This window comes from Vogesella aquatica (assembly GCF_028548455.1).
GTDB lineage: Bacteria > Pseudomonadota > Gammaproteobacteria > Burkholderiales > Chromobacteriaceae > Vogesella > Vogesella aquatica.
Window position 1 is genome coordinate 1 of the sequence record NZ_JAQQLF010000001.1, and the last position, 113,173, is coordinate 113,173.

Below are 113,173 nucleotides of genomic sequence, written 5' to 3' on the forward strand. Positions count from 1 at the left end.
CCAGCAAGCTGTCCAGTAGTGCGTCAGGTACGTTGTGATTTTTCGAGCTCATTGTGCCTCCAGACTAGGTAGCAGTTTCCTGCCAAATGTCCGTTTACACAAAATTCAGTACACGCCCGGGTGACGCTCCACGTGCCGTCCGGCTTGACGGTGGTGGTGAGGGTTTCACCGGTGGGGCTGGTGACGGTGATGGTGTTACCCGCCTCGCCGGTACCGCTGATGGTCGGCGTGCGGTCGTTGGTGATGCCGTCGCCCACCGTGCCGCTGTCGCTGGCCGGGTCGAGCTGGGCGCTCAGCGTCGGCGCGGTGGTATCGATGATCACCGGCACCGTGGTGCTGCTGACATCGCCGGCCGGGCTGGTGGCAGTGACCGGGAAGTTGGCCGCGCCATTGGGCAGTGGCTGCGTCGGGGTGACACTCCACTTGCCGTCGGCACCGGCAGTGGTGGTCAGCACTTCACCGGTGGGGCTGGTGACGCTGACGGTGGCGCCGGGCGTGGTGGTGCCGCTGATGGTCGGCGTGCGGTCGTTGGTGATGCCGTCGCCCACCGCGCCGCTGTCGCTGGCCGGGTCGAGCTGGGCGGTCAGCGCCGGCGGGGTACCCAGGCTGTAGCCTTCGCTGTCGCTTACCGTGGTGTGGTTGCCGGCGGCGTCGGTGGTGGTCACGCTGGCATCGATGGTCTTGTCGCTATCGGCCACCAGGTCGGCACCGGGTACGTTGATGCTGAAGGTCTTGTCGGCCGCCACGGTGCCGGTGAACTGTTTGCCATTCACCGTCAGGGTGACGGTGTCGCCCACTTTTACATCGGCCCCTACGCTGCCGGTCACCGGCACCGGCTGCCCGGCTTCGCTGGCGTTGATGACGTCGTCGGCGGTGATGTTGGCGTCCAGCGTGATGCTGGCCAGCGGCGGTGTGGTGTCGATGGTCACCGGCACGCTGCTGCTGGCGGTGTTGCCGGCCGGGTCGGTGGCGGTCACTTCGAAGTTGGCCGCACCGTCCGGCAGCGGCTGCGCCGGGGTGACGCTCCAGCTGCCGTCCGGCTTGACGGTGGTGGTCAGCACTTCGCCGGTGGGGCTGGTGACGCTGACGGTATTACCCGGCTCGCCGGTGCCGCTGATGGTCGGCGTGTTGTCGTTGGTGATGCCGTCGCCCGGCGTGCCGCTGTCGCTGGCCGGGTCGAGCTGGGCGCTCAGCGTCGGCGCGGTGGTATCGATGCGCGCACTATCGGTGGCCACATTGGACGGGTTGCCGGCGGCGTCGGTGACCTGGGCGCTCACCGTGAGGGTGCTGCCACTGGCCGGGGCCTGCAGCTCGACGATGACCTGGCCGGCGGCGATCTGCGCCGGGGTCAGCGTGATGGCCTGGGTAGCGTTGCCGTTGGCGCTGACGGTGAGCAAGTCTCCGGCGATGGCGCCGGCCGGCAGGGTGATGGTGACACCCACACTGCCTTGCAGCTCGCCCAGGTTGATCACGCCGTCGTTGTTGGCGTCTTCGCTGATGCTGATGCTGACGCCACCCAGGTCACTGCGGTCCACTTTGGCGCTATCACTACCTGGCGCGCTGTGGTTGCCGGCGGCGTCGACGATGACGGCGCTGACGTCCAGCATGGTGTCTTGCGCCGGCAGCGGCGTGGTGGCGCTGACGTAGCCGTTGGCCTGGTCGGCGGCGCTGATCACCACGTTCTGGGTGACGCCGTTGACGGTGATCTGCACGGTATCGCCGATGGCCACCTTGCTGCCGTCAAACGCCACCTTCAAGTCGACCGGGCCCTTGGCTTCGCTGGCGTTGATGAAGCCGTCGTTGTTGGCGTCTTCGCTGATGGTAACGGTCGGTGCCGCGCCCGCGTTGGGAACGGCGCTATCGATGGTCACCGGCACGCTGCTGCTGGCGGTGTTGCCGGCCGGGTCGGTGGCGGTCACTTCGAAGTTGGCCGCACCGTCCGGCAGCGGCTGCGCCGGGGTGACGCTCCACGTGCCGTCCGGCTTGACGGTGGTGGTGAGGGTTTCGCCGGTGGGGCTGGTGACGGTGATGGTGTTACCCGCCTCGCCGGTGCCGCTGATGGTCGGCGTGCGGTCGTTGGTGATGCCGTCCCCCACCGTGCCGCTGTCGCTGGCCGGGTCGAGCCGGGCAGTGACGGTGGGCGGTGTGGTATCGACGCGATAGCCCTCGGTAGTGGTGGCCGTAGTGCGGTTGCCGGCGGCGTCGGTGGTGGTCACGCTGGCGTCGATGGTCTTGTCGCTATCGGCCACCAGGTCGGCACCGGGTACGTTGATGCTGAAGGTCTTGTCGGCCGCCACGGTACCGGTGAACTGTTTGCCATTCACCGTCAGGGTGACGGTGTCGCCCACTTTTACATCGGCCCCTACGCTACCGGTCACCGGCACCAGCTGCCCGGCTTCGCTGGCGTTGATGACGTCGTCGGCGGTGATGTTGGCGTCCAGCGTGATGCTGGCCAGCGGCGGCGTGGTGTCGATGGTCACCGGTACGCTGCTGCTGGTGGTGTTGCCGGCCGGGTCGGTGGCGGTCACTTCGAAGTTGGCCGCACCGTCCGGCAGCGGCTGCGCCGGGGTGACGCTCCAGCTGCCGTCCGGCTTGACGGTGGTGGTCAGCACTTCGCCGGAGGGGCTGGTGACGGTGACGGTGTTGCCCGGCTCGCCGGTGCCGCTGATGGTCGGCGTGCGGTCGTTGGTGATGCCGTCGCCCACCGTGCCGCTGTCGCTGGCCGGGTCGAGGAAAACAGTCAGAACGGGAGCTGTCCCATCCTGCACTAGCGGGGCCAGGGGGGCATCATCAGCCAAGGCAACACTGGTAGCGGCATCCGACACAAGCCGGGTACTGAGCGACAGTGTCTGGATAGTTTCGGCAACACGTGCGATACGAACAAATGAACTGCCGCCATCCTCGCCCGGGCCACCAGTCAAACCTGCTGCGGTGGCCTCAAGCTGCTGCAAGGGATCTTGCGAATTTTCAAGTGCGGCCAATACATTGCGGGCATCATGATTGAGGGGTGCAATGGCTGTATCGGTGGCATCCATCGAGGCGTGAGAAAATACATCATCGGTAATATTGATACTGCGCTCGTCCACCACTCTGACAATATCGCCGCTCATGCCACGAAGTTCAATAAATGCATCAGCTGGCACAACAATTCGCTCACCAGAAAAAACCCTGTCGCCTAGCTGTAAAACCCGGGTTGTGCCATCTGCCGCTACAGCCAGGATTTTTCCGGAAAGTGCTACGACTGTAGCTTGAACGTTTGCAGTATTAGCCATGATGAAAGCCCCAAACATTGTTGCGATACTCAACAATGTATTGGGGCTTTCAGGGACTACCTATTGTACTAACGGGCAAAATTCTTCAGGCGGCTAATTTCAATAGTAACTGTATCCTGTCAGATACATCGAATTTTGCAAAAATAGCTGTCAGGTGTGCTTTAACTGTCCGTTCTGATATATCCATTTCTTTGGCAATCAATTTATTGCTATTCCCCATTTTCAGGTACTGCACAACTTCACGCTCCCTTTCGGTAAGTTGTGCCATTAAATCATGCTGTGGTTTTGCCATTTGGCCAAAGCGTGCACAAAGTTGCTGCATCAGGCCGACACCTACCCACAGGCCACCGGACTCAACAACAGCCATGGTCTGCCGTAACGTTTCTGGCGCAGAAAAAGCATGTAGATAAGCCGCAGCACCATGACCAAGCCAATCCACGGCGGCAGCATCATTCGGCGTACTGCTCAGTACAATGACCCGCACCGAGCCAAAATCACCTTTGCATAATCTCTTGATCAGATCCGGATCCTGATTCTCGCCATCAACCCAGACAAGATCACCCTGTCGGAACCGGGTATTACTTGGCAAATCCCACAATGAAGGTTGAACTTCTATAAAACTACCCAGCGCTGCAGCCAAATGCTCTTGCAAAGAAATACTGGATGATATTAATAAGGTATACATATTATCGCTCACTCAATGCCTGTGCTTTCGCCCGCAAAACAGGCTTGAGCAAATAATTCAGCACACTTTTATTACCGGTAATGATATCCACCTCAGCGGTCATGCCCGGGATGATGGGCAATTTACCCTGATTACCAATATGCGATGAATCCGTCTTCACACGTACAACATAATAGGTATTACCCTTCTCGTCCGTAATCGAGTCGGCGCCGATTTGCTGCAGGGAGCCCTTCAACCCGCCATAGATTGTAGAGTCGTAGGCCGTGAAACGCACAAACACGCGCTGACCTGGGTGCAGGAAGGCAATATCGCGTGGCGAGATTTTGGCTTCGATAAGCAGGGACTCATCCAGTGGCACGATCTCCAGGATATCCCGCCCAGGCTGCACCACTCCACCCACGGTATTCACCAGCAAGCGCTTGACCTCGCCACGCACGGGCGAGCGCACCTCGGTCAGTTTTACCTTGTCCTGCAAAGCGGCATTGCCCGCACCCAGCGTACCGAGCTTGGCCAAGGTTTCGGAGAGCTCGGTACTGGCCTGGTTACGGAAAGTGAGCTCGACTTCCTGAATCTTGCGCGATGCTTCGCTGATGGCTGACTGGATCTTTGGTACCTGCGCATTGGACATATCGCGTTCACCACGGTAGCGCGATACATCCCGCTCCAGGCGCAGGATATCTACTTCCGACACCGCGCCAGACTTCAACAGGGGGCGGGTCACATTCAACTCGCGCTGCGTCAGCTCCAGCCCTTGGTTGGCCTGGTCGCGCCGGGCACGTGCCTCGTTCAGCTCCTGACTGCGCTGCGCCAATTGTTGTCGGGCAATGGAAAGATTAGCCTCCAGCTCCATTCTTTTAGATTGGTAGAGATCCATTTCCTGGCGTGCGATTTCTGGGGCTCGGGCGGTGACTTCAGGGGGCAGGCTGAACGGCTTACCCTCGGACAAAGCACGCAAGCGCGCGGCCTTGGCCTGCAAGGACAACAGCTGGGACTGGTTTTCGTTCAGCGACGACACAAAGCGGGTATTGTCGACCTGCAGCAGCAGTTGGCCGCGGTCGACGATATCGCCCTCTTTCACCAGGATTTTCGATACCACACCACCGTCCAGGCTTTGCAAATGTTGCACCTGGCTGGTGGGCACCACCTTGCCCTCACCACGAGCCACTTCGTCCAGCGTGGCAAAGGCTGACCAAAGCAGGGCGCACACGATAAACAGACCGATGGTCCAGATGAACAAGCGCGGGCGACGCGGATCCTGGGTCAGGATGGCCCACTCGGCATCTGATGCAAAATCTTGCCGGTCTTGCAGGTCTTCTGCCGACGACCAGCCCAGAATCTTCTGGATCAGCGGGTTGCTGGTATTACGCAGCTTCTCCAACATGCTACTTAGCCATTTCATGCTTGCGCCCTCCCCACTTTACCCTGCTGCAGGGCCAGTACGACTTCTTGCTTGGGGCCATCAGCCAGAATGCGGCCTTGATCAATGACGATAATCCGGTCCACCAGATCCAGTAGTGCCGTGTGGTGAGTAACAAGAATCAGGGTTTTGCCGGCCACGATTTTCTCGAATGTGCGCTTCATGGCCGCTTCGGTACTGTGATCCATATTGCTGGTGGGCTCATCCAGCAACAATATCGGTGGCGCATTCAGTAGCGCACGGGCAATGGTGATCGCTTTACGCTGCCCGCCAGACAGCGACTCGCCACGCTCGCCGATGACCATATCAAAGCCATCCGGGTGCGCGTTGATAAACTCGGTCAAGCCGGCCAGCTCGGCTGCTGCTGCAATGGTGGCATCGTGCACATGGGGCTGACCCATGCTGATGTTCTGGCGCAAGGTGCCATAGAACAGCACCGGGTCTTGCGAAACATAACCGACATGGCGGCGCAGCTCGGCCGGGTCGACCTGCTGTACGTTAACGCCATCGATACGTACCGCACCCTGCTGCGTCTGATAAAGCCCCATGACCAGCTTCTGGATCGTGGACTTGCCCGAGCCAACCCGGCCCAGAATGGCGACCCGCTCCCCAGCCTTGATACGGAACGTTACATTATGCAAAGCACCGAGCGGGCTGTTCGGGTAAGTAAAGTCCACGCTGTTGAACTCGATATCACCCTTGAAGTGTGTGCGGTGGAAGAACGTGCTTTCGTGTTCACGCTCCACCGGTTGCTTCATCATGCCTTCTAGCGATGTCAGAGACGATTTCGCATTGTTGTACTGCGACATCAACCCGGTTACCGCGCCCAGCGGCGCAATTGCCCGGCCAGCAAGCATCGAGCAGGCGATCAAGCCACCTACCGAGGTTTGGCCTTCCTTGATCAGATAAACGCCCACAATCAGGATCGCCACGGACATCAGTTGCTGGATAAAAGCTGCCAGGTTCATGGTAACGGCAGACAAAAACTTGAGACGGCTACCGATCTGGGCCAGAAAAAGTGTGGCCTTTTCCCAGCGGCCTTGCAGCTCGCCTTCCGCACTCAGCGTTTTTACGGTTTCCAGACCCACCAGGCTCTCCACCAGATGCGCGTTCCGCTGTGCGGAGGCGCGGAAGGTGCTTTCTGACAGTTCGTGCATCTTGGCTTGCACAATGTAGGCCAGCAACAGCATGAGCACGATGGCCACCACTGGGGGAATCACCATCCACGGGGAGATCCACAGCATCACAAACAGGAACAGCAGGGCGAAAGGCACGTCGACCAGGGTAGTAATCGTGGCTGACGCAATAAAATCGCGTAATGATTCAAAAGCACGCAGGTTGGCCGCAAATGCCCCGACCGAAGCCGGACGGGCTTCCATGCGGATGCCCAGCACACGCTCCATGATCAGTGCCGACAGCATGACGTCTACCCGTTTGCCCGCCAGATCGATCAGGTAGCCACGCGTCAGTTTCAACACAAAGTCGAACACCAGCATGAGCACGACACCCGCAGCCAGTACCCACAGCGTATCAAACGCCATATTGGGTACTACACGGTCGTACACATTCATGGAAAACAGCGGGAAAGCCAGGGCAAAAAAGTTAACAAAGAAGGCGGCAATCAGTGCATCGCGATAGAGCGGGCGGCCTTGCAAAACGGCATGCCAGAACCAGTGTTCGCTGCGAGCCTTTTGCAACTCCGGCACACGCTTTTCGAAACGGAAGCGCGGCTTCACGACGATAGCCAGGCCGGTATAGATGGCCTGCAACTCTTCCAGCGTCATCACCTGGATCGACTCTGGCAGCTCGCCGGGGCTGATGTGGAAGCTGCCATCGCTGCCCACTTCCCGCAGCAAGCAGGCCTGGTCATTTTTCAATATCAGCACCGCAGGCAACAATACCGCCGGCAGCTGATTCAACGGACGACGCAATACCCGGGAAGCCAAACCAGCGCGGCGTGCCGCACGCGAAAACATGGAGGGGCTCAGGCGCTGGTCTTCCATGGGAATACCCGCGATCAGCGAATCTCGCGTAGTGGTGACACCATGTAGGCGAGTCAGCTCGAACAGACAATCCAGCAGGGGGTCGAGGTGCGTGGCACGCAGGGTGATCCCTGCGGTAGTGGGGCTAGTTTCAGGCTTATCCATACGCTCTTTTCAAGGTGTGGCCTTGCTTTTCGTTATTCGGCAGCTCGCTGTGCGGCACTTTTTTATATCGGAGATATTATCAACAAGGCATGCGAAACCTGCAAGCATCATTTGATTGATCTTTAACAATCTATTGCCAATTATGGAATGTGCATTCTGAAAAGAAAAAGCCAGCATTGCGCTGGCTTAGCATAACGAAGATTACCTACCTTAGGATGACAGTTGTAGCCGTTTGGCTCTTACATACAACACCACGCTGCCGAAAAACAGCACGGTGAGGCCAACTTCCATCATGGCAAGCTGCTGGGACAAACCACCATCGCCCCAGGCCCGCATCACGCCTTCAGCAAAAAAAGCCAGGATAAACATACTGGACCACTGGTAGGTATACACCCGCTCTTTCAACACACCCATCAGCGGCAGCAGCAACAGTACTGACTTCAATACCAGCCAAGAGCCCCCCGGGCGCAGCGGCGCCAGCCACAGCTCCCACGCCAGGTTCAACATGATCAGGGCCAGCAGGCTGAATACCGCACCCCAATGAAACGGTTTGGGGTTAGCCATTCGCCACATCCGGTTTTTCCTTGTTTACCAGCATCGACATCACGATGCCTACTTCGTACAGCAACCACAACGGCACAGCCATCATGACCTGGGATAACACGTCAGGTGGCGTTACCACGGCAGCCACCACAAACGCCCCGACGATGACATACGAGCGCCCTTCACGCAGCTGCTTGAGCTTGACGATCCCCATGCGGTTGAGTACCACCACAATCACGGGGACTTCAAAAGTAATGCCGAACGCGACAAACATCCCCAGTGCAAACGACAAATATTTATCGATATCCGTCATCATGGCCACCCCTTCCGGGGTATGCGCACTCATGAAACCGAATACCACCGGGAAAACGGCAAAGTAGGCAAAGGCCATACCGATCATGAACAACAGCACGCTGCTGACAATCAGCGGAACAATCAGCTTTTTCTCGTGGTTGTACAACCCAGGTGCGATAAACGCCCAGATCTGGTACAGGGTATGCGGCAAAGTAGCCACAAACGCGACCAGCATGGTGACTTTCAGCGGCACGAAAAACGGTGCGGTCACTTCGGTGGCGATCATGCTGCTGTTTTGCGGCAGCACATCCAGCAGGGGCTTGGCAAACAGGTGATAGACATCACCCGCCCACGGCACCATGGCCAGCAAGGCAACCAGCAGTACGACAGCAATACGCACCAGCCGGTTGCGCAGCTCGACCAGGTGCGCCAGTAAAGGTTGTTGATCCATGTATTAAGAACGGGGCTCGGCTACGGATTGGTCGGAAGCGGTCTTCGTGGCCGGCTGGGCAAACAGGTCTAGCTGGCCTTCATCTGCAGCGGCCTGCGGCTCGGCCACCACACCGGCAGCGGCCAACATGTCTTCCGGTGCAATGCTTTCGGATGGCTGGTTCGCCTCATCGGCAATGCGGGCAAGCTCGCTAGCGGACTCTTGCACCACTACCCGGGCAGGCTCCACCGAGTAAGCGATCTCCTGTGCTACCTGGCGCGTCTCATCCACTTCGCGCTGAACCTGGTCGCGGAAAGCGTTGGCCGCATCCTGCACATCCTGCTTGAGCTCCTGCAGCCCGGCCATCTGGCTTTGCTGGTGGATATCGGACTTCACGCTCGCGACAAAGCGCTGCGCGCGGCCAACCAGTGCGCCAATGGTACGCGCCACCGTAGGCAAGCGCTCCGGGCCCAGCACGATCAGTGCTACCGCACCAATGACCAGCAGTTCACCAAAACTGATTTCAAACACAGTCTGGCCTGCGCTTATTTCTTGTCTTGGTCGGCATCGATCACGCGACCAGCCGCGCTATCTTTCTCGGTTTCACCCTTCATGCCTTCCTTGAAACCCTTCACTGCACCGCCCAGATCCTCGCCAACATTACGCAGTTTCTTGGTACCGAATACCAGAACCACTACCAGCAGCACGATCAGCCAATGCCAGATGCTAAAGGAACCCATGGACACTTACCTCTAAACAGGTCGGGTATGCTTACCCGGATTTATCGATTGCCGTACACGTGTACGTGCAGGTGGAAAACTTCCTGGCCACCACCGACACCGGTATTGATGGCCGTCTTGAAACCTTGCGCCAGGCCGTGCTCGGCCGCCAGTACCGGCGCCAGCAGCAACAGCTTGCCCAGCATCTGCTGATGGCGGATATCGCACTGCGCCAGCGATTCTACATGCAGTTTGGGGATCAGCAGCAAGTGCACGTCTGCCTTGGGGTTGATGTCGTGGAATACCACCACGTCGTCATCTTCGTAGGCTTTCTTGGCCGGGATCTCGCCTTTGGCGATTTTGCAGAAAATACAGTCACTCATGTCTCGGGTTCCGTTCAGCCTTGCGTGCGCGACGCTTTTTCATCAATGCCGGAAATACCTTCACGGCGCTTGAGCTCCATCACTACATCTTCGGCGCGCAGGCCGTGATGGGCCAGCAGCACCATGGAATGGAACCACAGGTCGGCCACCTCGCGCACCAGGTGCAGGCGGTCTTTGTCTTTGGAGGCCATCAGTACCTCGGCCGCCTCTTCCGCCACCTTTTTCAGGATAGCGTCTTCGCCCTTGTGCAGCAGCGACGCTACGTAGGAAGAGGACGGGCTGGCTTCCTTGCGGGCTTCCAGCGTGTCACCGATATTCTTGAAAATTTCTGTCGCGTTCATCTTGCGTCTCCCGGCTACCGGCGCGGTGCCAGTATATGTCGATAATGTGACATCCTTGTAACAGGTCGTAGTGGGGTAAACCCTGCAGCAGATCAGATTTAGTGCTGATGGTAAATGGTGTGCGGGTCCTTCAGTACCTCGTCGGTTACCACCCACTGGCCATCGCGCCAGACGCGGAAGAAGCAGCTCTCGCGACCGGTATGACAGGCGATGCCGCCGGCTTGTTCAATCTGCATGGTAATCACGTCACCGTCGCAGTCCAGCCGCAGCTCTTTCACCGCCTGTGTGTGGCCGGACTCCTCGCCCTTTTTCCACAGCTTCTGGCGCGAGCGGGTCCAGTAATGGGCGATACCGGTTTCGGCCGTCAGCTGCAGCGACTCGCGGTTCATATAGGCCACCATCAGTACGCGGCCAGTGTGCGCATCCTGGGCAATGGCCACCACCAGGCCCTTGTCGTCCCACTTCACTTCATCCAGCCAATTCAGCGTAGTCATGCGGCCAACCTCACAGACGGACTTCGATACCGGCGGCGCGCATGGCTTCTTTGGCCTGGCGCACCGTGTATTCGCCAAAGTGGAAAATGCTGGCCGCCAGTACCGCATCGGCTTTGCCCAGCGTGACCCCTTCCACCAGATGCTGCAGATTGCCCACACCACCGGAGGCAATCACCGGAATCGGCACCTCGTCGGACACGGCACGGGTCAACGGCAGATTGAAACCGATCTTGGTGCCGTCGCGGTCCATGCTGGTGAGCAGGATCTCGCCGGCGCCGTACTCGGCCATACGCGCGGCCCACTCCACCGCGTCCAGGCCGGTCGGCTTGCGCCCGCCGTGGGTAAAGATTTCCCAGCGGTCGTTTTCCGGCGTTACCGCCTTGGCATCCACCGCCACCACGATGCACTGGCTGCCAAACTTGTCGGCGGCTTCCCTCACCAGGTCGGGGTTGGTCACCGCGGCGGTATTGATGCTGACCTTGTCGGCACCGGCGTTCAGCAGGCGGCGAATATCGGCCACCTGGCGCACACCGCCACCGACGGTGAGCGGAATGAACACCTGTTCGGCGACGGACTCGATCACGTGCAGGATCAGGTCGCGGTCGTCGGAGCTGGCGGTGATATCAAGGAAAGTAAGCTCGTCGGCGCCTTGTTCGTTGTAACGTTTGGCGATTTCTACCGGGTCACCGGCGTCGCGCAGGCCGACAAAATTGACACCCTTCACCACGCGACCGGCAGTCACGTCGAGGCAGGGGATGATGCGTTTGGCTAGAGACATGATGAACAACAACAGAAGGTTGGCCGCATGCCGGGTGGCAAGCGGCCAACGCAGGGGTTAGGCCTCGGACAGTTCGTCGGCCAGGTCCTGTGCGGCAGCAAAATCGATGCTGCCTTCGTAGATGGCACGGCCGGTGATGGCACCTTCGATGCCTTCGGCTTCCACCTCGCACAGCTTGCGTACGTCTTCCAGGTCGGTCAGGCCGCCGGATGCGATCACCGGCACGGTCAGCGCCTGCGCCAGCTTGACGGTGGCTTCGATATTCACGCCATTCATCATGCCGTCGCGGCCGATATCGGTATAGATCACCGAGTTCACGCCGTAGTCTTCAAAGCGCTTGGCCAGGTCAATCACGTTATGGGCAGTTACCTTGGCCCAGCCATCGATGGCGACCATACCGTCCTTGGCGTCCAGGCCCACAATCACCTGGCCCGGGAAGGCATCGCAGGCATCGTGCAGGAAACCGGGGTTTTTCACCGCGGCGGTGCCGATGATCACGTACTTCAAGCCCAGATCGAAGTACTTTTCAATGGTATCCAGATCGCGGATACCACCACCCAGTTGTACCGGCATGTCGTCACCGACGGCAGCCAGAATGTCGCGGATGACCGACAGGTTTTTCGGTTTGCCAGCAAAGGCACCGTTCAGATCCACCAGATGCAGGCGGCGGGCGCCCTGGTCGCGCCAGTGCAGCGCAACTTTCACTGGGTCATCGGAAAATACGGTGGCGTCACTCATTACGCCTTGTTTCAGGCGTACGCATTGACCGTCCTTGAGGTCGATAGCGGGTATCAGCAGCATGATGCGGAAGATCTACGGTAAGTTAAACAGTGCCGTCCCACGCCAGGAAGTTCTTCATCATCTGAAGACCGGCGCGGTGGCTCTTTTCGGTGTGGAACTGGGTGGCGAAAATATTGCCATCACCGACAATACAGGAAAACCGTTCGGGATACTCGCTTTCGGCCAGCGTGATGGCGCTGCTGGCCGGTGCAAAGTGGTAACTGTGCACAAAATAGAAACGCTCGCCGTCTTCGATGCCGGCAAACAGCGGGTGCGCCCGCTGCCGGAGCACGCGGTTCCAGCCCATGTGCGGCACTTTCAGGCGCTCGCCCTGTGCATCCAGCAAGTTGGCCGCAAAGCGTTTTACCTGCCCCGGAAAAATGCCCAGCCCTGGCGTATCGCCCTCTTCGCTATGGTCAAACAGCAGCTGGGCGCCCACGCAGATACCGAAGAACGGCTTGGTGCGCGTGGTTTCGCGTACGGCATCGGCCAGGCCGTAAGCGTTCAGCTCGCGCATGCAGTCCGGCATGGCGCCCTGGCCGGGAAAGATCACCTTGTCGGCACTCACCACCCGCTCCGGGTCGGAGGTCAGGAAGATGTCGGCGCCGATGTCGTTGACGTACTGGACGGACTTGAGCACCGAGTGCAGGTTGCCCATGCCGTAATCGATGACGGCTACTTTCATGCTGTCAGCGTCCCTTTGGTGGACGGTGTCTGGCCGGCCATGCGTTCGTCCACTTCCACCGCCATGCGCAGCGCGCGGCCGAAGGCCTTGAACACGGTTTCGGCCTGGTGGTGGCTGTTCACGCCACGCAGGTTGTCGATGTGCAGGGTCACCATGCTGTGGTTCACAAAGCCGTGGAAGAATTCGCTGAACAGGTCCACGTCGAAGCTGCCGATACAGGCGCGGGTAAACGGGATGTGGTACTCCAGACCCGGGCGGCCGGACAGGTCGATCACCACGCGCGACAGCGCCTCGTCCAGCGGCACGTAGGCGTGGCCGTAGCGGCGGATGCCTTTCTTGTCGCCGATGGCCTTGGCAAAAGCCTGGCCCAGCGTGATACCGATATCTTCCACGGTGTGGTGGGCATCGATATGCAGGTCGCCGCGGGCGTGCACGTCCAGGTCGATCAGGCCGTGGCGGGCGATCTGGTCCATCATGTGGTCGAGAAAAGGCACGCCGGTGTCAAAGCGGCCCACGCCGGTACCATCCAGGTTCAGGCTGATGGTGATCTGGGTTTCCAGGGTATTGCGGGTAACGGTAGCGGTGCGCATGGGTTTCAGGCAAAAAAGGAATCGATGGCCGCAAGCACGGCCGTGTTTTCATCGGGGCTGCCCACGGTCAGGCGCAGGCAGTGTTGCAATAGCGGGTGGTAACCGTGCAGGTTTTTCACCAGGATGCCGGCGGCTTTCAGCGCGGCAAACAGCGCAGGGGCGTCCGGCACGCGCACGGTGACAAAGTTGGCCTCGGACGGGAATACCGTGCACTGCGCGTATGCCGACAGCGCTGCGGCCAACCTGCTGCGCTCGGCGCGCAACTCGGCCGCCTGGGCGTCGAACACGTCCAGGTGGCGCAAGGCAAACTTCGCGGCGGCCTGGGTCAGCACGTTCACGTTATATGGCGGGCGTACTTTGTCCAGCTGGGCGATCACGTCCGGCACGCCGGCCGCGTAGCCCAGGCGCAGGCCGGCCAGGCCGATCTTGGACAGCGTGCGCATCACGATGAGCTGCGGGTGCTGGCCGGCCAGATCCATGAAGGTATCGGCAGCAAAGGCCTGGTAGGCCTCGTCCACCACCACCAGGCCCGGTACGGCGTCGAGAATGGCTTCTACCTGCTGGCGGGCAAAGCGCGGGCCGGTAGGATTGTTGGGGTAGGACACAAACACCACCGCCGGCTGGTGCGCGGCGATGGCGGCCAGGGTGGCGTCCAGATTCAGGGTGAAGTCGTCGTTCAGCGGCACGCCCACGTAACGCATGCGCGACAGCTGCGCGTTCATGCGGTACATCACGAAGGAAGGCTCCAGCGCCAGTACCACGCTGTCGGCCGGCAGTGCCTGGGTCAGCAGGGTAATGAGCTCGTCGGAACCATTGCCCAGCACCACGTCGGCGGCGGCGGGGATGGCAAAGACTGCCTTGAGCTGGTCTTTCAGGCCATCGCCGTGCGGGTCGGGGTAGCGGTTCAGCGCCACCTCGGCCAGGGTCTGGCCCAGCTCGGCGCGCAAGGCGTCAGGGAGTCGGTACGGGTTTTCCATTGCATCGAGCTTGAGATAGCCCGTTGCATCGGCAACATGGTAGGCCTGCATGGCCAGGACATCGGGGCGGAACCACTGCTGTATAGACATTTTGCTCGACATTTCAATACCGGCGGGGCCGGTAGGAACTGCCGGCGAAGCCCGACGCAATCAATTCACAGAACCCGCATCCTAACCCGATTCGGCGCGGGCGGCTACTCGATCAGCTGTACTTGCCCGACCCAGGCAGGTGGCAGGGCAAGGCCGAAACGCTGTAGCGCACGCCGGCTGAACAGCAAGCGGCCACTACCGCCATTGAGCGGGAACAGGCTGCCAGGCTGGCGGTGCTGAAACAGGATCTGCTGCACCAGCCCTGCGGCCAAGCTGCCCTGGTCGCTACCAGACAACACCAACCCGCCAATGGCCTTGTCCGGCCCGATGGCAAAATCCCAGAACGCGAACAGCGGCAGCTTGCTGTTGGCCGCCGTCCAGGCGATGACCTCGCTATCCGGCACCAGCTTACCGTTGCTGTCGCGCAGGGTCTGATACAGGCCGGTCCAGATCGCCTGATAGCGGCTACCGGCCTGGCTCACCTGACGCTGCCAGTCAGCGTAGTCGATGGTGCGCACCAGGTCGATCTGCACGGCGCCATCCTGCAGGGTGTTGGCGCGGCCGAATAGCTCCTCCTGAATCACCTCGGAAGTCAGATCGTTATCGAACAACAGCAGCACACGCTGCATGCCCGGCACCAGCTGGCGCATCAGGTTGATATTGCGGCGTATCAGCGGCCGCTCCAGCACGCCAGTCACGTTGGCCGCATGGTCTTGCAGATAATGGCGCGGGTTCTGGTTGATCCCCAGGTACACCACCGGTGTGCGGGTACCGGCCAGACGGGTACCGACAAAGCGCAGCGCGGCGTCGTCTGCCACCAGCACCAGCTGCGGCTGCTGGCGCTGGATCTGCGCCAGAATCTGCGCGGCACGCGGCTCCAGCTGGTCACGCGGCAGGCGTTTGCTATCGAGCTCGGCGTAGACGAACTGTACCGAGCTACCCAGCGTGCGCACCAGCGCGCCACGCCATGCCTGGCTCCAGGCGTAGCCGGCGTGGTAGCTGTCCACCAGCATCACAGTGGGGGCCGCCTGGGCGCAGGCAAAAAGAAAGGCCAGACAGAGTCCGGCCAGATGGCGTGTCATCGGCGTATTGCTCCTTGTGCTATGGAGCCTAGGCCAGTTTCGTTAAATTTTCATTCGTCCAGGCGCAATTCTGCCGCCCGCGCGTGCGCCGTCAGGCCCTCGCCATGCGCCAGAATGCTGGCGATCTTGCCCAGCTTCTGCGCACCGGCGTGCGACACGCGGATCAGGCTGCTGCGCTTCTGGAAGTCGTACACCCCCAGCGGGCTGGCAAAGCGCGCGGTACGGCTGGTGGGCAGCACGTGGTTGGGGCCGGCACAGTAGTCGCCCAGGCTTTCCGAGGTGAAGCGGCCCATGAAGATGGCGCCGGCGTGGCGCAAGCTGGGCAGCCACGCGTCCGGCTCGGCCACCGACAGCTCCAGGTGCTCGGGCGCAATGTAATTCGAAATCTCGCAGGCTTCGGCCAGGTCGCGCACTTGGATCAGCGCGCCACGGTTGGCCAGGCTCTGCTCGATGATGGCGCGGCGCGGCATGGCCGGCAGCAGCTTGGCGATGCTGGCTTCCACGCGGGCAATGTATTCCGCCGACGGGCACAGCAGGATGGCCTGGGCGATTTCGTCGTGCTCGGCCTGGCTGAACAGGTCCATGGCGATCCAGTCCGGGTCGGTGTCGCCGTCGCAAATCACCAGAATCTCGGACGGGCCGGCCACCATGTCGATGCCCACCACGCCGAACACGCGGCGCTTGGCGGCAGCCACGTAGGCGTTGCCAGGGCCGGTGATCTTGTCTACCTGCGGCACGGTCTGGGTACCGTAGGCCAGCGCAGCTACCGCCTGGGCGCCACCACAGGTGAACACCTTGTCCACGCCGGCGATATAGGCTGCGGCCAACACCAGGTCGTTCTGCTCGCCATTGGGGGTGGGCACCACCATGATGATCTCGCCCACGCCGGCCACTTTGGCCGGCATGGCGTTCATCAGCACCGAGCTGGGGTAGGCCGCCTTGCCGCCGGGTACGTAGATACCCACGCGGTCCAGCGGGGTAACTTGCTGGCCCAGCAGCGTGCCGTCTTCGTCCTCGTAGCTCCAGGAGTGCGCCAGCTGCTTCTCGTGGTAGCGGCGCACGCGCTCGGCGGCAGCGACCAGCGCGTCGCGCACGTGGCCCGGCAGGCGGTCGTGCGCGGCTTGCAGCGCTTCGCGGCTAAGGGTGAGCTCGGCCATGCTGGCGGCGCTCATGCGGTCGAAGCGGTTGGTGTACTCCACGACGGCGGCGTCACCGCGGGCTTTGACGTCCTCGCAGATGGCGGCGACAGCGGTATCGACGGCGGGGTCCTGGGCGGTTTCGAACGCCAGCAGGGCTTTCAGGCGGGCGTCGAAGTCGGCTTGGGTAGAAGACAGGCGTTGCATGCGTGCGGCTCCGGGGGCCACGGCCCACCCCAAGGTTGGCCGCAGCGGGGACAGTTACGGCTGGACGGCGCCAGCGAAGGCATCCAGCACCGGCTGGATGGTGTCGTACTTGAGTTTCAGCGCCGCCTGGTTCACCACCAGACGCGAGCTGATATCGATGATGTGCTCGACGGCCACCAGGTTGTTGGCCTTCAGCGTGCCACCGGTAGACACCAGATCGACGATGGCGTCGGCCAGGCCCACCAGCGGCGCCAGCTCCATGGAGCCGTACAGCTTGATGATGTCAACGTGCACGCCTTTGGCGGCAAAGTGCTCGCGCGCGATCTGCGGGTATTTGGTGGCCACTTTCAGGCGGGCACCGTGCTTGACGGCGGCCTCGTAGTCAAAGCCGTTTTCCACCGCCACCATCATCTTGCACTTGGCAATGTTCAGGTCCAGCGGCTGGTACAGGCCAGCGCCACCGTGCTCGATCAATACGTCGCGGCCGGCAATGCCCAGGTCGGCGGCACCGTACTGCACGTAGGTGGGCACGTCGGAGGCGCGTACGATCACCAGCTTTACGTCGGGGCGGTTGGTACCGATGATGAGTTTGCGCGACGATTCCGGTGCCTCGGCGGGCACAATGCCTGCCGCGGCCAACAAGGGAAGGGTTTCTTCAAAAATGCGGCCCTTGGACAGGGCAATGGTCAGGGTCATGATGGCGTGCTGCGTTGCAATAGGTTGGCCTCAGCGTACCAGAGCACGGCGCTCCCGCTCAAGCTGCGCGATATAGCGCTGCACCAGTGTTTCGCGCGGGGTGTTCATGCCTTGGAACAAACAACCCACACGTAGCGTTTCCATGCCATTTTTCAGCTGCAATTTCATGACGTGACGCACTTCCACGCCCACTTGCAATACCCCAAAGGGTTTAAGCTCGATCACCGCCTGACGCAACACCATGCCCTCGTTCAGCCAGCCAGCCTGCGCCGGGGTCAGCGTCAGCGCCATGCCACCCAGGCTGATATCAAACAGCGGGATCAGCTTTTCACCGTCGGGGTGGTCCGGCAGCCGGCACAACACCGGCTGCGCGACCGGCGTATGGATGCGGAAAAAATCGCGGCGCTGCAGGCGGATGACCTGCGCCGGCAGCGGCGCCTCGAACGCGGGGGCGCCTTCAAAGCTGATTTCGCGGGCTTCACCGGTGGCAAACTGGGTTTTCACGCCAGACGGGGCGCTGACGAACACATTGCGCTCGCTCTGCAGCAACATGCGGTTTTCGTGTTCCTTCGCCCCCCAGTCCAGCACCATCACGCCGCGCTCGGGGTCGATATCCAGCAGCCGGGTAATGATGAAAGACTTACCCTTGTTGGAAAACACCGTTACGTTCTGGCGCTGGTCGATAATGGTGCGCAGATGTTGCACGATCTCGGCCCGGCTGGACAGGGTAAACCGGGACAGGTCTGCGGGCTCGCTGCCGCTATGTTTTTCTTCAGTCACAATCTGCTTATCCGCTGCCAGCTACTGGCTAAAAATGACACCCAAGTCTAGCGCAACAATTGCTGCAAATCATGCGCGATATCCGCGGCCGGGGTGCCGTAAGGCACATACACGCGCAGCTGGCCTTTAGTATCAAACAAATAACTGCCGGCGCTGTGGTCCATAGTGTAGCCGCCATCCTGGCGCGCCTGTCGCTGCGCCACGATCTTGTACTGGCTGGCCACCGCCTGCACCTGCGCCGGGCTACCGGTCAGCCCCATGAAACGTTTGTCGAAAAACGGCACGTAGCCTGCCAGCACCTGCGGCGTATCACGTTGCGGGTCGATGCTGACAAACAGCACCTGTACGCGGTCGCTGTCCTTGCCCAGCTGCTTCATCACCTGCTGGTACTCCAGCATGGTGGTGGGGCAAATATCCGGGCAGTGGGTATAGCCAAAAAACAGCGCTACTGCCTTGCCCTGATAATCGGCCAGATGATGCGGCTTGCCATCCTGCCCCGTCAGGGTGAACGGCTTGCCGAAATCGGCAGTACTGATATCCGTGCCCTTGAACGACAGCGTCTCAGCGGGGGTACAAGCCAGTAAAGATATTGCCAGCGCGGCCACAGCCAGCAGTTTGCCAAACGGTTTCATGCGTAAGCTCATCAGGAAGATAGCGTTGATGTGACCCGGCTATTCGCAGCGGGGGACGGCCAGCAGCATAGGCCTGGCAGCACGCGGCGGCAAGCAGGCCGATCAAGCAAGGCGGCGGGGCAAGAGGCGCGAGAAGGATAAAAGCAACAGTCCCAGCAGCAAAGCCATACCCGCTTGCCGGTAATGTCTGGTGGGGTTGGCCGTGGGGCCAACCGGCCAGCTGGTATGCGGCCGCAGCGCCGGGTCGAGCACCACTAGCCCCTGCCGCAAGGGGCCTGGCAGCTGCCTTGCCAAGGCCTGCCAGTCCAGGCCATCCACCTCACCGCCGAGCCCCAGCCGGGCCGGCGGCGCCACCAGCTCGGGCGGGCGCGGCACCCAGCGGCCCAGCAGCCGCCCGGTGGGCAAGGGCAGTAGCAATACCCCGGCCGGCCTGGCTAGCCAGCCGCGGTCGATTACCACCCAGCTACCGTCTGCCAGCTGCACGGCCTGCCACTGCCGTACACCGTCGCGGCCTTGCAGCCTGGCATTGGCAATGCTCACGCTGGCCGCGCTATCGCGCACCGCCAGCCAGACACGCTGCCCCTGCGGTACCGCATCCTGCGCTACCTCGGCCAAAGCCTGCGGCGGCAAGTTGGCCGCACGGGCAAAGGCCTCTTGCAGCTGTACCGCCTGCACGCCCTGTTGCCATTGCCACAACGCCCAGCCAAGCGCCAACAGCGCCAGCCAACGCAGCACACAGCGCCAGCAAGGGGTACGCAGGGCAGATAACAGGGACATAGGCGGTGCCAGGGAGTGGGAAAGACGCTCTTACCTTAGTGGCCCAAGCGACAGAACACCAGCCAAACGACCGGGAACACTGCCATCAGGCCAGCCAGTGGTGCCCGAGTAAAAATAAAAACATCACCAGCACTGCCCCCAGCACAATCGCTGCCGCCACCCAGTCTGGCAGGCGCCAGCGCGGCCGGTAGCGTGGCAACCAGGCGTGACGGCAGGTGCGTTTCATGCAGGCTGGTCCCGTATCTGATACGCCAGGCTTATCTGGCGCAGTGTGGCCGGTAGCTGCTTGTCGATGACTAGCACTACCGGAAAGCGGCGCACCTGTCCTGGCGAGAACAGCTGCTGTGCAAAGCAGAAACACTCGAGCTTTTGCACATACGCGGCGGCAGAAGCCGGCAGGTAGACCGGCAAGGCCTGCATGGCGGCAAAATGCGGCTGGTTATTGCGTACCTCCACCATCAGCTGCACAAACTGGCCCGGCTTTACCTGTTGCGGGCCCTGCAGCGGGCGCACCTGCCAGGCCTGGCCCGGGGTACTTTCCTCAATGCGCAGCCACACCTGCTGGCTAGCCGGCACAGTCTGCGCACGGGCAGCACCACCCAAACCGGTGAGACGCATGAACGCCTGATACAGCGGCGAGAAACCTGCGGCCAACATGCCCAGCACACAGAGGATCAGCAGCACTTTGAGCAGCAGGACAAGAGGCGAAGGGGCAGAGGAACGGTGGTCTGACATGGCGAGCCCGGGAAAATCAGCGTGCATGAAGCGGGAAGGAAGGCCGGGGAGCTTACGCCCCCCAGCTACCTGCCGGGGGCAGCTGCCCCCAAGTCTCGTGTTGGCCGGAGAACCCGGGCGACAGCACTTGTACAGCATGCTGTTCTGCAAGCAGCTTAGCTGCTTGCAGTATAAAAACAAGCACGCCCGATATTGCAACGCAGCAACCTAGCAGGCGCCCTCATACGGCAGCAGCAGCATAGGCTCGCCCAGATGCTGCACCAGCGTGGCCAGATTGTCCTCGAAAGCCGGCTGGTTCGGCACCACCCGGTTCGCCACCCAGCCCGCCAGCGCGCAACCGGCAGCGCGGACAGCCTGCGCCGTCAGCAGCGCGTGGTTGATGCAGCCCAGGCGCATGCCCACCACCAGAATCACCGGCAGGCCAAGGTGGCGCGCCAGGTCTTGCATCAGACAATCGTCACGCAGCGGTGCCATCCAGCCCCCTGCCCCCTCAACCAACAGCACATCACAGTCTGCGGCCAACCTTTGCGCATGGTCGGCCAGCACGTCCAGCGACACCGTCACCCCGGCCTGACGGGCGGCGATATGCGGCGATACCGGCGGCAGAAAACGGTACGGGTTCATCAGCGCGGTATCGGTCTGGCCGGTGGCCGCGCACAACCGCGCCACGTCGTCGTTGTGCCAGCTGCCGTCTGGCAGCACTTCGCAACCACTGGCGACCGGTTTCATCGCCAGCACGCGCAGGCCCTGCGCCTGGTAGTGTTGTGTCAGCTTGACCGCGCTGTGCGTCTTGCCGATTTCGGTATCGGTGCCGGTAATGAAAAATGCCTGGCCCATGGCAACTCCTTGCTGAAAAGTAGCGGCACTATAAGCGGCTGGCGGACAAAACCAAAGCACAAAGGCCGCCGGAGTACGGCGGCCTGCAGATCCGGGCGAGCGCGTTTCGTGGCAGCCGGCTTAGCTACCGCTGACGGGCGCCGCTGCTGGCACAGCCGGGCTGCTGACCGGCACCACCGCCGGCACACTGGCCGGGGCTGGGGCCGCGCTGGCCGCCGCCGCATCAGCAGCCTGTTTCTGCAATTTGGCCTGCTGCTCCGCCTCCAGCTTGGCCACACGCTCGGCTTCCAGCCGCGCCTTGATTTCCATTTCGATACGCAGTTTCTGCTCGATTTCACTGCGCAGGCGGGCATCGTCTTCCAGCTTCTGGCTTTCCAGCTGGGCGCTCACGTTCGGTACTTCCCGCTCGATAGAGGCAAACATGCGTTCGTAGAACACCGGGTCAACTACCGTCTCGCCGCGCTCTTTGGTGAGCGTGGCGGTAGTGCCGGTAGGAATGGGAATGGACAGGCTCAGGAAACCTACCGAGGTGGTCTGCTTGGTTTCGTGGCTTTTCAGCGTCACCTCTTGCGCGGCAATCCACGCGTCAGACGTGTTACCGGCACCGGTCACGATGCCGGAAATGGTCAGCAGGGTATTCAGGTTATCTTGCTGGTACTGCTTGGACACCACCAGCGCGTTACTGGCTTCCGCGTCTTTTTCCACGGCAAAACCCTGGCGCAGTGCCACACGTTTCATGGCCTGGTACACCACGGCTTTTGACGCATTGAAATGCCGGTCAAACGGGCCTTTGGTATCAAACGCTTCTTTTTGATAAGCGTACTTGGTGCCAGAACAGGCGGCCAGCAGCGCCAGGCTGCCCAGGACAACAACTCGTGCGAATGCGCTCATGCTTTGCTTGAACCATATAGTTTTGGATATATGTTCAACATACCATGAGTCAATAAACTGATTCATTAGACATTACTTAAAAACAAGTGCGCATTCGACATACATCAAGCACCAGTGATCCAGTCACCACACTCGGCGGCGACAAGTCGCAGATCGTGTCCATGCTGCCAGACATCAAAAGCTTGCACCGCCAATAAAACCAGCGTGATCTTCATCACCAAGCTTTCATGGTGGTGCCACTCGCACGCCACCACCACGCCGGCCAGCAACAATGCCACGGCCAACCCCAACGCAAGCACATAACTGATAGCCATCCGCCGCGGCAAATCCTCTATCGGGAAACACGCTTCGTGCCATAAAGCGCGCGCCAGCCACTCATCACGCAGCGAGCGGACTAACACAGGGGCAGCCCAAGCCAAGCATAGCCAACCGACAACGGGTACCACCAGCAGCCACACCGCATAACGCGGCAGCGCCCGTAAATCGGGTGCGATCTGTTCGACAGCCCTATCCAGCACGTTGCAATACACAAAGGGCAGTGCAATGACAATGATCGGCAAGGTCAACAACACTAAAAGCAAAATCAGGAAACCCATCCCATCCCATCCCATCCCATCCTCCTGCACGCCAGCATAAGATCATCGCACGACCACAAAACAGAAAACAAAACGGCAGACGCGACAAGGCCGACCTCGTGGGTCGGCTGTCTGCGCCTGCCGTGGTGGGGGCAAGGGCCGAATGGGGCGGCCTTGTGAGCCTTTGATCTTTCGCGCTGCGGCCAACCTTGCCCGGTAGGGTGGCCTGCCGCAACGCGTGCGCGCGCTTTGCTGTTACACCGGGCCTTGCGCGTGTACGCGCTCGGTCCTGCTGGACAGCTTGTTCAATGCAGCCAGGTACGCCTTGGCGCTGGCCACGATAATGTCGGTATCGGCGCCCTGCCCGTTAACGATGCGGCCGTCCTTGGCCAGGCGCACGGTCACTTCACCCTGCGATTCGGTGCCCTTGGTGATGGCGTTCACTGAGTACAGCTCCAGCTCGGCTTCGCTCTTCACCACGCTTTCGATGGCCTTGAAGGCGGCGTCCACCGGGCCGGAGCCACCGGACTCGGCACGGTGCTCGTTGCCACGCTCCACAAACACGATGTGTGCCTGCGGCTCTTCGCCGGTTTCGGTAGCCACTTTCAGCGATACGAACTTGTAGTCTTCCTGTTCGGCCGCCACCAGCTGGTCAGACACCAGGGCGTGCAGATCTTCGTCGAAAATCTCGCGTTTCTTGTCGGCCAGCTCTTTAAAGCGGGCAAAAGCGGCGTTCAGTGCTTCTTCGCTTTCCAGCACGATGCCCAGCGCCTGCAGCTTGGTACGGAAGGCGTTGCGACCGGAAAGTTTGCCCAGCGTCAGGCGGTTGGCGGTCCAGCCTACCGATTCGGCCGACATGATTTCGTAGGTCTCGCGGTGCTTCAGCACGCCGTCCTGGTGGATGCCGGACTCGTGGGCAAAGGCGTTGGCACCCACAATGGCCTTGTTCGGCTGCACCGGGTAGCCGGTAATGGTGGACACCAGCTTGGAGCCCGGGACGATCTGGGTGGCATCCACGCGGGTTTCCACGCCAAATACGTCTTTGCGGGTTTTCACCGCCATCACGATTTCTTCCATCGCGGCGTTGCCGGCGCGTTCGCCCAGGCCGTTGATGGTGCACTCTACCTGACGCGCGCCACCCAGTACGGCGGCCAGGCTATTGGCTACGGCCATGCCCAGGTCGTTATGGCAGTGGGCAGACCAGATCACCTTGTCGCCGCCCGGGGTCTTGGCGATCAGCTCGCGGAAGAAGGCTTCGGTGATTTTCGGTACCGCGTAGCCCACGGTGTCCGGTACGTTCAGCGTGGTGGCACCGGCTTTGATCACTTCGCCGAAGATGCGGGCGAGGAAGTCGATATCGGAGCGCAGCGCGTCTTCGGCCGAGAATTCCACGTCGTCGGTGTACTCGCGTGCCAGTTTCACGGCTTTGATTGCGGCTTCCACCACTTCATCCGGCGTCATGCGCAGCTTCTTCTCCATATGGATAGGGCTGGTGGCGATGAAAGTGTGGATACGCTTTCGCGGCGCCGGGGCAATGGCTTCGCCGGCGGCGCGGATGTCGCGCTCGTTGGCACGGGCCAGGCTACAGACGGTAGATTCCTTGATCACCTCGGCGATGGCGCGGATAGCGTCGGCATCACCCGGGCTGGCCGCGGCAAAACCGGCCTCGATCACGTCGACACCCAGGCGCTCCAGCTGGCGGGCGATACGTACTTTTTCTTCTTTGGTCATGGCCGCGCCTGGCGATTGCTCGCCGTCACGCAGGGTGGTATCGAAAATGTAAAGACGGTCGCCCATGTCTGGTGATCTCCATTGTGCCGCGGGTTGTGCCCCGGCCAGATAGTCGTTGAAATCGAAACGCTTGCCCTGATCGGCGGCGAGTTTGGCCAGCTTGTTCAGCTGTGCCAGCGGCAAGGTGCCGCGCTCGCGCCATTTGTAGATGGCAGCACGGGACACCGGCTCATCGGGAAAGGCCGCCGTCAACGCTTCCGCGAGCGTACCGGGGCCACCAAAATCCTCGATTAGACGTTCGATGTCCAATTGCATGCTGCCACTCCTGTCTTGTTATGGGTTTACGATACAAATCTGACGACAATCTGTCAAATGCACTGCACAAAATTGCCCGATGCTGTGTTGCAAAATAGTGTCCAACGCACTTTATTAGACATATTGTAGAATATTAGCCATCGCAGCGGACAAAAAACAAGGCCCCCGCCTGGGCGGGGGCCTTGCCACTAACTGCAAATACCAGGGCTAGAAACGGTAATCCACGTTCATGCCCAGCGTGCGCGGCGCACCGACATAAAAGCCGGTAGTGCGCTTGCCCAGCATGATGTCTTCGTTCAGCGCATTTTTCACGTAGGCACGCACCGTGGTCTCGTCGTTCATGGCGTAGGCCAGGTTGAGGTTGAGCAAGTTGTAATCGCCGCCCATGGTGGTGCTGGTATTGGCAGTATCGGTGTAGTACTCGCCCACATGCTGCAGGTTGGCCGCAGCGCTCCAGCTACCCCACTGTTTTTTGACCCCCAGCGTGGCGGTGATGTCCGGCGCGTAGGTCATCTCCTTGCCCGCAATGCCACCGGCACCAGCGGGTGCCTTGTCCACCTTGCTGCGCAGCAAGCCCAGCCCGGCATTCAGCTCCAGGCCGCCGATAATGCTGGCCGCCGCGCTCAGCTCCAGGCCGGTGGTATGCGCTTGCGGTACGTTACGCAGGCGGCTGGCGTAGCTCATCTGGTAGTCGGTGTAGTCGTTGTAAAACAGGTTGGCGCCCAGCAGCACGCCACCCTGGCGGGTTTTCAGTGCGTATTCGTAGGCGTTCACCTTCTCGCTGCCGTACTCGAACACCACGTTGTTTTCGTCTACCGATACCCCACCCGGGTTATAGCCCTGGCGCACGGTGAAGCTCATCTGGGTAACAGGCGACCATTGGTGGCTGATGCCGATCTTGGGCAGCAGCAGGGTTTTGCCGATGTCGCCCTTGATAGGCATGCGGTTGTAGACCACATCACGGTTCTGCGTTTCGCGCTCGGCACGCAGGCCGGCCAGTAGCGACCAGCTATCGTTCAGCGCCAGCTCGCCGTCGGCGTAGGCAGCCAGCGTGGTGACTTTGTCTGTACCCCGGAATAGCGGGCTGCTGCCCTGGTTGGCAAACAGGTCCTGGTCGCGCTGGTAGGCGTACAGGCCCAGCACGCCGCCCAGTGCGCTTTGCGGGCGCTGGAATACCAGCCGGCCTTCCAGCGTGTGGTTCTGGTCATCCAGCGCCAGGCTCATGCGTGACGGGTATTGCTCGAAGCCGATGTGGTTATCGCTATAGCTGTACTGCAGGTGGCCGGTCACGCCGTTCTGGAAGTCGTACTCGGTATCCAGCGTAGTGGTGGTGTTCTGCGAGTCCTGGATACGGGCGTTGGCCGCCGCACTGGCTCTGTAGGTGTACGCGCCCAGATCTGGCGCGCTGATCAGGTTCAGGTATTCGCCCAGATAGTCGCGGTGCGCTACCGTCAGCCGCGCTTGCAGCTGCGGTATCGATTTGGGCTTCCACAGCAGCTTGCCGCGCACATTGCTACGCTGTAGCGCGGACGGGTCCTGGCCGGCCACGCCGGTGTAGTTGATGAAGCCGTGGCCTTTCACCGCATTGGCGGTGAGGCGGTAGGCCAATTCGTCCTCGACCAGCGCACCGGACAACATGCCGGCCACGTTGGCGCGGCCATCGGTATCTTCCCAGCCCAGGCGCAGCGCGCCCTCCTGCTGGAAGCTGGGGTCGTTGGTTTGTACCAGCACCGCGCCGCCCAATGCATTGCGGCCCTGGGTAGTGGATTGCGGCCCGCGCAGCACTTCTACCTGCTTTACGTCCCACACATCGCTGTCCAGGTATTGCTGGCCGGTCCATACGTCGGCCACTCCGTCCAGGCTGGTGCTGATACGCGGGCGACCACCGCCGACAAAGGAATAAAAGCCCACGCCCGGGCCGGCGCCCTCTACCCCGCGAATGTTCACGCCACCCACGGCGTTGAGGGTCATATTGGGCACCTGGGCGGCCACCTCGTTGACCGAGCTGACCTCGCCGGTGTCTACCTTCTCGGCTTGCAGCACGCTGACCGCCGTGGTGGTTTTGGCCAGGCTGCGCTTCATTTTCTCGCCAGTCACCGTCACCGTGTCCAGCACAGTGTCGGTGCTGGCAGCGTGCACGGCAGCCGGTAGCAGCATGGCGCTACCGAACAGGATGGCGTACAGCGGGTTGGCCGCAAGGCGGGCCCTGGAATGCTTGCGTTGTTTCATTTTTCTTCCCGAAATAAGCGGGGTGACAGGCCACCCCATCACATGAAATCAGTGGCCTGGCTGCCAGGCCGGGCTAAAGGCGATGGCCAGCGCACGGTCTATGGCGTAGCCGTGCATCTGGCCGTGATCATGGCCAGGCACCACCCGGTAATCGCTCACCAGGCCAGGCAGGCCGTATAGCCTGGCGTGTAGCTCGGCGGTATTGCTCACCATGCGGTTTTGCTGCAGGCGCTGCTGCCGTTGGCGCGCTACCGCCAGGTCGTAGCTGGCCGGCTGCTCGTCCTGCCCTACCCACAGCACCAGCAGGCGTGGCGCCGCTACCGGCAGCGCGGGCACCGGTGCGGCCAACAGTGCGCGGTCGCCAAACCACAGCGACGGGCTGATGGCAAAGAAATGCTGGAAGCTCTGCGGCTGGCGCAGCAGCTGGTACACGGTAAACAGGCCGCCATAGGAATGGCCAAACAAGCTCTGCCGCGCCGGGTTCAGCGGCAGGCGGCGCGCCACTTCTGGCTTGAGCTCTTCGTTGATAAAGCGGGCAAAGGCGTCCGCCCCGCCATGGCGCGGCGAAGACAGCTCGCAGCCCTGGCACGACAGCGGCGGGGTGTAGTCTTCGGCGCGCAAGTCCATCGTCTGGCTGAACGGGCGGCCATAGCCTATGCCCACCACCACGCCAGGCTGCGGCACCACCGGGCCATGCTGGCGCAAACGCTCGAATACGCTGGCCTCGCGTGGGTTGGCTTGGTGCAGGCGGGCAAAACTGGCGTCGCCATCCAGGGCGTATAGCACGGGGTAGCCCCCCGCTGGTGGCGGCACGGCTGGCACCGACAGATAAATGCGATAGTCGCGCCCGGTATGCCGCGAATGCAGCGCAAACTGGCTAGCCCCATCCAGCACCACCGGCTCTGCCATGGCCAGCGGCAGGAGATTCAGACACAACAGAACGCCTGCCAGGCGGCGCAAGGCACACTGCTTGATACACATCGCTAGCACCATCATTGTTGATAATCATTCTTATTAACAAGAAGTCTGGTAGTATCCGGCATAGCCTGTCTGGCTGCTTTTGCGATACGGGCAAGCTTGTTTGCGCAAGACGCGCAGAGGGAACACGGAGGAAACAGCATGCAGGGCCCGCAGGGTGACACCCGCCCGACCACCAGTGATTTGGCCTGGGTACAACACAGCACACCCGGCTTTCTGATCAGCGCCAACCGCAGCCGCGCCAACCCGCACAGCCACAGCAATGCCAGCGCCGCCGGGCTTCGGCTGATCGTGGCGCTGCAAGGCCCGATCAAGCTGAACTTCGACCAGCACGACTTCCGCCTGCAGCCGCAGCAACAAGCACAGGTGCTGCTGGTTAACCTGAACGAACCCGCCCTGTTCCAGCGCCACTGCGGCCAAGCCGGCATCGAACAGAAAGTGTGCATGGCGCTGGATCACCCCTGGCTGGAACAGCACGGCCTGCCCGAGCTCGGTAGCCAGTCGGCCCTGGCGCGCCTGGCCAGCCGCCACCTGGCCGCCATGCAGTGGGTCGCCAGCCCGCAGCTCACGCGGCTGGCGCAGCAGATGGTGCAGCACCATGCGGCCAACCCGCTACTGGCCCGCATCGAACGCGAGGGCATGGGCATGCTGCTACTCGGGCAAGTGCTGGCCGAAATCGGTAGCCCGCCACCAGACAGCCCGGCCACCCCGCAGATGAGCCGCCGCCTGCAGCGGGTAAAGGCGCTGATAGACAGCGGGGAAGGCGAAAACTGGAGCCTGCACCAGCTAGCGGAAGCCGCGTGCATGAGCAGCAGCACCCTGCAACGGCACTTCCGCCGCCACTTTGACTGCAGCGTGATGGACTACCTGCGCGGGCAGCGGCTGGAAAGCGCCCGCCAGATGCTGCTAAGCGGGCAGCGCAGCATTACCGACGTGGCGCTGGGGGCGGGCTACAGCTCTGCGGCCAACTTTGCCACCGCTTTCCGCCGCCGCTTCGGCCAACCACCCAGCGCCTGCCTGCGTTAGGCACACCATGAAAAAACCGCCCGAAGGCGGTTTGTCTGGTTTAACTGACCGGCGGCGGCGGTGCCTTGCGCCCCAGGCTCATCAGCGCCATCACATAGCCCGACAGCGCATAGCACACAAAGAAGCCGAACAGCACCAGCGGCGGCTCCGACATCAGCAATAGCAACACCACCACCAGGCCTAGCAACATCACAAACGGCACGCGGCGGCGCAGGTGAATCTCCTTGAAGCTCCAGTACTTTACATTGGTCACCATGGTAATACCGGCAAATGCGGTAAACGCCAGCGCCAGCCAGTGCAGGCCGGGCAGCTGCTGGTAATCGTAGGCGTGGCAGATCCACACCAGGCCGGCCACCAGCGCCGCCGCCGCCGGGCTGGGCAGGCCGGTAAACCAGCGCTTGTCGGCGGTGCCGACCATGGTATTGAAGCGCGCCAGGCGCAGCGCCGCACCGGCACAGTAGATAAACGCCACCATCCAGCCCAGCTTGCCCATGTCTTTCAGCAGCCACTCGTAGGCCACCAGCGCCGGCGCCACGCCAAAGCTCACCATGTCCGACAGGCTGTCGAACTCGGCACCGAAGGCGCTCTGGCTATGCGTCATGCGCGCCACGCGGCCATCCATGCCGTCCAGAATCATGGCGATGAAAATGGCGACTGCCGCCAGCTCGAAACGCTGGTTCATGGCCTGCACAATGGCGTAAAAGCCGGCAAACAGTGCGGCCAGCGTAAACGAGTTCGGCAGCAGATAAATACCCTGGCGACGCAGCGAGGGCTTGGCAGGTACAGGATCGTGCATGGTTTTCCCGTAGTGTGTTCGTGGGGCCAATGGCCGGATAGCGCGCATTGTACGCCCGAAATGCAAAAACCGGGCACGGGGCCCGGTTTGTCAGAACAATGCCGCAGGGCTTAGTTCTTGGACTGGTCTACCAGTTTGTTCTTGGCGATCCAAGGCATCATGGCGCGCAGCTCGGCACCCACTTTTTCGATCGGGTGATCGGCATTCAGGCGACGGCGGGCGGTCATGCTCGGGTAGTTGGTCTTGCCTTCCAGGATGAACATCTTGGCGTATTCACCGGACTGGATGCGGTACAGGGCCTTTTTCATGGCTTCCTTGGTAGCGGAGGTCACCACTTCCGGGCCAGTCACGTACTCGCCATACTCCGCGTTATTGGAGATGGAGTAGTTCATGTTGGCGATACCGCCTTCGTACATCAGGTCCACGATCAGTTTCAGTTCGTGCAGACATTCGAAGTAAGCCATTTCCGGGGCATAACCGGCTTCGGTCAGGGTTTCGAAACCGGCTTTTACCAGCTCTACGGCACCGCCGCACAGTACGGCTTGCTCGCCGAACAGGTCGGTTTCGGTTTCTTCACGGAAGTTGGTTTCGATCACGCCGCCTTTGGTGCCGCCGTTGGCTGCAGCATAGGACAGGGCGATGTCGCGGGCTTTGCCGGATTTGTCCTGGTACACAGCGATCAGGGTTGGTACACCACCACCCTTCACGTACTCGGAACGCACGGTGTGGCCCGGGCCTTTCGGGGCCACCATGATCACGTCCAGGTCGTCACGCGGTACGATCTGGTTGTAGTGCACGTTGAAACCGTGGGCAAACGCCAGGGCTGCGCCCTGCTTGATGTTGGCCGCGATTTCCTTGTAGTACACGTCCGGCTGCGATTCGTCCGGCAGCAGGATCATCACCACGTCGGCCGCTTTTACGGCTTCGGCAACTTCTTTTACCTGGTGACCGGCTGCTTCAGCTTTTTTCCACGATGCGCCATCTTTGCGCAGGCCGACGATCACGTTCACGCCGGATTCTTTCAGGTTCTGGGCGTGGGCGTGGCCTTGCGAGCCGTAACCGATGATGGCGACCTGCTTGCCTTTGATGATGGAGAGGTCAGCGTCTTTGTCGTAGAAAACTTTCATTTTATGTCCCTAGTTGTTCTCGGGCAGCGGGTAGCCGCCCTGGTGATATCAGATCTTCAGAATACGTTCGCCGCGACCAATTCCGGATGCACCGGTACGCACCGTTTCCAGGATCACTGAACGGTCGATCGCCTCGATAAAGGCGTTGAGCTTGTCGCTGGTACCAGTGAGCTCGATGGTGTAGGTCTTTTCCGTCACGTCGATGATGCGGCCGCGGAAGATATCAGCCATGCGCTTCATCTCTTCACGGTCCTTGCCGGTGGCACGGACCTTGATCAGCATCATCTCGCGTTCGATATGGTCGGACTCGTTGAGGTCAATCACCTTGACCACCTCGATCAGCTTGTTGAGCTGCTTGGTGATCTGCTCGATGACTTCGTCAGACCCGTGGGTGACGATGGTCATGCGCGACAGTGTCGGGTCTTCGGTAGTCGACACGGTCAGCGAATCGATATTGTATGCGCGCGCGGAGAAAAGTCCCACTACTCGTGACAGGGCGCCCGCTTCGTTTTCCAGCAAAATAGAAAGAATATGTCGCATGCTGCTAGGCCTTAACACATGTTGCCGTAGTCACGGTTGTTCTCGAACGGGGCAATCTGCAGGTCCCGCATGTGCGGCGGCAGATCCATCTGGTCCAGACCTTTGCCGTTCTGGATCATCGGGAACACGTTTTCGGACTGGTCGGTACGGAAATCCAGGAATACCAGGCGCTCTTTCAGCGCCGGGCTGAACGCTTCGCGCAGCACCGGCTCCACGTCGGCCGGGTTTTCCACCTTGATACCCACGTGGCCGTAGGCTTCGGCAATTTTCACGAAGTCCGGCAGCGCGTCCATGTACGACTCGGAATAGCGGGTACCGTAGAAGAACTCCTGCCACTGGCGCACCATGCCCAGGTAGCGGTTGTTCAGCGCAATCACCTTCACCGGGGTGTGGTACTGCTTGGCAGTAGACAGCTCCTGGATGTTCATCTGGATCGAGCCTTCACCGGTGATGCACGCTACTTGTGCATCCGGGTTGGCCAGCTGCGCGCCAATGGCGGCAGGCAAACCAAAGCCCATGGTGCCCAGGCCACCGGAGTTCAGCCACTGTTTCGGGCGCTTGAACGGGTAGTACTGTGCAGCCCACATCTGGTGCTGGCCCACGTCGGAGGTGATGATGGCATCGCCGCCGGTAATTTCATACAGCTTCTGCACCACGTACTGCGGCTTGATGAATTCGGTAGACGGGGTGTACAGCAGGCTGTTGTAGCTACGCCATTCTTCGATCTGCTTCCACCAGTTGGCCAGATGCTGCTGTGGCACTTGCTGGCCGGTTTGCTTGAACAGGTCGATCATGTCGCGCAGTACGTGTTTCACGTCGCCCACGATAGGCACGTCTACCTTCACGCGCTTGGCGATGGAAGACGGGTCCACGTCGATGTGCACGATCTTTTTCGGCTGCGACAGGAAGTGCGACGGCACGCTGATCACGCGGTCGTCAAAACGCGCGCCCACGGCAATCAGCACATCACAATACTGCATGGCCATATTGGCTTCGTAGGTGCCGTGCATGCCCAGCATGCCCAGGAACTGCTGATCCTGCCCCGGATAGGCACCCAGGCCCATCAGGGTGTTGGTACATGGCACACCCAGCATTTTCACCAGCTCGGTGACTTCGGCCGAGGCATTACCCTGCACCGCGCCGCCGCCCACATAAATGTACGGGCGCTTGGCTTCGGCCAGCAGGTTCACGGCCTTTTTGATCTGGCCGGGGTGGCCACGTGTTACCGGCACGTAGGAGCGGATGCTCACGCTTTCCGGGTAGTGGAACTCGGCCAGGCGCTGGGTCACGTCTTTCGGGATATCTACCACCACCGGGCCCGGGCGGCCGGACGCGGCAATGTAGAACGCCTTCTTGATGGTGGCCGCCAGCTCGTTGATGTCTTTCACCAGGAAGTTGTGCTTCACGCACGGGCGGGTAATGCCCACCATGTCCACTTCCTGGAAAGCATCCATGCCGATGGCCGGTGTGGACACCTGGCCCGAAATCACCACCATGGGGATGGAATCCATGTACGCCGTCGCAATGCCGGTCACGGCATTGGTCGCGCCAGGGCCGGATGTCACCAGGGCGACACCCACCTTGTTACTGGAACGCGAGTAAGCGTCAGCAGCGTGTACCGCCGCCTGTTCGTGGCGCACCAGTACGTGTTTGAACTGCTGCTGCCGGAAAATAGCATCATATATCTCAAGGACCGCGCCGCCGGGGTAGCCGAAAACGAATTCGACTCCTTCTTCCTGCAAGCTGCGAACCAGGATCTCCGCGCCCGATATCTGCATCTTTGCCTCTTCTTAATTCAGGTATTAATTTTTTGTCCCGTGATGAACGAACTTAGCCGAAGCACCAAAGTCGGTCAAGCGCTTTTGTGCAGGTGCAAAAAAAGGGCAAAAACCAGCAAAAACAGCCACTTTTATGGGGGTAGGCGGCACACGGGGGCTTTGGTAAGATGCTGAGTTGGCCGCAAGGCTATTCCCCAGTTTTTCCCTATCATCATGACCCGCTCTACCGACTATCCCGGCCTGACACGCCGCCTGGCCTGCCTGATGTACGAATCCCTGCTGGTGGGCACCCTGTGGCTGGTGGCTGTTGCCGCCTTCACGCCGATTCTGGCCATGGGCAACCACGCCCCGCTGCTGGAATGGCTGCACCGCCTGTTTGTGGCGGGCGTGCTGTTTGGCTACTTTGGCTATTGCTGGGTCAAAAGCGGGCAAACCCTGGCCATGAAACCGTGGCGGCTGAAAGTGGCCATGCCCGATGGCCGCCCGCTATCGTGGCTGCAGGCCGGCGTACGTTTTGGCGTAGCCATGGTGCTGTTTGTCGGCGTACCGGTACTGTCCTACATCACCTGGCTGCCGTCACTGGGCTCGCCCAAACTGGCGGCGTGGGCGGCGCTGGCGTGGTGGCTGCTGCCCTTGCTGTGGGTTTTCATGGATAACGACAAGCAATTCCTGCACGACCGCCTGGCCGGTACGCGCATCTTCCTGCTCGCCAAAGGCGAACGCGCCTGAACCGGCACAGCGCTAATAAAAAAACCACCCAAAGGCGGTTTTTTTATGGCGCACAAACACTTGCGGCCAACTAGCGGCTGGCCGGCTGGTAGCCCGTACGCAGCTGGCCGGCAGGCTGCTGCCACTGCCAGCTTGCCTTCCACGCGCCCACCACCAGGTTGGGGTATTCCGCGCGGCCCAGGCTGCCGTTGTAGCGGCCCAGTGCACGAAACAGGTTGCCGCGCTCCATATCCAGGTAATGCCGCAAAATGGTGCAGCCGTAGCGCAGGTTGGTAGTGAGGTCGAACAAGTTATGGTCCGGCGTGCCGATGCTGCGCACCCAGAACGGCATCACCTGCATCAGGCCGCGTGCACCCACCGGCGACAGCGCGTACTTCTTGAAGCCGCTTTCCACCTGGATCAGCCCCAGCACCATTTGCGGGTCCAGCCCGGCGCGCGTGGCCTCGTAATGGATGGCGGTCAGCAGGCGCTCGCGCATCCATTGGTCCGGAATACGTTTTTCCAGCCGGCGCGACATCTCGGCCAGCCACAGCGGGCCTTCGCGCGGGTCTTCAAACACCAGCCGCGGTGCGTTTACATCGGCAATGCTGCGCGACATGGCGCTGGCCACGTTGGCCGCCAGCGCCTCCTCGCGCTGCGCACCCGCCCACGCCGGGGCCGCCACCAGGGCGGCCAACAGCAGGGGCAAGGCAAAGCGCAGCGGAGTCATGGCCGCAATCAGGCCAGCTTGGCCAGTACGTGGGCCAGGATGGCGTCCGGCGCTACCGCGGTGGATTCGCTATCGCGGCGATGCTGGTATTCCACCTTGCCTTCTTTCAGGCCACGGTCGCCAATGGTCACGCGGTGCGGCGCACCGATCAGCTCCCAGTCGGCAAACATCGCGCCCGGGCGCTCGCCACGGTCGTCGATGATCACGTCCACGCCCTGCGCCTGCAGGCCGGCATACAGTGCGTCGGCGGCGGCTTTCACGCCTTCGGAACGGTCGTAGCCTACCGGGCAGATCACCACGGCAAACGGCGCAATGGCGTCTGGCCAGATCATGCCCTTGTCGTCAAAGTTCTGCTCGATGGCGGCGCCCAGAATGCGGCTGACGCCGATACCGTAGCAGCCCATTTCAAAGTGTTTCGGCTTGCCGTCTTCGTCCAGGAAGGTAGCGTTCATGGCCTGGGAGTACTTGGTGCCCAGGTAGAACACGTGGCCCACCTCGATACCGCGCTGAATCGCCAGCGCGCCCTTGCCGCACGGCGACGGGTCGCCCACCACCACATTGCGGATGTCGGCCACCACCGGCTCGGCGCAATCGCGCACAAAGTTGGCACCGGTGTAGTGGTAGTGGTCTTCGTTGGCGCCGATCACAAAGTCGGCCATCAGTGCCACGGTGCGGTCGGCCACCACGCGGCCTTTGAAGCCTACCGGGCCCAGCGAGCCAGGGTTGGCACCAAACGCGTCCTTGATCAGCGCCGGGCTGGCCATGGTCAGCGGCTTCTTGATGCCGGCTACTTTTTCGGCCTTCACTTCGTTCAGCTCGTGGTCGCCACGTACCAGCATCAGTACCGCGTCGCCCTCTTCGCCTTCCACCACCACCGCCTTCACGGTGCGGGTGATGTCCACGTTCAGGAAGCCCACCAGGTCGGCAATGGTTTTCACGCCAGGCGTGTGCACCTTGGCCAGCTCGGCAGCAGCCGCAGCGCGCTCGCCGGCCGGAGCCAGCGCTTCGGCCAGCTCGATGTTGGCCGCGTAGTCGCTGTCCGGGCAGTACACGATGGCGTCTTCGCCGGTTTCGGCAATCACCTGGAACTCGTGCGAACGGTCGCCACCGATGGCGCCGGTATCGGCCGCCACGGCGCGGTAGGTCAGGCCCAGGCGGTCGAAGATGCGGCAGTAGGCGGCGAACATATTGTCGTAGCTCTTGCCGGCGTCTTCGGCGGTACGGTCAAACGAGTACGCGTCTTTCATGGTGAATTCGCGGCCACGCATCACGCCAAAGCGCGGGCGGCGCTCGTCGCGGAACTTGGTCTGGATCTGGTAGAAGTTTTTCGGCAGCGCGCGGTAGCTGCGCAGCTCGGCGCGGGCGATGTCAGTAATCACTTCTTCGGACGTCGGCTGAATCACGAAGTCGCGGTCGTGGCGGTCTTTAAAGCGCAGCAGCTCGGCGCCCATGCCGTCGAAGCGGCCGGTTTCCTGCCACAGGCCGGCCGGCTGCACGATAGGCATCACCAGCTCGATGGCACCCGCGCGGTTCATCTCTTCGCGCACGATGTTCTCTACCTTTTTCAGGCTGCGCAGGCCCATCGGCATCCAGTTGTACACACCGGCGGCAACCTTGCGGATGAAACCGGCGCGCAGCATCAGCTTCTGGCTAACGATATCCGCGTCGGCGGGGGCTTCTTTCTGGGTAGAGATGAAAAACTGCGAGGCACGCATGAGCGGGTTCCTTGGAAATTCTGCGAAATGGTGTTGATTGTAGCGGGTAGCAGCGGGCGGGGGAAAGGTTGGCCGCAACGGGGCGGCCAGCGACCGCCCCTTGGTGCAGTTTAGACGGTGGCTTTTTGCAAAAGGACCGTATGAAATTTTACTAGGATGCCGTGCTGGAGGGCGGTGTAATTAAGGCCTTGAAGCGCTCGGATTCATTTAGCCACGTGCTTTCTATCATGGTTTTTTTACTGTCCATCGAGCCGGTAAACAAAAAGTTCAAGCGGCCCTGCCCTTCCTCAGACAAGCGATCTGGCAAAGCAGCCTCCCAGGCTGCTCTCTTTACACTATCCCCCTCTCCCATCGCATCAAGAACGCGGGCAGCCACAACTGGGTCAGGAATGGCTAGCAACTCTTCTAGACTCATGTCCAGGCACTTCTCTACAGCCAACGCCCTGAAGGCTGACCAATCTCCCTGTTGGCTGAAACCTACCGACAAGGCAATTGTCGGGGCACGCTCGCAGACAAGCCAATCCGTCACCATTTCTTTGGCTACGTCGCTTAGATCAATAATTTGGTAAGGTTTGGCCTCTTCAGCAAAGACACAGTCGAGAAACTCTCGCAGATACCCCATCAGCGAGATTTCTTCCCATGTCCGGCCTTCCAGATATTCGGCAACCAAGCTGGCATGTCGTACATGCAGGAAACTGAAGCCCAGTCGATGCCGCAAATAACCAATGGACTCATAAAAAAAGATTGGCTTCATCCCCTGGCCGGGCAATGCTGCGGCCAACGTTGATACTGAACCCGCCTGCAAGAACCGCTCAATTTCCTCGTTCGAAGATTGATTCTCTGCCGGTTGCGACTGTCGATACGCTCGCACCATGTTCAGCAGGACCTCAATCTCATCGTCCCAAGAGCGATAACCAAAATGACTTTGGACTCGGCTAACCAAACGCGAAAGGCGCTGAGGAGTCACCGCCCGCTCTTTCAGCTCCTTGTTCCAGCCAACCGGCCAACCGGTGAAATGCTGTATCGCGTCCTTTATTGCGGGTTTGGTCTCTTCCAGCTTCGGAATGTAGGTTTGTAGCCAGGTGGCGAGAAGCTCCTCCGCGCTCTTGTTATCTCTAGGCATCAAGATCAGTTCGCGCACTGACAGAATGGCAGTCAGTAGTTGCTCCCACAAACGGCGGTCTTTCAGCCGTAATGCCTCCAGAAAGAGGAAATCGAACGGATCAATCCGTATCTCTTCGGGTATCAGTTGATAGGCATGCACACTAGCCAATAAACGCTTGGCGTCACGCGGCAAAGTAAGGAAAGCTTGGCTGATCACATCAAATGAGAACCTGGCTTCCTCATCGCTCGGAGTGCCGTGCCGAAGCAGCCCAGTCTTGATCAGCGTATCGAAATTGTAGTCCTGCCACTTTTTACGGGTCGGCTTCGGCAGCCGATACTGCAGCTGCACGATTTTCTCCAGATACGCCTCGCCTTTGCCCTTATGCACCTCATCCAGCGCCGACGCCACGATGGCGCGGTCGTAGGCGATGACGTAGACGATATTGGGCAAGTCCAGCACCCCCTTCACCGCACGAAACACCTCCCGGATTTCTTCGTGCGACAAGCGGTCGAGGTCGTCAATGATGACAATCTGCTTTTGGCCTTTCATCTTTTCAGACTTTAGCGCTGCGGCCGCCTTCTGCTTCAGGCCGGCCAAGGATTCCGACCGAACACGATGTCTAGCAAGCCACTTCGTACAGATGTAGAGAACCAAGGACAAACCAGCAGCTACCAGCGCACCAATCCACGGGACGTCCTTACCATTAGCCAACATTGCAACAGCATTGGCGCCAAACAACACGGTCAGAACCAGCGGATTTGATGCCAGCTTTTCCAGCCAAGGCGTTATGTGGTTTAGCGCTGCAAATAAAGCTTCGAGGGCTTTTATCGCCTCTTTATCATTTTGGTCGCGACCATTAATGATGGTCTCCAACAGATTGCTTGCTGTCTTTTCCGGATTTTCAAACCACCACGGATTGAACTCGACCACAGCAGGCGGAATTTCTCCGTGGACTTGTTTGGCCTGCTCAAAACGTTGTTTCAGACAGTTGATGAAGCTGGACTTGCCTTCACCCCACTCGCCCTCGATCCCCACCACAAAGCTGGCGTCCGGAAACTGCTGCTTCAGCAGCATGGCGGCCAACCTGTCGGCGTGCGGCTGGAAGCCCAGCAGGCCTCTTCGGCTTTGGCTGGCGTATCGGCGAGTAGCAGGGGCAAGGCGGCTTGGGTATCGGTCATGGCGTTTTACCTGTCGGGCAGGCGCACAGTATGCCATGCAGCTGCCGCAGGGTTGGCCGCGCCCTGCGGCCAACTACCCCCACCCGCCCTGCGGCCAACTCTCGCCAGGCACCCACCACCAGACCACTAGCACACCAGCAAACATACCAATCCAGGCCACCCATCAGGCACAGCTTGGCCGCAGTGCGCCATGGTGCTGATTACGTGTTAGCCATTATAGATATCGGCATGACATACCACGAATGAAAGAAATCATGGCTTAAAAGTGCTTTGAAATGGCCATGTGCAAAATAATAACCTGCGTTATCAAACTGGCTGTTTTTAGCAGTCTGGTATCGATACCACTACTGATTTGTTGCATTTTTGGTGTAGTCGCACTGCAACATTCGATAAAGGTTTCACATTGGTATTGCTCTGGTATTTCGCTGGTATTAGATTGGCTTCGCCGCCGCACCAAGGCCTTATAACAACCGCCAAGTGCTGCAGCCAACGAGAGACAGGTAGCCGTGTGCTGCCAAAGGGACGCCAGCAGTCACACGCGCAGGGCGGCCGCAACCACAACACAACCCGAACGAGAGTCCGAGCATGAAACTGAAATCTATTGCCAGCGCTACGCTGCTGGCCGTTGGCCTGACTGCCTCTTTTAGCGCCTTTGCCGCCGACAAGCCGGTGATCGAAGTGTGGACCATGAGCCTGTCGCCAAAATTCGACGGCTACTTCAAAGACCTGGTGGGCAAGTACAACGCGCAGAACCCTGGCGTGGAAGTGAAGTGGACGGACTACCCGTGGGACGTGATCCAGGCCAAATTCACCGCCGCGGTAGGCGCTGGCAAGCCGCCGGGACTGGTGAACCTGAACGTGCCTTGGGCGTATGACTACAAGCAGGACGGCCTGATCCAGCCGGTAGACGGCATCATCAACAAGGCGCAGTTCGTGAAAGGCGCGCTGGCTGATGTGACCTTCGAAGGCAAGACCTACGCCTTCCCGCACTACAACGGCGCCAACGTGATTGCCTACAACAAGGACATCTTCGCCCGCGCCGGCCTGAAAGCCGCGCCGAAGACTTTTGACGAGCAGCTGTCGTTCTCCAAGGCCATCAAGGCCAAGACCGGCGTTGCCGGCTTTGCCCCCACCCTGGGCCCCACCAAGATCGAAGGCTTCCTGATCCAGAACGGCCTGGACGTGGTGAAAGGCGGCAAGGCGGTGTTCAACAGCCCGGCGCACGTGGCGATGATGAAAAAGCTGGCCGACGCCTACAAGGCCGGCGCACTGCTGAAAGACAACCTGTTCGCCCAGGACAACTTCCAGGTGCAGATGCAGGCTTACAACGCCGGCAAGATGGCCATGCTGGTTTCCACCCCTACCTCGCTGACCCGCATCCGTGACGAAGCGCCGGTGCTGTACAAGTCCACCGCCGTGGCCGCTGCCCCGGTAGGCCCGACCGGCATTGCCTCCGGCGGCTGGATGTTCAACTTTGCCGTGGCGAAGAACGTAGACAAGGCGCTGCTGCCGGAAGTGGGCAAGTTCGCCAACTACCTGACCAACGACGCCAACCAGCTGGCGTTCTCCAAACTGGCCGGCACCCTGCCGACCAGCGGCAAGGCTGCCAAAGACCCGCACTTCCAGACTGTGGCGGCCCCTGGTGGCGCAGTGGAGCAGGCGGTAGCGGTGGCAGCGTCCAGCCTGGATAGCACCCGCACCATCTTCCTGTCCGGCGTGAAGGACCCGGAAGTGCTGTCCAACAAGCTGGCCGCGGCAGTAGAGCAAGCCGTGACCGGCCGCAAGGACCCGAAAGCCGCGCTGGACGAAGCCGCTGCTTTCTGGAACAGCAAGCTGTAATGCCCGTATGACCGTCGGGCTGCTACCCCGGTAGCAGCACCACGCCCCCGCCCTGCCTGTGCCCCTGGTGCAGGCAGGGGTGGCCAGGCTTTGCCTGCGGCCAACGGGTATTGGATCAAGTTTGCAAAGTGCGGTGAGTATGAGTGCTTCCAAGAAAAACACACTGCAGGCCTGGCTGTTTCTCGCCCCGGCGCTGCTGCTGTTACTGGCGTTTTCTTTCTGGCCGGTAGGGTTCGGTTCCTACCTGGCGTTTACGCAATACAACCTGATCGACGCCCCGGTGTGGGTCGGTCTGGATAACTTTCGCGAGCTGTTCGCCGACGAGCTGTTCATCGCGTCGCTGAAGAACTCGGCGCTGTACCTGCTGGTGGTGCCTGCCATCCAGGTGCTGGCCATCCTGCTGGCGGTGCTGGTGAACAACCAGCTGCCAGGCATCAAGTTTTACCGCGCGGCCTACTACCTGCCGGTAGTCACCACGGTGTCGGTGATCGGCGTGATCTGGAACTTCATGTACACCGACGACGGCGCGCTGAACGCGGTGCTGCGCTGGCTGCACGTGATCAACGAGCCTATCGGCTGGCTCAGCGACGACCGCATCGCGCTGTTTGCCGTGATGTTCGTCACCATCTGGCGCGGCCTGGGCTGGTACATGGTGCTGTACCTGGCCGGCCTGCAAAGCGTGCCGCAAGACGTGTACGAAGCAGCGGTGCTGGACGGTGCCAACGCCTGGCAGCGCTTCTGGAAGATCACCGTGCCGCTGCTGATGCCCACCATCCTGCTTTGCTCGGTGATGTCCATGTTGGCCGCAGTGAAGTGCTTTGAAGAAGTACAGATCATGACCAAGGGCGGCCCGATGCAGTCTACCTACACCGCGCTGTTCTACGCCTACGAGTTCGGTATCAAGTCGCTGAACTTCGGCCGTGCGCTGGCTGCCAGCCTGGTGATGTCCGTGTTCTGCGTGGCACTGGCCTGGCTGAACTTCCGCTACCTGCAACCGCGCAAGAAATGAGGCCAGCCATGGAAAAGACCCTGACCCTGCCGCGGGCTGCCACGGCAAAGAAAATCAATATGAACAAGCTGGCCAACCGCACGCTGCACTACCTGGTGCTGACCCTGCTGGCGGTGATTACCGTGTACCCGTTCTGGTGGACGCTGGTAACGGCGCTGTCTACCAGCGGCGACGTGTTTACCTACCCGCCGCGCATGTGGCCGGAAAACCCGGGCCTGGACAACTTCATCGAAGTGTTCAAAACCATTGATGTGATCGCGTTCTACAAGAACTCCATCATCATCTCGGTGCTGACCGTGGCCGGCACGCTGATTGTGTGCAGCATGGCGGCCTACCCGCTGGCACGCATGCAGTTCCCGGGCCGCAATATCGTGTTTGGCGCCATCCTGGCCACCATGATCCTGCCGTCGGAGGTGAACTTCCTGGTGAACTTCATCACCGTGTCCAAGCTGGGCATGGGCGACACCTATACCGGCGTAGTGCTGCCGGGCCTGGCGGGCGCGGTGGGCATCTTCCTGATGAAGCAGGCCTTCGAGGCGGTACCGAACGACCTGGTAGACGCCGCCCGCGTGGACGGTGCCACCGAATGGCAGATCTTCTGGCACATCATGCTGCCGCTGGCGCGCCCGGCGCTGGCCGCGTTGACCATCCTGACCCTGGTGGCGGCGTGGAACCAGTACATCTGGCCGTCCATCGTGATGGCCAGCCCGGACAAATTCCCGCTGTCGGTGGGCGTGCTGTACCTGTCCGGCGCCTTCAGTTTCAAGATTCGCGTGGTGGCCGCCGGTGCGGTGCTCACCGTGCTGCCCATCCTGATGGTGTTCCTGTTTACCCAGCGCTACTTCCTGCGCGGCTTTGACGGAGCTGTGAAATGAGCCAAGACCTGAGCCGCCTGGCCGGCCGTGCCCTGATGGTAGATGTGGCCGGCACTACCCTGAGCGAAACAGAAAAGACCTTCCTGCGTGACAACCATATCCGCGCCATCTGCCTGTTCCGCCGCAATGTGCAGGACGCAGCCCAGACCCGTGCGCTGGTCGCCCAGCTGCGCGAAGCCTGCGGCGACGACGTGCTGATCGGCATCGACCAGGAAGGCGGCGCCGTGATGCGCACGCTGTTCCTGCCGCAAGCGCCGTCGGCCATGGCGCTGGGCGCGGTGGGCGACGAGCAGCTGGCGCACGACGTAGGCGCCGCGCTGGCCCGCGGCCTGGCCTCGCTGGGCATCAACCTGAACTACGGCCCGGTGCTGGACCTGAACAACAACCCGCAAAACCCGGTAATCGGCGAGCGCAGCTTTGGCGAGCACCCGGAAAGCGCCGTAAGGTTGGCCGCAGCCTGGATGCAGGGCCACCAGCAGGAAAACATTGCCTGCTGTGTGAAGCACTTCCCCGGCCATGGCGACACCCATACCGACTCGCACCTGGACCTGCCGGTGGTAGACAAGAGCCGCGCCGCGCTGGACGACTACGAACTGGCGCCGTTCCGTGCCCTGCTGCCGCACAGCGCCTCGCTGATGAGCGCGCACATCCTGTTCCCGCAGCTGGACGAAGCCTGGCCGGCCACGCTGTCGCCAGCCATTCTGGGCACGCTGCTGCGCCAGCAATGGGGCTACCAGGGCGTGGCCATTACCGACGGCATGAACATGAAAGCCATCCGCGAACGCTGGGGCCAGGCCGCAGGTACGGCACAAGCGCTGCGCGCTGGCGCCGACCTGTCGCTGGTGCTGCAGTTTGTCGATGAAATGGTCGCCAGCCGCCAGGCGCTGGAAGACGCCGTTCGTGACGGCCGCCTGGAAAGCGCGCGACTGGCCGAGGCCGAGCAGCGCGTCAACGCTCTGGTGGCCCGTCACCCCAGCCGCACCCGCGACTACAGCCCGGCACAGGAAGCCGCCGACGTGGCGCTGTTTGCCAGCGCCTGGCGCCGCGCCCTCACCGCCCACGGCCAGCCGGTGCGGCCAACGTCGCGCCAGCTGCGCCTGGTCTTGCAGCAGCAGGCGCCGTCCGACGGCGTATCCGAAGCCGGCCTGTCGGCCGACACGCTGATTGGCGTGCTGCGCCAGCACTTCGAGCTGGACGTGGTGACCTTTGCCAGCCGCCAGGCACTGGACTGGGCCACGCTGCCGCAGGATGGCCGCTACACCGTGCTGGCCTCCACCACCCGCGAACGCTACGGCGCGCGCGAGGCCGCCAGCTGGCAGCCCGACCTGCACCTGGCGCTGTGGAACCCCTACGCCGCCGCCGACCTGAACGCCCCCGCCCTGCTGACCTACGGCTTTGCCGACGCTGCCCTGCACGCGGTAGCCGACTGGCTGCTGGGCACGCTGGACGCCACCGGCCGCATGCCGGCCCGCCTGGCCTGAGCCGCACCAAGGAAAAGAACATGGCTGAACTGAAACTGAAGCAAATCAAGAAAACCTACGACGAAGGCCCTACCGTAATCCACGGCGTAGACCTGGACATCCGCGACGGCGAATTCATGGTGTTTGTCGGCCCGTCCGGCTGTGGCAAGTCCACCATGATGCGCATGATCGCCGGGCTGGAAGACATCAGCGCAGGTGAAGTGTGGATCGGCGACACGCTGGCCAACGACGTGCCGCCCGCCAAACGCGGCGTGGCCATGGTGTTCCAGAGCTACGCGCTGTACCCGCACATGACCGTGCGCGAGAACATGGCTTTCGGCCTGAAACTGGCCGGCAAAAGCAAAAAGGACATCGACGATGCGGTCAACCGCGCGTCCGACATCCTGCAGATCGGCCACCTGCTGGAGCGCAAACCCAAAGCGCTGTCCGGCGGCCAGCGCCAGCGCGTGGCCATCGGCCGCGCCATCGTGCGCAAGCCGGACGTATTCCTGTTTGACGAGCCGCTATCCAACCTGGACGCCGCACTGCGCGTGCAGATGCGCATCGAGCTGACCCGCCTGCACCAGGACCTGGGCAGCACCATGATCTACGTGACGCACGACCAGGTAGAAGCCATGACCATGGGCGACCGCATCGCCGTGTTCAACGCCGGCCGCATCGAACAGGTCGGCACCCCGCTGGCGCTGTACCAGCACCCGGCCAACCTGTTCGTGGCCGGCTTCCTGGGCAGCCCGAAAATGAACTTCCTGCCGGTAAGTGCCAGTATCTTCGGCCAAAACACCAGCCTGCAGCTACCCGGTGGCGAGCTGCTTTCCCTGCCTGGCGCCCGCGCCGAGGGCGAGCTGACGCTGGGTATCCGCGCCGAGCACCTGCGCTTTGCCGACCACGGCGTACCGGTAACGGTAGAGCTGGTCGAACACCTGGGCGATGTGCAGATCGTCTACGCCCGCGCCGCCGGCCAAAGCGAACCCCTGGCCATCAAGCTGGCCAGCGACAACCCGGCCCCGGCCAGCGGCAGCCGCGCCTGGCTGGCCATCGATACCGCCCAGTGCCATCTGTTTGGCCCGGACGGCCAGGCCATACGCTACAGCCAACACTAGTTTTTAACGGGCGAAAAACCACGCTCAACAGAGAAATGCCGTGTCACGCCCCATTTAAATGACATAGGCATGGGCGAAAACGTCAACACGACCAACGGAGAACACCCAATGCAACGCAAAACCCTGGCACTGATCATCGCCTCGCTCGCCTCTACCCCGGCTTTTGCCGATGGCTGGACCGATGTATTCAAACTGAGCGGCTCGGCAGAAGCCAACTACATCGTGACCGATAACGGCACCACCACCAGCAGCGAGCTGGACCGTGCCCTGCTGCTGAACATCGATGCCAGCAAAGACATCGCCGGCGGTAACAAGCTGGGCGCACGCATCTCGCAAAAGATCGCCACAGGCGAAACCGTGGAAAACAAGGTAGGTATCGGCAGCCGCGAAGCCTATGTCACCCTGTCTGGCGACTTTGGTACCGTGAAGGCCGGCCGTGCCTTCATCAACAGCTACCTGACCCTGGACTGGCCATTTGGCCAAGTGGGCTTCTGGCCGGTGGCCGAAGGCGGTGCCGGCAAAGTCACCAGCAAGGTGTACCTGCCGAACACCCTGAGCTACCAGTCGCCGGCACTGGGCAACTTCAGCTTCAGCGCACAGCACGGCTGGGGTAACGAGAAGCACAACAAGGACAGCGTGTACGACCTGGCCGGTACCCTGACCCTGGGCAAAGCCACGCTGTACGCTGGCGTGCTGGGCGGCAAACCCGCCACCAAAACCAAGGAAACCAAGGCTAACCTGACCACCGGCGTGGTAAGCGAAACCACCACCGTGACTAACGACACCGAAAACAGCCAGCAATACCTGGCCGCCTCGGTAGGCGTGAGCGACGACCTGACCCTGCGCGCCATGGTGCAATCCTACAAACAGGAAAAAGCCGGCAAGCAAACCAACAAGGGTAGCGAGACCTCGCTGGGCCTGACTTACACCATGGGCAAAGCCGGCTACATCAAGGCTGCCTACATGAACCAGAACAACACCGGTGTGGCTGACGACTACAGCCGCTTTGCCGTGCAATACGGCCGTGATATCGGCGGCGGTGCCGAGTGGTACGCCCGTCTGACCAAGGTAGCCCCGAAAGCCAGCGGCGCAAAAGACACCAACCAGTTCCTGACTGGCGTGTGGATCGGTTTCTAAACCAAACCGAAGGGTAGTACCCGGGCGCAAGCCCGGTTTTTCAGGGCAGGTGAGGTAGAATCCTACCTTGCCAACCTCTGGAGAGGTCATGCAGAGCTTGGCCGTTGCCTGTAGCGCCTGTTCAAGGTCGCGCAAGCTAGAGCGAGACAAGGCGGAAATGGCGAAGGAAGCGCAGTTTACATAAGGTAAATGGGCATTCCGCAGGCATTTCCAACGCAGTATCGCCGAAGCGTAGCCGACCTTGCGCAGACACACCGGCAACGGCACTTTTTTGCTTCGTCTCCCAGACACCAACCGCAGGCACGCCAGGCCTCCTAGCCAAGACTGACTTCACCATGCTTTATGGATTTGACATCGGCGGTACCAAGATAGAGTTCGGCGCATTCGACGCCTCGCTACGGCGCGTACGCCAGCACCGCTTTGCCACCCCCAAAGATTACGCCAGCCTGCTGGACGAGCTGTGCCATACCGTACAGCAAGCCGATAGCGAGCTGGGCTGCCAGGGCAGCGTTGGCCTGGGTATTCCCGGCATTATCGACAGTATCAGCGGCAGCCTGCTGGCGGCCAACGTGCCGGCAGCCAATGGCCGCCGCCTGCAGGAAGACCTGCAAGAGCGCCTGGGCCGCCCGGTGTTCATCGATAACGACGCCAACTGCTTTGCGCTATCCGAGGCGATGGATGCGGCCAACCAGGGCGTGGCTTCGGTACTGGGCGTCATTCTGGGTACCGGCGTGGGCGCCGGCATGATTTTCCGCGGCCAGATCCACAACGGGCTGAACCACGTGGCTGGCGAGCTGGGCCATATGCGCCTGCCTATCGACGCCATGCAGGCTTTTGGTGGCGACTTGCCAGTATTTGCCTGCGGCTGCGGCCAACGTGGCTGCATCGACAACTACCTGTCCGGCCGCGGCTTCGAGCAGCTGTTTTTCCACCGTTTCAGCGAAAGGCTGGCCGCACAGGACATCATCCAGCGCTACCGCGAAGGCCACCCGTCTACCGTCGTATTTGTCGAGCAATTCTTCGAGCTGACCGCCTGCTGCTTTGCCGGCTATCTGGCCATACTGGACCCGGCGCTGATCGTACTGGGCGGCGGCTTATCCAATTTTGACGAGCTGTACCGCGAGCTGCCCAAACGCCTGCCGCGCTATATGCTGAAATTCGCCCGTGTACCACGCATAGAAAAAGCCCGCCATGGCGATGCCGGTGGTGTACGCGGTGCGGCCTTCCTGACACTGGGCACCCAGGCCGCTACGGCGTAGCAGGCCGGCAGCTGGCCAGCGCCTGCTGTAGCCTGGCGGCAAAAGCAGGCGGCTGTTGTGCCAGAAAACGGTGCGACAGGTACAGGCCCAGCGGCTTGTCCTGCGCCAGCACCGAACGCACCCGGTTTGCCGCACCACGCTGCGCCACCAGTTTATCCATGGCCAGGTCGGCCGCCAGCACGGCGTCAGCACGCCCGGCCAGCAATACATCCAGCATCTGGTCGTGCTCCGGCGGCGACACAGTTACCTGATAGTGCTGTGCCTGCAGCCAGGCCAGCATATTGGAGCCGGCATACGCGCCCACACGGGCGTACTCGCGAAAGCCGGGCGCCAGCGGGTCCATACGGCTGTCGCGGCGTAAGTACCAGCGCCATTGCTGCGGTGCTACCGGGCCAAACCACTGCGACAGGGCATCGCGTTGCGGATTGCGCGACGCAGGAAAGTAGCCGTCGGCCTCGCCACTGTCCACGCGGCGTTGCGCGCGCGCCCACGCCACAAACTGCACCTGGGCAGGTAGCGCCAAGCTATCCAGTGCACAGCGCACCACCGTTACCGCCAAACCGCCTTGTGCCCCGCTAGCGAGTTGCACCGCGTAGGGGTCTTGCGCCTGGGTAAGCAGGTGCAGCGGCTGGGCGGCCTGCGCAAGATTGATACCGCAGCCCACCGCCAGCCACCGCAGCCATCTTTTCATCCACCGCCCTTTCATGACGATCCATCACCGCACTCGCAAGTGCACAGGGTTTGTGCCAATCTGGCCAATACATGGCAGCGCTATGCCGATTTACTGGGACAAGCTAAAAAAACACCGGTGCGTATGCAAGCTAATTTATCGAAATTACAGATTTACTGTGACAAATGTCATACCCGCACTGCAGCTAACTGCGGAAATGCCACACGGGTGAGTAATTGTGGCAAAGCATCTACACGGTACGCATAAAGCAGCACAAGCCGGGTTGGCCGCATGGTCATTTGCCGGCCAGCAGAGTAATCTGCGCGCTCACCTGTGCCTTACTTTTGCAATGCAGCAAAATCGCAATGCAAAACCCTCAAACAACAATACAAAGCATCATGCAAGCGCATAATAAACAAGCAATGGCGGGCATTACCCTGGCCGCCCTGGGCGTGGTCTATGGCGACATCGGCACCAGCCCGCTCTACACCCTGAAAGAGTGTTTCAGCCCGCACCTGGGGCTGCTGCCAAACGAAGCCAACGTACTGGGCATCCTGTCCCTGATCGTGTGGGGGCTGATTCTGGTGGTCTCGCTCAAATACCTGTCTTTTGTGCTGCGGGCGGATAACCGTGGCGAAGGCGGCATCCTTACCCTGATGGCGCTGGCACGGCGTGCCGTAGGCAGCAAAGGCTGGCTGCTGGCTGCCCTGGGCCTGATGGGCGGCGGCTTTTTCTATGGCGAAGTGGTGATTACCCCGGCGGTATCGGTGCTGTCGGCACTGGAAGGCCTGGAGGTGATTACCCCCAGCTTCAAGCCCTACGTGCTGCCCATTGCCATTGCGGTGCTGGTGGGGCTGTTTGTCATCCAGAAGCACGGCACCGCCAGTGTGGGCAAGCTGTTCGGCCCGGTGATGATGCTATGGTTCGGTGCCCTGGCCGCGCTGGGCGTGCACGGCATCATGGGTAACCCGGCGGTGCTGTCCGCGCTGAACCCGGCCTGGGGCATGACCTTCATGCTGGAACACCAGGCGGTAGGCTTTCTGGCGCTGGGCTCGGTGGTGCTGGCGCTGACCGGTGCCGAGGCGCTGTACGCCGACATGGGTCATTTCGGCCCCAAACCCATCCGCCTGGCGTGGTTCTTTTATGTGCTGCCCGCGCTGATGCTGAACTACTTTGGCCAGGGTGCCGAAATCCTGGCCGACCCGGCCGCGCGCGCCAACCCTTTCTTCCACCTGGCACCACAATGGGCATTGATGCCCATGGTGATCCTGTCTACCGCGGCCACGGTCATTGCGTCGCAAGCGGTGATTTCCGGCGTATTCTCGCTGACCCGCCAGGCGGTACAGCTGGGCTATTTGCCGCGCATGGAAATCACCCATACCTCGGACAAGGAAATCGGCCAGATTTACATCCCGCTGGTGAACTGGGGCCTGCTGTTTGCCGTGATTGCCGTGGTGATCATGTTCCAGACCTCCAGCGCGCTGGCCGGTGCCTACGGTATTGCCGTGACCGGCACCATGGTGATTACCTCCATCCTGGCCTGCACCGTGGCGCTGAAACAGTGGAAATGGCCGGTATGGGTGGTGGCACCGCTGCTGGTAGCCCTGCTGTGCGTGGATATCCCGCTGTTTGCCGCCAACGTGGTGAAGATCTTTGCCGGTGGCTGGCTGCCGCTGCTGATCGGTGTCATCGCCTTTATCATGATGAGCACCTGGCGCCAGGGCCGCAAGCTGCTGATGAGCCGCCTGAACGAGATGGCCATCCCGCTGGATGGTTTTATCGAGAACATGGAATCGTACTCGCCTGACCGTGTGCAGGGCACCGCCGTGTTCCTGACCAACTCCACCCACGGCGTACCGCACGCGCTGCTGCACAACCTGAAACACAACAAGGTGCTGCACGAGCGCATCGTACTGATGACGATACGCAGCGAGGAAGTACCCTATATCGAAACAGAAAAGCGTATCGAGATCGAGCGCCTGTCCAACAGCTTCTGGCGCGTGATGGCTTACTACGGCTTCAAGGAAACGCCTAGCGTGCAAGAGGTGCTGGACCTGTGCGAAACGCAGGGCATGCAGTTCGAGCTGATGGACACCTCGTTCTTCCTGTCGCGCGAAACGCTGATCCAGACCGACCGTGACGGCCTGGCACCGTGGCGTGAAAAGCTGTTCGTATGGATGAGCCGCAACGCGCTGCGCGCCACCGACTTCTTCCAGATCCCGTCCAACCGCGTGGTAGAGATGGGTGCCCAGGTCGAGCTGTAAGGCTTGTGCAGCACAAACAAAAAGGTTGGCCGCGGCCAACCTTTTTTTATTGCCTGGCCGGCTGGCGCACCACCAGCCACAGCGCCAGCGCAATCAGCACGCCACCGGCCAGGTGCGCGTGGCTGAGCGTTTCGTGCAGAAACAGCACGCCCCACAGCACGCCGAATACCGGAATGACAAAGGTGACGCTCATCGCCTTCAGCGGGCCTTCGTCGGCGATCAGGCGGAAATACAGCACATAGGCCGCGGCGGTACACAGCAGGCCCAGCGCCAGCCAGGCCAGCCAGTGGCCGGCATCCAGCGCGGCCAACGGCAAGGGCTGCCACGCGAGGCTCAGCAGAAACAGCGGCAACAAGGCCGCCGTGGCGCCCAGCTGGCTGCCCAGCGCCACCAGGCGGCTGTCCATGCCGCCCTGCTCGCTGATCCAACGCCGGGTCAGGTAGCCGGACAAGGCATAACAGGTGGTAGCCAGCAAACACATGCCCCCACCCAGCAGCACCACCGGCGTCAACGCCACGGGGCCGGTCTGCAACAGCACCGCCACACCAGCCAGGCCCAGCATCAGCCCCGCCAGCCGCGCTGGCGCCAGACGCTCGCCAAACGCCAGCCCGCCCACCACCACCGCCATCAGCGGCGTAGTGGCGTTGAACATGGCGCTGTAGCCGGCAGGCAGCACCCGCGCGGCCAGCGAATACATCAGGAAAGGTACCGCCGAGCTGATCACGCCCAGCCATAGCGCCGCGCGCCAGCGCGGCCCGGCGGGAATGGCCAAGCGCCACCAGCGCAACAGCAGCCACAAGCCCAGGCTGGCAAAGGCCACGCGCCCCGTTGCCACCGGCAAGGCCCCCAGCACCGGCGACAGTACGCGCATGAACAAAAAGCTGCTGCCCCAGATGGCAGCCAGCAGAATCAGACGAAGCAGCGAAGGCAGTGCCATGGCAGACCCCTGTGTGGACGAGGCCGCCAGCATGCGGGTTGGCCGCAGGCACGGCAACCCGACTATTGCTAGAACTGGTAAATGCCTTGCCGTGGCGGCGGCGCCACCGGCATGGCCTCGCCCAGCATGTCGCGCACCGACTGCTCGATACCGTAGCACAGCGCCGACAGCGGCAAATCGTTGCCTTCCTTGCCAAACGGCTCTTCCAGCTCGTCGCCCAGGCTATCCAGCGCCAGATAGGTATAGGCAATGAACACGGCGATGATAGGCGTCAGCCAGCCAATGGTGGTGACCAGGCCCAGCGGCAGCAACAGGCAGTAGCCGGTCACGGTGCGGTTCAGCAGCACGCGGTAGGTAAACGGAATCGGGGTATTGCGGATGCGCTCACAGCCGCCCACCACCTCGCCCAGCGTGTCCAGGTTACGGTCTACCGACAGCCACTGCTGTTCGGTGAGGTGGCCGTCGCGCAGCAGCTGGTGGTTCTGCGCGTGCAGCCAGGCCAGCAGCCGTGCCGGAATATTGCGGCCGCTACGCAGCTGTTCGGCCAGCTCGGCCGGTAGCAGGCGCACCAGATGGGCGTGGGTATCGTCGTCGCGCAGCTGGCCTTTCAGCGCGTAGGTCAGCGCACAGACGGCGTACAGCATGGGCCGCACCTGTGGCGCGGCTACCGGCTGCAGTTTGCCGGTGAGCGAACGGCTCACAATCAGCAAGCCACCCCACAGCTTGCGCGCTTCCCAGAAGCGCTCGTAACTGGCCGAGTTGCGAAAGCCCAGAAAGATGGCCAGCGACACGCCCATCAGCGTAAAGATGCTGACGTTCAGCGCCGAGTCGGCGTGCTGGCTCAGCCACCAGCCATCCAGTACTGCCGACAACAGCGACAGCGAAAACACAATGGCCAGCCGCGACACGATGCGCGGCAACACCGAGCCGTGCCAGACAAACAGCAGGCGCAGCCAGTTATAGCGGGGAAGAACAATCATGGGGGAAACAGACCGGCAGGTAGGCAAGGCCACCATCATAAGAAGGCAGCCCCTGGCTGGCAATGCGCGCTGGCCGCGTCAGGCCGGGTCTGGCAGGCTGCGGCCCAGCGCGGCAGATAGGCGCGGCCAGTCGAAATACGGCCCCGGGTCGGTCTTGCGGCCCGGCGCGATGTGCTCGTGGCCGCTAATGGCCTGTACGCCGCACTGCGCCTGCAGCAGCTGCGCCAGCGCGGCGAGGGTGCGGTACTGGGCGTGGGCGAACGGCTCGAAATCGCAGCCTTCCAGCTCCACCCCCAGGGCAAAGTCATTACAGCGCTGGCGTCCCTGCCACTGCGAGGCACCGGCGTGCCAGGCGCGGCGGTGCACCGGCACAAACTGCAGCAGGCTGCCGTCGCGGCGGATGAAAAAGTGGCAGGACACGCGCAGGGGCGCGATCTCGGCGTAAAACGGGTGCGCGGCGGGGTCCAGCGTATTGGTAAACAGCTCGGCCACACCGCTGCCGCCGTAACGGTACGGTGGCAGGCTGATATTGTGCACCACCAGCAAGGGCGTAGCGGCCGGCGCCGGGTAGTCGTCACAGTTGGGCGACGGGATGCGCTGCGCCTCGCCCACCCAGCCGTCGTCGCCCAGGCTCAGCGGCAGCGGGCTGTCATCCCTCGCCCACGACAGGCGCAGCAGCGGCAGGCCATCCGGCGCGGCAAAGCGTTTGCTTTCCACAAAGCCGGCCTTCTGGTAACAGCGCACGGCGGCACGGTTGGCCGCAGCCGTCATCACCGTGGCGCCCTGTTCGTGCTGTAGCGCGAAGCTCAGCAGGCGGCCGGCCCAGCCCTCGCCCAGGCGCTGCGGGTGTACCAGCGTGCGGGCAATCTCGGCGCGGCCATCCTTGTAGCGCCCCAGGGTGAGCAAACCGCACAGGGTACCGGCCTCGTCCCACGCCGCCAGAATCTGCAAGGGACTGGTCTTGACGTCATCTGCGCTGCGCCACAGCCGCGGCAGCCGGTAGCCGTCCAGCCAGCCTACTTCCAGCGCGTGGGCGGCGTCGTGCAGCGCCAGTGCAGCGGCCAGGTTGGCCGCATCGTGCGGCAGGGGGGATACGCAAAACGGCACAGGCATGGCGTGCTCCGGCAACAGGGGTGCGTCACTTTACCGCATGGTGGCGGCCTGCCGCGAGTGCCCTATCTGGCAGGCGCTTGAGCAACATCATGTGCAAACGCAGCCAAGCCGCCCATACTGCCCACAGCCCTTACCCAGGAGATGGCCATGCTTAGCCTAGACGCCCTGACTGCCTCGGCAGCCGCCCCCTCATTCGACGAACCGCTGGACATGCTGTACGCGTGCCACGACAAGGTACGCCGCTTTTGCGACCAGCTGGACGCATTGCCAGCCTACATCGCCGAGCACGGCCGCAACCAGGCGGTGATCAACACCATCGCCGGCATCGTGCGCTACTTCGACCTGGCCGGCCCGGCGCACCATCAGGACGAGGAAGACGAGCTGTTTCCGCTGATTCTGGCGCGTCAGCCGGACGCCGCCCCCAAGATCGAGCAGCTGCTGGGCGAACACGGCTACCTGCACTCGCGCTGGAACGCCATCCGCGACGACCTGCTGGCTTACAACGCTGCCACGCTGGACACCATCAGCGCCGAAGAAGTACACGAATTTGCCCGCCTGTACCGCGAGCACGCCGCGCGCGAGGAACAATGGCTGTTCCCCGCTGCTGCCGCCCTGATCAACGATAATGAGCTAGCCGACGCAGGCCGGCGCATGGCCGCGCGCCGCACCCTGAAACCGGCGGCCTAAACTGCCCTGCCCGCAGCCTGCGGCCAACCCTGCAGGCTGTGCAGTAGTGCCGCCACTGCCGGCTGGCTGGCCACGTTGGCCGCATAGCACAGCCCCACGCGGCGCGACGGCGCCGCCCCATCCAGCGGCTGCCAGCCCATGCCCGGCAACAACAGGCCAGGCGGCAGCAAGGCCACGCCCAGCCCGGCCTGTACCATATCGCGCGCCAGCGCCAGGCTACCGGCCTGATGCGCGCTGGCCAGCGCCGTTCCACCCCCACCCAGCCACGCCAGCAGACGCTGGTGCGACGGGTGCGACGGGCACACCACCCAATCCCGCGCCATCGCCTGCAAGCGGGTCATGCCCTCCGGCTCGGCAGCGGCCTGCGGCAAAGCCAGCACGAAGGCCTCTTCCCACAAGGGCAGGAACAGCTCGTCCTCGCAGCGCAGCTCTTCGCTGGCCAGCCGCACCTCGCCGCTACAGCCGGGCAACACCTGTAACAGCAACTGCGGCAGCGCCTGGCGGCAATGCGCCAGCAAGGCCACACGTTGTGCCACACCCAGGTCGGCCTCCACCCCCAACGCGAGCGGCAAGCAGCCCTGCGGCGCGGCAAACTGCGCCTTCAGCTGCGTCATCTGCGCCAGCAACTGCTGCGCCTGCGGGTATAGCCGGCGCGCGGCGTCGCTCACGGCCACCCCGCGCGCTTCGCGCCCGAATAGCGGCGTGCCCAGCTCGTCCTCCAGCTGGCGGATGGTGACCGACAGCGTAGGCTGGGTCAGGTGCAGCCGCGCGGCGGCGCGGGTGATATTGCGCTCCTCAAACACGGCAATAAAAGCCTTGAGCTGTCGCGTATCCATAGATTTTCCCGATGATTGGCAGCGGAATTTATCATTTTTCAAGCAAAAATGGCTGCCATAGACTAGCAGCCATCGAGTCATCACATGAAAGACACCCTATCATGCGCAAACCCCTGATCATTATTACCGGCGCCAGCTCCGGCATTGGCGAAGCCACCGCCCGCCAGCTGTCGGCCCTGGGCTACCCGCTGCTGCTGCTGGCACGGCGCATTGAGCGCCTGCAAGCGCTGGCCTTGCCGCACGCCCTGTGCCGCCAGGTAGACGTGACCGACGCCGCCGCGCTACAGGCCGCCGTAGCCGAAGCCGAAGCACAGTACGGCGCCGCCGACGCGCTGGTGAACAACGCCGGCGTGATGCTGCTGGGCCGCATGCACGAGCAGGACCCGGCCGAATGGCAGCGCATGCTGGACGTGAACGTGCGCGGCGTGCTCAACGGCATCCATGCCGTGCTGGCCGGCATGATGGCACGCCGCCACGGCACCATCATCAACGTCAGCTCCATTGCCGGGCGCAAGACCTTCCCCGACCACGTGGCCTACTGCGGCAGCAAGTTTGCCGTGCACGCCATCAGCGAAAACCTGCGCGAAGAAGTGAGCAGCCACAACGTGCGGGTAATCACCATCGCCCCCGGCGCGGTGGAAACCGAGCTGCTGGGCCACACCACCAGCGCCAGCATCCGCGAAGGCTACGAGGCGTGGAAGCGCACCATGGGCCCGGTACTGCGCGCCGAAGACGTGGCCGACGCCATCCGCTACGCCTACGAAGCGCCGCAAAACGTGTGCATCCGCGAAATCGTGCTGGCCGCCACCCACCAGCCGGCCTGAGCGCGGCAAGATTGGCCGCAAGCATGAAAAAAGCGCCCCGCGGGGCGCTTTTTTTGTAGTGGAACCGTCGGGAATCAGGCGGTCAGCACCAGCAGCTCGGCAAAGGCTTTTTCGAACAGCACCAGACCGTCGCGCTGCAGCTGCTCGCCGGCCGCGTTGAAATCCACACCCGCGGCTGCCGCTGCTTCCAGCACCGCACGCGCCTCGTCAGCCCCCTGCACCAGCGTAGCGGCGGCGTTGCCGTGGTCGCGGAACAGCGCCAGCGTGGCGTCCGGTACGGTGTTAACGGTTTCGTCGCCGATCAGGCTTTCCACGTACAGCACGTCGGAATAGGCCTTGTTCTTGGTGCCGGTAGACGCCCACAGCAGGAACTGCGGGCGCGCGCCGGCGGCTTTCAGCACGGCAAACTCTTCGCCGTGGAAGCGTGCCAGGTAACGCTGGTAGGCTACCTTGGACAGCGATACCGCTGCCTTGCCCTGCAGCTCCGCCGGCAGCTGCGCGTCCAGCAGGCTGTCCACGCGTGACAGGAAGAAGCTGGCGACGGCCTTGACGTGGCGCAGCGGCTGGCCGGCGGCGTGACGCGCGCTAAGGCCGGCGATGTAGGCGTCCCATACCGCTTCTACTTGCGGCAGCGAGAACAGCAGCGTGATGTTGACGTTGATGCCTTCGGCGGTGAGCTGGCCAAAGGCGGCAATGCCTTCCGGCGTGGCCGGAATCTTGATCATGGCGTTGGGGCGGTCGATAGCGGCCCACAGGCGGCGGGCGGCGGCTAGGGTGCCGGCTTCGTCGCGCGACAGCGCAGGCGATACTTCCAGCGATACGTAGCCGTCGTCGCCTGCGGTAGCCTGGTACTGCGGCAGGGTCAGGTCGCAGGCGGCCTGGATGTCGGCGATCACCAGTGTTTCGTAGCGCTGCTCGGCGCTAAGGCTGGCGTCGGTTTTCAGTGCGGCCAACTCGTCCTGGTAGCGCGGGTCGGTGCTGATGGCTTTGTGGAAAATGGCCGGGTTGGAGGTCACACCGGCAATGCCGTCGTCGGCCAGCAGACGGGCCAGCTCGCCGGTTTGCAGCAGTTCACGGGACAGGTTATCCAGCCAGATGCGCTGGCCAAAAGGGCGGACGGCTTGTAGTCGGTTCATGGGCGTGTTGCTCTTTATGTTGGAAGGCGCGGCAGAGCGGCCGCAACGCTTGTGTAGTACGGCACATGCTACCTTGCCCACCGTCTGTAGCAAAGCCATTACAACATGGCGCACACCGCCATTAAACGATACAAATCACCCGACATGGCCACATGGCCAGCATGAGCACAGCGCCAACAGCACAAAAATGGCACAAGCATGCCCGACAGCAATGCTCAGCACAGCACATCTGCATGGTGAAAATCAGGGTTGGCCGCTGTCGAAATCGAACACCAGCGCCTGTGCCAGTAAGGGCTGTACCTGCGCCACGAAGGCCTGGTGCGCCGGGTGCTCCAGGTAATGCCGTAGCGCGGCGGCGTCGTCAAAGCGCAGCAGCCAGCCGTGGGTATAGCCCTGGGCCAGGTTTTCCGGGCTGATGTCGGTGCCGGCACGGAAATCGCGCACCTGCGCGATGGCCGCCGGCAGCGCGGCAAACGCCACCAGCACGGCGTCGGTATCGGCGTGGCTGGCGTGAGGGGCAAAGCGGAACAGTACGATGTGCTCAATCATTGGGTGCTACCTGCTCGGCGTTGAAGATCACACTGAACACGCTGCCTTTGTCGGGCTCGCTCTGGATGTCCAGCTTGGCGTGGTGACGGGCCAGTACGTGTTTGACGATAGCCAGGCCCAGGCCGGTGCCACCATTGCCACGCGAACGGCCGCGGTCTACACGGTAAAAACGTTCGGTGAGGCGCGGCAGATGCTCGCGCGGAATGCCGATACCGGTATCTGCCACGGTAAAGGCCACGCGGCCTTCGGTATCCTGCGTCCAGCGCAGGTAGATGCTGCCGCCTTCCGGCGTATAGCGCACCGCGTTGGACACCAGGTTGCCAAACGCCGAGTGCAGCTCCTGCGCATTACCCCACAGGTCGTGCGGGCAGGTGTTCTTCACCACGATACGGTGGCGACCTTGCGACAGGCCCTCGGCTTCTACCACCATGGTGTCCAGCAATGCTGCCATGTGCACGCGGTCTTGCAGCATGGTGCGCGGGCCGTTTTCGATGCGCGACAGGGTCAGCAGGTCTTCTACCAGGCTGTGCATGCGGCGCGACTGCTCCAGCATCATGGGCAGGAACTGGCGCAAGGTGGCGTCTTCTACCTGCGGCATTTCGGACAGGGTTTCCAGAAAGCCGCCCACTACGGTCAGCGGCGTGCGCAGCTCGTGCGATACGTTGGCCACAAAGTCGCGGTGCACGGTTTGCACGCGTTCGAGCTGGGTGATGTCGCGGGATAGCAATAGCTTGCGCGTGGTGTCGAACGGCACCAGCTGGATGGATAGCACCAGCTCACTGCTGGTGCCGCTGTGCAGGATCAGCGGCTGGCTATAGCTTTGCGACGCCATGTAGTCGTGAAACGCCGGCTGGCGCACCAGGTTCAGTATCTGGCTGCCCACGTCGGTTTTGCGGTTCAGCCCCAGGTGCTCTACGGCCATCGGGTTGATCCACTCGATGTGGTCGTATTCGTCCAGCACCACCACACCGTCCGGCATGGCCTCGCCGGCATTCACAAAGCGGTCCAGCACGCCGGCCAGACGCTTCTTGCTTTGCTTTTGCTTGCGCGCCTGGCGGTACAGCGTCATGAAAATGCCGTGCCAGGAGCCGAAACCGTCCGGCACGCGCCCGGGTACCGGGTGGCCCAGCCAGCGCAGCAACAGGGCAATGTGGTACAGGTGAAAGGCCAGCCACAGCAGCAGCAAGCCCAGCAGCAGTGCCAGGCCGGTGACCAAACCAAACACCAGGCCAAAAGCCATGCTGACTACCACCATAGCAATCAGCCAGCCCAGCGTACGCTTGAGGAATTCAGCCAAGACCTACCCCTGGGCCGAGAAACGGTAGCCGGTACCGCGCACGGTCTGGATCAGGCCGTCGTGGCCGGTAGGTTCCAGTGCGCTGCGCAGGCGGCGGATGTGCACGTCTACGGTGCGCTCTTCCACAAAGACGTGGTCGCCCCACACCTGGTCCAGCAGCTGGGTACGCGAGTGCACGCGCTCGGCGTGGGTCATGAAGAAATGCAGCAGACGGAATTCGGTTGGCCCCAGGTCCACGGTTTCGCCGTTGCCTTGTACGCGGTGGGTAACCGGGTCCAGACGCAGGCCTTTCACTTCTACCGCGTCGTCGGTCATTTGCGGGGCGCGGCGGCGCAGCACGGCCTTGATGCGCGCCAGCAGCTCGCGCGGGGAAAACGGCTTGGTGATGTAGTCGTCGGCGCCGGCTTCCAGGCCTTGTACCTTGTCCTGCTCTTCAGAGCGGGCGGTCAGCATGATGATGGGGATCTGGCGCGTGCGTTCGTCGGCGCGCAGCTTGCGCGCGATTTCCACGCCGGATGCGCCGGGCAGCATCCAGTCCAGCAGCACCAGGTCCGGCAGGGCATTTTTCACCAGGGTCAGCGCCACTTCGGCGGTGCTGGCACGCAGCACATGGTGTCCGGCCTGGACCAGATTGAACGCGATCAGCTCTTGGATCGCTGGTTCGTCTTCTACAAGCAGAATATTGGCGGGCATGTGGCGGAATCCTTCCATGTACGATTATGGCAAGGATAGAAAAAAGCGGTTACAGAAATGTGACACTTCACGCGGCTTTCGATAAACAAAGCCAAAATAGTGCCGCGTTGTCGCGTAGCAGGTGACTTATGCCAAAAATACCGCCCGCAGTGTACAAGCATTTTGCGTTTTCTGGCGGCCATAGCGCTTTGTTACCGGTTATTGCATTTGTATTTTATTTTGAGACAAAAGTATTTTCGGTTATACTCGTCTTAATCTGTTTCGGGCCAGCTTGCTGCGGCCAACCTTTGCTTACCCCGCCTGCCGCGCCGCACCTGGCACCCCTCACGCCCCTGCCCCGGAACGCCTGCCACCTTCGATACATGAAAGGGAAAGCATGGAGTCCGTCCGTACCTTCCGTACCACCTTAGTCTGGCCTGTGTTCTTGCCTGGCCTGCTGCTGATTGCCACCATCCTGGCGTGGGCCACGCTCGCGCCCGCCTCTGCCGAAAGCTTGCTCGGTGGTGCCCAGCGCGCTATCAGCCAGCAATTCGGCTGGTTTTACATTCTGGCGGTTGCGGTATTCCTGATCAGCCTGCTGGGCATTGCCGCCAGCCGCTACGGCGACATCAAACTGGGGCCGGACGATGCGCAGCCTGCCTTCAGCATGACGTCGTGGCTGGCCATGCTGTTTGCCGCCGGCATGGGCATAGGCCTGATGTACTTTGGCGTAGGCGAGCCGCTGCAACATTACCTGAGCCCGCCGCTGGCTGCGGCCAACCCGCAAGCAGCCGCGCAGCAAGCCATGAACCTGACTTTCCACCACTGGGGCCTGCACGCCTGGGCCATTTATGGCGTGGTGGGGCTGGTGCTGGCCTACTTCGGCTTTCGCTACCAGCTACCGCTGAGCTTGCGGGCCGGGCTGTACCCGATACTGGGCGAGCGTATCCACGGGCCGTGGGGCCATGCCGTGGACGTGTTCGCGCTGGTTTCCACTGTCTTTGGCATCGCCACCACGCTGGGTTACGGCGTGATGCAGCTGGCCGCCGGCCTGCAGCAGGTAGCGGGTATCGACAGCAGCGGTATCGGCTTCAAGCTGGGGCTGATTGCCGTGGTGATGGGTCTGGCCGGGCTATCGGCCGCCACCGGCCTGGATAAAGGCGTGCGCCGCCTGAGCGAGCTCAACCTGAGCCTGGCGCTGGCCTTGCTGCTGTTTGTGCTGCTGGCCGGCCCTACCGTGTACCTGCTGCTGGCCTTTAGCGACAACCTGGGCAGCTATTTTTCCGGCCTGGTGGCCATGACCTTCCGTACCTTCAGCTACGGTACACAGGCACAGCAAGACTGGCTGGGCGGCTGGACGCTGCTGTACTGGGCGTGGTGGGTGTCGTGGTCGCCGTTTGTCGGCCTGTTCATTGCGCGCATTTCGCGCGGGCGCACCATCCGTGAATTTATTGTGGGCGTGCTGCTGGCCCCGACGCTGTTCAACCTGCTGTGGATGACGGTATTCGGTAACAGCGCCATCTGGCTGGACCTGCACGTGGCCGGCGGCGCACTGGGCGCCACCGCGGCCAACGTAGACAGCCTGCTGTTCCGCTTCTTTGATTACCTGCCGCTGACGCAGCTCACCAGCGCGGTGGCCATTCTGCTGATTGCCGTGTTCTTCGTGACCTCGGCCGACTCCGGCGCCATGGTGCTGGACAGCATTGCCAGCGTGGGGGCGGCGCACTCGCCGCTATGGCAGCGCCTGTTCTGGGCGGTACTGCTGGGCGCCACCGCGGCTGCGCTCCTGAGCGCGGGCGGCCTGAAAGCGCTGCAAGCCATGACCCTGCTCAGCGCCCTGCCTTTCACCGCCATCATGCTGCTGCTGTGCTACAGCCTGTGGCGCGGCCTGCAGTCCGACCAGTGCCACCAGGCGCAGCAGCCGGCACCGGCCACGCAGTTCTGGAGCGGCCACCACTGGCAGCAACGCTTGCGCCAGCTGGTACAGCGCCCGGATGCGGCCAACGTGCAGCACTTTATTGATACCGAAGTCAGCCCGGCGCTGGATACCGTTGCGGCCGAGCTGCGCGACAACGGCGTGGCCGCCCAGGTCAGCCGGGGGGCGGATGGCGCGGTTACCCTGCGCATAGACCAGCCAGGGCAGCGCGACTTTGTCTACAGCGTGCAGTGCCACGGCAAGCCGCTGCCGGCGTTCCTGCCGGCCAGCCGCAGCGATGCCGATATGCAGTACCTGGCACAAACCGGCTTTGCCGATGGCCGCGAAGGCTACGATATCCGCTATCTGCGCCAGAGCGAGATCATTGCCGACGTGCTCAAGCAATACGAACGCTACCTCAGCCTGCAGCTGCAACAGCGTGGCCAGCTGCTGAGCAGTGCGCCGGGGCACTAGGCAAATACAGCTCGGCTACCATGCAGCGCGCCCCGCCGCCGCCATGGCTTTCAATGGTATCCAGCGGGGCGTGCACGATGCGCCCGTGCGCGGCCAACATCGCCTGCTGCTGCACACTGAAGGCCGCCCAGGCGCGGCTGGACATCGCGATTACCGCACCGCCGTCCACACTGCGCAGGGCAAGGATATTGCCGCAGAAGCTGGCCATCTGCGCCAGGCTGATGCTGATTACCTGCTTGCCGTCGCGCCGCAGCTGCGCCTGCACCCGCTGGCGCTCGCCGACATCGCGAATCGCCGGCAGACACACCACCGCAAAGCGCGGGCCGATGGCCATCATCACATTGCTGTGATAAATGGCACGGCCAGCGGCATCCACCGCGTCAAACACCTGCATCTGGTAGCCCAGCCTGGCCGCCAGCGGCGCCAGCAACACCGGCTGGCTGCGGCCGGAACGGCACAGCCAGGCTCGCCGTGCCGCGTGGTCGAACACAATCGCACCCGTCCCTTCCAGATACTGGCCCTGCTGCTCGTGCGGGCTGAGGTCCAGCAACTCGCGCACGGCAAACTGCTGCTGTAGCCAGGCCACGATATCGGCGCGGCGCTCCAGCCTGCGGTTGGCCGCCGCCATCGGGTACAACACCAGCGTGCCGTCGGTGTGGGTAGAAAACCAGTTATTGGGAAACACGGCATCCGGCGTATCCAGCCCCGCTGGCTGGCGGAACACCTGCACGCGCACCCCGGCGTGCTGCAAGGCTGCGACGTAGCCGTCAAACTCGCGCTGGGCGGCCAGTGTGACGCTGGCACCCGCGTTGGCCGCAGGCCGCTGGAAATGGTTGCTGGCACGGGTCTGCGGGTTGGCATGAAAACGGGCGGGGCGCACCATCAAAACGTGCGAGGCGGGCTGCGACATGGTTTCTCCTGGGTGGGGTGGCAGGAGAAATTGTGGCGGTGGTGGCGGCCACTTTGTAGTTGGCACCCTGTGCAGTTTTATCGCTAGACTGCACATATTGATAATCTGGGCCAGCACTATGCAACTTGACGACACCGACCTGCAGCTCATTGCCCTGCTGCGTGACAACGCCCGCACCCCGGTCACCGAGCTGGCCACACGGCTACGCGTATCACGTACCACCGTACAAAAGCACATCAGCAAGCTGGAACAAGCCGGCATCATCATCGGCTATACCGTGCGGCTGAAACCGCAAGCCGAGGCCCACCGCATCCGCGCCTGGATGGGCATTGCGGTAGAGGGCAACAAAACCCCCGGCGTACTGCAGGCCTTACGTGGCGAGCCGCACGTGTACGCGCTGCACTCCACCAACGGGCGCTGGGATATCGTCACCGAGCTGCGCGCCGACTCGCTGGAGCAGTTTGACCGTGTACTGGGCCGCATCCGCCTGATTCCGGGCATTACCGCCAGCGAAACCAGCCTGCTGCTGTCCACCCACAAGGTGTAAGCCGCAAAAAAATGCGCAAAAAAAAGGCCTGTCCGGTTGGGGACAGGCCACTAAGGGTCGGTTCCCGGCCACACATGGGGGCCAAGAACACTTAAGACCAGGGACAAAGAGATCACCAGAACAGTTCCAAAGATGCCGATTGCTCAGGCACCCTCATAACGGATCCAGAAGTCAAAGCCTCGGGCGCGGACCCGGCGGCTTCAACACGGGGCGAATTGTACGGGGGTTAACCGGGCTTATTAATAGACATTCGAAGCTTATAAGCCGTCATAACTTTGTATACAATGTATTTACGCCACTTTGACCTTCGAATCGAAAAATGGACAAGTTTGACCGCAAGATTATCGCTGCGCTGCACGAAAACGGCCGCCTGAGCTTTGCCGAGCTGGCCCGCCGGGTGAACCTGTCCGCACCGGCCGTTGCCGACCGCGTGGAAAAGCTGGAACGATCGGGCGTGATAGCCGGCTATCGCGCAATCATCCGCCCGGAAGCGCTGGGCTGCCCGATACAATGCCTGATCGAGCTGACGGTAAAAAACCAGGAGTACTACACGGTGCTGGAGCTGCTCAAGGCCATGCCGGAAATCGTGCACTGCGATTCCATCACCGGCAGCAGCGGGCTGATGATCCGCGTAGCGGTGGACAGCATGGGCACGCTGCAGGCGCTGATCGCCCGCCTGATGCAGTACGGCGATACCAAAACCTCGATGGTGATCGACACCCCGGTCAGCCACCGCCTGCCGCCGCTACCAGAAGAAGACTAGCCCGCCCGCGCTCCATCTGGCACGCCCGACACACCGCCCACCCGTGCGTAGTGCCCGCACTACATGCACCACCGCGATGTAGCGGCGCCTTACCTGATGCAGATCAACACGCCTGGCCTGGCGGCGCAGCAGGCAAAAAAAACAGCCTGCCCTTGCAGGGGCAGGCCGGAACTATGCACAAAGAAGCAACAGAATACACCTAAAGAACAAGGTAACCGTCTCCACACGGGTACCGGGCAATCGGTGCGACGGGCCATGCCGCCGCGGCCTTCAGTACAAGCCTGCGGTCTGCATTGCGGCCAACATCGGCGCGCTAGCAGACCGCAGCCGGCACTTACTTAGCAGCCACCCAGGCCTGGGCGGTATCCAGCATACGGTTGGAGAAACCCCATTCATTGTCGTACCACGACAGCACTTTCACCTGACGGCCTTCGATCACCCGGGTCAGGGTGGCATCGAACACGCTGGATGCCGGGTTGTGCATGAAGTCGATCGACACCAGCGGCAGGGTATTCACCGCCAGCACGCCTTTGAGCGGGCCGTTGGCCGCAGCGCTGACCAGTTCGTTCACTTCGGCCACGGTGGTGTCACGCTGCGCGGTAAAGGTGAGGTCAACCAGCGATACGTTAGCGGTGGGCACGCGCACGGCAAAGCCATCCAGCTTGCCTTTCAGTTGCGGCAGCACCAGGCCGACGGCAGCGGCAGCGCCGGTCTTGGTCGGAATCATCGATAGCGCGGCGGAACGGGCACGGCGCAGGTCGCTGTGCTCGGTGTCCAGCAGCACCTGGTCATTGGTGTAGGAGTGCACGGTGGTCATCAGGCCGTGCGCCACGCCGATGGCGTCGTTCAGCGGTTTCACCAGCGGGGCCAGGCAGTTGGTGGTGCAGCTGGCGTTGGACACGATGCTCATGTCGGCGCGCAGGGTGTCGTGGTTTACGCCGTACACGATGGTGGCGTCAGCGTCGTCTGCCGGGGCAGAGATCAGCACCTTCTTGGCACCAGCTTGCAGGTGCAGGCCCGCCTTGTCGCGTTTGGTGAAGATGCCGGTACATTCCAGCACGATGTCCACGCCCATGTCGCCCCATGGCAGCTCGGCCGGGTTACGTACCGACAGCAGCTGGATAGGCTTGCCGTTGATCACCAGCTTGTCGCCTTCCAGTGCCACGGTGCCAGGGAAAGGGCCGTGGATGGAGTCGTATTTGGTCAGGTGGGCGTGCAGTTCCGGGTTGCCCAGATCGTTGATGGCAACGATTTCAATATCTTTATCGGCAAAACGTTCTTGCCAGGCGCGCAATACCATGCGGCCGATGCGGCCATACCCGTTGATGGCGAGTTTCAGTGCCATATTGTGTCTCCTGATTATCGGGTGAATCCTGCGTGCCAGCTGCACGCTTGCTATGGGTACATCCTTGTCCCAATCGGGCTTGTACTCAATCCCTTACAGTTATGTAGTGTGCGTACTACCAACACTTTTTGCCTTGCCCGGCCGTGCTGCCCGGTGCTTGCGGCCAACATGGCTTGCCAGATGCTGGCGCGTCGGTTACCGCACAAATCGAAGTGGAATCGATTCCACTATAGCGCAAAAAAACACCCCGGCTCGGCCGGGGTGGAAGGAGAGCAAAGCCACAGGTCAGCTTACCCAGGCTTACCACTGCCTGCGTGTGCCGCCAAACGACACGCGCAAGCCTTGTCTTAGCTCCCGCTACCTGGCAAATACACCGGGCAGCGGGGTGAAACCGCCCTGCTTATTGCAGCTGGCTGGCCAGGGCAGCGGGGTCGCCACCCTCGACTACCAGGTGTACCAGGTTGCCGGGCATGGCCATGATGCCGCTCACGCCCAGTGCCTTCAGGCTGCCTTCGTTCACGCGGCTGGCGTCGGCCAGCTCTACGCGCAGGCGGCTACCGGCGACCACTTCCACGGTGCGGATGTTGGCCGCACCGCCCAGCGCGTCTTTCAGCGCACCGCTATCGGCGGCGGCGGCTTGCGGGTTGGCCAGCGCAGCGCGGATTTCGTCGGCTACCAGCTCGGCCTCGGGGCCCAGTACCACTTGCACGCTACCGGCGGCAGGTTTGATCATGCCGCGCGAACCCAGCGCTTTCAGTGCGGCTTCGTCTACGGCGTCATTGCTGACCACCTGCAGGCGCAGGCGGGTGGTGCAGGCGTCTACGCTTTTCAGGTTGGCCGCACCGCCCAGCGCGCCGATGAAACCACGCGCACGGTCGCTGCCTTTGCCACCCAGGCTGGCCGCCGCGCTGCTACCGGCGGCCACTTCTTCGCGGCCCATGGTCATCAGGTTGAATTTCTTGATGAAGAAGGTGAACAGCACGTAGTACACGGCAAAGTACGCCAGGCCGATGGGGATCAGCAGCAGCGGTTTCTGCGCGATACCAAAGTTCAGCACGTAGTCGAACAGGCCAGCGGAGAAGCCAAAGCCCAGCTTCACGCCCAGGGTGTGCATCAGCGCCATCGAGATGCCGGTGAGCACCGCGTGGATGGCGTACAGCGCCGGGGCCAGGAACATGAAGGCAAACTCTACCGGCTCGGTCACGCCGGTCAGCGCGGCGGTCAGGCCCATGGACAGCAGCACGCCACCCACGGCAGCCTTGTTTTCCGGGCGCGCAGCGCGGTACATGGCCAGGCAGGCCGCCGGCAGGCCGAACATCATTACCGGGAAGAAACCGGACATGAACATGCCTGCGGTCTTGTCGCCGGCAAAGAAGCGGGTCAGGTCACCGTGCACCACCTTGCCGGCGGCGTCGGTAAAGTCACCCAGCTGGAACCAGGCAAAGGTGTTGATGATGTGGTGCAGGCCGGTCACGATCAGGATACGGTTGAGCACGCCGTATACGAACAGGCCGAACTCGCCCGCGCCAATCACCCAGTGGCCTACCGCGTCGATACCCTGCTGGATAGGCGGCCAGATATAGCCCAGCACCACGCCGGCCAGCAGCATGGCAAAGCCGGTAACGATAGGCACGAAGCGGCGGCCGCCAAAGAAGGCCAGGTAGGACGGCAGCGCGATGTCCTTGTAGCGGTTATACAGCAGGCCGGCGCTGATACCGGCGGTAATGCCGGCCAGTACGCCCATATTGATCTTGGCGTCGATCACTTTCAGGACGGCGGTCAGCACCAGGTAACCGATGGCGCCGGCCAGGCCGGAAGCACCGTTGTTATCCTTGGCAAAACCCACGGCGACCCCGATGGCAAACAGCAGTGCCAGGTTGCCGAAAATGGCATCCCCGGCCTGCGCCATGACCGGAATGCCCATCAGGTCGGGCTGACCCAGGCGCAGTAGCAGGCCTGCCACTGGCAGGACGGCGATAGGCAGCATCAGGGCACGGCCCAGCTGCTGTACGCCGGCGAACTTGCTTGAAGTACTCACTGTGTTTCTCCTCTTCGTTTTAATGCAGGCCGCCAGGTGGGAGGATGCGGCGGCCTGACCAGGTCAGCGCAGCAAGGCCGCGGCGTCGGCTTGTAACCGCGCCCGCACTTGTTGTGCCGAATTCAGCGACTGCAGGTCCAGCGCCAGCTGCTGGCAAGCCGTGCTATCCAGGCGGCGCACGGTGTCCTTGATTTCCGGTACCAGCTGCGGGCTGACCGACAGCTCGGTCACGCCCAGGCCTACCAGCACCGGCGTGGCTTGCGGGTCGGACGCCAGCGCGCCGCACACCCCTACCCACTTGCCGTGTTTGGCGGCGCCGTGCACAGTCAGCGCGATCAGGCGCAACAGCGACGGGTGCAGTGCATCCAGCCTGGCGGCCAGCGCCGGGTGGCAGCGGTCCATCGCCAGCGTGTACTGGGTAAGGTCATTGGTGCCGATGGACAGAAAATCGGCGTGCTCGGCCAGCTGGTCGGCCAGCAAGGCGGCCGACGGCACTTCGATCATCACGCCCAGCTGCGGGCGCTCGGTCACGCCCAGCTCGGCGGCCAGCTCGTCCAGGCGCTGGCGCACGCGCAGCAGGTCGGCCACGTCGGCCACCATGGGCAGCAGGATGCGCAGGCGCGACAGCGGCTTCACTTGCAGCAGTGCGCGCAGCTGCGCGTCCAGCACCGCCGGCATGGCAAAGCCGGTACGGATGCCGCGCAGGCCCAGCGCCGGGTTGTCCTCGGCAGGCAATGGCAGGTAGGGCACGTCCTTGTCGCCACCGGCATCCAGCGTGCGGATGATGGCACTGCGGCCTTGCAGCGCATCCAGCACGTCCTGGCAGGCTGCGCGCTGTTCGTCTTCGCTAGGGGCGTCGTGACGGTCGATGAAGAGGAATTCGGTACGCAGCAGGCCCACGCCATCGGCGCCGTTCAGCACCGCGTCGCGCGCCTCGGCAGCGTTGGCAATGTTGGCCGCTACCTCGATGGCCAGGCCGTCGCGGGTACGCGCCTGGCCGGCGGACTGCTCGCGCAGCATGCGGCGGCGCTGTTCGCGCTGGGCAATGTCCTGGCGCGCGGCGGCCAGCGCGGCGGCATCCGCATCGGCGTCCAGCCAGCCTTCGCCAGCGTTCAGCAGCGCCTCGCCACCGGCGGCCAGCGCCAGCGCGGCCGGGCCGCACGCTACCAGCGCGGGGATAGCCAGCGCACGGCACAGGATGGCCACGTGGTTGGTGGCGCCGCCACGCGCCAGCACTACGCCGGCCAGCTGTTCGCGCGGCAGGCGGGTCAGCTGCGACGGGGTGAGGTCGTCGGCTACCACGATGGCCTGCGCCGGCAGCTCGGGCGCCGCTTCTTCGCCGCCCAGCAGCACGTCCAGCACGCGGCGTTCCAGGTCTTTCAGGTCGGCCACGCGCTCGGCCAACAGGGCATTGCCCAGGCCCAGCAACACCTCGCTCTGCGCGCGGATGGCGCTGCGGTAGGCGTAGGCGGCGCTGCGGCCATCCAGAATATAGCGCTCGGCAGCTTGCGCCAGCGCCGGGTCGTCCAGCAGCGCCAGGTGGGCGCCAAAAATCTCGCTTTCGGCGTGCGCGCCGCGTTTGTCGGCCTGCGCCACGTCGGCGGCCACGCGGTCGCGCACTTTTTGCAGTGCGCCGTTCAGCGCGGCCAACTCCGGCTCTACGCCGTGGCCACGCTCCGGCACCGCACGCTCCTGCTCGGCCAGCAATACCAGCGTACCGACCGCCAGGCCGGGTGCGGCGCACACGCCGCCCAGCTTGCCGTCGTCGCGGGTAGCCACTACCGCAGCAGGGGCCGGCGCATGCCCGGCGTGGGTAGGCGTTTGCAGTGCCTCTACCAGCGCGGCCAGCGCGGCGTCGGCGTCTGCACCCTGGGCGTACAGGGTAACCGTATCGTTCTCGCCCACGCCCAGGCCCATCATGCTGACAACGCTGCGCGCATTGGCACGCTGCCCGGCAAAACCGATGTCGATATGGCTTTCATAACGGCGGGCTACCGAATGCAGCAGCGCACACGGGCGTGCGTGCAGGCCGCCTTCGTGCGCCACGATGGCGGTAACGGACAGTTCTGCGCCGTGGACGGCGCCAGGGTGGGAGATGGCACCCTGGGCCGTCACGGTCAGAAAACACGACGCACCGGCTTCCACAAGTCCGGACGCGTCGAGGGAGAGAGCCATGTCGTCGCTGTTGGTGACCACAACGACGGTAATGAGAGAAGGCGCACGGCGGGCCACGCTGTCGATATCGATGTCCACCAAAGGTTGGCCGCACTGCACGCGGTCGCCCTTCTGTACGCGGGTAGCAAAGCCGCTGCCACCCAGTTTTACAGTGTCGATGCCGATGTGCATCAGGATCTCGGCACCGTTGGCCGCACGCACGGTCACGGCGTGTCCGGTACTGGACACCTGGCTCACCTGGCCATCGCAAGGCGATAGCAGCGTGGAGGACAGCGGCTCAATGGCCAGGCCCTGGCCCATCAGGCCGCCGGCAAATACCGGGTCGGGTACAGCAGACAGCGGCAATACCACGCCGGACAGCGGCGCTTGCAGGGTAACGGTTGCAGACATCGGGTTTCCTTCTCTCTGAAAGCGCGCACGCTGCCCCGCAGCCATGCGCGTAAGTCATGCTGGATACGTGCCGCGGGTCATGGCCCCGGCATCGGGATCGTTTTATGGGTATTGCCAACACTGCCGGGCGGCCGCCCGGCAGCGACGGTTTAGACCGTAAGGGTTTCTTTTTTCAGGTGGCGCGGCGTGTCTGGGTTCAGGCCACGCGCTACCGACAGGCGGGCGGCCATCAGGTAGAAGCTCTGGATCGCCAGCAACGGGTCCAGCGCTTCGTCGCCGGCAGTAGCCAGGGTAAGGTTGCGGCTGGCCACGTCGGCCGGTGCGGCCAACAGTACGTTGGCGCCGCGGCCGCGCATTTCGTCGGCCAGGGCTACCAGGCCGGCCTGTTCCGGGCCACGCGGGGCGAAAATCAGCAGCGGGTAGCCATCGTCTACCAATGCCATCGGGCCGTGTTTGATTTCGGCGCCGGAGAAAGCTTCGGCCTGGATCACGCAGGTTTCCTTGAACTTCAGCGCGGCTTCCAGCGCTACGGCAAAGCCCAGGCCACGGCCTACCACCATGATGCGCTCGGCCGGCACCAGCACGTCCAGCGCGCTGCTCCAGTCCTGGCGGGTGGCGTCGGTCAGGTGATCCGGCAGGTCGTTCAGGGCGGCCAGCAGGGCGGTGTCCTGCTGCCAGTGCGCCACCAGGCGGGCTACCGCAGACAGGGTGGCGATATAGCTTTTGGTGGCGGCCACGCTTTTTTCTTCGCCGGCACACAGCGGTACCGACCATTCGCAGGCAGCAGCCAGCGGGGAATCCGGCTTGTTGACCAGCGCCACGGTGCGGGCACCGGCAGCGCCCAGCGCGGTCATGGTGTCGATCAGGTCAGGGCTGCGGCCGGATTGCGACAGGGCCACGGCCAGCTGGCCTTTTACATTGAGCGGTGCTTGATGCAGCGTGAGCAGCGACATGGGCAGCGATACCACCGGCGTGCCGGTGCGCTGCATCGCCAGGTAGGCGAAATAGTTGGCCGCATGATCAGAGCTGCCGCGCGCTACAGTCAGTGCCAACTGTGGCGGCGCTTTGGCCAGTTCGCGCGCCAGGACAGCCAGCCCTTCATCGGCATACATATGCTGGGCGGCTACCGCCTGGGCGGCAAACAGGGCTTCATCAAGCATTAACGAGCTCAAGACACTCTCCTTCTAGGAATACGCGTTGCAACTGCAGGTTTGAATCCATCACCACGATGTCAGCCCACGCGCCCTCTTCCAGCCTGCCACGGTCGTGTACGCCCAGATAGTCGGCGGGGTACAGCGACAGGCGGTTGCTGGCGCTGGCCAGCGGCACGCCGATCTCTACCAGGTTGCGCAGGGCCTGATCCATGGTAAGGGTGCTGCCTGCCAGCGTACCGTCGGCCAGGCGCACACCGCCCAGGCACTTGGTGACCGTCTGCGAACCCAGCTTGTACTGGCCATCCGGCATCCCGGCCGCAGCCGTGGAGTCGGTGACACAGAACAGTCGGGGGATGGCGCGCATGGCGGCGCGCATGGCACCGGGGTGCACGTGCAGCAGGTCAGGTATCAGCTCGGCGTACTCGGCGTGAGCCAGTGCCGCCCCTACCATGCCCGGCTCGCGGTGGTGCAAGCCGGTCATCGCGTTAAATAAATGGGTAAACCCGCTGGCGCCGTTTTCCAGCGCCGCCACACCGTCTTCGTAGCTGCCCAGCGTGTGGCCCAGCTGTACGCGTACGCCCTGCCGGCTTAGCTCGCGGATCACTTCCATGTGACCGGCCACTTCGGGCGCGAGGGTAACCAGGCTGATCGGGGCAAGCGACCGGTAGTGGTTGATTTCTGCCATCGCGGCTTCCACCGCGTTGTCCGGCTGCGCACCCAGCTTGCCCTTGTTGATATACGGGCCTTCCAGATGCACGCCGAGAATGCGTGCGCTGCCTGGCTGCCGGCTGCGGCTGGCGTCGCCCAGCGCGGCCAGTACGGCTTGCAGCGCCTCGCGCGGGGCCGTCATGGTGGTGGCCAGCAGCGAGGTGGTACCAAAGCGGGCATGCGTACTGGCCACATGCTGGGCTGCGCGGCCCGCTTCCATGATGTCTACACCGCCGCCGCCGTGGACGTGCAGGTCGATAAAGCCAGGCAGGATGTAGCGCTCGGCGTCGCCGGCTGCGGCCAACCTGCCTTGTATGGCGGCAATCTTGCCGTCGTCACCTATCTGCAGCTCGCCGTCCAGCCAGCCAGCGCTGGTCAGCATGCGGCCTTGCAAAACTCGTGTTGCGTTCATCGTCTCAGTTCAGCGACAAAGTCGTAGTAATCGTTACGACACCAGGTGTCAGTCAGCTCGATGGCCACGTTATCTGCCGTGTAGCCGATACGGGTAATCAGCAGCATGGCTTCGCCAGGCTTGATACCGGCAATGGCGGCAATATCCGGGTTCGCATTCACCGCACGGATATGCTGCAGTGCCCGCACAATCGGGTGGCCCATCGTATCCAGGTAGGCATACAAGGAGCTGCCCACCGCCTGCGGGTCTGGCAGGTAGGTGAGCGGCAGCGAGCTTTGCTCGATGGCCATCACCACCCCGTCTGCCAGGCGCTGGCGTTTCAGCCGTGCCACCTGGGCATTGGGCGACAAACCCAGCTTGATCACTTCTTCGTGGGTGGGCGTGGCAATACCACGCGACAACCACACCGATGAAGGCTCGAAACCCTTCATCTTCAACATTTCGGTAAAACTCGTCAGGCGCGACAGCGGCTGCTCCAGGCGCGGGGTAATAAAAGTACCCGAGCCATGGCGGCGGCGAATCAGGCCTTGCTCCAGCAATACATCCAGCGCTTTTCGTGCGGTAACACGCGAGATACCCAGCTCTTCGGAAAAGGTGCGCTCCGAAGGCAGTGCTTCATCGGCCTGCCACCAGCCAGCGTGTATTGCCTCGGCCAGCTTGCGTGAAAACTGCAAGTACAAAGGTGTAGTGGAAGTCTCTTCCGGCTTTAATGCGTTCCAGCGGCTATCCATATGGCTACCCTGCAAGTGGTCATTCAAAGGCGCCATTGTAGAACCCTGTCTTTTTCTGCCGAAGCACAACTCGACACGCCACAGCTACAAAAGTAATACCACTACAAAACCACGTCAATACCAATTTACTTGTTCGCCGCGCATTTGCACTAAATGCAACACCCTGAAATGTATTGCTTTCCGCTACCGCCAGATTCGCTGCAGTGCAAAATGCCATAAGACTGTTAAAAATTGGCATTTTTATGACTATAAAGTGGTATTAATCTGGCTCATTAAAAAGGCAATAAAAAAAGCCTGCAATAAGCAGGCTTTGGCAGAAGCGCGACAGATATCAGCCGCCGGCACGTGGCTTGGGGCGCCAGCCTATCAATACAACGGCCAATACAATAATGCCCATGGCCCCCATTTCGTGCACACCGACGTGCTCGCCCAGCAGCCACACCCCCAGCAAAACGGCAATCACCGGGTTCACGTAGGCGTAGCTGGTAGCCGCCGCGGCGCTGACGCTCTTCAGCAGAAACAGGTAGGCGGTATAAGCCACCATGGAGCCGAAAAACGCCAGGTACGCCACCGCCAGCCAGCCGGCAAGCGGCGGCGTGGCCACCAGCTGCTCCCCCACCGCGGTACTGCCCAGCAGTAGCGCCACCCCGCCGGACAGCATCATCACCGCGCTGGACATCAGCCCCTTGGGCTGTACCAGATGCTTGCTCCACGCCGAGCCAAACGCCCAGCCGGCCGAGGCAAACAGCAAGGCAGCGGCACCGGCAGGCGAGGCCTGCAAGTTAGCGCCCATATTCAATACCACCATGCCGACGATACCCAGCAGGATGCCGGCCACCTCCATCTTGCGCGGCACATGGCCAAAAAAACGGGCAAACAGCGTAGCAAACAGCGGCACGGTCGCCACGACCAGCGCCGCCACACCGGAAGACACGTCCTTCTCCGCCAGCGTCACGAAGCCGTTACCGATAGCCGGCATCAGTACGCCCAGAATGGCGCCCCCGCGCCACTCCTGCCACGTAGGGTTGGCATCGCCGCGCCAGCGCAGCCAGGCGTACATCAAGGCACCCGCCACGGTAAAACGCACGCCGGCCATCATGAAAGGCGGCCAGTACTCTACCCCGACACGGATGGCAAAGTAGGTCGAGCCCCAGATCACATACAGGGCAAAAAAAGCGGCGAGCAGCTTGAGCTGGTGGGTACTGAGCGTCATGGCGGGTTTCCTGTGTAGACCCGCAACATGCCTGCTGTAAATGACGAATACAAGGGGAGAAAACTGAAAAGCCTGTTCTAGGGCCTGTTAACGCCATTTCTGATGCGGCGGCGCTTGGCAAGCGGCAAGGTGCGAAACCGTGCCCCGCATGGCGAGCACCCCGAAGCCCAGGCCCCAGGCCAACCCTGGGCTAGCCAAACAGCCAGCCGTGCAGCATGCGCCCAGGCATCCAGGCCAGCGCACCGGCCACCAGCAAGCCGCCCGCATACAGACTCACCATGGCCGAGCGATGCGCCCGTACCCTGCCCTGCCTGGCGGCCTGCCAGGCCTGCGGTACGCTATAGAGCACCAGCACACTCAGCAGGTGGATAAAGCCGAAATGGCCGAACAGCGCCGGCCCCACCCGCGCCGGCATGGCCAGCGACAACAAGGCAGTCAACAGCATCAGCACCATATAGCACCGCCCCCAGCGCCGATGCGCCGGCGAGCCTTTCTGGCGCCAGCAAAGCAGGGCCGTGCCCAGCACAAAAGCAGGAAGCACCGTTGCCAGGTGCAGGTAAGCTAGCAGGGTATAGTCGAACATGGTCGGGCCCGAAAGTATGGCTGGCTATCTTGCCGCAAGCCCGCAGCCAAGCATAGGGCGGGCAGCCTGTTCGACAGGGCAGGCCGCTAAGCCGGCTGCAGCTCGTAGCCAGGGGCCGCAATACCGGGCCACAGCTCGTACAGCACCTGCGGCGTACCAACCCCGCCATGCCTGGGGCTGGCGGGTATACCCAGCTGCGTGGCCGCGGCAATGCTCAGCTCGCCCGCCAGGTTTCTGGGGCCACGGTCTGCCACTACGCAGTCCACACTTTTGCCCTGGTAGCTCACCCGGGCCAGGCAACCGCGCACAATGCCCTGCGTGCGCTGGATCACCAATGGCGGCACCACGATATAGGGCTCGGTAGCCGAATCGACATACGCCGCCGGGTCATCGGCTGCCATGCCGGGGTGGCGGTACCAGGTAGTAGACGCAATGATGCCGCCGGGAAACACCCGCGGCTCGTTATCGGTATCCAGCAGCACAATCTGCCGCGCCCAGTCGTGCAGGCACACCACCTTGCCATTCACCCGCCGCATGCCGCCGTTGGCCAGCCATTCCAGCCCCTGGTCATCTTCGCGGTAGGCTGCCGGTGCCCCGTGCTGACCATTTGCCCCGTCTGCATCGATATCGGCATCCGCCATGAAATACACGCGCAGGCTGGCGTCTTGCCAGATCTTGCACTCGTAGCCTTCCCCCGTAATCACGCCCAATAGTTCGTCCATGACGCTCTCCCGTAAACAGCGGCCCCGGCGGGGCCGCTGTTTACGGGATGGCACGTGGTAGCAGTTTCTATATAACGAAAAGCGTGCTTTGCTGGGAAAAACCGGCATCCACTATCAGATCACCAACGGTTTCAATAAGCATACAAAAGGGCAAGCCGGCAGGCTTGCCCTTGGCGCTGGTGCGGCCAACGTTGGCCGCAGCTTTTACGCGTTGTAACCCAGGTTGGGCGCCAGGTCGCGCTCGGCCTGCTGCACGCTGACACCGCGGCGGGCGGCGTAGCTTTCCACCTGGTCGCGGGCGATCTTGCCCACGCCAAAGTAGCGGCTATCGGGGTGGCTAAAGTAGAAGCCGGACACCGCCGCGGTAGGCAGCATGGCGTAGCCTTCGGTCAGTGTCATGCCGATGGCCGGCGCGTTCAGCAGCTCGAACAGCTCGCGCTTCACCGTGTGGTCCGGGCAGGCCGGGTAACCCGGCGCCGGGCGGATACCCACGTACTTCTCGTCGATCAGTGCCTCGTTATCCAGGTTTTCATCGGCCGCGTAGCCCCAGAACTCGGTACGCACGCGATGGTGCATCAGCTCGGCAAAGGCTTCGGCAAAGCGGTCGGCCAGCGCTTTGAGCAGGATGGCGCTGTAGTCGTCGTTGGCCGCCTCGAAGCGCGCCACGTGCGGGTCGATGCCCAAGCCGCCGGTGACGGCAAAGGTACCGATGTAATCCTGCACGCCGCTGTCGGCCGGGGCGACAAAGTCGGCCAGCGCCCAGTCCGGGTTGGCCGCAGAGCCGTCCTTGGTGGCTTTGGCCAGCTGCTGGCGCAGGCCCACCCAGGTCATCAGCGGGGCACGGGTGTCGGGGTCGAGAATTTCGATATCGTCCACATCCACGCTGCGCGCCGGGAACAGGCCGATCACCGCGTTAGCCTGCAGCCATTGCTCGCGGATGATCTGCTGTAGCATGGCCTGGGCGTCGGCCCACAGGCCACGGGCAGATTCGCCGACGATCTCGTCGTCCAGGATAGCGGGGAAGCGGCCGGCCAGCTCCCAGCTCTGGAAGAACGGTGTCCAGTCGATAAAGCGGGCGATCTCGGCCAGGTCGTAGCGCTCGAAGCGGCGCACACCCAGCCATTTTGGTGCGGGCGGCACGTAGCCCGCCCAGTCGATACGGTGACGCGCCTCGCGCGCCTTGGCCAGCGGCAGCAGCTTGGCGTCGCCACGGCCTTCGAAAATGGCGCGTGCCTTGGCGTAGTCATCGGCCACTTCCTGCACAAAACCGTCGCGCAGGGTGTCGGACAGCAGGTTGGAACACACCCCCACCGCGCGGCTGGCGTCCGGCACGTAAATCACCGGGCCGCTGTAATGCGGCGCGATCTTCACCGCGGTATGCACGCGGCTGGTGGTGGCGCCACCGATCAGCAGCGGAACGTCGAAGCCCTGGCGCTGCATTTCTTTCGCCACGTGCGCCATTTCTTCCAGGCTGGGGGTAATCAGGCCGGACAGGCCGATAATGTCGGCCTTGTGTTCGCGCGCGGCGTCCAGGATGGTCTGGCACGGCACCATCACGCCCAGGTCGATCACCTTGTAGTTGTTACAGCGCAGCACCACGCCGACGATGTTCTTGCCGATATCGTGCACGTCGCCCTTTACCGTGGCCATGATGATCACGCCCTTGGCCGGCGCGTCCTGCAGGCCCATGCGGATTTTTTCTTCCTCGATGAACGGCTCCAGGTGCGCCACGGCGGCCTTCATCACGCGCGCCGACTTTACCACCTGCGGCAGGAACATCTTGCCGGCGCCAAACAGGTCGCCCACCACGTTCATGCCGTCCATCAGCGGGCCTTCGATCACGTGGATCGGGCGCTCGCACTTCAGGCGCACCTCTTCGGTATCTTCCACGATATAGGTGGTAATACCCTTGATCAGCGCGTGTTCCAGGCGTTTTTCCACCGGCTGGCTGCGCCAGGCCAGGTCTTCGCCCTTGGCCTCTTTGGCGTCGCCACGGAAGCTTTCCGCCAGCGCGATCAGCGCCTCGGTTACCGCCATGATGTCGTCGCCGCGCATCAGCACCACGTCCTCGATGCGCTCGCGCAGCACCGGGTCTACCTCGTCGTACACCTCCAGCGCGCCGGCGTTGACGATGCCCATGGTCATGCCGCGCTGGATGGCGTGGTACAGGAACACGGCGTGGATGGCCTCGCGTACCTTGTTATTGCCACGGAAGCTGAACGACACGTTGGACACGCCGCCGGATATCTTGGCGTGCGGCAGGTTCTGCTTGATCCAGCCGGTGGCTTCGATAAAGTCCAGGCCGTAGCGGGCGTGTTCTTCGATACCGGTGGCCACAGCAAAGATGTTGGGGTCGAAGATGATGTCTTCCGGCGGGAAGCCCACCTCGTCCACCAGGATGCGGTAGCTTTTTTCGCAGATTTCCACCTTGCGGGCGTAGGTATCGGCCTGGCCGGCTTCGTCAAAAGCCATCACGATTACCGCCGCGCCGTAGCGGCGCAAGAGGCGCGCCTGCTCGACAAACTTGTCCTTGCCCTCTTTCAGCGAGATGGAGTTGACGATGCCCTTGCCCTGGATGCACTTGAGGCCGGCTTCGATCACGTCCCACTTGGAGCTGTCGATCATGATGGGCACGCGTGCGATATCCGGCTCGGCGGCGATCAGGTTCAGAAAGCGCACCATGGCGGCGTGGGCGTCCAGCATGCCCTCGTCCATATTGATATCTATCACCTGGGCGCCGTTTTCCACCTGCTGGCGCGCCACGTCCAGCGCGGTAGCGTAGTCACCGTTGAGGATGAGCTTGGCAAAGGCTTTGGAGCCGGTCACGTTGGTGCGCTCGCCCACGTTCACGAACAGGTCTTTGTCGCCGATATTGAACGGCTCCAGGCCGGACAGGCGGCACTTTGGCTCGATCTGCGGCAGCGGGCGCGGCGGCAGGTCTTTCACCGCCTCGTAGATGGCCTTGATGTGGCCTGGCGTGGTGCCGCAACAGCCGCCGATGATGTTGACCAGGCCCGACTCGGCCCACTCGCGGATCTGCGGTGCCATGTCTTCCGGCAACAGGTCGTAACCGGTGGGCGCCAGCGGGTTGGGCAGGCCGGCGTTGGCGTGCACCGACACGAAGGTATTCGCAATGCGCGACATTTCTTCTACATACGGGCGCAGCAGGTCCGGCCCCAGCGCACAGTTCAGGCCAAAGCTCAGCGCGTCGGCGTGCGACAGGCTATTGTAGAAGGCTTCGGTGGTCTGGCCGGTCAGCGTGCGGCCGGACTGGTCGGTAATGGTGCCCGAAATCATGATGGGCAAACGCGTGGCGTCGGGGTGGTCGTCGAAGTACTTGTGGATGGCAAACACTGCCGCCTTGGCGTTCAGCGTATCAAAGATGGTTTCCACCAGCAGGAAATCGGCACCGCCTTTTACCAGGCCGTCGATGGCGGTGGTGTAGGTGTCTACCAGCTCGTCAAAGGTCACATTGCGGTAGCCGGGATCGTTCACGTCCGGGCTGATACTACAGGTGCGGCTGGTAGGCCCCAGCACCCCGGCACAGAAACGCGGCTTGTCGGGGGTGGCGGCGGTCTGCGCCACGCACAGGTCTTTTACCAGCTTGGCGGCGGCATGGTTCAGCTCCCACACCAGCGACTGCATGTCGTAGTCGGCCATGGCGATGGCGGTGGCGTTGAAACTGTTGGTTTCGATAATGTCCGCGCCGGCATCCAGGTAAGCTTGGTGAATCTCGGCGATGATCTGCGGCTGGGTCAGCACCAGCAGGTCGTTATTGCCTTTTACGTCTACCGGCCAGTCGGCAAACCGCTCCCCGCGATACTGGGCCTCGGTCAGCTTGTACTGCTGAATCATGGTGCCCATACCACCGTCCAGAATCAGGATGCGGCGGGAAAGCAGGTCGTAGGCGGGGTGCGATAACTGTTTTGACATGGCAAAGGCGGCTTTAATTAAGTAAAACTACGTAGACACAAGAGCTTAATCTTATCATCGCATTTTGGCCCGAGCGGGTCATCCTATAGAACAAGAGAGCATAACAATGCCAAGGGAGCTGTATATGTCTGCGCTGTTCTGCCGCCCGGGCTGGCTACTGCTTGCCGCCAGTACAGCCCAGGCCGCCCCGCCGCTACACATAGGCGTAGCGGAATCCGATGCCGCCCCGATTGTGGTGCTGAATGCACAGCGCCAGCTGGAAAGCAGCCTGTCCAAAGATCTGGGCCTGGCGCTGGCCCAGGCGCTAGGTAGCAACGCCCGCTTCAGTGTGCTGTCGCGCAACCGGATCGAACCGGCGCTGGAGCAAAGCATGGTCGACGTGGTGTGCAATGCCAACCCGGCCTGGTTTGGCAACGCCGCCAGGCTGGGCTGGACGCAAGACTTCTACCCGCAGATCGAACGGGTCGTAACCCTCACCAGCCACCTGCGTTCCGTGCATGGCAGCCAGGACCTGACCGCGCAGCGCGTCGGTGTGATACGTGGCTATCACTACCCGGCACTGGTGCGGCTGTGGCAAAACAACAGTGCCACACGGGTAGATCACCCGCAGCTGGACTCCGGTTTGAAAGCACTGCAAATGGGGATGATCGACGCCGTGGTCAGCTCGGAGCTGGAGTTGGCCGCCTGGGTAAAGCGCAACCCGCAGGCAGGCCAGCAGCTACGCATGCAGCCCTGGGTAGTATCGATGATGCAAACGCGCTGTGCCGTGGCGCCCGCCAGCCGCTACTCGGTAGCACAGCTGAACCAGGCCATCACCCTGCTGGAAAAACAGGGCAAGACCAAGCGCATCCTGCAAAGCTATCGCTGGAAAACCGGCTAGCCTGCGGTTGACGCCGGCTACGGGCCAGCTATGCTGACGGCTTGCCACCCGTAGCGCGACTTACCATGACCCACTATCTGTACCTGCACGGTTTCCAGTCCGGCCCGCAGTCGCTCAAGGCGCGCGAAACCCAGGCCTACCTGCACGCACTGGCCCCGGACGCCAGCTTCAGCAGCCCGCAGCTGTCGCCCTATCCGGCGCAGGCTATTGCGCAAGTCGAGGCCTTGATCAGCAGCATCGACCAGCCTCTGGTGCTGCTAGGCAGCTCGCTGGGCGGCTATTACGCTACCTGGCTGGCCGAACGCTTTGGCCTGCCAGCGGTGCTGATCAACCCGGCCATCCGCCCGGAAGCCGACCTGGCGCGCTTTATGGGCCCGCTGCACAACCCGTATACCGGCGAACACTACACACTGGGGCCGCAGCATATGGACGAGCTGATTGCGCTGCGCCCGCCCACGCTGCATGCGGCCAACTACTGGCTGGTACTGGGTACGGCAGACGAGGTACTGGACTGGCGCGAGGCGGTACGCCATTACGCCGGCGCCCGCACCACGGTCTTGAATGGCGACGATCATCGCCTGCAAGGTTGGCCGCAATGCCTGCCCGGCCTGCTGGGCATAGCCGGCAAGCTGCCGCCACACCATGCCCGTGACGGGCACGCAAGCTCGCGGGCCTGACGGTATATCAAGTACGGTCGCGCTGGTTGGCGTAGTCGCCGCGTGCCGCATGGCACAACACGCTGGCCAGCAGGTCCAGCTTCAGCGGCTTGGTCAGAAAATCATCCATGCCGGCGCCCATGCAGGCCTGGCGGTCTTCCTCGAAGGCATTGGCGGTCAGTGCCACGATGTCCGGCTGCACCGGCAAATCCTGGCTGCGTATGGTCTGTGTCGCCTCTACGCCGCTCATATTGGGCATCTGCATGTCCATCAGCACCAGGTCTACATTGCCGGTTTCCATCACAGCCACGGCTTGCACGCCGTCATCTGCCAGGGTAACGCGGCTTACGCCCAGCCGCTCCAGCATTTTCACGATCAGTTTCTGGTTGATGGTGTTGTCTTCTGCCACCAGCACCCGCAGCTCGCGCGCCGGGCCAGGCAGCTCGATGGCCGACAGCGTACTACTGGGCACCAGCACCGGCGCGGCCACCGTTTCGGCGCGCCAGCTAAACGTAAAGCAGCTGCCCTCGCCTACCTGGCTGCTCACGCTGATATCACCCTGCATCGCCTGCGCCAGGCGGCGGCTGATGGCCAGACCCACGCCCGTGCCACCGTAACGCCGGGTGGGCGAACTATCGGCCATTTCGAAAGTACGGAACAGGCGGCCAATCAGCTGCGGGCTCATGCCGATGCCGGTATCACTGACCGCCACGTGCCAGTAACCATGGCCATCAGGCTGCTTGTCCAGCGTGACACGCAGGCTGATCTGGCCTTCGGCGGTAAACTTCAGCGCATTGGACAACAGATTACCCAGCACCTGGCGCAAACGGTCGGCATCCCCTTTCAGCCAGGGCAGGTTATCAGGGCGCTCCAGCCACAGGCTCAGCCCTTTGGCGTTGGCACTGATGCGGTACTGCGCCAGCAAACCGTCCAGCAGCGCCACCATGTCGACCGGGTCGCGTCGCAGGGTAAGATTGCCGTTTTCGATAGACGACAAATCCAGAATATCGCTGATCAGCACCATCTGCGCCTCGGCGCTTTCCTGCAGGGTGTGCAGCAGCTCGCGCTGGGCTGCCGACAAGGGGGTGGCGGCCAGCAGCTCGGCCATCCCCATCACGCCATTCATCGGCGTGCGCAGCTCGTGGCTCATCACCGCCAGGAACTCGGTCTTGGCGCGTACGCCAGCCTCGGCCAGCGCCAGCGCCTGGCTCAGCTCCAGCGTGCGCTCGGCTACTTTTTCTTCCAGCTGGTGCTTGGCGTCGGCCAGTTCGCAGTTGGTGGTATAAAGCTCCAGGCTTTTGGCTTCCAGCAGGCGTTCGGCTTCCTGACGGGCCGCGTGTTCGCGGGCCAGCCGTTTTTCCAGGCGCTGGATAATCTCGGTGTCACTCATGTTTTTTCCAGGATAAAACGCACCGCGGTACCTTCGGCATCCAGCGCCTCCCGTGTCAGTTGCAGATGACCTTGCTCGCCGTAATGCACTATCGCCCCGTCGATCAGGCCCACCGCCAGGTCGGCCAGGCAGCGCGGCGACCGGTACACCACGCTCAGGCGCTGCGCGGTATGCGACTCCACGTCGAAAGACGGCAGCTCGGCATCGGGGTACAGCTTGCGTACCTCGGTGTGGATCACCTGCTCGATATGGCTCACCAGCCCGATGGTACTGTCACACGCATTGATAAAGGCCGGGTACAGCACGAAAAAGCGCCCGAACAGGTGCTGGCCAAAAGCATGAATCAATACCGGTACCGCCAGCCCCGTACGCCTGGACAGCGCCACGATCAGCGCCACCATCTCGGGAAAGGGGTAGGTACCCACCGCGGTATAGGCACCGCCGTGCGGCAGCTGGGCATCGTCAATGATGTCATCCACCATATCTGCAGAGAACTGCTGCTCCACCAGGCCCAGAAACTCGGTAAACACCACGCCCTTCATACGCCCCCCTTCCAGGAACCGCGCTGAACAATCTGTTTAACCTGCCAAGACATGCTTTCGTGCACTATTTGCGTTACAGCGTAGCCACCCACTTTATTCGATAAGGAAGCCCATGAGCCAGCGTATCCGTTTTGACATTAGCGGCGGCCCCGATGTATTGCAAACCGAGCATGTCATCCCCGGCCAACCCGGCCCGGGCGAGGTGCTGTTGCAACACACGGCTATCGGGGTAAATTTTATCGATACCTACCATCGTAGCGGCCTGTATCCACTCCCGCTACCCTCGGGTTTGGGTAGTGAGGCCGCCGGTGTCGTCCTGGCGGTAGGCGAAGGGGTAAACCATCTTGCCGCAGGCGACCGTGTGGCCTACGCCGGCGGGCCGCTAGGCGCCTACAGCCAGCAGCGCCTGATACCGGCACAGCATCTGGTGAGGCTGCCGGACAGCGTCAGCGACGACACCGCCGCCTGCCTGATGCTGCAAGGCATGACCGTGGCCTACCTGATTTTGCACACCTACCGCGTACAGCCTGGCCAGACCGTGCTGTGGCACGCCGCTGCCGGTGGTGTGGGCCAGATTGCCGTGCAATGGCTATCGGCGATGGGCGTGACGGTGATCGGCACCGTCGGCAGCGCCGACAAGGCCGCACTGGCGCGTGCGCTGGGCTGCGCCCACGTCATCAACTACCGTGAGGAAGACGTACCGGCACGCGTACGCGAGCTCACTGGCGGCGCCGGTGTGCCGGTGGTGTACGACAGCGTGGGCAAGGACACCTTCGAGATGTCGCTGAACAGCCTGGCGCCGCGCGGCATGTTCGTCAGCTTCGGCAACGCCAGCGGTGCGGTACCGGATTTTTCGCCGCTGCTGCTGGCGCAAAAAGGCTCGCTGTTCTTCACCCGCCCACGCCTGCACGATTACATTGCCACCCGCGCCGAGCTGGAAGCGCTGGCCGGTGCCGTATTCGAACAAGTCGCCAACGGCACGGTGAAGGTGCAGCCGTCGGCGCGCTACGCGCTGGCCGACGCCGCGCAGGCACACCGCGACCTGGAAGCGCGCCACACCACCGGCTCGCTGATCCTGCTACCGTAAAACAGGCGGCCAAGCCGGCAAGGTTGGCCGCAGGCCGCATGAAAAAAGCCTGCCATACGGCAGGATGCCATTCGGCTAAGCGAATATACATCACCGTCAAGCGGTAGAGTATGCGTGACGCGCCCCACCCCGTTGGCGCGAGCCGGTCAAAATGGTGCGCCCCAGGGTTGTGCTGAGCGAATCGAAGATTCGCACGCGCAAGACGCCGATTTGTTTGAGCCCCGAGCCGTTAGCGATCTGCGTGCAAATCTTTGATTTGCTCAGCGATGCGAGTTCGGCGGCGCCCGGGGTGTGCCATTTTGGACGGGGTTTCGAGCAGCCCCGGGTCGGCGGGGATTGCAAAGGGGGCGGCGACCCGCCCCCTTTGCCCGTATGCCGGGCGGAACCGGCAACTTCAAGCATCATCCGCGTAGCGGATTCAATGCATCCACCTCTTCCACAACGCTAGTTTCAAAAAAAACCGCCCACTTGCGTAAGTGAGCGGCATGGCAGGCTTTTTTAGCTAGGCATCGTTTTACACGCCTAGTGCTGCCGCCAGCGTGCTGCGGCGGGCTGCCAGGCTGGCCGGCAGTGCGTCGGCCAGCTTGGCAAACCACTCGTCGTGGGCGGCCAGTTCGTGGCGCCAGGCAGCTTCGTCCAGCACCATCAGCTGCTGGAAGTGCTGCTCGGTAAAGCCGTCCAGACCGGTCCAGTTCAGGTGCGCGTAGGCCGGCACCTTGCCCAGCGGGCTGTCTTCGGCCTGGGCGGTGCCCTGTACGCGGCCAACTATCCATTCCAGCACGCGCATATTGTCGCCAAAGCCCGGCCAGATGAACTTGCCGTCGGCGTCGGTACGGAACCAGTTCACGCAGAAGATGCGTGGCAGTTTGCTGACTTTGCCCGCCATATCCAGCCAGTGCTGGAAGTAGTCGCCCATGTGGTAGCCGCAGAACGGCAGCATGGCAAACGGGTCGCGGCGGGTAACGCCCTGCGCGCCAAACGCCGCAGCGGTGGTTTCCGAGCCCATGGTGGCGGCCATGTACACGCCGTCTTCCCAGCTGGCGGCTTCAAACACCAGCGGCACGGTGGACGAGCGGCGGCCACCGAAGATGAAGGCCGAAATCGGCACGCCGGCCGGGTCGTTCCACGCCGGGTCCAGCGACGGGCACTTGGCCGCCGGTACGGTAAAGCGCGCGTTGGGGTGTGCGGCCTTACGGCCACAGTCTGGCGTCCAGTCCTTGCCCTGCCAGTCGGTCAGGTGCGCCGGGATGTCCTTGCTCATGCCTTCCCACCACACGTCACCGTCGTCGGTGAGCGCTACGTTGGTAAAGATCACGCCTTCGTTCAGCATCGCCATGGCGTTGGGGTTGGACTTCACCGAGGTACCCGGCGCCACGCCGAAGTAGCCGTTTTCCGGGTTGATGGCGTACAGCTGGCCATCTGCCGCCGGTTTGATCCAGGCAATATCGTCGCCCACGGTGGTGACTTTCCAGCCGTCGTAGGTCTTGGGTGGAATCAGCATGGCAAAGTTGGTCTTGCCACAGGCGCTGGGGAAGGCTGCCGCCACGTAGCGCTTGTCGCCTTGCGGGCTTTCCACGCCCAGGATCAGCATGTGTTCGGCCAGCCAGCCCTGGTCGCGGCCCATGGTGGAGGCAATGCGCAGCGCAAAGCACTTCTTGCCCAGCAGCGCGTTGCCGCCGTAGCCGGAGCCGTACGACCAGATCTCGCGGGTTTCCGGGTAATGCACGATGTATTTGGTGTCCGGGTTGCACGGCCACGGCTTGTCGGCCTCGCCTGCGGCCAACGGTGCGCCCACGCTGTGCACACAGGGCACGAAGGGGCCGTCTTCGCCCAGCACTTCGTACACGTTACGACCCATGCGGGTCATGATGCGCATCGAGGCCACCACGTACGGCGAGTCGGTCAGCTCGATACCCACGTGGGCAATCGGCGAGCCCAGCGGGCCCATGCTGAACGGGATCACGTACAGGGTGCGGCCGGCCATGCAGCCGTCGAACAGGCCGTGCAGCGTGCCGCGCATCTGCGCCGGCTCCATCCAGTTGTTATTGGGGCCGGCGTCTTCGCGGCGGGCGCTGCAGACAAAGGTGCGGTCTTCCACGCGCGCCACGTCGGACGGGTCGGAGAAGGCAGCATAGGAATCGGGGCGTTTTGCCGGGTTCAGTGCGGTCAGGGTGCCGGCGGCCACCATCTTGGCCAGCAGCTGCTGGTTTTCCGCTTCGGAGCCGTCTACCCAGTGGATGGCAGCCGGTTTGGTCAGGGCGGCCACTTCGGCTACCCAGTCGATCAGTTTCTGGTGGCGAACAAAGCTCGGGGCTTGCAGGGTCATGTCTACCTCGTCATGAGTTGGGCAGAGCAGCCGACAAAACCCGCCCCCTTCCCGAAGGCCGGGCGGGTCTGGTAGGCCGCCCTGAGGGGGCTGCGGCATTATCGCGCAGCTGTAGTCAATCAGGTACAACCCTGTCTGTTTTAACGCAAACGCCATCATAATTTGTTAGTGCGCTGCGCCTTTTTGTTGCGTAAAAAGCGCAAACAGCTGGCTGATCGACAACAATGCGTAGTGCAAAAACTACTTTATTGCGCCAGGCCCGCTGCAAGAAAAAGCCCCCTTCCGCAGAAGGGGGCTATCGTCAGTTTGCGGCCAACCTTAGCCGGCCGCCAGTGCGGCTTCTTCTTCCGGGTCGATTTCCTCACCCAGGAAACCGCCGCTCTGGTGCGCCCATAGCCGGGCGTACAGGCCACCTTTGGCCAGCAGTTGCTCGTGGCTGCCTTCTTCCACCACCTGGCCCTTGTCCAGCACGATCAGCCGGTCCATGGCGGCGATGGTGGACAGGCGGTGGGCGATGGCCACCACGGTCTTGCCTTCCATCAGCCGGTACAGGCTGCTCTGGATGGCGGCTTCTACCTCCGAATCCAGCGCGCTGGTGGCTTCGTCCAGCAGCAGGATGGGCGCGTCCTTCAGCATCACGCGGGCGATGGCCACGCGCTGGCGCTGGCCACCGGATAGCTTGACGCCGCGCTCGCCCACGTGGGCATCGTAACCGGTGCGGCCCTTGGGGTCGGTCAGCTGCAGGATGAACTCGTGCGCCTCGGCCTTTTGCGCCGCCGCGATCATTTCCTCGTCGCTGGCCTGCATGCGGCCGTAGCACAGGTTGTCGCGCACCGAGCGGTGCAGCAGCGAGGTATCCTGCGTCACCATGCCCACCTGCGCGCGCAGGCTGTCCTGTGTGACCTGGCAGATGTCCTGGCCGTCGATCAGGATGCGGCCGCTTTCCAGCTCGTAAAAGCGCAGCAGCAGGTTGACGATGGTGGACTTGCCGGCACCGCTGCGCCCCACCAGGCCGATCTTCTCGCCGGGGCGGATGGTCAGGTTCAGGCCGTCGATCACCACTTTTTCGCCGCCGTAGCTAAAGCGCACGTTGTCGAAACGCAGTTCGCCGCGGCCAACCTGCAGCGGGCGCGCGTCCGGCGCGTCGTGGATGGCAATCGGGCGCGACAGCGTGGTAATGCCGTCCTGCACCGTGCCGATGTTCTCGAACAGGCTGGACATCTCCCACATGATCCAGTGCGACACGCCGTTCAGGCGCAGCGCCATGGCCGTAGCGGCCGCCACCGCACCCACGCCCACCTCGCCGCGGCTCCACAGCCACAGCGTGGCACCGGCGGTGCTGGCAATCAGGCCCATGCTGAGGATGTGGTTAACAATCTCGAAGCCGCTGACCAAGCGCATCTGGCGGTAGGCGGTGTGCATGAACTCCTGCATGGCGCCCTTGGCAAAACGCGCCTCGTGGTTGCCCTGCGAGAACAGCTTCACCGTGGCGATATTGGTGTAGGCGTCGGTAATGCGGCCGGTCATCAGGCTGCGCGCATCGGCCTGCTGGCTGGCGGCGCGGCCCAGGCGCGGCACAAAGAAGCGCAGCGTCACTGCGTACAGTGCCAGCCAGGCCAGAAACGGCCACAGCAACACCGTATCGAAGCTGCCCACCACCGCCACCATGGTGATGAAGTAGATCACCACAAACACCATGATGTCGGTAATGATCAGCACCGTGTCGCGCACCGCCAGCGCGGTCTGCATCACCTTGGCCGACACGCGGCCGGCAAACTCGTCCTGGTAAAAGGCCATGCTCTGGTTCAGCAGGTGGCGGTGGAAATGCCAGCGCAAACGCATGGGGAAGTTGCCGAACAGGCCCTGGTATTTGGCCATGGCCTGCAGCGCAATCAGCAGCGGGCTGGCCAGCAGGATGGCGGCCAGGAGCAGCAGGTTGTCGCGCTCCTTGTCCCACAGCTGCGCCGGTGGCACGTGGCTTAGCCAGTCCACAATCGAGCCCAGCATCGAGAACAGCAGCGCCTCGAAGGCACCGATGGTGGCGGTCAGTAGCGCCATGCCCAGGATCAGGCCGCGCATGCCGGCGGTGGCCGACCACACAAACGGGAAGAACCCTTTCGGGGGTTGTGGCGGGGGGGTATCCGGGTAGGCATCTACCCGGCGTTCAAACCAGGAAAACAGCATAAAGATCGCTCCTTGCCGTAGCGGGATCGCCGCCGCGGTTCAGGTTGGTATAAAGGCCATGGGCCCACGTGGCGCCGCACCCGGCAATGGCTGCCGCTGCGCTGGCGCACTTAAAGAACAAGACACCCGGCAAATACTGGCCGGGCGGTACACCATGGCATGAAAATGCCATACAAGAAACTGCCCGTCGTGACAGGCCGACCGCATTCTACCGTTGACCGGCAGCACTGGCGAACGGCTATGCTGTACACACTGTTCACCCTGTCATTTTATTGCCATGACCACCACCCACCTGTCGCTTGCCAACGCCCGCGCGCTGCACCTCGCCGCCCAGGGCCTGCTCACCCCGCCACGGCGCAAGGCCAGCCGCGACGACGTGCTGGCCGCCATCCGCCGCATGGCACTGCTGCAGATCGACACCATCAGCGTGGTGGCGCGCAGCCCCTATCTGGTGCTGTACAGCCGCCTGGGCCACTACGACCCGGCCTGGCTGGACAGCCTGCTGGCCGACGGTGCGCTGTTCGAGTACTGGGCACACGAAGCCTGCTTCGTGCCGGTGGAAGACTACCGCCTGCTGCGCCACCGCATGCTGGACCCGGCGGCCATGGGCTGGAAGTACTCGGTCAGCTGGATGGACAAACACCGCGCCGACATCGACCAGCTGCTGGCGCATATCCGCCAGCACGGCCCGGTGCGCTCGCGCGACTTTGCACGCCAGGGCGGCAAGGGCAATGGCTGGTGGGACTGGAAGCCGGAAAAACGCCATCTGGAAGTGCTGTTCACCAGCGGCCAGCTGATGGTGCGCCAGCGCGAAAACTTCCAGCGCGTGTACGACCTGGCCGAGCGTGTATTGCCGCACTGGGACGACGCGCAGCACCTGCCCACACCTGCCAGCGCACGCCACGACATGATACGCGCCAGCTGCCGTGCGCTGGGCCTGGTGCAAGCTGGCTGGGTGGGCGACTACTACCGGCTGCGCGGCAAGGTCAGCGCTACCGAGCTGGCGCCGTTGGTCGACAGCGGCGAGCTGCTGCCGGTACAGGTAGAAGGGCTGAAGGGCGACAGCTACGTGCACCACAGCCTGCAAGACGCGCTAAGGTTGGCCGCAGACGGCCAGCTGAAAGCCAGCGCCTGCAGCGTGCTGTCGCCGTTCGACCCGGTGGTGTGGCACCGCGCGCGCGCCAGCCAGCTGTTCGGCTTTGATTACCGCATCGAGTGCTACACCCCGGCGCCCAAACGCCAGTACGGCTACTTTGTGCTGCCGCTGTTGGTACGCGGCCAACTGGTGGGGCGGCTGGACGCCAAGGCGCACCGCGCGCAGGGCGTGTTCGAGGTGAAAGCGCTGTACCTGGAACCCGGCATCAAACCCGGCAAACGTCTGCAGCAGGACATCCTGAAAGCGCTACAGCAGTGCGCCGACTGGCACGGCACGCCGCAATTGCGCTTTGGCCGCGTGCCGGATGGCTGGCTTGTGTAACAACTTACATGGTCCCCCTGCGCCAGACACCACCGGAAGCGGCTTTCGATGGCGAATGGGCCGCGGCAGGTAACACGGTGTATCCGTGTGCTTGATGCCCGATACATCAGGCAACACGGCGCTAACAGACGGCGCCAGGGCAGCGGCCTATCATGCAGCTCATGGAAACGCTGCATGGTGTGGCGCCCTCTCCAAGCAAAGGAATGGATGATGAAAAAACTGACCGCCCTGGCCGTCGCCGCCACCCTGGCCCTGACCTCTGTTGCCGGCTTTGCCGCTGATGCCAAAGCCCCTGCCAGCGCCCCGGCTGCCAAAGCGGCTCCGGCCAAAAAGGCCGAGCACGCCAAGAAAGCCGCCCACAAGCAAGAACACCACAAGCATGCTGCCAAAAAAGCAGCATCCGCTGCCAAGTAATCCTGTGTAGCGCAAACCGTCTCTATTCCCGCCCGGCCCTGCGCCGGGCTTTTTTTATGGCCAGGGCAGTGGCGTTATACCGGGCAGCGCCTGGCGGCCCACCTGCAGCACCGGGCAGTTCACCACCAGCTCCAGCGGCTCCAGCCGCACATCGCCAGCGTCTTCTGCCGCCAGCACCTCGTCCACCGAGCGCAGCTCGCGCACGCTACGCCCCGGCTTCCAGTGCACCATGATCACGTCCCACAGCGGCGAGTACGCACGGTCATGGTTGGCCGCACCCAAAGGCTGCGGGATGGACGGCAACACGCTGGGCTGGGCGGCAAACTTGTAGATGCGGTCCAGCACCGAGCGCGGGTTGGGCTCGTGGCGGCTTAGCGGCAAGGCGTTGGCCAGCCGTGGCACCAGGTTGGCCGCATTGTCGATGGCGGCGTCCGCGCGCGAGGCGTCGGTGGTGAGGTACCACACCGGCTGGCCGTCAAACCAGCCCTGGCGCACCGGTACCGCCAGCGTGGGCTGGGCCACAGCCCAGCTACTGCACAGTGCCAGCAAGCCGGCTAACAACAGGTTTTTCATGCGGGGCCCCGCCGTGAAAGCGCCAGCTTGCGCTGCTGGCGCAGGGTATGAATGGCAATCAGCAAAATCGCGCCCCAGATCGGGCCATAGGTGAGCAGGCCATCCGCCCCCAGCGGCTCGCCCAGAAAGGCGATGGCCAGCACAAACAGCAGCGCCGGCTCCACATAGCCCAGCAGCCCCCACAAGCCCATCGGCAGCAGGTGGCTGGCGGCGATATTGCACAGCAGCGCGATGGAGCTGAGGATGCCCAGGCCGGGCAGCAGCCACCAGAAGCGGGCCTCTTCCAGCACGCCCCAGCCGGCCGGCCCCAGCCACAGCAGCATGGCCAGCGCCACCGGGAACATCAGCGCCATTTCCAGCGCAAAGCCGCACACCGGGTCCAGCCCGCTCTTGCGGCGCAGCACAAAATACGGGGGGTAGCCCAGCACCACCAGCAGCGTGGGCCAGGCGATGGCACGCGTCAGCCACAGCTCGTGCAATACGCCCAGCAGCGCCAATACCACCGCGATGGCCTGCAGCCGGTACAGCCGCTCGCCGTACAGCAGACGCCCCACCAATACCATCACCAACGGCGCCAGAAAATAGCCCATCGACACCGCCATCACCTGGCCGTGCAGCGGCGCCCACAAAAACAGCCACAGCTGTACCCCCATCAGCGCGGCCATGCCGGCCACGGCCGCCAGCAGCGGCGGCTGGCGCCACATGCGTTGCCAGCTGTCGGCAAACGCCTGGCGCTTGCCGGTGAGCAGCACGATCAGTAACACACCCGGCAGCGTGCACAGGATGCGCCAGGCAAAGATGCCCAGGCCATCCAGCGGCCGCAGCTGGGTAACGTAGGCGGGCAACAGCGAAAACAGCAACGAGGCGCTGATCGACAGCGCAATGCCGCGCCCGGACGGCGCGTGGGGGGTAGTCATATCGAATCCCGAGTGAATACCCGGTGATAGTGCCGCAAATGGCGGCTGGCTGCCAGCCACCGCCCACCGTCAGCGCCGCCGGTTCAGGCCTGGTCGGCCAGTGCGGCGGCGATGCGCGGCAGCAGGAAGTCGATCAGCACCGTGTACTTGCGCGGCATCGGCTGGCGGTAGGGATAGACCAGAAACACCGGCCAGCGCTCGCCGCGCCAGTCCGGCAACACGTGCTGCAGCTCGCCGCGACGGCAAGCCGGTGCCGCCATGTAATGCGGCAGCACGCTGATACCATAACCTGCCACGCACAGGCTGAGAGCGACAATATATGCACCGGAATGGGTACGTGCCGGGCCTGGCTGCAATACACAGGTATCGTCACCGCGCACCAGCGTCAGCTGTTCGCCATTTTCATGGCTGAGCAAGCCATACTGCAGCAGCTGGTCCGGGTGTTGCGGCCAACCATGTTGTTGCAGAAAGGCCGGGCTGGCGTACAGCCCCTCCTCTACCCAGCCTGCGGGGCGCGCCACTAGCGAGTCGTCGTGCACCTTGCGCATGCGCAGGCAGAAATCCAGCACGTCGGCGATGGGGTCTTGCACGCGGTTGTCCACGTCCAGCCGTAGCTGCAAGCCGGGCTGCTGCTGCCCCAGCTCGCCCAGCAACGGCGCCAGCATCGGCGCCATCGATACCGAGGTCGACAACGCCAGCGGGCCTTCCACCGCACACTGCGCGCTATCGACCGCGTGCTGCATGCGCTCCAGCGCCTGGCGCATGGCGCGGGCGTGCGGCAGCAGCTGCTGGCCGGCCTCGGTCAGCGCAAGCCGACGCGTGGTGCGCAATACCAGCACCGCGCCCAGCTGCTTTTCCAGCGCCTTCAGCCGCAGGCTGACCAGGCTGCGGGTACAGCCCAGCGCCTCGGCGGCGGCCGTCAGGCTACCCAGGCGGGCAATCGCCTCGAACACCAGCACGTCGTCCGGCAGCGGCATTGTTTTCATTGGCTTGACAATATGGTGAGCGTTAACGGGTTTATCGGCAGCAAGTGGCTGATTAAGCTGACTTCATCGCCAATCATTCAACAATGAGCATGCCATGAAACTGCTACGCCGCCTATTCGCCTATTGCTTTACCCCGGTCTATCACACGCTGTGCCGCCACAGCGACAGCCTGGGCTGCCGCCAGCAACGCCTGCTGGACGACGCGCGCGAACGCGTGCGCCGCACGCTGCTATAAAAGGTGGCCAAGGTGCGATAACATCGCGCCAAACTCACATCACACGCACACAATGACTACCATTTACCACGCCCACGTTTATTTTCTGCCAGAACAAAGCGCACAAGCGGCCACCCTGCACGCCACGCTGGCGCCGCGCCTGCCGGCCGGCTGCTGGCTGGGGCGGCTGATCGGGCGCGAAGTGGGCCCGCATACGCGGCCGATGTTCGAGATCGACTTTGCCGAGGCGCTGCTGCCGGCCGTCACCGCCTTGCTGGAACAATACCGCGACGGCCTGCCGGTGCTGCTGCACCCGGAGCTGGACAACGAAGTGACTGGCCACACCACGGCAGCACGCTGGCTGGGCGAACCGCTGCCGCTGAAGCTGCACACGCTACGCGGCGCCTAATTGGCGCCGGCGTCGGGCTGCGCTGGTGCGCTATCCGGCGACGCCGGCGCAGCTGCATTAGCCTGGCGCAGTTGTTCGCGCTGCGCCTGCTTGATCAGGTCCAGGTCGGACAGCACTTCCCAGGTCAGGTGGTCCATGCGCTTGTGCAGGCTGTCGATCGCCGCCTCGGACTTCAGGTTGACCTCGAAGTCGCGGATCATGGTCATGCGGTCACGGGCGGTCTGGCGGTTTTGCGACATCATGATGATGGGTGCCTGGATGGCGGCCAGCATCGACAGCATCAGGTTCAGGAAAATGTACGGGTAGGGGTCGAACGCCTTGGTGCCCAGCAGCTCGCTGTTGATGAACGCCCAGCCGAACAGGAAGCTGGCGAAAATCATGATGAAGGTCCACGAGCCGCCAAACTCGGCCACGCGGTCGGCCAGCCGCTCGCCCAGCGTCGGGCCGTGGTCGGGCAGCGCCTGTTCCGGCCGCACCGACTGCAGCTTGCGCGAGATGCGCATCAGCGCCTGCAGCTCGCGGTTGGCCAGCCCGCTCACGCCGGTATGCAGCAGGTGTTCTGCCAGGTATTGGATATCCTTGCCGTGATCATTCATCGCCGCGCCCTCCGCTGTGTAAGCAACGATTATCCGCAGCCCCGCCGCCCGCCGACAGGTGCCAAATGTCACACCGTGTAACGCACCGTAGCCATAAAAAAACCGGCCCGCACACGCGGACCGGCTTGGTCTTGCCCTGCGGCCAACCTTAGCCGCTGTTGCGCAGGCCGGCGGAGATGCCGTTGATGGTGAGGTGGATGGCGTACAGCGCGGCCTCGTCGTCCGGCTCCTGGCGCAGGCGCTGCAGCAGCTTCACCTGCAGCAGGTTCAGCGCGTCCAGATAGGGCAGGCGGGTATCCAGGCTGCGTGCCAGCGTGGGGTTGCCCTGCAGCAGCTTGTCCTGGCCGGTGATGGCAAAGAACGCCGCCAGCGTCTTGTCGAACTCGGCCTGCAGGCCGCCAAACAGGCGGTCGGCCAGCGCATCGTCGCCCACCAGCGCGGCGTAGCGGCGCGCGATCTGCAGGTCGGCCTTGGCCAGTACCTGTTCCATATTGGACAGCATCACCTGGAAGAACGGCGACTGGCGGTACAGCGCCTGCAGCTGCGCCAGGCCGGCGTCGTTACCGTGCGCGGCCAGGTAGGCAGACACCGCGCTACCGAAACCGTACCAGCCCGGCAGCATCACCCGCGATTGCGACCACGAGAACACCCATGGAATGGCGCGCAGGTCCTTGATACTGGCCAGCGCCTTGCGCGAGGCCGGGCGGCTGCCAATGTTGAGCTTGGCAATGGCGCTGATCGGCGTGGCTTCCATGAAGTACTGCATGAAGCCGTCCGACTCTACCAGCGCGCGGTAGGTGCGGTAGGCGTGGCCGGACAGCTCGGCCAGCACGCTCTCGTCGGTATCCTGCTGGCTGCCCTGGCTCAGCGTGGCTTCCAGCGTGGCCGCTACCAGCGCCTCCAGGTTGCGGGTGGCGTTGTCCGGGTCGGCAAACTTGGCGGTAATGATCTCGCCCTGCTCGGTAATGCGGATGCGGCCAACCACGGTGCCGGCCGGCTGCGCCATGATGGCTTCGTACGACGGGCCACCGCCGCGGCCAACCGAACCGCCACGGCCGTGGAACAGGCGCATCTTCACCCCGGCGGCGTCGAACACGCGCACCAGGCGCTGCTCGGCCTGGTACAGCTCCCACTGGCTGGTGAGGTAGCCGCCGTCTTTGTTGCTGTCGGAATAGCCCAGCATCACTTCCTGCACGCTGCCGCGGCTTTTCAGCAGCTGCTGGTACCACGGCAGCGCAAACAGCTGCTGCATGATGGCGGCCGAGGCGTCCAGGTCGGCAATGGTTTCGAATAGCGGCACCAGGTTCAGGCTGATACTCGGTACACCGCCATCCAGCCGCAGCAGACCGCTTTCCTTGGCCAGCAGCGCCAGCGCCAGGATGTCGGACACGCTGGCGCAGTTGGAAATAATGCACTGGGCGATGGCACCCTGGCCGAACTGCTGCTGCACCAGCGCCGCTTCGCGGAAGATGGCCAGCTCCTTTTCGCTGTCGGCGCTATAGCTGAGGAAGGGCGAGTACAGCAGGCGCGGCGTGGCCAGCTCGCGCAGCAGCACGCGCACGCGGGCGGCTTCGTCCAGCGCGGCGTAGTGTTCCAGATTGGCGTGGGCAAACAGCTCGCCTACGACACCAGCGTGCTTTTCGGCGTGCTGGCGCAGGTCCAGCGGCATCAGGTAGAAGCCGAACACGTCCACCGCACGCGCCAGCTTGCCCAGGCGGCCGTACACCAGCAAGGCGCTGCCGTTGGCGGCCAGCGAGTCGCGCAGCGCGGCCAGGTCGGCCTGCAGCGCGTCGGTATCGGGGTAGGCGTCGCCGGCGGTCCAGCGGCCGCGTAATGGCAAGCCAAGCTTGGCCGCGGTGGCGGACAGGCGGCCTTCGATGGTGGCCAGCGCCAGGCGGTACGGCTCTTCGCGGCGGCTGATGGCGGCGTCGGGCGACACGGCGGCCAGCGCGGCGACGGCAGGCGACACGCGGATGTGGCGCGACGACAGCGACAGCTCACGGTACAGGCCGGCCAGCTCGTAGAAATAGTGCTTGAACGCCACCTCGGCCTGGCGGGTAATGGCGTGACGCAGCACGCCGGCGTCTACGTTTGGGTTGCCGTCGCGGTCGCCGCCGATCCAGCTGCCTACGCGCAGGAAGGACGGTATCGCCGCGTCCTGGCCCCACAGCTCGCGCATCTGGCGGCCCAGGCGCTCGTACAGCGCCGGAATGGCCTGGAAGAACGACAGCGGGTGGTAGGCCACGCCGTTTTCGATCTCGTCGGCCACCGTCATCTTGAACGGACGGATTTCGGTGGTTTGCCACAGCGTGTGGATGACGCGCTGCAGCTTGGCCTCGACTTCGGTTTCCTCTTCCGGCGTGATGTCAGGCGAGGACAGCTGCTGCAGGAACTTGCGCACGGCGCGGTGGCCGTCCAGCACGCTCTGGCGCTGTACTTCGGTAGGGTGGGCGGTCAGCACGGCACTGACGCTAGCGTCCTGCAGCGCGGCGTTCAGGCTGGCAAAATCCACACCGTTTTCGTGCAGGCTGGCCAGCGCACGCGACAGGCTGCCGCGCTGCGGGGCGCTGCCGGCGCGCTGGTGGGCACGGCGGCGGCGGGCGTGGTGCAGGTCTTCGGCAATGTTGAACAGCTGCGAGTACAAACCACAGGCGCGCACCAGCGCGGTGGTGGTGGCCGGCGACAGGCGCTCTACCAGCGCGTCGGCCTCGGCGTCGTGGCGCTGTGCGCCGCCGGGGATGGCGCGGATCTCGTCCACCACCTCGGCGCCTTCCTGTTCCAGCAGCAGCGCTTCCAGCAGGCGGTTCAGCCGTGCCAGGTCTTCGCGTAGCGGTAAATCCTTGTCCTGATCGTGCATACTCTATTTCCCTAATATTTTATTGTGACAAACACTGCGAAGATGGCCGGCATGGATACCGCCCTGATCCTCATTCCCGATTTCCTGCTCATCCTGTTCGGCTTTGCCCTGCGGCGCAGCGGCTGGCTGGCGCCTGCTTTCTGGGCGGAGGCCGAGAAATTCGTGTATTTCGTGCTGTTCCCGCCGCTGCTGTTCCGCGCGCTGGCGCGGGCACAGCTGGACCTGGCCGCCAGCCTGCCCATGTTGGCCGCAGGCCTGCTGTTTACCGCCAGCGCCTTTGTGCTGGGCAGCGCGGCCAAGCCGCTGTTCCGGCTGCCGCAGCCCAGCTTTGCCGCCGGTAACCAGGGCGCTTACCGCTTTAATACCTACGTCGGCTTTGCCGTGATGGGCTCGCTGGCCGGCGAGCCCGGCATTGCCACCATCGCGCTGCTGTGCGGCAGCATGGTGCCGGTGGTGAACGTGATGGCGGTAGGCCAGCTGGCGCACGGCAGCGAACGCGGCATGCTGTACGAGCTGCTGCGCAACCCCATCATCTGGGGCATCAGCAGCGGGCTGGCGGCCAACCTGGGCGGCCTGCACGTCCCGGCACCGCTGTTTGCCGCCATCGACCACCTGGCTGCCGCCGCGCTGCCGCTGGGGCTGATTACCGTGGGTGCCGGGCTGCGCTTTGCCGCGCTGCGCCGCCACGCCGGCCCACTACTGTACTGGAACGCCATCAAACTGCTATTGCTACCCGCCATCGCCGTACTGGCCACCGGGCTTTTGGGCGTCAGCGGCCTGTACCGCCAGGCCGCGCTGGTGATGAGCATGCTGCCCACCGCTACCTCGGCCTATATCCTGGCCGTGCGCATGCAGGGCGACGGGGAGCTGGCGGCGGCGGTGGTCACCACCTCGACACTGGCCGCCATGGTCACCATGCCGCTGATGCTGGCCTTACTGCTGTAATCCTGCCGCAAAAGTGGCGCACCGTGTAGTTAAACTACAAGGTAATGTTGCAGCTACACACACCCTGCCCTGCATCAAGGTTGCCCGCCGTGTGCGTGCTAGAATGCCGGCCATCCTTTTCTTAGCGCAGGACCGCCGTTCATGAACAAGCTCGTCATCGCCAGCCGCGAAAGCAAACTCGCCATGTGGCAGGCCGAACACATCAAAGCCCGCCTCGAGGCGCTGTACCCGCAGCTCACGGTAGAGATTCTGGGCATGACCACCCAGGGCGACCAGATTCTGGACAAGACCCTGTCCAAAATCGGCGGCAAAGGCCTGTTTGTGAAAGAACTGGAGCTGGCCCTGCAGGAAGGCCGCGCCGATATCGCCGTGCATTCCATCAAGGACGTGCCGATGAACCTGCCGGAAGGCTTTGCCCTGGCCGCCATCTGCGAACGCGAAGACCCGCGCGACGCGCTGGTTTCCAACCGTTACACCAGCCTGCACGAGCTGCCGCACGGCGCCGTGGTAGGCACCTCCAGCCTGCGCCGCGAATCGCAGCTGCGCGCCCGCTTCCCGCACCTGGTGATCAAGCCGCTGCGCGGTAATGTGCAAACCCGCCTGCGCAAGCTGGACGACGGCGAATTCGATGCCATCATCCTGGCCGCCGCCGGCCTGAAGCGCCTGGCACTGAGCGAGCGCATCCGCCAGGAGCTGGCGCCGTCGGAAAGCCTGCCCGCTGTAGGCCAGGGCGCGCTGGGTATCGAAATCCGCGCCGACCGCGCCGACCTCGTCGCCCTGCTGGCGCCGCTGAACCACGCCGACACCCACGCCTGCGTCAGCGCCGAACGCGCCTTCTCGCGCGTGCTGGGCGGCAGCTGCCAGATCCCTATCGGCGGCTTTGCCACCATCACCGACGACCTCATCACCCTGGGCGGCTTTGTCGCGCACCCGGACGGCTCGGTGATGCTCACCGCCAGCGCCAGCGCCCCGCGTGACTACGCCGACGCCCTGGGCCGCGCCGTAGCCAAAAAGCTGCTGGAGCAGGACGCGGCACCGCTGATCGAGGCCGTTATCGCCGAACAGGCCGGCAAATAAGCCATGGCCGGTACGCTGCTGCTGGTGCGCCCCCCGGCCCAAGCTGCCCGCCTGCAGGCCGCGCTGGCCTCGCTGGGCGTGGCGGCGCAGCCTTTTAGCGTGCTGGACACGGTAGCGGACGATGCCGCGCTGGCCACGCTGCCGGCGCTGGCACGCGTCAGCCACTGGCTGGTTTTTGTCAGCCCGTCGGCCATCGATATCGGCTGGCCGGTGCTGGCAGGCAAGCTACCCGCCACGGTACAGCTGGCCTGCGTTGGCCGCACCAGCGCCGACAAGCTGATGCAGCAAAGCCAGCGCCCGGTGCTACACCCCGAAACCGGCAACGACAGCGACGCCCTGCTGGCCCACCCTGCCCTGCAGCAGCTGGCCGGCCAGCGTGTGCTGATTGTGCGTGGCCACGGCGGGCGCGCCCAGCTCGGGGAAACCCTTGCCGCACGTGGTGCACTGGTGCGCCACGCCGACATCTACCAGCGCGAGGTCAGCCCGCCGGACTGGGCAGGGTTGGCCGCATTGCACGCCGCAGGCCAAGTGGCCGGCCTGCTGGTGACCTCCAGCGAGATTGCCGATGCGCTGTTCGGCCAGGCGCAAGCGGCGCAGCGCGCCCTGCTGTGCACGCTGCCGTTTTATACCCTGCACCCGCGCATCGCCCTGCGTTTACGCCAGTATGGCGTGGCCGATATCTCGCTGTGCGACGGCAGTGCCAGCGCCCTGGCCGCCATGCTGGCGCGTTAAGCGGCTGGCAGCCCCACCAAGGCGGCGTTACAATGCCCTGCAGTCATACGGCGCCCCGCGCCGGATCCAGCAACCCTGCCGCCTAGCGCGGCAACCTTGCGGTCACCACGAGATCCCATGAGCGAAGCCACCCCAGTAGAAACCGGCAGCGCGCTGCCAGCCAAGAAAACCGTCAACCTCGCGCTGATTGTTTCCCTGATTGCGCTGGGTGTTACCGGCTGGCAATACCTGGACAGCCGCCAGCAGCTGAACGATGCCAAGCAAGCCCTGGCCAGCCGCCTGGCCGAGAGCGGCGGCAACACCAAAGCCATCCAGACCCAAACCGAGCAAGCCCTGGCCGCCACCCGCGCCGCCGAAGCCAAGCTGGTGCTGCTGGAAGCCCGCGTCAACGAATCGGCCGGCCAGTACGCCACCCTGGGCGCCATGTACCAGGAGCTCACCAAAAACCGCAGCGACTGGCTGCTGTCCGAGGTAGAACACACGCTGGGCATTGCCAGCCAGCAGCTGCAGCTGGCCGGTAACGTCAGCGGCGCCATTACCGCACTGGAAATGGTGGACAACCGCCTGGCCCGCTTCGACAACCCGGCGCTGATTCCGGTGAAAAAAGCCGTTTCCAAAGACCTGGAAACGCTCAAGGCGCTGCCCTACCTGGATAGCGTGGGCCTGACCGTGAAGCTCGATACCCTGATGCTGGGCGCGGAAACCCTGCCGCTGGTGATCGACCATCACCGCCTGGCGACCACCACCGCCCGCCCGGCACTGCCTGCCGACGCACCATGGTGGGAACGCCTGCTGGCCGACGTCACGCAAAGCCTGGGCGAGATGGTACGCATCCGCCGCATGGACAAACCCGAAGCGCTGCTGCTGTCGCCGGAGCAAGCCTTCTTCCTGCGTGAAAACATCAAGCTGCGCCTGCTGGACGCGCGCCTGGCACTGACCCAGCGCGACGGTGCCACCTACCAGGCCGACCTGGCCGCCGCCGCCCAGTACGGCGCACGCTACTTCGACCGCGACGCGCCGGCCACGCAGAAATGGCAGGCCACGCTGGCCGAGCTGGCCGCCGCCCGCCTGAACGTGACCCTGCCCGACCTGTCTGCCAGCCTGAAAGCCGTGCGCGATGCGCAAGGCAATACCGTGGAGTAAGCCGTGAGATTCGTGTTCTGGATTGTCGGGCTGTTTGCCCTGGCGGTACTGATTGGCCTGGCCTCTACCCTGAATACCGGCTACGCCATCCTGTTTGTGCCGCCGTATCGCATGGAAGTGTCGTTCAACCTGCTGATCATCGCCGTGGTGGTGCTGGTGCTGGTGGCGTACGCCGTGCTGCGCCTGCTGGGCCTGGCGGCCAACCTGCCGCAGGAAGTACGTACTTTCCAGCGCCAGAAAAAACTGCGCGCCGCCCGCCATGCACTGCGTGAGGCGGCCATTTCCATGTTTGAAGGCCGCTACCAGCGCGCCGAGCGCGAAGCGCTGAAATCCATCGACGACGAATACGCCGATGAAAACCGTGCCCTGGCGCTGATGATCGCCGCCCGCTCGGCAGCCAGCGTGGGCGACAACGCCAAGCGCGACGGTTACCTCAGCCGGCTGGAAAGCATGCCGGAGCGCATCCAGCTGGCACGCCATATGGTAGAAGCGCAAATCCGCATGGACGCCAAGCAGCCGCTGGAAGCACTGGCCGCCATCGAACGTGCGCGTGCCATCAGCAGCAACCTGACCTCGGCCCTGCGCCTGGAGCTGAAAATCCGCATGCTGCTGAAACAGCCGGAGCAAGTGCTGCAGATCACCGAAAAGCTGCTGAAAGCCGACGCGCTGGAAGCCGAGCAAGCACGCCGCTACCGCCTGGCGGCCTACCGCCAGCAGCTGGTGGGGCTGGGCAGCGAGCGCGAGGTACGCGACTGGCTCAAGCGCATCCCGGGCGTGGAAAAGCAGAACCCGGACCTGGTGGTGGATATCTCGCGCCACCTGATCGCACTGGACACCTACCCGCTGGCCGCCGAACTGATTGCCACCGCACTGTCGGATGAAGAGCAAGCCACCCCCGAGCTGGCACGCGAGCTGGGCATGCTGGCCGAGCACATCGACAGCCAGCGCCGCCTGACGCTGATGCGCGACGCGGAAAACTGGCTGAAATCGCGCCCGCGTGACCACATGCTGCTGCTGGCACTAGGCCGCCTGGCGCTGGCCGAGCAGCTGTGGGGCAAGGCGCAAAGCTACCTGGAGGCCAGTGTTTCCATGCAGCCCACCCTGTGCGCCCACGCCGAGCTGTCCAAGCTGTTTGCCACGCTGGGCAAGGATGACAAGGCCGCCCAGCACCAGGCGCTGGCGCTGAAAATCGCCCTGCAACAAGGCTGCTAGCCATGAAAACCCTGCTTGTTGCCACCACACTGGCGCTGGCCGCTGCGGCCAACGTTTACGCCGCCAGCGCAGCGGGGCCGGCAACGCAGGCGGCAGCCAGCCAGCAGCGGGTGCTGATCGACGTTCGCACGGCAGAGGAGTTTGCCGACGGCCACCTGCAGGGCGCGCAGCTGCTGCCACTGGACAGCATTGCACAGACCATTGCCGCACGGGTGCCGGGCAAAGACACGCCCATCCAGCTGTATTGCCGTAGCGGCCGCCGCTCGGCACTGGCGCTGGAAACGCTGAAAGCACTGGGCTATACCCGCCTGCAAAACCTGGGCGGGCTGGAAGACGCCAGCCGTAGCAGCCAGCGCCCCATCGTGCGCTAGCCCCCGCAGCAGCCCATGAAAAAACCGCCGTGAGGCGGTTTTTTATTGCAGACAACAGGGATGCCGGTTCAAGCCTCCGGGCTGGCGAACCCCAATGCGGCCAACTCTGTGGCCGACAGCAGACGCCATTCGCCTTCGGGCAAATCCCCCAGCGCCAGGCTACCCAGCGCCAGGCGATGCAGCTGCTCTACGCGGTTGCCTGCGGCCGCCACCATGCGTTTTACCTGGTGGTATTTGCCCTGGGTAATGGCCATGTCCAGCAGGTTTTCACCCACCTGCTCGGCGCTGTCTGCGGCCAGCGTTTCCTGCTCGTCGTGCAGCAGCACGCCCTCGCGCAAGCGCTGCAGCAGCTCGGCGCTCACCGGGTGCTTGGTGGTGACACGATACAGCTTGGGCACGTCTTTCTTGGGCGAGGTCAGCGCGTGCACAAACTGGCCATCGGTAGAAAACAGCAGCAGCCCGGTGGTATCCACGTCCAGGCGGCCGACTGCCGAGACACCCAGGTTCACCATCTGCTGGGGCAGCAGGCGGTACACACTGGGGTTATGGATGGGCTTGTGCGAGGTTTCATAGCCTGCCGGCTTGTGCAGCAGCAGGTAAAACGGCTCGGGCAGCAGTGTCCATGGCTCGCCATCTACCTGCAGCAAGCGGATGTCGGCAGGGGCGACATCACGGCGCCAGTCGTATTCGGTGTCACCGTTCAGGTCTACCAGGCCATATTCGATCAGCTTGCGGCATTCCTTGCGGCTGCCAAAGCCTTGTTGTTGCAGTAAGCGATAGAGTTCCATGCCCGTATTCTATCACCGCCAGCCCGGCAGACTTTCCTTGAAATTCAACAACATGGCATACACCCCCCGTAACATTTATCCTGCAGGGCGTGTTACTATTCAGCCCGCCTATTAGTAAGCGTTTCTTAAACAACTTAGTACTCGATGGAAATCGTTCATTCAGCCACGCTTCAGCTGTGCCTGCTGCTGATCTACCTGGTTTGCGGCGTCACCGTCTGGCTGCTGCGCGGCCAACGTAGCCGCAAGGGTATCTACGACCGCTGGGCAGGGGCCCACCTTGCCGGGGCCGGGCTTTATCTGACGCTGCTGTACTCGCCGTATCTGCCGTCCTTGTGCACGGCGTTACTGGCCTGTGTACTGCTGCTGCTAAAAGGCAGCTGGTTGCTGGGCAGCTTCGCGCGCCTGTTGCGCACCCCTATTCCGCTACCGGGCCAGCGGCGCTTTGGTGCAGGCCTGTTGCTGCTACTGGCCGGCATCCTGCTGGCCATGCCGCCGCATGTTTATTACGTGCACCTGGCCATGGCACTCGGCGTCGCCGCGCTCTATCTGGGCAGCCTGGCCGGGCTGCTGCTACTACAAGCCGAGCGCCCCTTCCCCATCAAGCTGGCGGGTGGCCTGTGCACGCTCGCCACCACGTATATGCTGCTGTACGCGCTGCATCTGGGTGCCAGCGACCCGGCTTTCATCGTGTACGAGATCGGCACCCTGCTGCTGCTACCGGTGCTGATCGCCACACCACTGCTGGCGCTATGCTTCATGGCGATAGGCAAGGAGCAGGAACTGGCGCTGCTGCGCACCCTGGCCACGCTGGACCCGCTCACCGGCATTTTCAACCGCCGCAGCTTCGAGGAGCTGGCGCGCAAGGCTTGCTCGCAGCACGCCCGCCAGCAGCGCCCGTTGGCGCTACTGATGATTGACCTGGACCACTTCAAGCGCATTAACGATACCTACGGCCACAGCCGGGGCGATATGGCACTGAAAGCGCTGGCCGAGCTGATTCCCGAGCACGTGCGTACTGCCGATATTTTTGGCCGCTTTGGTGGCGAGGAGTTTTGCCTGCTGCTGCCGGATACCAATGTAGAAGGCGCGCGCGAAGTCGCCAGCAAGCTCTGCCAGCAAATCAATACCATCCTGCTGGAGCCGGGCAAGGTCAGCAGCGCGCTGAGCGCCAGCATCGGCGTGGCCAGCCTGGTACCGCAAAGCGTGGACGACTGGCGCGAATTGTTCGAGCTGGCCGATAGCCGCTTGTATCGCGCCAAGTCGGCCGGGCGCAACCAACTGGTCTGGATAGGCTAGCCAGAAAAGCAAAAAGCCCGCAGGCATGGCCAGCGGGCTTTTTCTTGGCAGCCGGTATTACAGCACTTCGGCTGCTTTGGCTTTCAGAATCACGTACAGCTCGTCTTTGAGCTTCAGCTTTTCTTTCTTCAGGTTTTCAATATCAACCGCCGAGCCCGACTCGATGCGGTTTTCGATGTTCTTGATTTGCTGGTCCAGCTCGTTGTGCTTGTCGAAGAGACGGGTGAAATGGGCGTCTTCGGTTTTCAGTTTGCTGATCAGATCACGAAATTCCGGGAACATGGCTTTCTCCTTGGTGGGGTGCCGCACTAGCGGCGCGGCGTCAGAACCATGCTATGCCCATCACGGGAAAAGCCATTTGATCTAACACACAAACCGCGTCGCTAAAACTGCTGCTTGAACCAACTCCAGATGCCCAGAGAAAAACCGGGGAAGAGGTCTATACCCAGCGCCGACTTCACCAGATACAGCACCAGCAGGCCTAACAGGGTTGATACCAAGAGCAGTACTGATAAAAAGACCGCTTGCAGCAGCAAGGACAGCTGCTTTTCCCGCCGGGTCAACTCGCGCCGGTTTCTACCTAACAGAAATACGTAGTAGTAGCGCCAACGCCAGAACACGACCGTACCGCGGATATCCACCGCATGGCGGCCCCAGCTACGCGCGCCCAGGGCTAACCTGAGGCTAGCCAGCTGCGCTTCGGTAAACGTATCGGCAACATCTTGCGGCATACGGCCAAGCAAGTGCTGTATTGACGGGTCACGGCGGATGTCGCTAGGGGGCAGCGTGGTCGGTGTCGGCATGGTTGCACACGATAGAAGCGGGGTACGCTAGGTATACCATAGGCGCCCCTACAAACAAAAACCGGGGCAACGCCCCGGTTTGGTGGATGACGACCAGCTTACAGCGAACCGTAAGAGTGCAGGCCGGACAGGAACATGTTTACGCCGATAAAGGCAAAGGTAGTTACCAGCAGGCCGATCACCGCCCACCACGCCAGCGGCTCGCCGCGCCAGCCTTTTACCAGCCGCACGTGCAGCCAGGCAGCGTAGTTCAGCCACACGATCAGCGCCCAGGTTTCTTTCGGGTCCCAGCTCCAGTAGCCGCCCCAGGCATCGGCTGCCCACATGGCGCCCAGGATGGTGGCAATAGTGAAGAACAGGAAGCCCACCGAGATGGCCTTGTACATCATCTCGTCGATCACTTCGACCTTGGGCAGTTTGTCGGTCAGGATGCCGCGACGCGACAGCAGCTGCGCCACACCCAGCATGGCCGACAGCGCAAAAGCACCGTAGCCGACAAAGTTGGCCGGCACGTGAATCTTCATCCACCACGACTGCAGCGCCGGGATCAGCGGCTGGATGGTGTGTGCCTGGCGGTCGAAGGTGTACCACAGGATGAAGCCCACCGCCGCCGTGATCACCAGCAGCACAAAGGCGCCCAGCTGGCGCGCGGCAAACTTGGCTTCGTAGTACAGGTACATCAGCGCAGTGATCAGACAGAACAGGATGAACACTTCGTACAGGTTGGATACCGGAATGCGGCCAACGTCCGGTGCGATCAGGTAGCTCTCGTACCAGCGGGTAAACAGGCCGGCCAAGGCAAAGGCCGCCGCCGCCCAGGTGAGGCCGCTGCCGATGCGGTTCAGCAAGGCAGAGCGCGACAGCAGGCCCGTCCAGTACACGGCGGTGGCCAGGAAGAACAACGTGCACATCCACATGAACGACGACTGGCTGGACAGCAGGAACTTCAGGCCGAAGCTCTCGGTAGCACGCGCCAGGTTGTGGTCGTACAGCTCGATGGCCAGCAGCGACATGGCACCGGCCAACGGGAAAAACCAGCGCCAGCTGCCCCAGAACCAGCCCAGCGCTACGATACCGGCGCCGCTACCCAGCAGGATCAGGTCTTCGTAATAGTCCATCTTCGCGCCGTACAGGCTGAAGGTATAGCCGGTCACTACGGCAATGAACAGGGCAAACAGCCAGTCACCCAGGTTCAAGCGCTTGTAGAACGGTTGTTGCATTAGCAGTTCCATCATGCCTCTCCTGCTTGCGGGTTCAGCGCACCCACAATTTTATCGAAATCTTCATCGAGGTCGCGGTTGTGGCGGTTGGAGCTCATGGCCACTCGGACACTACCGGCACGCAGTACCAGCCACAGCCGTACTTCGCGCACATAGAACATCAGGATGATGCCGATCACCAGCATCAGCGAGCCCAGATACACCAGGTTCTTGCCTGGCGAGCGCGTCATTTGCAAACCGGACGACTGTATCTGGTCAAAACCCTGCAGCTCCAGGTACAGCGGTGCACTGTAGTCATTGAAGGCACTGACCGTGACCAGACCATCCAGCAAGAAGCGGTAGTGCTTTTCATCCTGCGGCCACGGTTTGAGGCCGGCCTTCTCCTGCGCCACAGCCATCACATCGATGACGGCGCCTTGCAGGATCTTGATATAGGTCTGCGCAATCGCCTGGCGCTTGTCGGCCGGTACGCGGGCATCCAGGAATTTCTCCAGTGCCACAAAACCACCCTCGCCAAAGCGCGCCAGAATCCACTTCACGCTATCGCCAAACTGCTTTTCCATCGCCGGGCTGATGGCGGCGCCCTTCATGGCTTTGGCCGTGGTACGGCGGGCAATCTCGTCGTACAGCGCCGGGTTTTTCAGCGCGGCCTGCAGGCGCATGAAGCTGTCGATTTTCAACTCGTCATCCAGTGGAATACGCAGGTACTGGAAGGGTTGTGCTACCTCGCTGCGCACACCGGCAATCTGGTACAGCGCACCTTCTTGCTCCATCGGCGCCATGTAATGATGGAATTCACGCGCCTGGCCGTGGCTGTCACGCAGCTTGTAGGTAATGGACGGGCCGACGTTTTTCAGGTTTTTGGTGTCCTGCTTGACCTCGCGCACGTCGTGCATGCGCTGCTGCAGGGTTTTGCCTTCGGCATCGCGCTTGCCCATGTTTTCGATGTTGAACACGCGCAAGTCACCGAACTCCAGCTGGTAGTCCTGGCCATTCACACGCAAGGGCTGGCTGTTTAGCGATACGCCTTTGATTTCGCTAGCCGGGCTTTGCGGCTGGGCCAGGTTCCACGCTTTCAGCTCCAACGGCGAACCACCATCGCCAAAGCTGGCCTGGTAGATGGCCACACCATCCACGATCAGCGGGTGGTTTACCTTCACCGTGGCCGGGGTTTCCTTGCCGCTGGCCTTGTCGGTCACCACGATATCGCTGGCAAATAGCTTGGGCATACCGTTGCTGTAGTAGTCCACATGGAATTTTTTCAGCGTCACGATAAAGGGCAGCTCCTGCACCAGATAGCCCTTGCCGCTGTTCAGAAAGATCACGTCGGCGCTTTTGTTTTCCACCACGGTCACGCTGCCGCGGAAAGACAGGTTATTTTCACCCAGGCGGCTTTGCGGCGGGATCTGCCCCTGTGGCAGCTCGCGCGTTTCCGGCACGATGCTGCCGGTGAGCTCGCCGATTTTCAGCGGCAGGTTGCCATCCATCAGGCCACCGATACAGATCACTACCATGGCAATATGGGCAAAAAAGTAACCCAGCTTGCTGCCACTGCCCTTTTTCGCTGCCAGTACGATACTGCCGTCGTCGCGCTCGCTACGCTTGTAACGCATGCCCCGCTGCTGGATCAGGGCCACCGCCTGCGCCTCGTCCAGCTGTACGGCCAACTCGCGGCTGTGCTTCATGGCCTTGAGCGAGCCTTCTGCCGCCTTCTCGCGGAACCCCTTCATATCGCGCAGGAAAGCAGGGCCATTGCGCACGATACACAGCGTGGTGGAGATCACCAGAAAAGCCAGGATGGTCAGAAACCAGGCCGAATGGTACACGTCGTACAAACCCAGATACTCGAAGGCCTTGAACCAGAACTGGCCAAACTCGAAGGCGTAGTTGGGGTAGGCTTCGTTCTGCTTGAGGACGGTGCCGATGACCGATGCGATGGAGAGAATGGTCAGCAGACCAATGGCAAAACGCATGGAGCTCAGCAGCTCGTACAAGCGATAGCCGGGTGAGGCAGGTTTTTTTTGGCTTTTCATTTTGGTTTCAAACGCGACAAAGGGGGCGCAAAGCCCCCTTTGGAACGTATCTGCGCGAAAAAGTTGCGCTTAACGGAGACCGGACATGTATTCGGATACGGCTTTCACTTCGGCATCGGTCAAACGCATGGCGACATCGTGCATCACGGCGTTCTTGCGATCGGTGCCTGCCTTGAAGTCGGCCAGTTGCTTGGCGATATACGCTGCATGCTGGCTGCCGACTGCCGGGTACTGGTCCGGGTAGCCTTTACCTGCCGGGCCGTGGCAAGCCATACAGGCCGGTACTTTGGTCGCCGGGTTGCCTGCGGTGTAGATCTTCTTGCCCAGCGGCATCTGGCTCTTGTCGGCCGCTTCACGCGGTTTTACTTTCTGGCTGCTGAAATACGCGGCCACGTTGGCCATATCGGCCGGGGTCAGCGGTGTGGCCATACCCATCATGATCGGGTTCTTGCGCTCGCCGGATTTGAAAGCCTTCAGCTGGCTTTCGATATATTTGGCGTGCTGGCCGGCCAGCGTCGGGTTGGCAGAAGCCACGCTGTTGCCGTCCGCACCGTGACAGGCAGCACATACCTGGTCAACGATGGCTTTGCCCTTGACCGGGTCGCCTTTGGCAGGCGCTGCCGGGGTGGAGGCCATAGCACTGGCTGCAAAGGTAGCAGCAGCGATAGCCAACAGCATGTTACGTTTCATGGTCGCTCCTAATGAGAGATAGCGTAAATATCTGTAAAGGTGGCAATTTCAAACCTGCTATTCTATATCAATTGACTTTGCCCTTACTACTATGTCGATCTTTCAGAATGCACGGTTTTTCACAACCGTAAACCACCTCAAGGATTTGCCACCTACGCGTTGCGAGGTGGCCTTTGTTGGCCGCTCAAACGCCGGCAAGTCCAGCGCTATCAATACCCTGTGCAATCGTACCCGCCTGGCCTACGTTTCCAAAACCCCGGGCCGCACGCAGCACATCAACTTTTTCGATCTGGGCCAGGAGCGTTTCCTGGTGGATCTGCCAGGCTACGGCTACGCGGAAGTGCCCGAAGCCATCCGCGTACACTGGGTAGCCTTGCTGGGCCAGTACCTGCAAACCCGCGACAGCATCGTGGGCCTGCTGCTGATCATGGACTCGCGCCACCCGCTCAAGGAGCTGGACTGGAAGATGATCGAGTTCTTTACCGTGACGCAGCGCCCGGTACACATTCTGTTGTCCAAAGCCGACAAATTGTCGCGCCAGGAACAACAAAAGGTTCTGTCCTCGGTCAAGAAACAGCTGGCTGACTACCCCAACATCACCCTGCAGCTGTTCTCCAGCTCGAAAAAAACCGGCACCGAAGAAGTAGCCGGCATCGTGGAGGGCTGGTTTGCCGCCTGCCCGATGCCGCAAGAGGAACAATTTGACGATATCGATGAAACTTTCCCCGATTAAGGCGTCAAAGCAAACAGGAGCCACGCGCTCCTTCCCGCTTCACCTCCCTGAGCGGGAGCCTGCCAAGGCATTGGCCCCGGTTTGCTAACCGGGGTTTTTTCTTGCCTGCAGCCAGTATGGCAAGAATCGGGTCGCCCGTGCCACCCAGGCTGCCTACACTGCCAGCATGACCCAGGAGGCCGGCATGCACAGCGCACCCCGAGATGAAGAGCGTATCACCCAGGCTATCCGCTACCTGATACAGCACGCCCACAACCAGCCCACGCTGGCGCAGCTGGCCAGTACGCTGCACCTGTCCGAATACCACCTGCAGCGCCTGTTCACGCAATGGGCCGGCATCAGCCCCAAGCGCTTTTTGCAGCAGATTACGCTGGAGGCGGCCAAAGCCGGCTTGCAGCAAGGTACGGCACTACTGCCCTTGGCCCACGAGCTGGGGTTGTCCGGCAGCAGCCGCCTGCACGATCTGTTTGTCACGCTGGAGGCCATGACCCCGGGCGAGTGGCGCGCCGGCGGTGCCAGCCTACCGCTGCACTGGAGCATAGAACCCAGCCGCTTTGGCCCCCTGCTGGCGGCCAGCACACCACGCGGGCTGTGCATGTTGCATTTCCTGCCGCAGCCAGACGCGGAGCAAGCACGCCTGCTACTACAGCTACGTTGGCCGCAGGCCCGGCTGCAACACCAGCCTGGCAGCCACCAGGCACTGCTGGCACGGCTGTTTCAGCCGCTGGGCCCGCACGATGGCCAGCCACTGCGGCTGCATGTACACGGCAGCAATTTCCAGATCCAGGTATGGCGGGCACTACTGACCATCCCTTACGGCAGCCTGTGCAGCTACGGCCAGCTGGCCCAAGCGCTAGGCAAGCCTGGCGCCGCGCGCGCCGTAGGCAGTGCGGTAGGAGCCAACCCGATCGCCTGGCTTATCCCCTGCCACCGCGTGATCCGCGCCAGCGGGGCACTGGGGGGCTACCGCTGGGGGGAAAACTGCAAACTGTCGCTATTGGGCTGGGAGGCAGCACGGCAAGCAGAGGCTGCGGATGAGGACAGTACCACGCCAGCACGCCACGGCATCGGCACAGACGCCATGGCCTGACAAGCCGCCATCCAGATGAAGCCCCACCAGCCCGGTAAAACCGGGCCCTCGCGCGTGCCAACGCTTAATCGGGGGAGGGGGCTAGCGGCAGCCAGATTCCTACCTCGAAACCGCCACCCGCCGGGTGGGCAAACTGCAAACGCCCACGATGCTGCTGCACAATACGCTGCACAATAGCCAGCCCCAGCCCGCTACCGCCGTCGGTACCGCGGTGTGCGGCCAACCTTTCGAACGGTGCCAGGGCCGCCTGCTGCAAGGCCGGCGCAATGCCCTCGCCGCCATCCCTTACCCGCAACACCAATTCGCTGGTGCCGGGCTGCAGGCTGACGGCAAAAGGCGGCCGGCCATAGCGGCGTGCATTTTCCAGCAGGTTGGATAACAAGCGTTGCAGGCTTAAGGCATCGCCCCGCAAGGTGGCATCCTCACGCTGCCAGTGCACGACCATGCCATCGCGGGCAAAGCGCGCCAGCACACTGTCTATCAGGGCACCCAGCGCCACTTCCTGCATGGGGCGGACTTCTTCGCTGCGGGCAAAATCGATGAACTGGCTGACAATATGCGACAACTCGTCGATATCGGACAGCATGCCGGCACTATCTTCATCCGGGGACAGCATTTCTACCGCCAGCTTCAGCCGGGTAAGCGGCGTGCGCAGATCGTGCGACAACCCGGCCAGCATCAAGCGCCGCTCGCTGGCGGCCTTGTCCAGCGCCTGTGCCATGCCGTTGAAACGCTCGATCAGCATACGCACCTCGCGCGGGCCGCTGGCCACCACCGGCGGCGGCGTGCGGCCGGCTTCCAGCTCGCGGGTAGCGGCCACCAGCTGCGACAGGGGCCGGGTAGTGCGCCACGCCAGCGCAAAAGCAGCCAGCAGCGACAGCAAGGCCACCAGGCCGGCGGCCTGCAAGGTTGGCCGCAAGGACGGCGGCAAGAAGCGCGTCAGCGGCATCACCAGCCAATAGTGCTGATCCAGCACCGGCACCCGCAGCCATAGCTCTTGCCGCTCGCCGCGGCTGAACTGCACGTGCACCGGCTCCCCCAGTGCATCGGAAAGCTGGCCAGCCAGATCGTGGCCCATCGGCGGTACTCTGGCGTGCACCAGCGTCGCCGCCGTCAAAGGCAGCAGGCGCGGCAGGCCGGCGTGATTATTGGCCAGCAGGAACGGGCCGCGCTGCGCGTCGGGCAGGCGTGACAATGCACCTTCATAATCGGCCAGCGTATCCACCACCTGGGCGTACAGCTGGCCGGCCAGCAAACTGTTCTTTTGCTTGACCCCCAGCCACAGGGTAAAGACCTGGCTGGCCAATACCGCCATCACCACCAGGGCGGCCAGGCGGATGAACAGTGTGCCGCGCAGCACGGGCAGCTTCATGGCGCGTCCTTGTCGCGGCCATCGGGTACAAACACGTAGCCGTAACCCCACACCGTTTGCAGATAGCGCGGCGGGCCGTCGGCGTCTTCAATGGCTTTGCGCAGGCGGGAGACATGCACATCAATGCTGCGATCCTGCGATTCGCCACCGCCCTTGCCCATGGCCAGCGTCATCAGCTGCTCGCGGGTCAGCGGGCGGCGCGGGTGGGTTGCCAGCGCCAGCAGTACGGCGTATTCGGCCGTAGTCAGTGTCACCGGCTGGCCGTCACGCAGCAGCTCGCGGCGCGACGGGTTCAGCGTGCAGGCACCAAACTGCAGCGCTTCGGCCTCCTGGTGGCTGGCGGTGACCGCCGGCGTTTGCTCGTAGCGGCGCAAGACGGCGTTGATGCGCGCCAGCAGTTCGCGCGGGTTGAAGGGCTTGGCCAGGTAGTCATCCGCACCCATTTCCAGCCCCAGGATACGGTCGATATCCTCGCCGCGCGCCGTCAGCATCACCACCGGTATCGGCTCCCCCTGCGCGCGCAAGCGGCGCACCACCGCCAGGCCATCTTCGC

Annotated in this window: 105 protein-coding genes and 1 pseudogene (1 of these 106 cut by a window edge); 31 read left to right on the plus strand and 75 right to left on the minus strand. The window is 62.8% G+C overall.

Annotation, left to right across the window (positions count from 1 at the left end; genetic code table 11):
* Window positions 1-23: 23 nt before the first annotated feature.
* From PQU95_RS00005 to PQU95_RS00150, 30 genes are all read right to left on the minus strand, one after another.
* Window positions 24-3,290, minus strand: a complete 3,267-nt coding sequence (locus PQU95_RS00005; RefSeq protein ID WP_308446601.1) for a retention module-containing protein — start codon at window positions 3,288-3,290, stop codon at window positions 24-26.
* Between the two features lie 67 nt (window positions 3,291-3,357).
* Complete coding sequence (locus PQU95_RS00010) at window positions 3,358-3,969, minus strand: response regulator transcription factor (RefSeq protein WP_272750100.1); 612 nt, start codon at window positions 3,967-3,969, stop codon at window positions 3,358-3,360.
* Entirely contained in the window at window positions 3,959-5,338 is a 1,380-nt protein-coding gene (locus PQU95_RS00015) for an HlyD family type I secretion periplasmic adaptor subunit (RefSeq protein ID WP_272750101.1), read from the minus strand. The genes PQU95_RS00010 and PQU95_RS00015 overlap by 11 nt, the downstream gene beginning before the upstream one ends.
* Window positions 5,339-5,352: 14 nt before the next feature.
* The gene (locus PQU95_RS00020; protein WP_272750102.1) at window positions 5,353-7,521 is read right to left on the minus strand and encodes a type I secretion system permease/ATPase; all 2,169 of its coding nucleotides are present in this window, start codon (window positions 7,519-7,521) and stop codon (window positions 5,353-5,355) included.
* Between the two features lie 210 nt (window positions 7,522-7,731).
* The gene (locus PQU95_RS00025; RefSeq protein WP_272750103.1) at window positions 7,732-8,085 is read right to left on the minus strand and encodes a DUF2069 domain-containing protein; all 354 of its coding nucleotides are present in this window, start codon (window positions 8,083-8,085) and stop codon (window positions 7,732-7,734) included.
* Window positions 8,078-8,809, minus strand: coding sequence for a twin-arginine translocase subunit TatC (gene tatC / locus PQU95_RS00030; protein ID WP_272750104.1), 732 nt, complete (start codon window positions 8,807-8,809; stop codon window positions 8,078-8,080). The genes PQU95_RS00025 and tatC overlap by 8 nt, the downstream gene beginning before the upstream one ends.
* A gap of 3 nt (window positions 8,810-8,812) precedes the next feature.
* Window positions 8,813-9,319, minus strand: a complete 507-nt coding sequence (tatB, locus tag PQU95_RS00035) for a Sec-independent protein translocase protein TatB (RefSeq protein ID WP_272750105.1) — start codon at window positions 9,317-9,319, stop codon at window positions 8,813-8,815.
* A 14-nt stretch (window positions 9,320-9,333) separates the two neighbouring features.
* Window positions 9,334-9,528, minus strand: a complete 195-nt coding sequence (tatA, locus tag PQU95_RS00040; RefSeq protein WP_272750106.1) for a Sec-independent protein translocase subunit TatA — start codon at window positions 9,526-9,528, stop codon at window positions 9,334-9,336.
* Between the two features lie 41 nt (window positions 9,529-9,569).
* Entirely contained in the window at window positions 9,570-9,890 is a 321-nt protein-coding gene (locus tag PQU95_RS00045; RefSeq protein ID WP_017510274.1) for an HIT domain-containing protein, read from the minus strand.
* 14 nt (window positions 9,891-9,904) lie between these two features.
* Window positions 9,905-10,231 (minus strand): phosphoribosyl-ATP diphosphatase, encoded by a 327-nt coding sequence (locus tag PQU95_RS00050; RefSeq protein WP_017510275.1) that lies wholly within the window; start codon window positions 10,229-10,231, stop codon window positions 9,905-9,907.
* 98 nt (window positions 10,232-10,329) lie between these two features.
* Window positions 10,330-10,725, minus strand: a complete 396-nt coding sequence (hisI, locus tag PQU95_RS00055; RefSeq protein ID WP_272750107.1) for a phosphoribosyl-AMP cyclohydrolase — start codon at window positions 10,723-10,725, stop codon at window positions 10,330-10,332.
* A gap of 10 nt (window positions 10,726-10,735) precedes the next feature.
* Complete coding sequence (gene hisF / locus PQU95_RS00060) at window positions 10,736-11,503, minus strand: imidazole glycerol phosphate synthase subunit HisF (protein ID WP_272750108.1); 768 nt, start codon at window positions 11,501-11,503, stop codon at window positions 10,736-10,738.
* Between the two features lie 57 nt (window positions 11,504-11,560).
* A complete protein-coding gene (hisA, locus tag PQU95_RS00065; RefSeq protein ID WP_227302236.1) occupies window positions 11,561-12,304 on the minus strand; it encodes a 1-(5-phosphoribosyl)-5-[(5-phosphoribosylamino)methylideneamino]imidazole-4-carboxamide isomerase in 744 nt (247 codons plus the stop codon).
* A gap of 22 nt (window positions 12,305-12,326) precedes the next feature.
* A complete protein-coding gene (hisH, locus tag PQU95_RS00070; RefSeq protein WP_272750109.1) occupies window positions 12,327-12,968 on the minus strand; it encodes an imidazole glycerol phosphate synthase subunit HisH in 642 nt (213 codons plus the stop codon).
* A complete protein-coding gene (gene hisB, locus PQU95_RS00075; protein WP_017510280.1) occupies window positions 12,965-13,558 on the minus strand; it encodes an imidazoleglycerol-phosphate dehydratase HisB in 594 nt (197 codons plus the stop codon). Before hisB ends, hisH begins: the two co-directional genes overlap by 4 nt.
* 5 nt (window positions 13,559-13,563) lie before the next feature.
* Entirely contained in the window at window positions 13,564-14,625 is a 1,062-nt protein-coding gene (hisC, locus tag PQU95_RS00080) for a histidinol-phosphate transaminase (protein ID WP_272750110.1), read from the minus strand.
* Between the two features lie 104 nt (window positions 14,626-14,729).
* Entirely contained in the window at window positions 14,730-15,707 is a 978-nt protein-coding gene (locus PQU95_RS00085) for an ABC transporter substrate-binding protein (RefSeq protein WP_272750111.1), read from the minus strand.
* A gap of 50 nt (window positions 15,708-15,757) precedes the next feature.
* Window positions 15,758-17,050 carry a histidinol dehydrogenase gene (gene hisD / locus PQU95_RS00090; RefSeq protein ID WP_272750112.1) on the minus strand — a complete coding sequence of 431 codons (1,293 nt, stop codon included), beginning with the start codon at window positions 17,048-17,050 and terminating at the stop codon, window positions 15,758-15,760.
* A gap of 54 nt (window positions 17,051-17,104) precedes the next feature.
* Window positions 17,105-17,746 (minus strand): ATP phosphoribosyltransferase, encoded by a 642-nt coding sequence (hisG, locus tag PQU95_RS00095; RefSeq protein ID WP_017510284.1) that lies wholly within the window; start codon window positions 17,744-17,746, stop codon window positions 17,105-17,107.
* Window positions 17,747-17,776: 30 nt separating this feature from the next.
* Window positions 17,777-18,526, minus strand: a complete 750-nt coding sequence (locus PQU95_RS00100) for a flagellar brake protein (RefSeq protein WP_272750113.1) — start codon at window positions 18,524-18,526, stop codon at window positions 17,777-17,779.
* A gap of 47 nt (window positions 18,527-18,573) precedes the next feature.
* On the minus strand, window positions 18,574-19,158 hold the full coding sequence (locus PQU95_RS00105) for an SCO family protein (protein ID WP_272750114.1): 585 nt from the start codon (window positions 19,156-19,158) through the stop codon (window positions 18,574-18,576).
* Window positions 19,159-19,260: 102 nt separating this feature from the next.
* The gene (locus PQU95_RS00110) at window positions 19,261-19,935 is read right to left on the minus strand and encodes an SURF1 family cytochrome oxidase biogenesis protein (RefSeq protein ID WP_272750115.1); all 675 of its coding nucleotides are present in this window, start codon (window positions 19,933-19,935) and stop codon (window positions 19,261-19,263) included.
* 85 nt (window positions 19,936-20,020) lie between these two features.
* Window positions 20,021-20,161 (minus strand): hypothetical protein, encoded by a 141-nt coding sequence (locus PQU95_RS00115; RefSeq protein WP_272750116.1) that lies wholly within the window; start codon window positions 20,159-20,161, stop codon window positions 20,021-20,023.
* Entirely contained in the window at window positions 20,158-20,670 is a 513-nt protein-coding gene (locus PQU95_RS00120; RefSeq protein ID WP_272750117.1) for a cytochrome c oxidase assembly protein, read from the minus strand. Before PQU95_RS00120 ends, PQU95_RS00115 begins: the two co-directional genes overlap by 4 nt.
* Before the next feature lie 207 nt (window positions 20,671-20,877).
* Window positions 20,878-21,507, minus strand: coding sequence for a dethiobiotin synthase (gene bioD / locus PQU95_RS00125; RefSeq protein ID WP_272750118.1), 630 nt, complete (start codon window positions 21,505-21,507; stop codon window positions 20,878-20,880).
* 120 nt (window positions 21,508-21,627) lie between these two features.
* A complete protein-coding gene (locus PQU95_RS00130; RefSeq protein ID WP_272750119.1) occupies window positions 21,628-22,398 on the minus strand; it encodes a DUF2242 domain-containing protein in 771 nt (256 codons plus the stop codon).
* Between the two features lie 104 nt (window positions 22,399-22,502).
* Entirely contained in the window at window positions 22,503-22,994 is a 492-nt protein-coding gene (locus tag PQU95_RS00135; RefSeq protein ID WP_272750120.1) for a hypothetical protein, read from the minus strand.
* 234 nt (window positions 22,995-23,228) lie between these two features.
* A complete protein-coding gene (locus PQU95_RS00140) occupies window positions 23,229-25,019 on the minus strand; it encodes a 2-isopropylmalate synthase (RefSeq protein ID WP_272750121.1) in 1,791 nt (596 codons plus the stop codon).
* Window positions 25,020-25,226: 207 nt separating this feature from the next.
* The gene (locus tag PQU95_RS00145) at window positions 25,227-27,248 is read right to left on the minus strand and encodes a TonB-dependent receptor (RefSeq protein ID WP_272750122.1); all 2,022 of its coding nucleotides are present in this window, start codon (window positions 27,246-27,248) and stop codon (window positions 25,227-25,229) included.
* A 48-nt stretch (window positions 27,249-27,296) separates the two neighbouring features.
* Window positions 27,297-28,184 (minus strand): alpha/beta hydrolase, encoded by an 888-nt coding sequence (locus tag PQU95_RS00150; RefSeq protein ID WP_272750123.1) that lies wholly within the window; start codon window positions 28,182-28,184, stop codon window positions 27,297-27,299.
* Between the two features lie 183 nt (window positions 28,185-28,367).
* Here PQU95_RS00150 and PQU95_RS00155 point away from each other — a divergent pair, with 183 nt between their 5' ends.
* Window positions 28,368-29,252, plus strand: a complete 885-nt coding sequence (locus PQU95_RS00155; RefSeq protein ID WP_272750124.1) for a helix-turn-helix transcriptional regulator — start codon at window positions 28,368-28,370, stop codon at window positions 29,250-29,252.
* A gap of 40 nt (window positions 29,253-29,292) precedes the next feature.
* Here the strand turns inward: PQU95_RS00155 and pssA are convergent, their stop codons facing one another.
* The 4 genes from pssA to ilvB all read right to left on the minus strand — a co-directional run bounded on the left by pssA (window position 29,293) and on the right by ilvB (window position 33,493).
* On the minus strand, window positions 29,293-30,048 hold the full coding sequence (gene pssA / locus PQU95_RS00160; protein WP_272750125.1) for a CDP-diacylglycerol--serine O-phosphatidyltransferase: 756 nt from the start codon (window positions 30,046-30,048) through the stop codon (window positions 29,293-29,295).
* Window positions 30,049-30,158: 110 nt separating this feature from the next.
* Window positions 30,159-31,175 (minus strand): ketol-acid reductoisomerase, encoded by a 1,017-nt coding sequence (gene ilvC / locus PQU95_RS00165; RefSeq protein WP_147693282.1) that lies wholly within the window; start codon window positions 31,173-31,175, stop codon window positions 30,159-30,161.
* A 48-nt stretch (window positions 31,176-31,223) separates the two neighbouring features.
* Window positions 31,224-31,715, minus strand: a complete 492-nt coding sequence (gene ilvN, locus PQU95_RS00170; RefSeq protein WP_026108204.1) for an acetolactate synthase small subunit — start codon at window positions 31,713-31,715, stop codon at window positions 31,224-31,226.
* Between the two features lie 11 nt (window positions 31,716-31,726).
* Window positions 31,727-33,493, minus strand: coding sequence for a biosynthetic-type acetolactate synthase large subunit (gene ilvB / locus PQU95_RS00175; RefSeq protein ID WP_272750126.1), 1,767 nt, complete (start codon window positions 33,491-33,493; stop codon window positions 31,727-31,729).
* Between the two features lie 213 nt (window positions 33,494-33,706).
* Between ilvB and PQU95_RS00180 the strand changes: the two genes are divergently transcribed.
* Entirely contained in the window at window positions 33,707-34,222 is a 516-nt protein-coding gene (locus PQU95_RS00180) for an RDD family protein (RefSeq protein ID WP_272750127.1), read from the plus strand.
* 70 nt (window positions 34,223-34,292) lie between these two features.
* Here the strand turns inward: PQU95_RS00180 and PQU95_RS00185 are convergent, their stop codons facing one another.
* The 3 genes from PQU95_RS00185 to PQU95_RS00195 form a co-directional block, all read right to left on the minus strand.
* Window positions 34,293-34,931, minus strand: a complete 639-nt coding sequence (locus PQU95_RS00185) for a lytic transglycosylase domain-containing protein (protein ID WP_272750128.1) — start codon at window positions 34,929-34,931, stop codon at window positions 34,293-34,295.
* An 8-nt stretch (window positions 34,932-34,939) separates the two neighbouring features.
* Window positions 34,940-36,646, minus strand: a complete 1,707-nt coding sequence (locus tag PQU95_RS00190) for a proline--tRNA ligase (RefSeq protein ID WP_272750129.1) — start codon at window positions 36,644-36,646, stop codon at window positions 34,940-34,942.
* A 151-nt stretch (window positions 36,647-36,797) separates the two neighbouring features.
* Window positions 36,798-38,825 carry a KAP family P-loop NTPase fold protein gene (locus PQU95_RS00195; RefSeq protein WP_272750130.1) on the minus strand — a complete coding sequence of 676 codons (2,028 nt, stop codon included), beginning with the start codon at window positions 38,823-38,825 and terminating at the stop codon, window positions 36,798-36,800.
* A 689-nt stretch (window positions 38,826-39,514) separates the two neighbouring features.
* Between PQU95_RS00195 and PQU95_RS00200 the strand changes: the two genes are divergently transcribed.
* The 7 genes from PQU95_RS00200 to nagK all read left to right on the plus strand — a co-directional run bounded on the left by PQU95_RS00200 (window position 39,515) and on the right by nagK (window position 47,629).
* Entirely contained in the window at window positions 39,515-40,768 is a 1,254-nt protein-coding gene (locus PQU95_RS00200) for an ABC transporter substrate-binding protein (protein WP_272750131.1), read from the plus strand.
* 139 nt (window positions 40,769-40,907) lie between these two features.
* A complete protein-coding gene (locus PQU95_RS00205) occupies window positions 40,908-41,777 on the plus strand; it encodes a carbohydrate ABC transporter permease (RefSeq protein ID WP_272750132.1) in 870 nt (289 codons plus the stop codon).
* 8 nt (window positions 41,778-41,785) lie between these two features.
* Window positions 41,786-42,652 (plus strand): carbohydrate ABC transporter permease, encoded by an 867-nt coding sequence (locus PQU95_RS00210; RefSeq protein WP_272750133.1) that lies wholly within the window; start codon window positions 41,786-41,788, stop codon window positions 42,650-42,652.
* Window positions 42,649-44,133, plus strand: a complete 1,485-nt coding sequence (gene nagZ, locus PQU95_RS00215; protein WP_272750134.1) for a beta-N-acetylhexosaminidase — start codon at window positions 42,649-42,651, stop codon at window positions 44,131-44,133. The genes PQU95_RS00210 and nagZ overlap by 4 nt, the downstream gene beginning before the upstream one ends.
* A gap of 20 nt (window positions 44,134-44,153) precedes the next feature.
* On the plus strand, window positions 44,154-45,233 hold the full coding sequence (locus PQU95_RS00220) for an ABC transporter ATP-binding protein (protein WP_272750135.1): 1,080 nt from the start codon (window positions 44,154-44,156) through the stop codon (window positions 45,231-45,233).
* A gap of 108 nt (window positions 45,234-45,341) precedes the next feature.
* Window positions 45,342-46,370, plus strand: a complete 1,029-nt coding sequence (locus PQU95_RS00225) for a porin (protein WP_272750136.1) — start codon at window positions 45,342-45,344, stop codon at window positions 46,368-46,370.
* A gap of 335 nt (window positions 46,371-46,705) precedes the next feature.
* Window positions 46,706-47,629, plus strand: coding sequence for an N-acetylglucosamine kinase (gene nagK, locus PQU95_RS00230; protein ID WP_272750137.1), 924 nt, complete (start codon window positions 46,706-46,708; stop codon window positions 47,627-47,629).
* On the opposite strand, the gene PQU95_RS00235 is transcribed toward nagK, so the two are convergent.
* Window positions 47,619-48,320 (minus strand): transporter substrate-binding domain-containing protein, encoded by a 702-nt coding sequence (locus tag PQU95_RS00235; RefSeq protein WP_272750139.1) that lies wholly within the window; start codon window positions 48,318-48,320, stop codon window positions 47,619-47,621. The two genes, nagK and PQU95_RS00235, sit on opposite strands and share 11 nt — an antisense overlap.
* Before the next feature lie 377 nt (window positions 48,321-48,697).
* On the opposite strand from PQU95_RS00235, the gene kup reads away from it, so the two are divergent.
* The gene (gene kup, locus PQU95_RS00240; RefSeq protein ID WP_272750141.1) at window positions 48,698-50,563 is read left to right on the plus strand and encodes a low affinity potassium transporter Kup; all 1,866 of its coding nucleotides are present in this window, start codon (window positions 48,698-48,700) and stop codon (window positions 50,561-50,563) included.
* A gap of 46 nt (window positions 50,564-50,609) precedes the next feature.
* On the opposite strand, the gene PQU95_RS00245 is transcribed toward kup, so the two are convergent.
* From PQU95_RS00245 to PQU95_RS00260, 4 genes and pseudogenes are all read right to left on the minus strand, one after another.
* Window positions 50,610-51,500, minus strand: a complete 891-nt coding sequence (locus PQU95_RS00245) for a DMT family transporter (RefSeq protein ID WP_272750142.1) — start codon at window positions 51,498-51,500, stop codon at window positions 50,610-50,612.
* A gap of 68 nt (window positions 51,501-51,568) precedes the next feature.
* Window positions 51,569-52,480 carry a bestrophin family protein gene (locus PQU95_RS00250; protein WP_272750143.1) on the minus strand — a complete coding sequence of 304 codons (912 nt, stop codon included), beginning with the start codon at window positions 52,478-52,480 and terminating at the stop codon, window positions 51,569-51,571.
* 78 nt (window positions 52,481-52,558) lie between these two features.
* Window positions 52,559-53,116, minus strand: coding sequence for a 1,6-anhydro-N-acetylmuramyl-L-alanine amidase AmpD (ampD, locus tag PQU95_RS00255; protein WP_272750383.1), 558 nt, complete (start codon window positions 53,114-53,116; stop codon window positions 52,559-52,561).
* Window positions 53,117-53,161: 45 nt separating this feature from the next.
* Window positions 53,162-53,593: pseudogene (locus PQU95_RS00260) on the minus strand (GNAT family N-acetyltransferase); the annotation flags it as partial.
* Between the two features lie 147 nt (window positions 53,594-53,740).
* Here PQU95_RS00260 and PQU95_RS00265 point away from each other — a divergent pair.
* A complete protein-coding gene (locus tag PQU95_RS00265; protein WP_272750145.1) occupies window positions 53,741-54,280 on the plus strand; it encodes a hemerythrin domain-containing protein in 540 nt (179 codons plus the stop codon).
* Here the strand turns inward: PQU95_RS00265 and PQU95_RS00270 are convergent.
* A complete protein-coding gene (locus PQU95_RS00270) occupies window positions 54,277-55,116 on the minus strand; it encodes a LysR family transcriptional regulator (RefSeq protein ID WP_272750147.1) in 840 nt (279 codons plus the stop codon). The genes PQU95_RS00265 and PQU95_RS00270 overlap by 4 nt on opposite strands.
* Window positions 55,117-55,217: 101 nt before the next feature.
* On the opposite strand from PQU95_RS00270, the gene PQU95_RS00275 reads away from it, so the two are divergent.
* Entirely contained in the window at window positions 55,218-55,940 is a 723-nt protein-coding gene (locus tag PQU95_RS00275; RefSeq protein ID WP_272750148.1) for an SDR family oxidoreductase, read from the plus strand.
* 74 nt (window positions 55,941-56,014) lie between these two features.
* On the opposite strand, the gene tal is transcribed toward PQU95_RS00275, so the two are convergent.
* From tal to phoB, 4 genes are all read right to left on the minus strand, one after another.
* Complete coding sequence (gene tal, locus PQU95_RS00280) at window positions 56,015-57,076, minus strand: transaldolase (protein ID WP_272750150.1); 1,062 nt, start codon at window positions 57,074-57,076, stop codon at window positions 56,015-56,017.
* A 243-nt stretch (window positions 57,077-57,319) separates the two neighbouring features.
* Window positions 57,320-57,625, minus strand: a complete 306-nt coding sequence (locus PQU95_RS00285) for a Dabb family protein (protein WP_272750151.1) — start codon at window positions 57,623-57,625, stop codon at window positions 57,320-57,322.
* On the minus strand, window positions 57,618-58,922 hold the full coding sequence (gene phoR / locus PQU95_RS00290) for a phosphate regulon sensor histidine kinase PhoR (RefSeq protein ID WP_272750153.1): 1,305 nt from the start codon (window positions 58,920-58,922) through the stop codon (window positions 57,618-57,620). The genes PQU95_RS00285 and phoR overlap by 8 nt, the downstream gene beginning before the upstream one ends.
* A gap of 3 nt (window positions 58,923-58,925) precedes the next feature.
* A complete protein-coding gene (gene phoB, locus PQU95_RS00295; RefSeq protein ID WP_017507884.1) occupies window positions 58,926-59,615 on the minus strand; it encodes a phosphate regulon transcriptional regulator PhoB in 690 nt (229 codons plus the stop codon).
* Between the two features lie 376 nt (window positions 59,616-59,991).
* Here phoB and PQU95_RS00300 point away from each other — a divergent pair, with 376 nt between their 5' ends.
* Window positions 59,992-61,983 (plus strand): BCCT family transporter, encoded by a 1,992-nt coding sequence (locus PQU95_RS00300; RefSeq protein ID WP_272750154.1) that lies wholly within the window; start codon window positions 59,992-59,994, stop codon window positions 61,981-61,983.
* On the opposite strand, the gene ctlX is transcribed toward PQU95_RS00300, so the two are convergent.
* Window positions 61,928-62,893 (minus strand): citrulline utilization hydrolase CtlX, encoded by a 966-nt coding sequence (ctlX, locus tag PQU95_RS00305; RefSeq protein ID WP_272750155.1) that lies wholly within the window; start codon window positions 62,891-62,893, stop codon window positions 61,928-61,930. The two genes, PQU95_RS00300 and ctlX, sit on opposite strands and share 56 nt — an antisense overlap.
* Before the next feature lie 118 nt (window positions 62,894-63,011).
* On the opposite strand from ctlX, the gene PQU95_RS00310 reads away from it, so the two are divergent.
* Together PQU95_RS00310 and PQU95_RS00315 are read left to right on the plus strand one after the other, a co-directional pair.
* Entirely contained in the window at window positions 63,012-63,440 is a 429-nt protein-coding gene (locus PQU95_RS00310; protein WP_272750156.1) for an Lrp/AsnC family transcriptional regulator, read from the plus strand.
* 319 nt (window positions 63,441-63,759) lie between these two features.
* Window positions 63,760-64,203, plus strand: coding sequence for an Lrp/AsnC family transcriptional regulator (locus PQU95_RS00315; protein WP_272750158.1), 444 nt, complete (start codon window positions 63,760-63,762; stop codon window positions 64,201-64,203).
* A 334-nt stretch (window positions 64,204-64,537) separates the two neighbouring features.
* On the opposite strand, the gene gap is transcribed toward PQU95_RS00315, so the two are convergent.
* From gap to metH, 10 genes are all read right to left on the minus strand, one after another.
* Window positions 64,538-65,548, minus strand: a complete 1,011-nt coding sequence (gap, locus tag PQU95_RS00320) for a type I glyceraldehyde-3-phosphate dehydrogenase (protein WP_272750160.1) — start codon at window positions 65,546-65,548, stop codon at window positions 64,538-64,540.
* Between the two features lie 400 nt (window positions 65,549-65,948).
* Complete coding sequence (gene nagE / locus PQU95_RS00325; protein ID WP_272750161.1) at window positions 65,949-67,586, minus strand: N-acetylglucosamine-specific PTS transporter subunit IIBC; 1,638 nt, start codon at window positions 67,584-67,586, stop codon at window positions 65,949-65,951.
* Between the two features lie 63 nt (window positions 67,587-67,649).
* Window positions 67,650-70,151, minus strand: a complete 2,502-nt coding sequence (gene ptsP / locus PQU95_RS00330) for a phosphoenolpyruvate--protein phosphotransferase (protein ID WP_272750162.1) — start codon at window positions 70,149-70,151, stop codon at window positions 67,650-67,652.
* Between the two features lie 149 nt (window positions 70,152-70,300).
* Window positions 70,301-71,311, minus strand: coding sequence for an SIS domain-containing protein (locus tag PQU95_RS00335; RefSeq protein ID WP_272750163.1), 1,011 nt, complete (start codon window positions 71,309-71,311; stop codon window positions 70,301-70,303).
* Entirely contained in the window at window positions 71,304-72,395 is a 1,092-nt protein-coding gene (nagA, locus tag PQU95_RS00340; protein ID WP_017507875.1) for an N-acetylglucosamine-6-phosphate deacetylase, read from the minus strand. Before nagA ends, PQU95_RS00335 begins: the two co-directional genes overlap by 8 nt.
* A 26-nt stretch (window positions 72,396-72,421) precedes the next feature.
* Complete coding sequence (locus tag PQU95_RS00345) at window positions 72,422-73,192, minus strand: GntR family transcriptional regulator (protein WP_081600575.1); 771 nt, start codon at window positions 73,190-73,192, stop codon at window positions 72,422-72,424.
* Between the two features lie 295 nt (window positions 73,193-73,487).
* Window positions 73,488-74,369, minus strand: coding sequence for a drug/metabolite exporter YedA (gene yedA / locus PQU95_RS00350; protein ID WP_272750165.1), 882 nt, complete (start codon window positions 74,367-74,369; stop codon window positions 73,488-73,490).
* 190 nt (window positions 74,370-74,559) lie between these two features.
* Window positions 74,560-74,952, minus strand: coding sequence for a DUF2306 domain-containing protein (locus tag PQU95_RS00355; protein WP_272750166.1), 393 nt, complete (start codon window positions 74,950-74,952; stop codon window positions 74,560-74,562).
* A gap of 86 nt (window positions 74,953-75,038) precedes the next feature.
* The gene (locus tag PQU95_RS00360) at window positions 75,039-75,674 is read right to left on the minus strand and encodes a glycoside hydrolase family 75 protein (protein WP_272750167.1); all 636 of its coding nucleotides are present in this window, start codon (window positions 75,672-75,674) and stop codon (window positions 75,039-75,041) included.
* Window positions 75,675-75,878: 204 nt separating this feature from the next.
* Entirely contained in the window at window positions 75,879-79,607 is a 3,729-nt protein-coding gene (gene metH / locus PQU95_RS00365; RefSeq protein WP_272750168.1) for a methionine synthase, read from the minus strand.
* A 124-nt stretch (window positions 79,608-79,731) separates the two neighbouring features.
* Between metH and PQU95_RS00370 the strand changes: the two genes are divergently transcribed.
* Both PQU95_RS00370 and PQU95_RS00375 read left to right on the plus strand, forming a co-directional pair.
* Window positions 79,732-80,487, plus strand: a complete 756-nt coding sequence (locus PQU95_RS00370) for a substrate-binding periplasmic protein (protein ID WP_272750169.1) — start codon at window positions 79,732-79,734, stop codon at window positions 80,485-80,487.
* A gap of 65 nt (window positions 80,488-80,552) precedes the next feature.
* Window positions 80,553-81,164: a YqiA/YcfP family alpha/beta fold hydrolase gene (locus PQU95_RS00375; protein ID WP_272750171.1), complete on the plus strand. Its 612-nt coding sequence runs from the start codon at window positions 80,553-80,555 to the stop codon at window positions 81,162-81,164.
* Window positions 81,165-81,171: 7 nt separating this feature from the next.
* Here the strand turns inward: PQU95_RS00375 and PQU95_RS00380 are convergent, their stop codons facing one another.
* Together PQU95_RS00380 and PQU95_RS00385 are read right to left on the minus strand one after the other, a co-directional pair.
* A complete protein-coding gene (locus PQU95_RS00380; RefSeq protein ID WP_272750172.1) occupies window positions 81,172-82,533 on the minus strand; it encodes an ATP-binding protein in 1,362 nt (453 codons plus the stop codon).
* Window positions 82,530-83,075, minus strand: coding sequence for a heme NO-binding domain-containing protein (locus tag PQU95_RS00385; protein ID WP_272750173.1), 546 nt, complete (start codon window positions 83,073-83,075; stop codon window positions 82,530-82,532). The genes PQU95_RS00380 and PQU95_RS00385 overlap by 4 nt, the downstream gene beginning before the upstream one ends.
* 112 nt (window positions 83,076-83,187) lie before the next feature.
* Between PQU95_RS00385 and PQU95_RS00390 the strand changes: the two genes are divergently transcribed.
* A complete protein-coding gene (locus PQU95_RS00390; RefSeq protein WP_272750174.1) occupies window positions 83,188-84,162 on the plus strand; it encodes a quinone oxidoreductase family protein in 975 nt (324 codons plus the stop codon).
* Between the two features lie 514 nt (window positions 84,163-84,676).
* On the opposite strand, the gene PQU95_RS00395 is transcribed toward PQU95_RS00390, so the two are convergent.
* Window positions 84,677-86,488 carry a phosphoenolpyruvate carboxykinase (GTP) gene (locus tag PQU95_RS00395; RefSeq protein WP_272750175.1) on the minus strand — a complete coding sequence of 604 codons (1,812 nt, stop codon included), beginning with the start codon at window positions 86,486-86,488 and terminating at the stop codon, window positions 84,677-84,679.
* Window positions 86,489-86,806: 318 nt separating this feature from the next.
* Entirely contained in the window at window positions 86,807-88,672 is a 1,866-nt protein-coding gene (locus PQU95_RS00400; RefSeq protein ID WP_272750176.1) for an ABC transporter ATP-binding protein, read from the minus strand.
* A gap of 277 nt (window positions 88,673-88,949) precedes the next feature.
* Here PQU95_RS00400 and PQU95_RS00405 point away from each other — a divergent pair, with 277 nt between their 5' ends.
* Window positions 88,950-90,149, plus strand: a complete 1,200-nt coding sequence (locus PQU95_RS00405; protein ID WP_272750177.1) for a winged helix-turn-helix domain-containing protein — start codon at window positions 88,950-88,952, stop codon at window positions 90,147-90,149.
* A gap of 210 nt (window positions 90,150-90,359) precedes the next feature.
* Entirely contained in the window at window positions 90,360-90,563 is a 204-nt protein-coding gene (locus tag PQU95_RS00410; RefSeq protein WP_272750178.1) for a hypothetical protein, read from the plus strand.
* A gap of 54 nt (window positions 90,564-90,617) precedes the next feature.
* Here PQU95_RS00410 and PQU95_RS00415 read toward each other — a convergent pair whose 3' ends face one another.
* The 3 genes from PQU95_RS00415 to PQU95_RS00425 form a co-directional block, all read right to left on the minus strand.
* Complete coding sequence (locus tag PQU95_RS00415) at window positions 90,618-91,136, minus strand: DUF7482 domain-containing protein (protein WP_272750179.1); 519 nt, start codon at window positions 91,134-91,136, stop codon at window positions 90,618-90,620.
* Window positions 91,133-92,053, minus strand: a complete 921-nt coding sequence (gene rarD, locus PQU95_RS00420; protein ID WP_272750180.1) for an EamA family transporter RarD — start codon at window positions 92,051-92,053, stop codon at window positions 91,133-91,135. The genes PQU95_RS00415 and rarD overlap by 4 nt, the downstream gene beginning before the upstream one ends.
* Window positions 92,054-92,136: 83 nt before the next feature.
* Window positions 92,137-93,039 (minus strand): LysR family transcriptional regulator, encoded by a 903-nt coding sequence (locus PQU95_RS00425; RefSeq protein ID WP_272750181.1) that lies wholly within the window; start codon window positions 93,037-93,039, stop codon window positions 92,137-92,139.
* A 94-nt stretch (window positions 93,040-93,133) separates the two neighbouring features.
* On the opposite strand from PQU95_RS00425, the gene PQU95_RS00430 reads away from it, so the two are divergent.
* Both PQU95_RS00430 and PQU95_RS00435 read left to right on the plus strand, forming a co-directional pair.
* A complete protein-coding gene (locus PQU95_RS00430) occupies window positions 93,134-93,274 on the plus strand; it encodes a hypothetical protein (RefSeq protein ID WP_272750182.1) in 141 nt (46 codons plus the stop codon).
* 52 nt (window positions 93,275-93,326) lie between these two features.
* Window positions 93,327-93,662, plus strand: a complete 336-nt coding sequence (locus PQU95_RS00435; protein ID WP_272750183.1) for a DOPA 4,5-dioxygenase family protein — start codon at window positions 93,327-93,329, stop codon at window positions 93,660-93,662.
* Here the strand turns inward: PQU95_RS00435 and PQU95_RS00440 are convergent.
* Window positions 93,659-94,258 (minus strand): DUF1003 domain-containing protein, encoded by a 600-nt coding sequence (locus PQU95_RS00440; RefSeq protein ID WP_272750184.1) that lies wholly within the window; start codon window positions 94,256-94,258, stop codon window positions 93,659-93,661. The two genes, PQU95_RS00435 and PQU95_RS00440, sit on opposite strands and share 4 nt — an antisense overlap.
* A gap of 148 nt (window positions 94,259-94,406) precedes the next feature.
* Complete coding sequence (gene ppc, locus PQU95_RS00445) at window positions 94,407-97,115, minus strand: phosphoenolpyruvate carboxylase (protein ID WP_272750185.1); 2,709 nt, start codon at window positions 97,113-97,115, stop codon at window positions 94,407-94,409.
* A gap of 51 nt (window positions 97,116-97,166) precedes the next feature.
* Between ppc and PQU95_RS00450 the strand changes: the two genes are divergently transcribed.
* The 6 genes from PQU95_RS00450 to PQU95_RS00475 all read left to right on the plus strand — a co-directional run bounded on the left by PQU95_RS00450 (window position 97,167) and on the right by PQU95_RS00475 (window position 102,595).
* The gene (locus PQU95_RS00450; RefSeq protein WP_272750186.1) at window positions 97,167-98,060 is read left to right on the plus strand and encodes an AEC family transporter; all 894 of its coding nucleotides are present in this window, start codon (window positions 97,167-97,169) and stop codon (window positions 98,058-98,060) included.
* Between the two features lie 141 nt (window positions 98,061-98,201).
* Window positions 98,202-99,137, plus strand: a complete 936-nt coding sequence (gene hemC, locus PQU95_RS00455) for a hydroxymethylbilane synthase (protein ID WP_272750187.1) — start codon at window positions 98,202-98,204, stop codon at window positions 99,135-99,137.
* A gap of 3 nt (window positions 99,138-99,140) precedes the next feature.
* Window positions 99,141-99,869, plus strand: a complete 729-nt coding sequence (locus PQU95_RS00460; protein WP_272750189.1) for a uroporphyrinogen-III synthase — start codon at window positions 99,141-99,143, stop codon at window positions 99,867-99,869.
* Between the two features lie 117 nt (window positions 99,870-99,986).
* A complete protein-coding gene (locus PQU95_RS00465) occupies window positions 99,987-101,012 on the plus strand; it encodes a uroporphyrinogen-III C-methyltransferase (RefSeq protein ID WP_272750190.1) in 1,026 nt (341 codons plus the stop codon).
* A gap of 3 nt (window positions 101,013-101,015) precedes the next feature.
* A complete protein-coding gene (locus tag PQU95_RS00470; protein WP_272750192.1) occupies window positions 101,016-102,224 on the plus strand; it encodes a heme biosynthesis HemY N-terminal domain-containing protein in 1,209 nt (402 codons plus the stop codon).
* Window positions 102,225-102,226: 2 nt separating this feature from the next.
* A complete protein-coding gene (locus PQU95_RS00475; protein ID WP_272750193.1) occupies window positions 102,227-102,595 on the plus strand; it encodes a rhodanese-like domain-containing protein in 369 nt (122 codons plus the stop codon).
* Window positions 102,596-102,663: 68 nt separating this feature from the next.
* Here PQU95_RS00475 and PQU95_RS00480 read toward each other — a convergent pair whose 3' ends face one another.
* Entirely contained in the window at window positions 102,664-103,383 is a 720-nt protein-coding gene (locus PQU95_RS00480) for a pseudouridine synthase (protein WP_272750194.1), read from the minus strand.
* A 144-nt stretch (window positions 103,384-103,527) separates the two neighbouring features.
* Between PQU95_RS00480 and PQU95_RS00485 the strand changes: the two genes are divergently transcribed.
* A complete protein-coding gene (locus PQU95_RS00485; RefSeq protein WP_272750195.1) occupies window positions 103,528-104,679 on the plus strand; it encodes a GGDEF domain-containing protein in 1,152 nt (383 codons plus the stop codon).
* Between the two features lie 57 nt (window positions 104,680-104,736).
* Here PQU95_RS00485 and PQU95_RS00490 read toward each other — a convergent pair whose 3' ends face one another.
* From PQU95_RS00490 to PQU95_RS00510, 5 genes are all read right to left on the minus strand, one after another.
* Complete coding sequence (locus PQU95_RS00490) at window positions 104,737-104,961, minus strand: HP1242/YdcH family protein (protein ID WP_227302159.1); 225 nt, start codon at window positions 104,959-104,961, stop codon at window positions 104,737-104,739.
* 101 nt (window positions 104,962-105,062) lie between these two features.
* On the minus strand, window positions 105,063-105,482 hold the full coding sequence (locus PQU95_RS00495) for a hypothetical protein (RefSeq protein ID WP_272750196.1): 420 nt from the start codon (window positions 105,480-105,482) through the stop codon (window positions 105,063-105,065).
* A 98-nt stretch (window positions 105,483-105,580) separates the two neighbouring features.
* Window positions 105,581-106,714, minus strand: coding sequence for a c-type cytochrome biogenesis protein CcsB (gene ccsB, locus PQU95_RS00500; protein WP_272750384.1), 1,134 nt, complete (start codon window positions 106,712-106,714; stop codon window positions 105,581-105,583).
* Window positions 106,714-108,735 (minus strand): cytochrome c biogenesis protein ResB, encoded by a 2,022-nt coding sequence (locus tag PQU95_RS00505; RefSeq protein WP_272750197.1) that lies wholly within the window; start codon window positions 108,733-108,735, stop codon window positions 106,714-106,716. Before PQU95_RS00505 ends, ccsB begins: the two co-directional genes overlap by 1 nt.
* A 69-nt stretch (window positions 108,736-108,804) precedes the next feature.
* Window positions 108,805-109,425: a c-type cytochrome gene (locus PQU95_RS00510; RefSeq protein WP_272750198.1), complete on the minus strand. Its 621-nt coding sequence runs from the start codon at window positions 109,423-109,425 to the stop codon at window positions 108,805-108,807.
* Between the two features lie 91 nt (window positions 109,426-109,516).
* Between PQU95_RS00510 and yihA the strand changes: the two genes are divergently transcribed.
* Both yihA and PQU95_RS00520 read left to right on the plus strand, forming a co-directional pair.
* Complete coding sequence (gene yihA / locus PQU95_RS00515) at window positions 109,517-110,158, plus strand: ribosome biogenesis GTP-binding protein YihA/YsxC (RefSeq protein ID WP_147693221.1); 642 nt, start codon at window positions 109,517-109,519, stop codon at window positions 110,156-110,158.
* Window positions 110,159-110,342: 184 nt separating this feature from the next.
* Window positions 110,343-111,248, plus strand: a complete 906-nt coding sequence (locus tag PQU95_RS00520) for a bifunctional transcriptional activator/DNA repair enzyme AdaA (RefSeq protein WP_272750199.1) — start codon at window positions 110,343-110,345, stop codon at window positions 111,246-111,248.
* 64 nt (window positions 111,249-111,312) lie between these two features.
* Here PQU95_RS00520 and PQU95_RS00525 read toward each other — a convergent pair whose 3' ends face one another.
* Together PQU95_RS00525 and ompR are read right to left on the minus strand one after the other, a co-directional pair.
* A complete protein-coding gene (locus PQU95_RS00525) occupies window positions 111,313-112,620 on the minus strand; it encodes an ATP-binding protein (protein ID WP_272750200.1) in 1,308 nt (435 codons plus the stop codon).
* Window positions 112,617-113,173, minus strand: partial view of an osmolarity response regulator transcription factor OmpR gene (ompR, locus tag PQU95_RS00530; protein WP_272750201.1) — the 3' portion only. It continues 175 nt past the right edge of the window; 557 of the gene's 732 nt are visible here — the last part of the coding sequence; its start codon lies off the right edge, out of view — the gene reads right to left on this strand; its stop codon occupies window positions 112,617-112,619. The genes PQU95_RS00525 and ompR overlap by 4 nt, the downstream gene beginning before the upstream one ends.

What these genes read in the sequence shown, in the direction of transcription:
- PQU95_RS00005 (WP_308446601.1), bottom strand. Translation starts at nt 3,290, where the DNA reads ATGTTTGGGGCTTTCATCATGGCTAATACTGCAAACGTTCAAGCTACA.
- PQU95_RS00015 (WP_272750101.1), bottom strand. Translation starts at nt 5,338, where the DNA reads ATGTTGGAGAAGCTGCGTAATACCAGCAACCCGCTGATCCAGAAGATT.
- PQU95_RS00020 (WP_272750102.1), bottom strand. Translation starts at nt 7,521, where the DNA reads ATGGATAAGCCTGAAACTAGCCCCACTACCGCAGGGATCACCCTGCGT.
- PQU95_RS00025 (WP_272750103.1), bottom strand. Translation starts at nt 8,085, where the DNA reads ATGGCTAACCCCAAACCGTTTCATTGGGGTGCGGTATTCAGCCTGCTG.
- tatC (WP_272750104.1), bottom strand. Translation starts at nt 8,809, where the DNA reads ATGGATCAACAACCTTTACTGGCGCACCTGGTCGAGCTGCGCAACCGG.
- tatA (WP_272750106.1), bottom strand. Translation starts at nt 9,528, where the DNA reads ATGGGTTCCTTTAGCATCTGGCATTGGCTGATCGTGCTGCTGGTAGTG.
- PQU95_RS00045 (WP_017510274.1), bottom strand. Translation starts at nt 9,890, where the DNA reads ATGAGTGACTGTATTTTCTGCAAAATCGCCAAAGGCGAGATCCCGGCC.
- PQU95_RS00050 (WP_017510275.1), bottom strand. Translation starts at nt 10,231, where the DNA reads ATGAACGCGACAGAAATTTTCAAGAATATCGGTGACACGCTGGAAGCC.
- hisI (WP_272750107.1), bottom strand. Translation starts at nt 10,725, where the DNA reads ATGACTACGCTGAATTGGCTGGATGAAGTGAAGTGGGACGACAAGGGC.
- hisF (WP_272750108.1), bottom strand. Translation starts at nt 11,503, where the DNA reads ATGTCTCTAGCCAAACGCATCATCCCCTGCCTCGACGTGACTGCCGGT.
- hisA (WP_227302236.1), bottom strand. Translation starts at nt 12,304, where the DNA reads ATGCTGCTGATACCCGCTATCGACCTCAAGGACGGTCAATGCGTACGC.
- hisH (WP_272750109.1), bottom strand. Translation starts at nt 12,968, where the DNA reads ATGAAAGTAGCCGTCATCGATTACGGCATGGGCAACCTGCACTCGGTG.
- hisB (WP_017510280.1), bottom strand. Translation starts at nt 13,558, where the DNA reads ATGCGCACCGCTACCGTTACCCGCAATACCCTGGAAACCCAGATCACC.
- hisC (WP_272750110.1), bottom strand. Translation starts at nt 14,625, where the DNA reads ATGTCTATACAGCAGTGGTTCCGCCCCGATGTCCTGGCCATGCAGGCC.
- PQU95_RS00085 (WP_272750111.1), bottom strand. Translation starts at nt 15,707, where the DNA reads ATGACACGCCATCTGGCCGGACTCTGTCTGGCCTTTCTTTTTGCCTGC.
- hisD (WP_272750112.1), bottom strand. Translation starts at nt 17,050, where the DNA reads ATGCAACGCCTGTCTTCTACCCAAGCCGACTTCGACGCCCGCCTGAAA.
- hisG (WP_017510284.1), bottom strand. Translation starts at nt 17,746, where the DNA reads ATGACCCTGACCATTGCCCTGTCCAAGGGCCGCATTTTTGAAGAAACC.
- PQU95_RS00105 (WP_272750114.1), bottom strand. Translation starts at nt 19,158, where the DNA reads ATGAAACCGTTTGGCAAACTGCTGGCTGTGGCCGCGCTGGCAATATCT.
- PQU95_RS00110 (WP_272750115.1), bottom strand. Translation starts at nt 19,935, where the DNA reads ATGTCCCTGTTATCTGCCCTGCGTACCCCTTGCTGGCGCTGTGTGCTG.
- PQU95_RS00115 (WP_272750116.1), bottom strand. Translation starts at nt 20,161, where the DNA reads ATGAAACGCACCTGCCGTCACGCCTGGTTGCCACGCTACCGGCCGCGC.
- PQU95_RS00120 (WP_272750117.1), bottom strand. Translation starts at nt 20,670, where the DNA reads ATGTCAGACCACCGTTCCTCTGCCCCTTCGCCTCTTGTCCTGCTGCTC.
- bioD (WP_272750118.1), bottom strand. Translation starts at nt 21,507, where the DNA reads ATGGGCCAGGCATTTTTCATTACCGGCACCGATACCGAAATCGGCAAG.
- PQU95_RS00130 (WP_272750119.1), bottom strand. Translation starts at nt 22,398, where the DNA reads ATGAGCGCATTCGCACGAGTTGTTGTCCTGGGCAGCCTGGCGCTGCTG.
- PQU95_RS00135 (WP_272750120.1), bottom strand. Translation starts at nt 22,994, where the DNA reads ATGGGTTTCCTGATTTTGCTTTTAGTGTTGTTGACCTTGCCGATCATT.
- PQU95_RS00140 (WP_272750121.1), bottom strand. Translation starts at nt 25,019, where the DNA reads ATGCAATTGGACATCGAACGTCTAATCGAGGATTTTGGTGGCCCCGGT.
- PQU95_RS00145 (WP_272750122.1), bottom strand. Translation starts at nt 27,248, where the DNA reads ATGAAACAACGCAAGCATTCCAGGGCCCGCCTTGCGGCCAACCCGCTG.
- PQU95_RS00155 (WP_272750124.1), top strand. Translation starts at nt 28,368, where the DNA reads ATGCAGGGCCCGCAGGGTGACACCCGCCCGACCACCAGTGATTTGGCC.
- pssA (WP_272750125.1), bottom strand. Translation starts at nt 30,048, where the DNA reads ATGCACGATCCTGTACCTGCCAAGCCCTCGCTGCGTCGCCAGGGTATT.
- ilvC (WP_147693282.1), bottom strand. Translation starts at nt 31,175, where the DNA reads ATGAAAGTTTTCTACGACAAAGACGCTGACCTCTCCATCATCAAAGGC.
- ilvN (WP_026108204.1), bottom strand. Translation starts at nt 31,715, where the DNA reads ATGCGACATATTCTTTCTATTTTGCTGGAAAACGAAGCGGGCGCCCTG.
- ilvB (WP_272750126.1), bottom strand. Translation starts at nt 33,493, where the DNA reads ATGCAGATATCGGGCGCGGAGATCCTGGTTCGCAGCTTGCAGGAAGAA.
- PQU95_RS00180 (WP_272750127.1), top strand. Translation starts at nt 33,707, where the DNA reads ATGACCCGCTCTACCGACTATCCCGGCCTGACACGCCGCCTGGCCTGC.
- PQU95_RS00185 (WP_272750128.1), bottom strand. Translation starts at nt 34,931, where the DNA reads ATGACTCCGCTGCGCTTTGCCTTGCCCCTGCTGTTGGCCGCCCTGGTG.
- PQU95_RS00190 (WP_272750129.1), bottom strand. Translation starts at nt 36,646, where the DNA reads ATGCGTGCCTCGCAGTTTTTCATCTCTACCCAGAAAGAAGCCCCCGCC.
- PQU95_RS00195 (WP_272750130.1), bottom strand. Translation starts at nt 38,825, where the DNA reads ATGCTGCTGAAGCAGCAGTTTCCGGACGCCAGCTTTGTGGTGGGGATC.
- PQU95_RS00200 (WP_272750131.1), top strand. Translation starts at nt 39,515, where the DNA reads ATGAAACTGAAATCTATTGCCAGCGCTACGCTGCTGGCCGTTGGCCTG.
- PQU95_RS00205 (WP_272750132.1), top strand. Translation starts at nt 40,908, where the DNA reads ATGAGTGCTTCCAAGAAAAACACACTGCAGGCCTGGCTGTTTCTCGCC.
- PQU95_RS00210 (WP_272750133.1), top strand. Translation starts at nt 41,786, where the DNA reads ATGGAAAAGACCCTGACCCTGCCGCGGGCTGCCACGGCAAAGAAAATC.
- nagZ (WP_272750134.1), top strand. Translation starts at nt 42,649, where the DNA reads ATGAGCCAAGACCTGAGCCGCCTGGCCGGCCGTGCCCTGATGGTAGAT.
- PQU95_RS00220 (WP_272750135.1), top strand. Translation starts at nt 44,154, where the DNA reads ATGGCTGAACTGAAACTGAAGCAAATCAAGAAAACCTACGACGAAGGC.
- PQU95_RS00225 (WP_272750136.1), top strand. Translation starts at nt 45,342, where the DNA reads ATGCAACGCAAAACCCTGGCACTGATCATCGCCTCGCTCGCCTCTACC.
- nagK (WP_272750137.1), top strand. Translation starts at nt 46,706, where the DNA reads ATGCTTTATGGATTTGACATCGGCGGTACCAAGATAGAGTTCGGCGCA.
- PQU95_RS00235 (WP_272750139.1), bottom strand. Translation starts at nt 48,320, where the DNA reads ATGAAAAGATGGCTGCGGTGGCTGGCGGTGGGCTGCGGTATCAATCTT.
- kup (WP_272750141.1), top strand. Translation starts at nt 48,698, where the DNA reads ATGCAAGCGCATAATAAACAAGCAATGGCGGGCATTACCCTGGCCGCC.
- PQU95_RS00245 (WP_272750142.1), bottom strand. Translation starts at nt 51,500, where the DNA reads ATGGCACTGCCTTCGCTGCTTCGTCTGATTCTGCTGGCTGCCATCTGG.
- PQU95_RS00250 (WP_272750143.1), bottom strand. Translation starts at nt 52,480, where the DNA reads ATGATTGTTCTTCCCCGCTATAACTGGCTGCGCCTGCTGTTTGTCTGG.
- PQU95_RS00265 (WP_272750145.1), top strand. Translation starts at nt 53,741, where the DNA reads ATGCTTAGCCTAGACGCCCTGACTGCCTCGGCAGCCGCCCCCTCATTC.
- PQU95_RS00270 (WP_272750147.1), bottom strand. Translation starts at nt 55,116, where the DNA reads ATGGATACGCGACAGCTCAAGGCTTTTATTGCCGTGTTTGAGGAGCGC.
- PQU95_RS00275 (WP_272750148.1), top strand. Translation starts at nt 55,218, where the DNA reads ATGCGCAAACCCCTGATCATTATTACCGGCGCCAGCTCCGGCATTGGC.
- tal (WP_272750150.1), bottom strand. Translation starts at nt 57,076, where the DNA reads ATGAACCGACTACAAGCCGTCCGCCCTTTTGGCCAGCGCATCTGGCTG.
- PQU95_RS00285 (WP_272750151.1), bottom strand. Translation starts at nt 57,625, where the DNA reads ATGATTGAGCACATCGTACTGTTCCGCTTTGCCCCTCACGCCAGCCAC.
- phoB (WP_017507884.1), bottom strand. Translation starts at nt 59,615, where the DNA reads ATGCCCGCCAATATTCTGCTTGTAGAAGACGAACCAGCGATCCAAGAG.
- PQU95_RS00300 (WP_272750154.1), top strand. Translation starts at nt 59,992, where the DNA reads ATGGAGTCCGTCCGTACCTTCCGTACCACCTTAGTCTGGCCTGTGTTC.
- ctlX (WP_272750155.1), bottom strand. Translation starts at nt 62,893, where the DNA reads ATGTCGCAGCCCGCCTCGCACGTTTTGATGGTGCGCCCCGCCCGTTTT.
- PQU95_RS00310 (WP_272750156.1), top strand. Translation starts at nt 63,012, where the DNA reads ATGCAACTTGACGACACCGACCTGCAGCTCATTGCCCTGCTGCGTGAC.
- PQU95_RS00315 (WP_272750158.1), top strand. Translation starts at nt 63,760, where the DNA reads ATGGACAAGTTTGACCGCAAGATTATCGCTGCGCTGCACGAAAACGGC.
- gap (WP_272750160.1), bottom strand. Translation starts at nt 65,548, where the DNA reads ATGGCACTGAAACTCGCCATCAACGGGTATGGCCGCATCGGCCGCATG.
- ptsP (WP_272750162.1), bottom strand. Translation starts at nt 70,151, where the DNA reads ATGTCTGCAACCGTTACCCTGCAAGCGCCGCTGTCCGGCGTGGTATTG.
- PQU95_RS00335 (WP_272750163.1), bottom strand. Translation starts at nt 71,311, where the DNA reads ATGCTTGATGAAGCCCTGTTTGCCGCCCAGGCGGTAGCCGCCCAGCAT.
- nagA (WP_017507875.1), bottom strand. Translation starts at nt 72,395, where the DNA reads ATGCTGACCAGCGCTGGCTGGCTGGACGGCGAGCTGCAGATAGGTGAC.
- PQU95_RS00345 (WP_081600575.1), bottom strand. Translation starts at nt 73,192, where the DNA reads ATGGCGCCTTTGAATGACCACTTGCAGGGTAGCCATATGGATAGCCGC.
- yedA (WP_272750165.1), bottom strand. Translation starts at nt 74,369, where the DNA reads ATGACGCTCAGTACCCACCAGCTCAAGCTGCTCGCCGCTTTTTTTGCC.
- PQU95_RS00355 (WP_272750166.1), bottom strand. Translation starts at nt 74,952, where the DNA reads ATGTTCGACTATACCCTGCTAGCTTACCTGCACCTGGCAACGGTGCTT.
- PQU95_RS00360 (WP_272750167.1), bottom strand. Translation starts at nt 75,674, where the DNA reads ATGGACGAACTATTGGGCGTGATTACGGGGGAAGGCTACGAGTGCAAG.
- metH (WP_272750168.1), bottom strand. Translation starts at nt 79,607, where the DNA reads ATGTCAAAACAGTTATCGCACCCCGCCTACGACCTGCTTTCCCGCCGC.
- PQU95_RS00370 (WP_272750169.1), top strand. Translation starts at nt 79,732, where the DNA reads ATGTCTGCGCTGTTCTGCCGCCCGGGCTGGCTACTGCTTGCCGCCAGT.
- PQU95_RS00375 (WP_272750171.1), top strand. Translation starts at nt 80,553, where the DNA reads ATGACCCACTATCTGTACCTGCACGGTTTCCAGTCCGGCCCGCAGTCG.
- PQU95_RS00380 (WP_272750172.1), bottom strand. Translation starts at nt 82,533, where the DNA reads ATGAGTGACACCGAGATTATCCAGCGCCTGGAAAAACGGCTGGCCCGC.
- PQU95_RS00385 (WP_272750173.1), bottom strand. Translation starts at nt 83,075, where the DNA reads ATGAAGGGCGTGGTGTTTACCGAGTTTCTGGGCCTGGTGGAGCAGCAG.
- PQU95_RS00390 (WP_272750174.1), top strand. Translation starts at nt 83,188, where the DNA reads ATGAGCCAGCGTATCCGTTTTGACATTAGCGGCGGCCCCGATGTATTG.
- PQU95_RS00395 (WP_272750175.1), bottom strand. Translation starts at nt 86,488, where the DNA reads ATGACCCTGCAAGCCCCGAGCTTTGTTCGCCACCAGAAACTGATCGAC.
- PQU95_RS00400 (WP_272750176.1), bottom strand. Translation starts at nt 88,672, where the DNA reads ATGCTGTTTTCCTGGTTTGAACGCCGGGTAGATGCCTACCCGGATACC.
- PQU95_RS00405 (WP_272750177.1), top strand. Translation starts at nt 88,950, where the DNA reads ATGACCACCACCCACCTGTCGCTTGCCAACGCCCGCGCGCTGCACCTC.
- PQU95_RS00410 (WP_272750178.1), top strand. Translation starts at nt 90,360, where the DNA reads ATGAAAAAACTGACCGCCCTGGCCGTCGCCGCCACCCTGGCCCTGACC.
- PQU95_RS00415 (WP_272750179.1), bottom strand. Translation starts at nt 91,136, where the DNA reads ATGAAAAACCTGTTGTTAGCCGGCTTGCTGGCACTGTGCAGTAGCTGG.
- rarD (WP_272750180.1), bottom strand. Translation starts at nt 92,053, where the DNA reads ATGACTACCCCCCACGCGCCGTCCGGGCGCGGCATTGCGCTGTCGATC.
- PQU95_RS00425 (WP_272750181.1), bottom strand. Translation starts at nt 93,039, where the DNA reads ATGAAAACAATGCCGCTGCCGGACGACGTGCTGGTGTTCGAGGCGATT.
- PQU95_RS00430 (WP_272750182.1), top strand. Translation starts at nt 93,134, where the DNA reads ATGAAACTGCTACGCCGCCTATTCGCCTATTGCTTTACCCCGGTCTAT.
- PQU95_RS00435 (WP_272750183.1), top strand. Translation starts at nt 93,327, where the DNA reads ATGACTACCATTTACCACGCCCACGTTTATTTTCTGCCAGAACAAAGC.
- PQU95_RS00440 (WP_272750184.1), bottom strand. Translation starts at nt 94,258, where the DNA reads ATGAATGATCACGGCAAGGATATCCAATACCTGGCAGAACACCTGCTG.
- ppc (WP_272750185.1), bottom strand. Translation starts at nt 97,115, where the DNA reads ATGCACGATCAGGACAAGGATTTACCGCTACGCGAAGACCTGGCACGG.
- PQU95_RS00450 (WP_272750186.1), top strand. Translation starts at nt 97,167, where the DNA reads ATGGATACCGCCCTGATCCTCATTCCCGATTTCCTGCTCATCCTGTTC.
- hemC (WP_272750187.1), top strand. Translation starts at nt 98,202, where the DNA reads ATGAACAAGCTCGTCATCGCCAGCCGCGAAAGCAAACTCGCCATGTGG.
- PQU95_RS00460 (WP_272750189.1), top strand. Translation starts at nt 99,141, where the DNA reads ATGGCCGGTACGCTGCTGCTGGTGCGCCCCCCGGCCCAAGCTGCCCGC.
- PQU95_RS00465 (WP_272750190.1), top strand. Translation starts at nt 99,987, where the DNA reads ATGAGCGAAGCCACCCCAGTAGAAACCGGCAGCGCGCTGCCAGCCAAG.
- PQU95_RS00475 (WP_272750193.1), top strand. Translation starts at nt 102,227, where the DNA reads ATGAAAACCCTGCTTGTTGCCACCACACTGGCGCTGGCCGCTGCGGCC.
- PQU95_RS00480 (WP_272750194.1), bottom strand. Translation starts at nt 103,383, where the DNA reads ATGGAACTCTATCGCTTACTGCAACAACAAGGCTTTGGCAGCCGCAAG.
- PQU95_RS00485 (WP_272750195.1), top strand. Translation starts at nt 103,528, where the DNA reads ATGGAAATCGTTCATTCAGCCACGCTTCAGCTGTGCCTGCTGCTGATC.
- PQU95_RS00490 (WP_227302159.1), bottom strand. Translation starts at nt 104,961, where the DNA reads ATGTTCCCGGAATTTCGTGATCTGATCAGCAAACTGAAAACCGAAGAC.
- PQU95_RS00495 (WP_272750196.1), bottom strand. Translation starts at nt 105,482, where the DNA reads ATGCCGACACCGACCACGCTGCCCCCTAGCGACATCCGCCGTGACCCG.
- ccsB (WP_272750384.1), bottom strand. Translation starts at nt 106,714, where the DNA reads ATGGAACTGCTAATGCAACAACCGTTCTACAAGCGCTTGAACCTGGGT.
- PQU95_RS00505 (WP_272750197.1), bottom strand. Translation starts at nt 108,735, where the DNA reads ATGAAAAGCCAAAAAAAACCTGCCTCACCCGGCTATCGCTTGTACGAG.
- PQU95_RS00510 (WP_272750198.1), bottom strand. Translation starts at nt 109,425, where the DNA reads ATGAAACGTAACATGCTGTTGGCTATCGCTGCTGCTACCTTTGCAGCC.
- yihA (WP_147693221.1), top strand. Translation starts at nt 109,517, where the DNA reads ATGTCGATCTTTCAGAATGCACGGTTTTTCACAACCGTAAACCACCTC.
- PQU95_RS00520 (WP_272750199.1), top strand. Translation starts at nt 110,343, where the DNA reads ATGCACAGCGCACCCCGAGATGAAGAGCGTATCACCCAGGCTATCCGC.
- PQU95_RS00525 (WP_272750200.1), bottom strand. Translation starts at nt 112,620, where the DNA reads ATGAAGCTGCCCGTGCTGCGCGGCACACTGTTCATCCGCCTGGCCGCC.